We start from the raw sequence: 111,939 nt of genomic DNA on the forward strand, positions 1-111,939 counted from the left end.
TCCTGCTGACCCGCGCCGGCGTAAAGGTCACCCCAGACAGCCAGACGGTCGACGCCGTGGTCGTGGCGCCGATGGTGGAGCTGTCGTCGCTGGGCAAGGGCCAGCAGCATGTCCGGATCGTCTGGCACATCTATCGCCCTGATGGAACCGAGGCCGGCGAGGTATCCCAGGAGAACGACATTCCGGCCGGCTCGCTCGACGGATCCTGGGGCGACGTCGGCATGGCGGTCTCGACCGCCGGCATCGACCAGATCATGGGCGTGGTGAAGACGATCCCGTTGAAAAACCCAATCTCGAACTAGGGTTTTCGGCCAACGCCCGCATCCCCTCCATGCATGGCTGGCGGGTTGCTTGCAGGCGTGCGGTTTGTTACAAGTCCGTGCCATTTTCGGGAGGGTGCGCGCTGGGGCGACGCACAGTGTCTCGACCCGCCGCCCTGGACAGAGCCTTCCATGAAGATCATCACCGGCAACAGCAATCGGCCGATCGCGGAAGCCATTGCGGCATATCTCAACCTGCCGCTGACCAAGGCCAGCGTGCGCCGGTTCGCCGACATGGAAGTGTTCGTCGAAATTCACGAGAACGTCCGCGGCGAGGACGTGTTCGTCGTGCAGTCGACCTCTTATCCGGCCAACGACAATCTGATGGAGCTGCTGGTCACGCTCGACGCGCTGCGTCGCGGATCGGCACGCCGCATCACCGCCGTGCTGCCCTATTTCGGCTATGCCCGCCAGGATCGCAAATCCGGTCCGCGCACGCCGATTTCGGCCAAGCTGGTGGCAAACATGATCACGGCCGCGGGGGCCGACCGGGTGCTGACCATGGATCTGCATGCCGGCCAGATCCAGGGCTTCTTCGACATCCCGGTCGACAATCTGGTGGCCGCCCCGGTGTTCGTGAACGACATCAAGGAAAAATTCGCCGGCGACGATCTGGTCATCGTTTCGCCCGACGTCGGCGGCGTGGTGCGGGCGCGTTCGATCGCGCGTCGGCTTGACGCCGACCTCGCCATCGTCGATAAGCGCCGCGAACGGGCCGGCGTGTCCGAGGTCATGAACATCATCGGCGACGTCAAGGGCCGGCGCTGCGTGCTGGTCGACGATATCGTCGATAGCGCCGGTACGCTGTGCAATGCCGCCGCGGCCTTGATCGACGCCGGCGCTGTCAGCGCGTCCGCCTACATCACCCATGGCGTTCTGTCGGGTGGTGCCGTCGCCCGTGTCACCTCGTCGCCGATCCAGACCCTGGTGACGACGGACACGATCCAGGCGACCGAGGCGGTTCGCGTGTCGCACAACATCCGTCAGCTGACGGTCGCGCCGCTCATCGGCGAGGCCATGCGGCGGATTTCGGAGGAACGGTCGGTGTCGAGCCTGTTCGACTAGCCGCCCCGGCTCCGAACGAAGGATTTCGCGGTCAGGACCACCTCAGCCGGGGTGGTGCTGGCCGCATTTTGGTTTCGCCGCCCATGTTCGAACGAGCTGGGACGGCAGCGCCGAGCGGCACCCCTGGAGGCCGTCGGCGTCGCGGAGGTCGGACATCGTGTCGGACCCCGTATCACTGAGGAGTGCGTAATGAGCGAGATCGTCGTTCTCGAGGCCGAGGTTCGTGACCGGGCTGGAAAGGGGGCCGCCCGGGCCACGCGCCGTGCAGGCCGGATTCCCGCCGTGCTCTATGGCGACAAGAAAGAGCCCGTGATGCTGAGCCTGGACCCGAAGCTGTTCGGTCGCCAGTTGAACAAGCCGGGCTTTTTCAGCCATCTGTTCGACCTGAACATCGACGGCAAGAAGCATCGTGCCCTGCCGCGCGACGTGCAGCTGCATCCGGTGACGGACGAGCCGCTGCATGTGGATTTCGTGCGCGTCACGGCTCACACGAAGACCCACGTCAACGTGCCGGTGCATTTCGAAAACCATGCGGCCTCCCCGGGTCTGAAGCGCGGCGGCGTGCTGAACGTCGTGCGCCATGACATCGAACTGGCGGTGTCGGCCGACAGTATTCCGGAACGGATCGACGTCGACCTGACCGGCCTGGAAATCGGCGATTCCGTGCATATCAGTGCGATCAAGCTGCCGGAAGGCGCCCACCCGGTGATCGGCGATCGCGACTTCACGATCGCCACCATCGCGGCCCCGACCGTGAAGTCGGCCGAGGAAACGGCGGAAGAAGCCGAAGCCGCCGCCGTCTGACGACGTCGGCCCAGCGCTGAAGGCTAGCCCCATGAAACTGGTCGTCGGCCTGGGCAATCCGGGTCCGAAATACGAGCGGACACGGCACAACATCGGTTTCATGGCGGTGGACGCGATCGTCCGCCGCCATGGATTCCGCAGCCCGCGAGACAAGTTCAACGGCGAATTGTACGAGGGCGACATTGGCGGCGAGCGCGTTATCGCGCTGAAACCCATGACCTTCATGAATAATTCCGGCGAGAGCGTCGCCCCGGCGGCGCGCTTCTACAAGATCGAGCCCCAGGACGTCATCGTCATCCATGACGAGCTGGACCTGGCGCCAGCCAAGCTGCGCACCAAGCGCGGCGGCGGTGCCGCCGGCCACAACGGTCTGCGGTCGATCGATGCCCATCTGGGCCAGGAATATTGGCGCATGCGGCTGGGCATCGGCCATCCGGGCCGCAAAGACCTGGTGCTGCATTACGTGCTGCAGAACTTCCTGCCCGACGAGACCGTGTGGATCGACAAGCAGATGCCGGCGATCGCCGAGGCCCTGCCGCTGATGCTGGCTGGCCAGGACTCCGCCTTCATGAGCAAGGTGGCGCTGCTGATGGATCCGCCGCAACGGACGCTGAAAGAAGAGCGCGAGGCCGAAGCGGCCCGCGCAGCCAAGGCTGAGAAATAGTATTGCTCTGACATCGTCATTCCCGCGCAGGCGGGAATCCGGACCGTTACGCGCGGCAGCGCGGACAAGATTCATTTCGGCGCAGACGCGCCTCAGGCGACAAACCTTCAGTTTGCGCCGTCATCCTCGCCTGCGCGGGGATGACGGCGGGATCAAACGATCAAGCGAAAGCAAGGCATCATGGGTTTCAACTGCGGCATCGTCGGCCTGCCGAACGTCGGCAAATCGACCCTGTTCAACGCGCTGACCGCGACCGCCGCGGCCGAGGCCGCGAACTATCCGTTCTGCACCATCGAGCCGAACGTCGGTCGCGTCGCCGTGCCCGACCCGCGCCTGTTCAAGCTGGCCGAGATCGCGAAATCGGCCAAGATCATCCCGACCCAGCTCGAATTCGTCGACATCGCCGGCCTGGTGCGCGGCGCCTCCAAGGGCGAGGGCCTGGGCAACCAGTTCCTGGCCAACATCCGCCAGACCGATGCCATCGCCCATGTGCTGCGCTGTTTCGAGGACGGCAACGTCACCCATGTCGAGGGCTCGGTCGATCCGGTGCGCGATGCCGAGACGGTCGAGACCGAACTGATGCTGGCCGACCTCGACAGCCTGGAGCGCCGCGTCCATGCCGCCGAGAAAAAGCTGCGCGGCGGCGACAAGGAAGCCAAGGCCCAGCTCGAAGTCATGAAGCCCGTGCTGGAAGCCCTGCGCGAGGGCAAGGCCGCGCGCACCGTCAAGCTCGACCATGACGAGCAGATCATCCTGAAGCACCTCGACCTGATTACCGCCAAGCCGGTGGTCTATGTCTGCAACGTCGATGAAGCGTCGGCCGCGACCGGCAACGCGTTCTCGGCCAAGGTCGCCGAATTCGCCAAGGCGCAGGGCGCCGTCTCGGTGGTGATCTCGGCGGCGATCGAGGCCGAGGTCTCGCAGCTGACCGATGAGGCCGAGAAGACCGAGTTCCTGGAGACGCTCGGCCTGGAGGAGACCGGCCTCGCCCGCGTCATCCGCGCCGGCTACGGGCTGCTGGGCCTGCTCACCTTCTTCACCATCGGTCCCAAGGAGGCGCGTGCCTGGACCGTCGAGAAGGGCTCCAAGGCTCCCCAGGCCGCCGGCGCCATCCATACCGACTTCGAAAAGGGCTTCATCCGGGCCGAGACCATCGCCAACGACGATTTCGTCGCCTGCAACGGCGAGGCCGGCGCCAAGGAAGCCGGCAAGATGCGGCTCGAAGGCTCGGAATACCTCGTCAAGGACGGCGACATCTTCCATTTCCGCTTCAACGTGTGACCGGCGCTTCTTCATAAGCCCGTCGGTTTGGGCCATGATCCGCATCGTTGGATCCGCCCTGAAGGAGCATCTGCGATCATGGCCTTCTTGAACCGCCGCCCGACGCCGCTGCCGACGCAGCTGGAAGACGCCAATGCTGCCGGCTACACTTTCCACCTGTCGGGCGAGCTCGTTCCCGTCCTGACGGTCGAGCTGCAGCCGGGGCAGACGATCTTCTTCGAACATCACATCCTGTTGTGGAAGGAACCGTCGGTCCAGATCAGCGTGCGGCCGCTCGCCGGCATGCTGAAGCGCATGATCGCCGGCATGCAGATCCTGATCACCGAGGCGCGCGGACCGGGCCAGATCGCCGTGTCGCGCGACGGCGTCGGCCAAATCTTCCCCGTCGTCCTGGCGCCGGGCCAGGAGTTGCACGTGCGCGAGCACCAGTTTCTCGCCGGCACCGATACGATCGATTACACCTGGGAGCGGGTGGCGGGCATCGCGAACATGCTGTTCGGCGGCACCGGATTCTTCATCGACCGGTTCCATGCCAATGGCGGGGAAGGCATCGTCTGGCTGCACGGCCATGGCAACGTCTTCGAAAAGACGCTGGCGCCGGGCGAACAGATCGATGTCGAGCCCGGCGGCTGGTTGTACAAGGATCCGTCGGTCCAGCTCGAGACCAACCTCACGGGCCTGTCGACCGGCTTTCTCGCCGGCAGCAGCATCACCCTCAACCGCTTCACTGGGCCGGGGCGATTGGGGCTGCAATCCGCCTCGCCCCTGCTGATGAGCGCCGGTGCCGACAATCGCGACCGATCCGACGGTAATGCCGCGGCCAATGTCGCCAGCGCCGCGTTCGGCGTGCTGGGCGGCCTGGCGGCGGGCCTGTTCGGCGGCAACCGGGACGAGGACCGGTAGCGATGATGGGTCACGGGGGTTGGCGCCGCCGAGCCCCGCCCCCATTTCCCGAACGGGCGCGCATTCCCGCGCCATTCCCTTGCCTTCGTTGGAGATCCCGATGGGCCAGATGATCGAACTGACCGCCGCCGACGGCTTCAAGCTGGGAGCCTATCGGGCGGACCCGGACGGTACGCCCAAAGGCGCCATCGTGGTCGTGCAGGAAATCTTCGGCGTGAACGGTCATATCCGCAACGTCGCCGACGGGTTCGCCGCCGAGGGCTATGTCGCGATCGCGCCGGCGATTTTCGATCGTGCCCAGCCCGGGATCGAACTCGGCTACGACCAGGCCGGCGTCGACGCCGGCATCAAGGCGCGCAGCGCCATTCCGCTCGACGGCACGCTGGCCGACCTGCAGGCAGCGATCGATGCGGTCGAGGACGTCGGCAAGGTCGGCATCGTCGGCTATTGCTGGGGCGGGACGCTCGCGTTCGCGGCCGCCGGCAGGCTGGCCGGCCTGTCCGCGGCGGTCGGCTATTATGGCGGCCAGATCGTCTCGTCCTTCCTGGACGTCGAGCCGCAAATTCCGATCATCCTGCATTTCGGCGAGACCGATCACGGCATTCCGCTGACCGACGTGCAGAAGATCATCGACCGCTATCCGACGCTGCCAATCCATACCTACCAGGCCGGCCATGGCTTCAACTGCGACCAGCGCGGCAGCTACGACAAGCCGAGCGCCGAACTGGCTTTGACGCGGACGTTGGAATTCTTCCGCCAGCATCTGGTCTGACCGGGCCAGTCGCCTGATTTTCAGGCGCTTTATCGCGCCGCAGCATAAAAATGTTGCGTCCGCGCAGTTTGCGCCGCAACATAACTGTCAAATGCACCGCATTCGGCAGGACGCGTTCACCCATCCTGCACAGCGATAAAAATCGTGCAGGAGGGACGTCTGTTGAGCGCACTCTATTCCGAGCCCGAACATCGCGGCTATTCGATCGACCAGCTGAAGGTCGGCATGACGGCATTCTTCAGCCGCGCCATCACCGACGCCGACGTCGTCAGCTTCTCCCAATTGTCCGGCGACACGAACCCGGTTCACCTGGATGAGCGCTATGCCGCCGCGACCCCTTTCAACGGCCGGATCGTCCATGGCTTCCTGTCGGCGAGCCTGATCTCCGCCGCGATCGCGCTGCAGCTGCCCGGTCCCGGGTCGATCTATCTCAGCCAGAACCTGTCGTTCAAGGCGCCTGTGCGCATCGGCGACATGGTCGAGGCGCGGGTGACGGTCAAGGAGGTGCTGACGGAGCGCGGGCGAGTCGTGCTGTCCACAATCTGCTCGGTCGGCGATCTCGTCGTCATCGAGGGCGAGGCCCTGGTCAAAGCCCCCAGCCACGGCTGAGCCGGCGTCACGCGGCGCGTTGCACCAGGTATGGCGTGACCGCGTCGAGCGCCCGGCGCCAGTAGAGGTCCTTCTCGCCAACCGGCGCCACATAGCGCAGCACCTGCTCGGCCGCCTCGGCATCGCCCAACCGCAGCATGATCCAGGTCGCCAGATATTGCGACGCGAGACAGCCGCCTGCGGTCGCGATGTTGCCGGACGCGAAGAACGGCTGGTCGAGCACCTCGACACCGGCCTCGACGACCCAGGGCTTGGTCGCGAGATCGGTGCAGGCCGGCAGGCCGCCCAGCAGCCCCAGCTTGGCCAGCACCAGGGCGCCGGAGCATTGCGCGCCGATCAGTTGCCGGCCGGGGTCGAGCGCCAGACGCGCCAGCAGCGCGCCGTCCGCTACGATCTCGCGCGTCTTCGTGCCGCTGCCGACGATCACCGCGTCGGCGGTGCGGGCGAATTCGAGCGGCTCGTCGGCGTGAACCCGCACGCCGTTCATCGAGGTGACTTCGGCCGAGGGCGAGACGATCCGGGCGCGCCAGCCCCGGCCGCGCAGGCGATTGAGGATATGGGCGGCAACGAAGGAATCGAGCTCGTTGAAGCCGTCGAACGTCAGGATGGCGATGTCCATTCCGGGCTCCTGTCAGGCGGAAACGACGATTTCGCGGCGCATGTCGCAGTGGAGGATATCGTCCTCGAGATAGTCGACCGAGGTGCGCACGAAGCCGAAGCTGGCGTAGAAGCGTTCGAGGTGGGCCTGGGCCGACAGCTCGGTCGGGACGGATCCCAGCCGATGCGAGATTTCCTCCAGCGCCGCGGCCATCAGGCGCCGGCCGAGACCGGTCGACCGCAAGGCCGGGGCCACGACGACCCGGCCGATTTTGGCCGCACCCTGCGCCGTGGTCGGCCCGAAAACGCGCAGATAGCCACCGAGCGTGTCGCCGACCCAGGCCAGCAGATGCAGCGCCAGGTCGTCCTTGCCGTCGATATCGGCGAAGACGCAGTTCTGCTCGACCACGAAGACATCGGCGCGCAGGCGCAGCAGCGCATACAGCTCCCCCGTGCCTAGTTCCTCGAACCGGCGCCACTGCAGCCGCTCGCTCATGCCGCGACGAACTCCAGGGCGGCCCCGGTCGCCATGAAGCCCGGCACCAGGATCGCGTGGCCGCGGCGCTGCTCGAACTCGATCTGCCCGAAGGTCAGATGGTCGATGGTCCGCTCCAGGTCGGACGAGGCGAGCGTCATCATGACGATGCGCGGCTCACCCACTTCGCCTTCTGGCAGCTCCAGCTCCGGGTGCAGCGCTTCCAGGTCCCAGCGGTTGGCGAACAGGATGGTGTGGCGGCCGGCGTGGACGGTAACGATATCGTCGGTCCGGTTGACCGCCTGGGGACCGAACAGCCGTTCGTAAGCCGGCACCAGCGCGACCGGATCGTCGATCGCGATGGTAAGGCCCTTGAGGCCGACGGCGCCGTTCGCGTGCACCAGCCATTCCGGCCGGCGCAGCAGTTCCGGCGTCAGGTGCTCGGTCACGAAGCTGGCGACCCCGGGCGCCGTTTCGGGGGCCAGGAACACCAGCTTGAAGCGCGGCAGCGCCGTGCCCTCGGGCAGCTCCAACTGGCGCGCCAGATCCTTGGGCTCGCTCGCGGCGAGCCCCGCCGCCACGAGCGACTCGCGGGTCGCTGCGTTGTCGGCACTGGCATAGGCAAAGCCCATCAGCCCCTCGCCGCGCTTGGCCAGGAACCCGTCCAGCCCGTTGACGAACTGCGTCGGGTCGAGGATGCCGAGCAGTTCGATGTAGTCGCGCTCGAACATCACGCAATAGTTCGCCGTGCCCCAACCGATATGCCGGCCGCGCGGACTCAAGGTGAAACCGAGCTTGGTCCAGGCCATCGCCGCCTGGTCGAGGTCCGCCACGCCGACGAGCGTGTGGTCGATACCGAGAATGCCGTGCGCCATGCGTCTATCACCCGAAACTGGTTGCATCCGCGGGCCCGCCCTGGGGCTGTCCGGTTATAATTTGCCCGTCATTCTCGCGCAGGCAGCGCCGGCTGCTTGCCGTAACTGAGGAATTTCTCGAGCACGATCGCCATCTCGACGGCGTCGAGGATGATCGGCGTGCCGATCTGACGGGTGCGCCAGTACATTTCGGCCAGGGTCTCGACCTCGACCGCCAGCTTGTGCGCCGAGGTGAAGTCCGTGCCGAGCGCGATCTGGCCGTGGTTGGCGAGCAGGCAGGCTTTGCGACCCTCCAGCGCCGTGACCGCGAGGTCCGACAGTTCCCGGGTGCCGAAGGTCGCATAGGGCGCACACCGGATATCGGCGCCGCCAGCGACCGCGACCATGTAGTGAAACGCCGGAATGCCCTCGCGCAGGCAGGCGATGCTGGTCGCGAACGGCGAATGGGCGTGCAGCACGACCGAGATTTCGGCGCGCCGCGCCAGGATCTCGCGGTGGAAGTGCCATTCCGAGGACGGCAAACGCCGCCCCGTGGCCTTGCCGTCGAAATCGACGAACACGATGTCGTCCGGCTCCAGCCGCTCGTAATCCATGCCCGACGGGGTCACCAGGAAGCCGCCGGTCACCCGGTGGCTGAGATTGCCCGACGTGTTGCGCGTCAGGCCCGAGGTCGTGAGCTTGCGCGCATGCGCGATCAGCGCCCGGCGAAGCTCCAACGTGTCTTCAAGCATGACGGCGTTCCGGGAACAGGGTCAGCAGTCCTTCGCGCGAGGCCGGCGCCACGCCCCGCTCGGTGATCAGGCCGGTCACCAGACGTGCCGGGGTCACGTCGAAGGCGTAGTTGGCGACCGGGCTCGTCTCAGGCGTCACGCGGACGTGCCCGATGGTGCCGTCGGCCAGGCGGCCGGGCACGAGCGAGACCTCGGTGCCGTCGCGCTGCTCGATCGGGATTTCCTTCACCCCGTCGTCGAGCGTCCAGTCGATGGTCGGCGACGGCAGCGCCACATAGAACGGCACGCCATTGTCGTGTGCCGCGAGCGCCTTCAGGTAAGTGCCGATCTTGTTGGCGACGTCGCCCGACGCGGTGGTGCGGTCAGTACCGACGATGCACAGGTCGACCATGCCATGCTGCATCAGGTGGCCGCCGACATTGTCGACGATGACCGTGTGCGGCACGCCATGGCGGCCCAGTTCCCAGGCGGTCAGCCCGGCGCCCTGGTTGCGCGGCCGGGTCTCGTCGACCCAGACATGGACCGGAATGCCGGCGTCGTGGGCGGCATAGATCGGCGCGGTCGCCGTGCCGATGTCGACCGTCGCGAGCCAGCCGGCATTGCAATGGGTCAGGATGTTGACCACCCCGTCACCCTTGCGCGCCCGCTCGACCAGACCCAGCCCATGGCGGCCGATCGCTGCATTGATGCCGACATCCTCGTCCGCGATTGCGGCCGCGAAGCGCCAGGCCGCAGCCGCCCGCTCCGCCGGTGCGAGCTCAGCCAGATGACGCCGCGTCCGGTCGAGCGCCCAGCGCAGGTTGATCGCAGTCGGCCGAGTGGCACCCAGCACCGCGACCGCATGGGCCAGCGAGGCATCCGAGGGATCGGCGGACAGCGCCAATGCCACGCCATAGGCGGCCGCGGCACCGATGAGCGGCGCGCCGCGCACCAGCATGGCGCGGATCGCGTGGGCCGCCTCGTCGAGATTGGCCAGTTCGAGCGTCACGAACTCGTGGGGCAGCCGGGTCTGATCGATGATGCCGACGCGCCGGTCCTCGACCGGCCAGATCGTCCGCATGGGGGTGCCGTCGACGCGCATGGGCTCAGGCCTTGTTGAGGACGCGGCCGGCGATCGCGTCGAGCCTGGCCAGCACGGCCGGGTCGCGCGCGTCGGGCGCGGTCATGATCGCATGCTCCAGCGCGGTCTGGCAGCCGGCATGGCACGGGCCTTCGTGACCGGCCAGATGGGGCAGCACAGCCTTCACCAGGCCCTTCGCCTTCTCGGCATTGCCCAGCAACACGCGGACGACCATCTCGACCGACACATCGTCATGGCCCTGGTGCCAGCAGTCGTAGTCGGTGACCATCGCGATGCTGGCGTAGCAGATCTCGGCCTCGCGGGCCAATTTCGCCTCGGGCATGTTGGTCATGCCGATCACGCTGCAGCCCCAGCCGCGATAGAGCTCGCTCTCGGCGAAGGTCGAGAATTGCGGGCCTTCCATCACCAGGTAAGTGCCGCCGCGCAGGATATCGATGCCCAACCCGTCGCTGGCGCCCATCAGCGCGTCGCCCAGGCGCGAGCAGACCGGACGCGCGACCGAGACATGGCCGACGCAGCCGGTGCCGAAGAAACTCTTGTCGCGCGCGAAGGTCCGGTCGATGAACTGGTCGACGATCACGAAGGTGCCGGGCGCGTAGCGTTCCTGCAGGCCGCCGACCGCCGACAGGCTCAGGATGTCGGTGACGCCCGAGCGCTTCAGCGCATCGATGTTCGCGCGATAGTTGATCTCGGTCGGTGAAATGCGGTGGCCGCGGCCATGGCGCGGCAGGAACACCACGTCGGCGCCGGCGAGGCGGCCGAAGCACAGGTCGTCGGACGGTGTGCCGAACGGGCTTTCGACCTTGCGCCACTCCACGTCGGTGAGCCCATCGATCTGATAGAGCCCGCTGCCCCCGATAATGCCGATCCGCGGCCGCGCCATATGTCCGTTCCTCGTCTGAAATCGCCCGGCCTCGCCGGAGATACGCGGCCGGATCTTAGCCAGCGGAACCGGTGCGGTCGCGTGGAAAAAAGCGGGACCTGATGCCCGCCGACGAACCGGCCGAGCGGAACCGCTGGCCGGTCCGACGGATTGTTTTGCACACGGGGAGCACTGGAAGGAGACGGGCGATGAAAACCAGGATTCTCGGGATCGCGATCGCCGTGGTGCTCGCCGGCGCAGCGGTCGCACAGACGACGAGCAGGCCCGGCGAGGTGGCACCGATCGGGACCACGCCGACGCCGAGCCGTAACGACACCGGGCCCGGCGTGAATTCGACCGGGGCGACCGGGTCGGTAACCCACGTCGGTCCGGACGGCATCCCCGCGAAGGACAAGGTGACGCCGCCGCCCTACGCGGTGCCAGCCCAGCCCGGCGCGCAGAGCGGCGACAATGGCAGCACCCACGGCAAGACCGTCGGCGATTGAAGGACGAAGGCCGCCCCTCTCGCGAGGGACGGCCTTGTCTCATCCGGCGTCGATCGGGAGCTCTCAGTGCAGGTCGGACCAGATCTTCCGCTTGGCGTAGTAGAGCGCGCCGGTCAGCACGATCAGGAACAGCATGACGCGAACGCCCAGGCGCTTGCGCGCATCCTGCTCCGGCTCGGCCGCCCAAGCGAGGAAAGTCGCGACGTCGTGCGCCTCGCTCTTCAGGTCGTTCGGAGCGCCACCTTCGAACGTCACCGCCCCGTCGGTCAGGGGCTGCGGCATGCCGATCTTCTGGCCGCCGGCCGTGAAGTAGATGTTGTAATACTGGCCGTCGGCCAGCTTCACGTCCTTGGGCGCGTCCTTGTAGCCCTGCAGCAACGAGTAGACGTAGTTCACGCCACCCTCGCGCGCCTTCACGATCAAGGCCAGGTCGGGCGGATAGGCGCCGTTGTTGGCGGCGCGCGCCGCTTTCTCGTTCGGGAAGGGCCGCACGAATTTGTCTGACGGCTTGGCCGGACGCTGGATTACCGCGCCGTCGTCATTCAGGTCGTTGACCTGGAACTGGGCGGCGAAGTTCTTGACCTGCTCGTCGCTGTACCCGAGGGCCGCGATGTTGCGGTAGCTCATCTCGTAGAGGCCGTGGCAGTTGGAGCAGACCTCCTTGTAGATCTGCAGCCCGCGCTGCGCCGACGCTTTGTCGACCGTGCCGAAGATGCCGCTGAAGGACCAGTCGCCCTTGAGCAGCTCGGGCTCTGCCGCCGCTTCCTGCGCGTACGCGGCAGGAGCGACGAGCGGCTGGGTGACGGCGGCCGTAACGGCAAACGCCGCGCCAAGAAGGAACCGACGGATCATTAAGGCTTCTCCATCCGGGCACCGGCGACGACGGTGCGCGCGCCACCCTTCAGAACCGTCTGGGCAATGCTCGTGGGCAGCGGCAGCGGCCGCTCGAGCTTGCCGAGGATCGGCAGGATGATGATGAAATGCAGGAAGTACCAGGCGGTCGACAGACGACCGATCAGCACCCACCAGCCCTCCGGCTTATGCGCGCCGACCACGCCCAGGATGATGGCGTCGGCCAGCAGCAGCCAGAAGAACAGGCGGAAGATCGGGCGGAACTTGCCCGAGCGGACCGGCGAGGTGTCGAGCCAGGGCAGCACGAACAGCACGGCGATGGCGCCGAACATGGCCAGCACGCCCGCGAGCTTGTCCGGCAGCGAGCGCAGGATCGCGTAGAACGGCAGGAAGTACCATTCCGGTTCGATCGAGGCCGGCGTCGCCATCGGATTCGCGGGGATGTAATTGTCCGGCGAGCCGAAGAAGTTCGGGTCGAAGAAGATGATCCCGCAATAGAACAGCAGGAACACCGCCAGGCCGAACATGTCCTTCACCGTGTAGTACGGATGGAAGGGGATCGAATCCTGCTTGCCCTTGATGTCGATGCCGAGCGGGTTGTTCGAGCCGTGCTGGTGCAGCGCCACGATATGCAATCCCACGACCGCGCAGATCACGAACGGCAGCAGGTAATGCAGCGAGAAGAACCGGTTCAGGGTCGGGTTGTCGACCGCGAAGCCGCCCCACAGCCAGGTGACGATATGCTCGCCGATGACCGGGAAGGCCGAGAACAGGTTGGTGATGACGGTGGCGCCCCAGAAGCTCATCTGGCCCCACGGCAGCACGTAGCCCATGAAGGCCGTCGCCATCATCAAGAGGAGAATGACCACGCCCAGCATCCACAGCAGCTCGCGCGGCGCCTTGTAGGAACCGTAGTAGAGCCCGCGGAAGATGTGGATGTAGACCACGACGAAGAACATCGAGGCGCCGTTCATATGGATGTAGCGCAGCAGCCATCCATAGTTCACGTCGCGCACGATGCGCTCGACGCTGTTGAACGCGAGTTCCGCGTTCGGTGTGTAGTTCATCGCGAGGAAGATGCCGCTCGCGATCATGAGCACGAGGATGACGAGGGCGAGCGATCCGAAGTTCCAGAAATAATTCAGGTTCCGCGGAGTCGGATACTCGTTCAGTTCGTGGTCGAGGTAGGTGAAAATGGGCAGGCGATGGTCGATCCAGCGGATGACCTTGTTCTGCGAGGCCTTTGCGGTCATTGCGGTTGCCCCTAGCCGATCTTGATCGAAGTGTCGGTTTTGAACGCGTAGGGCGGCAGCGCCAGATTGAGCGGTGCGGGTCCCTTGCGGATGCGGCCGGAGCTGTCGTACTGCGAGCCGTGGCACGGGCAGAACCAGCCGTCATATTCGCCGCGCGGATCCGACGGTTTCTGGCCCAATGGAATGCAGCCGAGATGCGTGCAGATGCCGATGACGATGAGCCATTCGGTCTTCTTCACGCGCGACGCATCGGTCTGGGGATCGCGGAGCTCGGCGACGTTGACGTCGGCGGCCTCCTTGATCTCCTTGTCCGTGCGATGGCGGATGAACACCGGCTTGCCCTGCCACACGACCGTGATGCTCTGGCCGACGGCGACCGGAGCCAGGTCGACCTCGGTCGACGACATCGCCAACGTATCGGCGGCCGGGTTCATGCTGTTGATGAAAGGCCAGGCGACCGACGCGGCGCCGACGGCGCCCAAAGCCGTGGCCGTCAGGACCAGGAAGTCCCGGCGCGTCTGGCCGTCCCCGTGGTGACCAGTCCCAGGAATATTCGTCGTTTCCGCCATCAGCTACCTCTTGGGGATCGAAACGGCAACACGGGCCGGCCCACGGCGCGGAAGCTATCGCGCCCTGCGGGACGGCCCATGTGACACGCGGTCGCAAGCTTTGCAACGGTGTCAGCCGAAAGCCGGCGGCACCGTAGCGGAAAAAACCCGCACCGAGAAGTCGTCAGGGCTTCCTTTGGCTGACCTCGGGGCATTAAGTCAACCCACCGGAAGGACAAAGCTGAAAATCGCCACGAAGTGTGTCGCCGTTCCTACGAGTACGGCGGCGTGCCAAACCGCCCCGCCCCAGCGCCAGCGGGCGTCGAGCGCATAGAAGATCACGCCCGCGCTGTAGGCCAGCCCGCCGATCACGACGAGCGTCAGGACGGTTGTGGAAAAGCTGGCGACCAGCTGGTTCAGCCCGAACACGACCGTCCAGCCCATCGCCAGGTAGAACAGGATGAACCACCGCTCGTGCTTGAGGCGCAGGTAGAGCTTCAGCCCGATGCCGACCGCCGCCATGACCCAGATTGGGATCAGCAGGAAGCCGACGCCATCCTTGGGGCCCATCAGCGACAGCGGCGTATAGGTGCCGGCGATCAGCAGGAAGATGCAGATATGGTCGGCGAAGCGCCACAGGCTGGTCTTGTTCGTCTTGAAGCCGGTATTGTAGATCAGGGAGGCGACGGCCGAGGCGGCAAGCGTCAGGCCGTAGACGATCCCGGCGACGGCCGCGCGCGGCGTCGTGCTCAGCCCGCGCCAGGTCAGCAGCACGAGCGCCACCACCGCGAATCCGGCGGTCACGGCAAGGATCGTGCGGTCGAGCAGGATATGGCCCCTGGGCAATCGGTCAGGCATCGGCGCTCCCGCCACGTCAAAGGAAACTATAGGGGTCCACATCGACCTGGATGCGGACCGCGGTCGGCACGCGAACGCCGGCCAGCCATTGTCTTAGCACGGCCTGCAGGTTCACCTGCCGATCCGTTTTCACCAAAAAGCGCCGCCGGTGCCGGCCGCGCAGCACGGCGAGCGGCGCCGGCGCCGGCCCCAGCACGTCGACGCCTTTCAGATGGGGCGCCGCGCGGGCGAGCGCCGCCGCCGTCTGGTCCGCCTGATCGGCATCCGGCGCCGAGACGATGAGGGCGGCCAACCGACCGAACGGCGGCATGCGATGGCTGCGCCGCTCGTCGGCCTCGAGCGCCAGGAAGCGGTCGCGATCATGGGCGGCCAAGGCTTTCATGACCGGGTGGCCGGGATCGAAAGTCTGCAGCAGCACGCGGCCCCGCCGTTCCGCGCGCCCGGCCCGGCCCGCGACCTGGTGCAGCATCTGGAAGGTCCGCTCTCCGGCCCGCAGATCGCCACCCGACAGGCCCAGGTCACCGTCGATCACGCCGACCAAGGTCAGCATCGGGAAATGATGGCCCTTGGCCATGATCTGCGTGCCGATCAGCAGGTCGACCTCGTGCTGCTGCACGCGTGCGACCAGATCGGCCACGGCCTGCGGGCCGGTCAGGGTGTCCGACGCCATGACCGCGATGCGCGCGTCGGGAAAGCGCTCGGTGATCTCCTCGGCCAGCCGTTCGACGCCGGGTCCGCAGGGCGCGAAGGAATGCTTGTCCTCGCAGGACGGGCAGATCTCGGGCGGCCGTTCGGCATGGCCGCAATGATGGCAGATCAGCCGGCCCATGAAGCGGTGCTCGACCAGCCAGGCGGTGCAGTTGGGGCACTGCATCCGATGGCCGCAGGTCCGGCACAGGGTCAGCGGCGCATAGCCGCGCCGGTTCAGGAACAGCATCGCCTGTTCACCGGCCGCCAAGGTTTCCGTGATCGCCGTGATCAGGCTGGGCGCCACGAACCGCTGGCGGTCGGGCTTGTCGTCGCGCAGGTCGACGAGCGTCACCTTGGGCAGTTCCGCCCCGCCATGGCGGTCTGCCAGCACGAGGCGGCGATAGCGGCCACGCTCGGCATTGACCAGGCTTTCGAGCGACGGCGTCGCCGAAGCCAGCACGATCGGCACGCCCTCGAGCGAGGCGCGGACCACGGCCATGTCGCGGGCGTGGTAGATCACGCCGTCTTCCTGCTTGAACGAAGCGTCGTGCTCCTCGTCGACCACGATCAGGCCCAGGTCAGCGAACGGCAGGAACAGCGCCGAGCGCGCACCCACCACCACCTTCGCCCGGTTCTCCGCGACGTCTCGCCACACGCCGCGCCGCTCGGCCGGCCGCAAGTCCGAGTGCCAGGCGGCGGCCGGCGCTCCGAACTGCTGTTCGAATCGGCGATGCCATTGCGCGCCGAGCGCGATCTCCGGCAGCAGGACCAGTACCTGGCGTCCGGCCTGCAGCGCGGCCGCGATCGCCTTGAAATAGACCTCGGTCTTGCCGGATCCCGTGACGCCGTCGAGCAGGATCGTCTCGTAGCGTCGCGCCTCGACCGCGCCGACGATCACGTCGGCCGCCGCCTGCTGATCGTCGGAGAAGGGCGGGAACGGCAGGCGCCAGTCGGGTACCGGCCGCGGCGGACGGGCCGGCAGGCGGGTCTCGGCCAGCAGCCCGGCCTCCACCATGGCCCGGATCACGCCGGTGCCGCAGCCGGCCTCGTGCGCGAGCAGCGCCGCCGGCAGGGCCTCGGTGCCGCCGAACACGTCCAAAACCCGGCGCCGGGTCGCCGTCAGCCGGCGATCCTTCGCATCCGGCGGCGGCAGGTCGGCTGCGACGGCGAAACCGACCCGCCCCTCCTCCGGCTCCAGCGCGTCGGACGGACCCATCGCCATGCGCAGCACCGCGCCCGGCGGGCTCAGCGTATAGGCGGCGATCCAGTCGACCAGATGCCGAACCGGTTCGCGCATGGGAATGGCATCGTGCACCGTCGCGACCGGCTTCAGCCGCTGCTCGGCCAGGTCCGCGCTCGACCCGGAGTGGTCCCAGAGCACCCCGACGATCATCCGCTGCCCCAGCGGTACCGTAACGAAGCTGCCCGCAGGCGGCACCGGCCCTTCCGGCGCCCGATAGTCATAGGCGCCCGCCAACGGCAGCGGCAGCAGCACGGCAACCCGCCCCGGAGCCGGCGGGTTGGAGACCTGCACCGTCTTCGGCGCCGCAAAACTGGTGCTCGACCCCACCATGGGCTAGAGTCCAGTCCATCGGGTGGCCGCATCGCCGGCTTGCCGCATCGACGCTCCACCCTGTCTCGACAACCGCAGATCCCCCAGGTTCGCCATGAAATTCTTCATCGATACCGCCGACATCGCCGAAATCCGCGAACTGGCCGCCACCGGTCTCGTCGACGGCGTCACCACCAATCCTTCGCTGATCGCGAAGACCGGCCGCAATTTCCTCGAGACGATCGCGGAGATCTGCGAGATCATTCCAGGGTCCGTCAGCGCCGAGGTCGCCTCTACCGACTTCGATACCATGCTGAAGGAAGGCCGGAAACTGGCGAAGATCGCGTCGAATGTCACGGTGAAGGTTCCGTTGACCCCGGCCGGCCTCAAGACCTGCAAGGCCCTGAGCGACGAGGGTACCCACGTCAACGTCACACTGTGCTTCTCCGCCGCCCAGGCGATTCTGGCCGCCAAGGCGGGTGCCACCTACATCTCGCCGTTCGTCGGCCGGCTCGACGACATCGGCGAGGACGGGATGGGCCTGATCGGCGACATCATCGAGATCTACGCGAGCTATACCGAGATCACGACCCAGGTGCTCGTCGCCTCGGTGCGGGGACCGGCCCATGTGATCGCCGCCGCCAAGATGGGCGCCGATGTCGCGACCCTGCCGCCGGCCGTGCTGAAACAGATGTTCGGCCATCCGCTGACCGACAAGGGCCTCGCCGCCTTCGTCGCCGACTGGGCCAAGACCGGTCAGTCGATCCTCTAGAGACGCGACCGATGGAGCAGACCGGCCAGAGCGGATCCCGCGTCGAGAGCGACGTCGCACCTCATGCGGCGACGGCGGACGAGGTGCTGGCCTATCTGACCCGCCATCCCGGCATCCTGGCCGATCACCCCGATCTGGTCAGCCTGCTGACCCCGCCGGAGCACCGCCACGGCGCCGGCGTGGTCGACATGCAGCAATTCATGCTGCAGCGGCTTCAGGCGGACGTCGCCCGGCTGAAGGGTCAGCAGCGCGCGCTGATCTCGACCAGCCGCTCCAACCTGACCAGCCAGACGCGCATCCATGCCGCCGTCCTGGCGCTGCTCGGTGCCACCAGCTTCGAACAGCTGATCCAGACCGTGACGACCGATCTGGCGGTGCTGCTCGACGTCGACGTTGTGACTTTGTGCGTCGAGTCGGACACCGGCCCGTTGCCACGCCCGCCCCTGCCCGGCGTCCAGCTGCTGCCACCCGGCGAGGTCGACCGGTTGCTGGGCCAGGGCAAGGACTCGCTGTTGGAAGACGAGGTGCGCGGCGACCCGGCACTGTTCGGATCGGGCGCGGGCCTGGTGCATTCCGAGGCGTTGCTGCGCCTTTCGATCGGCAGCCACGCGCCGGCCGGTATCCTGGCGCTGGGCTCACGCAAGCCGCATAAGTTCAAGGCGGGCCAAGGCACGGAATTGCTGTGCTTCCTGGCCCAGGCGCTGGAGATCACCATCTTCCAGTGGCTCGATATCGAGGCCTGATCGACAGGCCGTGCCCGCCCATCGTCCCGATCCGCTGCCCCTCGCCCGCTTCGCCGCGACAGCCGATCTCGCCCACGCGATCGAGGGCTGGCAGCAGCAGCTCAAGTCCGAACGGCGCGCCTCGCCCCACACGCTTGCCGCTTATGGGCGTGACCTCGCCTTTTTTCTCGATTTTGCCCGCGACCATCACGGCGAGCAGCCCTCGCTCGATCTGCTGAGGCGACTGAAGCCGGCGGATTTCCGGGCCTTCCTGGCGGCGCGTGCGGCCCGGGACCTCGCCAAGACTTCCCAGGCCCGGGCGCTGTCGGTGCTGCGCGGCTTCTTCCGCTTCCTCGACCGGCGCGGGCTGGTCAGCAATCCGGCCCTCACCGTGCTGCGCGGCCCACGCCTGCCCCAGGCCGTGCCGAAGCCGCTCAGCGAGGGCGATGCCCGGGCCGCGATCGAGGCCGCCGACACGGTGCAGACCGTGGGGTCGGCCCCCTGGATCGCCGCACGCGACACGGCGCTCGTCACCCTGCTCTACGGCTGCGGCCTGCGCCTGTCGGAAGCGCTCGACCTGACCCGCCGGCAGGCGCCGACCGCCGGGATGGCCAGCCTGCGGGTGACCGGCAAAGGTGGCAAGACGCGCATCGTGCCGCTGCTGCCGATCGTGTCGACCGCGGTCGACGAGTATCTGGCCCATTGCCCGCATCCGATCGGAGCGAACGACGATCTGTTCGTGGGCGTGCGCGGCGGTCCGCTCAATCCCCGCCTGGTCCAGCGGCTGATGGAGCAGTTGCGCTTCCACCTGGGCCTGCCGGACACGGCGACGCCGCACGCACTGCGCCACAGCTTCGCAACCCACCTGCTGGCCGGCGGTGCCGACCTGCGCGCGATCCAGGAACTGCTGGGCCACGCCTCGCTGTCGACCACCCAGCGTTACACGGCGATCGACGCCGCCAAGCTGATGGAGGTCTATGACCGGGCCCATCCGCGGGCCGGGGAATAAGCGTTTCAGTTGCGCTTTCGGAAGTAAGCTCAACTCTCTCGAGGGATTCCGTAGATCGCCAGAAAGGCCTCGACGGAGGCATCCGCGTGGCGATCGAGCTCCGCTTTCGATCTCGGATCGCTGTTTCCGGTGAACATGGCCTCGTTCATCGGAATCCACAGGAGCATCCCGAAAAAATGGCTGGCTGCCGTATGGGGATCATCGGCCTTCATCAGACCTCTGCTCGTAAGCCTTTGGAAGCAGGCCGCCATCGAGTCCATCATGCGTTCGAAGCCGTCCTTGTACCAGCTTCGACCCAGTTGCGGCATGCGATCCGCGTTTGCGATGATCAAGCGTCGCAGCTTCAACAGTTCGTCATCCAGCAACATTCTCATCGTCCGCCGGGCAAGCCGTTGTAAGCCGCCTTCCGAAAACTCCGCATCGCCGAGCATTGTCGTCACATACTCGACGACATCATTGGTTTGCACGGCGGTCGACCTGACAACTTCGCCGAACAGCGTCTCCTTGTCCGTGAAATGCTTGTAGACGGTCTGCTTGGACACGCCGGCCTTGGTGGCGATCTCTTCCATGCTGGTGCCATCGTAGCCTTTGTCGAGAAAGGCCATCGAAGCCGCCTGGATGATTTCACGCGTCTTTTGCGCCGACCTGGACTCACCTTCGATTTTCATGCTGCCCCTTACATCGGTACTAGACGGTTCCGTTCCCGCGTGATACCGCTTCCGACGGTACTGGACCGACCAGTACCTGTCAACGAACGCTGAGGGGCTAAACCAGTGACCAAGATGATATTCGTGAACCTGCCGGTTCGAGACCTGGCGCGTTCGACAGCATTTTATGAAGCCGTCGGAGGGACGAAGAACCCGCAGTTTTCGGATGAGACCGCGTCATGCATGGTGTTTTCCGAAGCGATCCACGTCATGTTGCTCACCCACGACAAATATAGGATGTTCACACAACGTCCCATTGCCGACGCGCGCGCGACGAGTGCGGCGCTCATCGCACTCACTGCGCAAGATCGCGCCGACGTCGATGCGATCGTCGACCGCGCCGCCGCGGCGGGTGGTGTTGCCGATCCCAATCCGAAACAGGATCACGGCTTCATGTATGGCCGCAGCTTCGAAGATCCGGACGGGAATGTGTGGGAACTGATCTGGATGGCGCCCCCGCCGAGCGCTTGATTCTGCCGCCGCGATCAAGCTGCCAGAAACAAGGATCGTGACCGTCGCGACACGCTGACGGCTCTGAGCGCAGGGCCGCAGTTCCGTTCCGGTCGCGAGGGTGCGCCATGGGACGACCCCCAGCCTCGCGACCGGCCAGACCTTTCTTCGTGGGTCCGGATAGGCTAGCCGGACGCGAGATCGTCGGGCGTGGCCCAGATCTCCATTTCCGGCATGCCGTCGTCGACCAGTTTCGGCCCCGATTTGCGCAGTTCGAAGCCCGGAAAGACGACCATGCCGAAGATGCCGTCGGGTACCGAGCCGCCGATGGTGATGGGCATCATCAGCCGGCGGAACTTGATCCAGGTCCGCCCGGCCTCGGCGACATTGCCGCTGTATGCAATGGGCAGCACGCGCTCGACCACATCCTCGAACAGGCGGATCCGACTGATCCGTACCGAAGGCAGGATCATGTCGTCGAGATATTGGCCGGTCGGGTCGTGCTGAAAAGCCTCGCAGATCGCCGTGCCGGCCAACCGGCAGCGAAACCGCCCGTCGCCCGTCCGTTCGTACAGGAACAGGTGGGGAATGATGTGCTGCGGCATGGCGACCGGATCGATGATCGATTTGGGCGGCGCCGGCCGTCCGGCCCGTCGCGATTGCCAAAAGGCGAAGCAATCCTCGAGCGGCGTACCGCTGAGCATTGCCTGAAAGCCGGTCAGAGGTGCCTTCGACGGGACGAGCATGGTTCGGCCAAAGTAGCGCAACCGGCCTTACCGCGGTGTGAAGATCCGCCTGCTCGCAAGGAGGTCGAACCGCCGTTCCGCTTGACGACCTGTGGGGCCTCAGAAATAGGATTCAGGTTGGGCCTTCCATCCATTGGCGGATGAAAGTTCAGGCTATTGACCACGTATGGATCGAAATATGACTGAAGATCTCGCTGGCGCGTTGCTCACAGATGGGCACTGCAGGGTATTCCTCCATCCGCCGCAGTTCTATCCGAACAGTCCTGGATATCACCACCACATTGATCTCGTTGGGGGGCCCTTCAAGGGCACCATCGACGCTTCAGCCTGGCAGAACTGGATGGGGCAATTTCGCGATGATTTGGCCACGCTTTATGAAACTCTGCAGGGCGAAGCGCGCCTGCCAGATGTCTATGAAAATTTCTGGATGGTTCTCAGAGGTGATGGTCTCGGTCACTTTAGGACTGAGATCGAAGCAGTTAGTAACGATCATCACGCAGTCGAATTGAAATTCTCCTTTACTATCGATCAGACACAGCTACCTGCGGTGATTGCAGCCTTGGAGCAGATGTTTATGCCTTGAATGATGTTTCCGCCGAATGACTTGTTCAGGCCGATAGGCTGATCCGCCGATTCTTTCGAACCGACGGATTCAGCAGCGCCGTAGGGTCAGCCGTTCACATATTGAGCGCCATCCCCGACACGGCAAGGGCGGCTTCCTTGACCGCCTCGTTCAGGGTCGGATGCGCGTGGCAGGTGCGGCCGATGTCTTCGGACGACGCGCCATATTCCATGGCGAGCGCGCATTCGGCGATCATGGTGCCGGCGTCCGGGCCGATGATGTGGCAGCCCAGCACCCGGTCGGTCTTGGCGTCGGCGATGAACTTTACAAAGCCCTCGGTATCGCCGTTCGCCTTGGCCCGGCCATTGGCCGTGAACGGGAACTTGCCGACCTTGTACTCGACGCCCGACGCTTTGACCTCTTCCTCGGTCTTGCCGACCGAGGCCACTTCCGGCCAGGTGTAGACGACCGCCGGGATGGCATCGTAGTTCAAGTGCGGCTTCTGGCCGGCCAGGATCTCGGCGAACACGACACCTTCTTCCTCGGCCTTGTGCGCCAGCATCGGGCCGGCGATCACGTCGCCGATCGCGTAGATGCCCGGCACGTTGGTCTGGAAATGGCCATCGACCTTGACGCGCTTCTTGTCGTCGAGCACCACGCCCGCTTCGGCCAAGCCCAGGCCCTCGGTATAAGGACGGCGGCCGATCGAGACCAGCACCACGTCGGCCTTCAGCTCTTCCTTGGGGCCGCCGGCGGCCGGCTCCAGGGTCAGGGTGACGCCGGCCTTGGTCTTCTTGGCGCCGGTCACCTTGGTCGACAGCTTGAACTGGATGCCCTGCTTCGACAGTTGGCGGTTCAGCTGCTTGCCGACCTCGAGGTCGAGGCCCGGGGTGATGCGGTCGAGGAATTCGACCACGGTCACTTCGGCACCGAGGCGGCGCCAGACCGAGCCCAGCTCGAGGCCGATATAGCCGCCGCCGATGACGACCAGATGCTTCGGCACCTTCGGGATGGCGATGGCGCCGGTCGAGGACACGATCTGCTTCTCGTCGACCTCGACGCCGGGCAGCGGCATCACTTCCGAGCCGGTCGCGATCAGGATGTTCTTCGTCTCGATCGTCTGGCTGCCGCCGGCGGTCAAGGCGACCTCGACCTTGCCCGCCGCCAGGATCTTGCCGGTGCCTTGGACCCAGGTGATCTTGTTCTTGCGGAACAGGAACTCGACGCCCTTGGTGATGTCGGTCACCACCTTGTCCTTGCGCGCCAGCAGCGTGTCGAGGTCGAGCGTCACGCCCGACACCTTGACGCCGTGGGCCGCGAGCGTGTGGTTGGCCTCCTCGAACTTCTCCGACGACTGCAGCAGTGCCTTGGACGGGATGCAGCCGACGTTGAGGCAGGTGCCGCCCAGGCGGACGTACTTCTCGACGCACGCGACCTTCATGCCCAATTGGGCCGCGCGGATGGCGGCGATATAGCCGCCGGGGCCGCTGCCGATGACGACGAGATCGTAGCTGTCGGTCATGATCTTCTTTCCGTTCATAGGCGACGGGCCCGTCGCCGGGCCCGCCACACTTGTCTTTACATGTCCAGCAGCAGGCGCTGCGGATCTTCCAGGTTTTCCTTGACGCGGACCAGGAAGGTCACCGCCTCGCGGCCATCGATCACCCGGTGGTCGTAGGACAACGCCAGGTACATCATCGGGCGGATCTCGACCTTGTCGCCGATCGCGACCGGGCGCTTCTGGGTCTTGTGCATGCCCAGGATGCCCGACTGCGGCGGATTCAGGATCGGGGTCGACATCAGCGAGCCGTAGACGCCGCCGTTCGAGATGGTGAAGGTGCCGCCGGTCAGCTCTTCCATCGACAGCTTGCCGTCGCGCGCCTTCTTGCCATAGACGCCGATCTGCTTCTCGATGTCGGAGAAGCTCATGATGTCCGCATCGCGCACGACCGGCACGACCAGGCCGTTCTCGGTGCCGACCGCGACGCCGATGTCGTAATAGTTCTTGTAGATCAGCTCATCGCCCGAGATCTCGGCATTGACCGCCGGCAGTTCCTTGAGCGCCGAGATGCAGGCCTTCACGAAGAACGACATGAAGCCCAGCTTCACGCCATGCTTCTTCTCGAAGCCTTCCTTGTATTGCTCGCGGATCGCCAGGATCGCCGTCATGTCCACCTCGTTGAAGGTGGTCAGCATGGCGGCGGTGTTCTGAGCTTCCTTGAGCCGCTGGGCAATGCGCTGGCGCAGGCGCGTCATGCGCACGCGCTGTTCCCGCGGACCCGCCTCGCGGGCCGGTGCCGCCGGTGCCGGCGTCGCGGCGGGCGCGGCGGCCGGACCCTTGTCGATCGCGGCCAGGACGTCGCCCTTGGTCAGGCGTCCATCCTTCCCGGTCGCGGCGATGCTGGCCGGGTCGAGCTTGTTTTCCTCGACCAGCTTGCGGGCTGCCGGCCCCGAACGGTTCAGGTCGGATGCGGCCGGAGCGGCGGCCGGCTCGGCTGCCACAGCCTTAGGAGCCACGACCTTCGGAGCGCTCGCCGCCGTGGGCTTCGCCGCGGCGCCGGCGGCACCTTCGGCGATCACACCCAGCAGGCCGCCGACCGGGACGTTCGTGCCCTCGGGCGCCGCGATCTCGCTCAATACGCCATTGGCCGGCGACGGCACGTCGACCGTGACCTTGTCGGTCTCGAATTCGATCAGCGTCTCGTCGATCTTGACGCTGTCGCCGACCTTCTTCAGCCAGCGTGCCACGGTGCCTTCGGTCACCGATTCGCCCAGGGGGGGCACCTTGATTTCGGTTGCCATGTTCGGTCCTTGGTTCAGGTTCGGGTCGGACGATCCTGCCGGTTGGTCCCAGTCCAGCAGCGGTCCGCCTCGTTGATTGGTCAGGTGAAGGGGGTCAGCCGAGGGTCAATGCCTGGTCGATCAGCTTCTGCTGCTGGGCGACATGCTTCTTCATGGAACCGGTCGCGGTCGCGGCGGACTCGTCACGGCCGACATAGGTCGGGCGCTTCGCCTTGATGCCGAGGCCCGACAGCAAGGTCTCGATGCGCCGGTCGACGAAATTCCAGGCGCCCATGTTCTGGTGCTCTTCCTGGCACCAGACGATCTCGGCCTTGGTGTATCGCTTCAATTCCTTGCCGAGCGCGTTGAACGGGAAGGGATACAGCTGCTCGACGCGGATCAGCGCCACATCCTTGATCTTGCGCTCGGTCCGGGCCGCCAGCAACTCGTGGTAGAGCTTGCCGCTGACCAGCACGACGCGCTTCACCTTGTCGTCGGCCACCAGCTTCTCGGTCTCGCCATAGACGCGGTGGAAGGTCGTGCCCTCCGCCATGTCGGCCAGGTTGGACAGCTTGGCGCGCAGCATCGACTTCGGCGACATCACGATCAGCGGCTTGCGGAAGTTCCGGCAGACCTGCCGGCGCAACGCATGGAAATAATTGGCCGGGGTCGAGATGTTGCAGACCTGGATATTGTCCTCGCCGCACATCTGCAGATAGCGCTCGAGACGGGCGGACGAATGTTCCGGCCCCTGCCCCTCGTAGCCGTGCGGCAGCAGCATGACGATGCCCGACATGCGCAGCCACTTCGATTCGGCCGAGGTGATGAACTGGTCGATGATGACCTGGGCGCCGTTGGCGAAATCGCCGAACTGGCCTTCCCACAGCACCAGCGCGCGCGGCTCGGCCATGGAGTAGCCGTAGTCGAAGCCCAGCACCGCCGCCTCGGACAGGAAGCTGTCGATGATCTCGACCAGCGCCTGGCCCTCGCGGATATTGTTCAAGGGCACGTAGGTCTGCTCGGTCTCCTGGTCGACCAGCACCGCGTGGCGGTGCGAGAAGGTGCCGCGGCCGACGTCCTGGCCCGACAGGCGCACGAACATGCCGTCGGCGGCGGCGGAACCGAACGCCAGCGCCTCGGCGGTGCCCCAGTCGAAGCCCTCGCCGGTCTCGAACATCTTCGCCTTTTCCTGGAGCAGGCGGACGAGCTTGCGGTTGAGGTTGAAGCCTTCGGGCACGGTCGTGAGCGTCTTGCCGATCGCCTTGAGGGTCTCCAGCGGCACCGCGGTATTGCCGCGGCGGTCGTCGTCCGGCGCGATGCCGAAGCCGGCCCAGGCGCCTTCGAACCAGTCGGCCTTGTTCGGCTTGTAGCTCTTCGCCGCCTCGAACTCGGTCTCCATCTTGGCCAGGAAGTCCGTGACGATCTGGTCGGTCTTGTCCTGGCTGAGCGAGCCTTCGGTCACCAGACGCTCGGCATAGATCTGCCGGGTCGTCGGCTGGGTCGCGATCTTGCGGTACATCAGCGGCTGGGTGAATGCCGGCTCGTCCGTCTCGTTATGGCCATGGCGGCGATAGCAGAACATGTCCACCACCACGTCCTTCTTGAAGACCTGACGGAACTCGGTGGCGATACGGCAGACATGCAGGACGGCTTCCGGATCGTCGCCGTTCACATGGAAGATCGGCGTCTGGATCGATTTTGCCACGTCCGAGCAATAGGGGCCGGAGCGCGCGTATTGCGGCGCCGTGGTAAAGCCGATCTGGTTGTTGATGATGAAATGGACCGTGCCGCCGACCCGGTAGCCCTTCAGCTCCGACAGGTCGAGCGATTCGGCGACCAAGCCCTGGCCGGCGAAGGCCGCATCGCCATGGATCAGCAAGCCCACGACTTCGTTGCGCTCGATGTCGCCGCGTTGGCGCTGCTTGGCCCGCACCTTGCCCAGCACGAGCGGGTTGACCGCCTCGAGATGGGACGGATTGGCTGTCAGCGACAGATGGACGATGTTGCCGTCGAATTCCCGGTCGGACGAGGTGCCCAGATGGTACTTCACGTCGCCCGAGCCCTGGACGTCGGCCGGATTGGCCGGGTTGCCCTGGAATTCGGAGAAGATCGCGGCGAAGCGCTTGCCCATGACGTTGGCGAGCGTGTTCAGGCGGCCGCGATGGGCCATGCCCAGCACGATCTCCTTGACGCCCAGCCGGCCGCTGACCCGGATGATCTCTTCCAGCGCCGGGATCATGGTCTCGCCGCCCTCGAGGCCGAAGCGCTTGGTACCGGTGAAGCGCTTGTCGAGGAAGCGCTCGAAGCTCTCGGCCGCGGTCAGGCGTTCCAGCAGTTCGGTCTTTTCCTTGATCGGGAACGCGGTCTGGTTGCGCACGCCCTCGACCCGCTCCTGGATCCAGGCCTTCTGGGCCGGATCCTGGATATGCATGTATTCGACGCCGATGCTGCCGCAGTAGGTCTCGCGCAGGAACGTGTAGATCTCGCGCAGGGTCGCATACTCGAGGCCGAGCACGCCGGCGATGTAGATCGGACGGCCGTAGTCGGCGTCGGTGAAGCCATAGCTGTCGGGATGCAGTTCCGGATGCGGCTCCGGCTTCTGCAGGCCGAGGGGGTCGAGGTTCGCTTCGAGATGGCCGCGCACCCGATAGGCGCGGATCAGCTGCAGGGCACGGATCGAATCGCCCGCCGCCTGCTTCACGGTCTCTTCCGAGGCCGCCGGCGCCGCAGCGCCATTGGTCTTCTTGGCCGGCACGGCCGGGGCGTCCGCCCCGATGATCCGCTTGGCGATCTTCTGCCAGCTGGGCCCCTTGACCTCGGCCAGGACCGAGGCGGCATCGTCCTTCATCTCATCGAAGAAGCTCCGCCAGCTCTGGTCGACCCCGTTGGGATCGCTCAGATAATGCTCGTAGAGTTCGGCGATGAAGGCCGAGTTGCTGCCGGTAAGGAAAGAGGTTTCGCTGGTCTGCGCCATTTGGTTCGAGCGGCCGCTTGACGCGGCCGCTCTCTCTGTTGGGGTTGGTCGGGTTGGCTTCGGATCCGGTCCGCGTCAGCCCTTGAAGGCTGCAAGCATGGTGGAGCCGAGCGACGCCGGACTGTCGGCGACATGGAAGCCGGCCTTGCGCATCGCTTCGAACTTGTCGGCAGCCGTCCCCTTGCCGCCGGAGATGATCGCACCGGCATGGCCCATGCGGCGGCCCGGAGGGGCGGTCGCGCCGGCGATGAAACCGACGATCGGCTTCTTCGTCTTCGACTCGATGACGAATTCGGCCGCTTCCTCCTCGGCCGAGCCACCGATCTCGCCGATCATGATGATGCCTTCGGTCTCGGGATCGTCGAGGAACAGGGTCAGGCTGTCGATGAAGTTCGTGCCGTTGACCGGGTCGCCGCCGATGCCGATGCAGGTCGACTGGCCGAGGCCGACGGCCGAGGTCTGCGCGACCGCCTCATAGGTCAAGGTGCCGGACCGGCTGACGATGCCAACCTTGCCGCGCCGATGGATATGACCCGGCATGATGCCGATCTTGCATTCGCCCGGCGTGATCACGCCCGGGCAGTTCGGCCCGATCAGGCGCGACTTGGAACCGGCGAGCGCGCGCTTGACCGTCACCATGTCCAGCACCGGGATGCCCTCGGTGATGCAGACGATCAGCGCGATCTCGGAATCGATCGCCTCCAGGATCGCGTCGGCCGCGAACGGCGGCGGCACATAGATGACGCTGGCGTCGGCGTGGGTCGCATGGACCGCTTCGGCGACGGTGTTGAACACCGGCAGGTCGAGGTGCTTGGTGCCGCCCTTGCCGGGGGTCACGCCGCCGACCATCTTGGTGCCGTAGGCCAGCGCCTGCTCGGAATGGAAGGTACCCTGGGCGCCGGTGAAGCCCTGGCAGATGACCTTCGTGTTGGAATTGACCAGAACGGCCATTTACTTGGCCTCCTTCACGGCTTTGACGACCTTCTGCGCGGCATCCGCCAGATTGTCGCCGGACAGGATGGGCAGGCCCGATTCGGCGAGGATCTTCTTGCCGAGCTCGACATTGGTGCCTTCGAGGCGCACGACCAGCGGCACGTCGAGGCTGACCTCGCGCGCGGCGGCGATGACACCCTCGGCGATCACGTCGCAGCGCATGATGCCGCCGAAGATGTTGACCAGGATGCCTTCGACGTTCGGATCGCTGAGGATCAGCTTGAACGCCGTCGTCACACGCTCCTTGGTGGCGCCACCGCCGACATCGAGGAAGTTCGCCGGCTCCCCGCCGTAGAGCTTGATGATGTCCATGGTCGCCATCGCAAGGCCGGCACCATTGACCATGCAGCCGATGTTGCCATCGAGCTTGACGTAATTCAGGCCGTGCTTGGCGGCTTCGAGTTCCGAGGGATCCTCTTCGTCGGCATCGCGCAGCTCTTCGATGGCCTTGTGACGGAACAGCGCGTTGTCGTCGAAATTGACCTTGGCATCGAGGCAGATGACGTCGCCGGCACCGGTCACGACCAGCGGGTTGATCTCGATGATCGAGGCGTCGAGGTCGTGGAATGCCTTGGACAGCGCCAGGATGAACTTGGTCGCGGTCGAGACCTGCTTGCCTTCGAGCCCGAGGGCGAAGGCGATCTGGCGGGCGTGGAACGCCTGGACGCCGGTCGCGGGGTCGATCGCGACCTTGACGATCTTCTCAGGGCTGTGATGGGCGACCTCTTCGATCTCCATGCCGCCTTCGGTCGACGCCATGAGGGTCACGCGGCCGGTGGCGCGGTCGACCAGCATGCCGAGGTACAGCTCGCGCTTGATGTCGCAGCCTTCCTCGATATAGACGCGCTTCACTTCCTTGCCGGTCGGACCCGTCTGCTTGGTGACCAGCACCTTGCCCAGCATCTCGGCGGTGTTCGATCCGACGTCGTCGATCGACTTCACCACGCGCACACCGCCCTTGCCTTCCGGCTTGTCGGCGAAATGGCCGGCGCCGCGGCCGCCCGCATGGATCTGCGACTTCACGACCCAGACCGGGCCACCCAGATCGGTCGCGACCTTCTTTGCCTCGTCCGGCGTGTAAGCGACACCGCCGCGCGGGACGGCGACGCCGAACCCCTTCAGCAAGGCCTTCGCCTGATATTCATGGATATTCATTGGTGCGCGCCCCTTGGGATTGCTGGGGTCCGGCCGCGGGGCGCTCGGGCCCGCGCGGCCGGACCTGCCAAACGCTTAGGCCTGGACGTTCTTGGCGACTTCGCAGAGCGTCTTGACGGCATCGACCGACTTGTCGAAGCCGGCCTGCTCTTCGGCCGAAAGGCTGATCTCGACGATCCGCTCGACGCCGCCGGCACCGATCACGACCGGCACGCCGACATAGAGGCCGGTCACACCATACTGGCCGCTGAGATAGGCGGCGCAGGGCAGAACCCGCTTCTTGTCCTTGAGGTAGGCCTCGGCCATCGTGATCGCCGACGAGGCCGGCGCGTAGAAGGCCGAGCCGGTCTTCAGGAGCGCCACGATCTCGGCACCGCCGTCGCGGGTGCGCTGGACGATCTTGTCGAGCTTGTCTTGGGTGGTCCAGCCCATCTTGACCAGGTCGGGCACCGGGATGCCGGCAACGGTCGAGTAGCGCAGCAGCGGCACCATCGTGTCGCCATGGCCGCCCAGCACGAAGGCGGTGACGTCTTCGACCGAGACCTTGAACTCGTCGGCCAGGAAATAGCGGAAGCGCGCGCTGTCGAGCACGCCGGCCATGCCGACGACCTTCTCGTGCGGCAGGCCCGTGGCCTCCTGCAGGACCGAGACCATGACGTCGAGCGGATTCGTGATGCAGATCACGAACGCATCGGGCGCATGCTGCTTGATCGCGGCGCCGACCGTGCGCATCACCTTGGTGTTGACGCCGATCAGATCGTCGCGGCTCATGCCCGGCTTGCGCGGGATGCCGGCGGTGACGATGATGACGTCGGCGCCGGCGACGGCGGCGAAATCACTGGAACCGGTCATCAGCGCGTCGAAACGCTCGACCGGGGCCGCCTCGGCGAGGTCGAGCGCCTTGCCCTGCGGCACGCCGTCCACGATATCGACCAGGGTGACGTCGCCCAGGTCCTTGAGCCCGGCGAGCAGTGCCAGCGTGCCACCGATCTGACCGGCGCCGACCAATGCGATCTTGTTACGTGCCATGGAATTCTTCCCTTCGTTTGCCCTGGGAGCGGGCGGCATGGAGCAAGCCCCGCGCGGATCGCGGCGCCTGGTGGTATCTCCGCCGTGCAGGTCGCCCTGCCAGAGCGGCGGTCTTAGCGCGAAACGCCGGGGCCAGCAAGCAACTCGGAATGGTGGGCATCCCTGGTATCTTGCGAAGCGTGGGAGTGACTCCGGCGGCTCGAAATATACTCGATCGACTGCATCTCCATCAGGCGCGAAACGGTTCGTTCAAACTCGAAGGCGCCGTCGCCCTCGGTATAAAGCTCGGCCGGCGGGGCGGCGGCCGACATCACGACATGGACCTTCGCTTCGTATAGGGTATCGATCAGCGTGTTGAAGCGTTTGGCCTGATCCCGGTTGTCGGGACCCAGCCTCGGCACGTTGGCGATCACGATGCTCTCGAAGCGGTCCGCGATGGCAAGATAATCCGCCGGGCCCAGCGGCTGCCCGCACAAATCCGTGAAATCGAACCAGGCGACGCTCATGGCCTGCCGCGGCACGCGCACTTGCCGCTTCTTGACCTCGATCATCATCGGGGTCGGCTTGGTGTCGTCGGTCAGTTCGGCGAAGGTTTCCTCGATCGACCGGGCCGAGGCCGCGTCGAGCGGCGCGTAATAGACCGGCCGGCCGATGAGGCGCATCAGGCGATAGTCGCGGCCATTGTCCAACTCGAGCACGTCGAGCTCGTCCTTGATCATCGCGATGAACGGCAGGAACCGCTCGCGTTGCAGGCCATCCTTATAAAGATCGTCCGGCGGCCGGTTCGAGGTCGCGACCACGACGACGCCGGCACCGAACAGCGCCTCGAACAGCCGGCCCAGGATCATGGCATCCGCGATGTCGGTCACCTGGAACTCGTCGAAGCACAGCAGCGTCGCCTCGCGGGCGATCTCGGCGGCCAATACGACCAGCGGATCCGCGATCTTCTCGGTCCGATGCTGGTAGAGCCGGTCATGCACCTCCTGCATGAAGGCATGGAAATGCACCCGGCGCCGGGCCTTGATCGAGCTGGTCTCGAAGAACAGGTCCATCAGCATGGACTTGCCGCGGCCGACGCCGCCATAGATGTACATGCCGCGCGGCGGCTTCGGCGCGTCCCGGTGCGGGTTGAGGCCCAGGAACGCGCGCCAGCCCGTGCCGGGCGCCGACGGCGCCTCCGGCCGGTAGGACAGCAGCGCGCGGTGCAATGCCTGCAGCTTTTCCACCGCCAGTTCCTGCATCGGGTCGGGCTTCAGCAGGCCCTGGGCGCGCTTCGCGCGGTAGGCCGGCATCGGACCCGGATGGGTCTCGAGCGTGGCGGATTGGGGGGTAGCCTCAGGTGATTGATCTGAAAAGAGACGCATCGACGATCTGACGAGCGGCGGACAGCGCGAAAGAAGCTGACTCCGGACCCTCTTGCAATGCAAAAAATGAACGAACAGGCCATTCGCAGGGTTCGAATGCCGTCTTTTCTCTATCTCGCATCGGCGAGGCGCCGTCGCAAGCGCGGCATCCCCCGGGCAGCCCCTCGCCGAACGCATGCAACGATGCCCGATCCATGCGTTCGGCGAGGGGGAGAGCTCGGGAGATCCGTTCCCCAAGGGCTTCCCGGTGCGGTATGAAAGCCCATCTGATAAGCCCCCGCGCGCTTGGGCGCGGCGCCACAGGATGATCCGCCCGATCATGACCTATTTCGATCTCGCCGGCTTCGCCGCCACCCCGCTCGTCGCCGATCCGTTCCCGTACCTGATCGTGCCCGGCTTCCTGAAGCCTGAGGTCCGGACCGCGGTGGCCAAGGATTATCCGGAAATCGCCAAGCCGGGCAGCTTTCCGACCAGCGAAGTTTCCTGTGCCGGCCATTTCAAGGCCATGCTGGACGAGCTGGAAGGGCCGGAAATCCGCGCCGCCTTCGCGGAAAAATTTGACATCGACCTCACCGACCTGCCGACGATGGTGACGGTGCGTGGCCAGGCCCGGGCCAAGGACGGCCGCATCCATACCGACAGCAAGACCAAGGTCATCACCGTCCTGCTCTATATGAATGGGCAGTGGGAGGCGCCGGGCGGCCGGTTGCGCCTGCTGCGCTCGGCCGACAGTCTCGACGACGTCATAGCCGAAGTGCCGCCGGACGAGGGCACCCTGCTCGCGTTCCTGGTGACGCCCAATTCCTGGCACGGCCATCAACCGTTCGTCGGCCCGCGCCGGGTCATTCAATTGAACTGGGTGACCGGCGACGACGTGGTCCGCCACGAACAGGCGCGCCATCGCTTTTCCGCGCGCATGAAGAAGATCCTGCCCTGGGCATCCTGATCCGCGGGCGTCCCGGTCAGGCAGCACTGGCCCGTTCGACCAGGTTCGCTTCGATGAAATCGCCGAGCGCCGTCACCGCCGGGGCGGCGTGACCGGCCGATCGATGCAGCGCGATTTCGATGTCGGGCAGCGGTGGAAACCCTTGGGCGGACCCGAGCGGCACCAGCCCTGAGGGCATGAGCGCGGCCTTGAACACGCCGACCGCCAGCCCGGCCGCGACGGCGGCCGACGCGGCACCGATGCTCTGGGTCAGATAGGCGATGCGCCAGGGCCGGTCGGCCCGGTCGAGTGCTGCCATGGCCCACTCGCGAAACAGGCAGCCGCGCGGCGCGACCGCCAGCGGGACCGGCCCGTCCGGCAGGGCGAAATCGGGCGCCGCGGCCCAGACGGCCCGGTCGCGTTGCAGGATCCGGCCGCGATGGCTGCCGGCGCCATGCATCACCAGCACCAGATCCAGCCCGACGCCCAGCCGCTGTGCCAGTTCGACGGTGAGACCGCTCTGCAACTCGACGCCGACCTCCGGAAATGCTTGGGCAAAGCGACGCAGCACGCCCGGCAGCACGTCGGTGGCATAGTCGTCCATCGCGCCAAGCCGGACCATACCGCGCACCGCGCCGCGACGGCCGCGGCTCATCACCTGGTCGTTGAGCTCGACCATTTGCCGCGCGGTGCCGATCAGCGCCTCGCCGTCGAGCGTCAGCACGGGCAGGCGGCCGGTGCGATCGAACACGGCCGCGCCCAGCGCCTCCTCCAGCCGGCGGATCTGCGCACTGACCGCCGACTGGCTGCGGCGCAGCACCCGCGCCGCCCGGGAAAAGCCGCCGGTGTCGACGATCGCCAGAAAGGCACGGAGGGAGTCCAGGTCGAGATCCATAGACCCATCATATTTATCGATGAGTTGGATCGCAATGTGCCGCTTATGCGATGACTGCCCAATCCGTAGGATCGGCTGGTCCCGAGATCGGAGGCGGTATGAACGAAGAGCGTCTGGGTGTGGCTGCCGCGGCGGCGTCGAGCCTGATCGGCGGCCTGTCGCTGGTCACGATCCGCCTGGTCGTCGGCACGACCGATCCGATCCTGCTCGCGCTCTTCCGCTATGGCATCGGTGCGCTCTGCCTCGCCCTGCTGCTGCTCCGGCCGGGGTTCCGGCTGCCGGCGACTCGTGATTGGCCGCAGATCGTTTTGCTGGGCGGATTGTTCTTCGCACTGTTTCCGACCTTGCTCAATCTGGCCCTGGTGCACACGACGGCCTCGCGCGGCGCCTTGGCGCTGTCCAGCCTGCCGCTCCTGACCCTGGCGATCGCCGCCCTCACGGGGGTGGAGCGGCTGACGGGACGAAAGTTTGCCGGCATCGCGCTCGCCATCGCCGGCGTGGCCGTCGCCCTCGGCGGCGGGGCGGCAGACCTCGACCGGGGATACTGGCGCGGCGACCTGATCATGGTCGCGGCTGCCCTGACCGGTGCCATCTACAATGTCGTGGCGCGTCCAGCGATCGCCCGCCACGGCGCGCTCGGTTTCACGACGCTCGCCATGGCCGCGGGCGCGCTCCTGCTCCTGCTCGCTCTGCCGTTCGGCGGCCCGCTCGGGCCTCGCCTGCCCCAGGACGCCACCGGTTGGAGCGCCATCGGCTTCCTTGGAATCGTCGGTGGTGCCGCGACCTTCTGGCTCTGGTCGGCCGGTCTTGCCCGAACGACGCCGACCCGGGTCGCGGTGACCGTGGCGCTCAACCCGGTTTCGGCCATGCTGGTCGGCAGCCTGTGGCTGGGCGAGCCGATCGGACCAGCCCTGCTCTGCGGGCTGGGCGCTGTCGTGGCCGGCATCCTGGTCGCAACCCGCTGAAACCATTGCGTGCCGCCCCGTGCTTCGTCCTATAACGACATGGCCTATCGCGACCGCTCAAGGACAGGTGCGCCCAAGTGCTCGGATCGTTGCGTGTAATGCCTGTCCGCCGCCTGCTGCCCGTGGCGTTGCTGATCCTGTTGACCGCATGCGGCGGGCGCTCCGATCGCCTGCCGATGCCGGACCTGCCGCCGGCCCCGTCGGCCGAGCCGATCGTGCCGCTCGATGCCGCGACCTTGGCCCATCCGGACTATCGCGTGCTGCTGGCCGCCGGCGACGCGACCCGGCACGTCTATTCCAACGCCGTCCTGCAGATGCGCGACGTCCTGAGCGGCGCCGGCCTGGGCATCGACCAGGTCCGCACCATGAGTGCCGACAAGCAGATCCTGAGCGGCGACGTCTACGAGCGCGAGATCGTCCGTCCGCACAGCCAGGACAGCGGTCCCGGGCAGATCAGCGTCCTGCCGGGTGCCGTCGAGCCGCCGACCCTTGCGCTGCTGTCCAATCGCCTGCTCGATCTGAAGGCGACCGCGGCCGGCCAGGCCTGCCTCGCCTATCTGGTCAGCACGCCGACCGGCGGCGGCCTGAAGCTGTCCGACGACAGGGAACTGACGCCGGCGATTCTGGATCGCGCCCTGATCGGCGGCTGCGGCACCGCGCCGACCGTGGTGGTGGTGTCGGCCTGCGACGCCGGCGCCTTCGCCGCCCCGCCCATGGCGCGGCCGAATCGGCTGATCCTGACCGCGTCGGCCGTCGGTGCCAGCGGGTTCGGCTGCGGTCCCAACGTCGGCTTCACCACGTTCGACGAATGTTTCCTGGGTGCGCTCGACGGCGCTGCGACCTGGGGCGCCGTGTTCGACCGGACGCGCGCTTGCGTCACCCGGCGCGAGCACCTGGTCAACCAGCCGACGGTGGCGCCGCAAAGCTTCATCGGGCCGTCGATGGCCGGCCTCGCCACGCCTTGGGCCGACGCCGCCCGGCGCGGGCCGGCCAGCCAAGTGAGCTTCCTTCAAGGCATCGGGCGTTTCACCCAGGACGCCCTGCCCTATTTCCCGACGTTGCAGGCCCACAACGCGCCCATCGCCCAGGATTACCTCCATGCACCGTCACCCAAAGCCCTGGCCCTTACCTTCGCTGGCACGGTCGTGTGGGTCGGCGGCGGCCGGGGCGAAACGCCAGACGATGTTGCCCGCATCGCTGTGCAGCGCTGCGAATATGAATCCGGCGGCGCCTGCGTGCTGTTCGCGCGCAACCTGAACCTGACCGCCGCGGCGGGCTCGGGCCAGCCACCGGAACATCCGCCGCTGCTGGTCAGGGTCGGACGGGTCGCCGCGGAGACGGTGCCGTTCATCCGCGACGGGCAGCGCGGCGAGATCGCCACCTACCTGGCGCAGCTCGGCCCCAAAGCCCTGGCGCTGTCGCCGATCGGTGAAACCATCGGCACCGGCGCCACGGCCGACGCAGCGCTCGCCCGCTGCCGGTCCCAAGGTGCTGCGGATTGCGTCCTCTATGCCGAGGGCGATCGCATCGTGCTCGCGGCACAACCCTGATTTAGCCAGCAAACCCCGTACAAGCCCCGGCATTTTTGCTAGCGTAACGATCTGTTGCACGATGGATGGGAAACTCGTTCGGTGCGCGGTCGAACGACGATGCGAACCGGCTGGATCCGGTTTCTGGGAGGGCGCCGGATTTTCGTCGGCTTGCTGCTCGCATGGCTTGCGGGCTGCGCCACCGCGCCGCCTCCGCCTGCTGCGCAGATCACAGCCGGTCCGACCGACCCGAAGCGCCTGGTTGCCGTGCTGGTCGCCGGTGACGGCAGCCTGCCCGCGTTCGACAACGCGACCAGCTATGTGGCCGACACCCTGGCCGCCGCCGGCGTTCCGCCCACGCAGATCCATCGATTGAGCGGCTCGCTGCGCCGCGCGCCCGAACTCGCGACCGGGGACAATCTGCTGAAACGCCTGCAGGAGACCGAGGTGCCACCCGGCGGCAGTTGCCTCGTCTATCTGACGTCCCACGGCGCCTACGAGCACGGCCTGTATCTTTCGGCCTCGAACGACACGCTGATGCCGAGTCAACTGGACCGGGCGCTCGAGCTCGGCTGCGGCCAGGCGCCGACCGTGGTCATCGTCTCCGCCTGCTTCGCCGGGCAATTCACCCAGCCGCCGATGCCGCGTGCCAACCGCATCATCCTGACGGCGGCCGATGCGGGCAGGACCTCGTTCGGCTGCGGCGCCAGCTTTCGCTACACCTATTTCGACGAATGCCTGCTGGGTGCGCTCGGCGAAGCCGCCAGTTGGCAGGAGGTGTTCGGCCGCGCCGTGACCTGCGTGGCGCAGCGTGAGCGCCAGATCGGCGCCCTGCCGTCGGAGCCGACGGCGTCGTTCGGCGCCGCCATGACCGGCGTAGCCCCCCCGGCCGGCCCCGGCCCTGTGGCCGATCCGCATACGATCCAGTTCATTCCCGGCACCGGCCTGTTCGATCCGGCACTGGTGCCGCTGCCCTTCCAGGAACGGCTGCGCCTGCATGACGACCTGTCGCGCTATGCAGCCGCGGTCCCGCCCAAGGCGCTCGCCATGACCGCACAGGGCCTGCTGGTCCCGGTCGCGCGGGGTCGCGACGGGCAGCGGACCGAGAGCGATGTCGCGCGCCTAGCGCTGCAGCGCTGCGAATGGCTGACCGGCGGCGCCTGCATCCTCTACGCCCGCGACGCCGAGACGGTTCGCCTGCTGCCGTCGGGCCTGGCGCCGTTCCATCCGCCCCGGCTGGCCCGGACCGGCCGATTGACGGTCGATCTGGCGCCGTTCATCCGCGACGACCAGCGGCCGCAGATCGAACGCTATCTAGCCGCCGAGACGCCGAAGGCCCTGGCGCTCAGCCCCGGCCACGAGGAAATCGGCGTCGGTCATGGCGCGACGATCGAGGACGCGCGACGCGACGCGCTGGCGCAATGCCGCTCCGGCCGGCTCGATTGCGTGATCTATGCGGAGGACGACCGCATCGTGCTGGGATGGACCAACTGATGGCGAGGCCGAAGAAGCCGCGTCCCGCGATCGTGGGGGCGCTCGAAATCCGGTTGGGCGCCTGGGGACCGATCGAGGTCAAGCGGCTGTTCAGCGGCTATGCGTTGTATCGCGACGGCACGATCTTCGGCCTGGTCATGCGCGAGCGGGTCTATTTCAAGACCAACGACGCAAACCGGCCCGACTATGTCGCAGCCGGCATGGCGCCGTTCCAATATACCCGATCGAATGGGCGGGTCATCGCCACCCATCACTACGAAGTCCCGGGCTTCGTGTTCGACGATCTGGACGAATTGACGGAATGGGCCGACAAGGCTCTGGCCGTCACGCGGGGCCATGGCCTACAAAGCGACATCCGTGAAGTGGAGTAACCGACTGATGCGTCTGAGCCTTGCCCTGATCCTTCCGCTGCTGGCCGCATCCGCCGGCTGCTCGCTGATTTTCGGGGACGACGCCGAGAAGGCGCCGAGCGACATCCTGCTGCGCCTGCCGGCCGCGGACATGACCAAGGCCCAGGCCGATGCCGCCACTTCCTGCGCGCCCTATAAAAAGGGCGCGCAGCTCAAGGACGTCGTGGTGATGAACGGCGTGCAGATCGCGGAATTCGCCTGCAAGTGACGGGCGGGGGCCGTCGCCCCCGCTGCCGTCAATGCGCGCCGGCGACCATCTTGTAGGCCGGCAGCGTCAGGAATGTCTCGAACCGGTCGGGTTCGACCAGTTGCAGGAACAGGGCCGCCGCCTCGGCATAGCAATGCTGGGCGATCGCTTCGGGCGCCAGACCCTTGTCGATCTTGCGCAGCTCTTCGTCGAGCACCTTGCGGATCAGCGCCGCATCGACCGTGCGGCCGTCGTCGAGCGTGGCGCCGTGACGGCGCCATTGCCAGACCTGAGCGCGGCTGATCTCGGCCGTCGCCGCATCCTCCATCAGGTTGAACAGCGGGACGCAGCCGATACCGCGCAGCCAAGCCTCGATATAGCCGATGCCGACGGCGATGTTCTGACGCAGGCCGGCTTCGGTCTTGGTCCCTTCCGGGATCACGACCAGATCGGCCGGGCCGACATCGACGTCCAGGCGCTTCTTGTCGATCTGGTTGGCACCCGGCATCAGCCGGTCGAACACCTCGCGCGCGATCGGCACCAGGCCCGGATGGGCGACCCACGTGCCGTCATGGCCGTCAGCGGCCTCGCGTTCCTTGTCGGCCTTGACCTTGGCCATGGCCGCGTCGTTCGCGGCCGGGTCGTTCTTGATCGGGATCTGGGCCGCCATGCCGCCCATGGCATGGACGTTGCGGCGATGGCAGACCTGGATCACCCGCTGGCTGTACGAGCGCAGAAAATGGGTCGTCATGGTCACTTGGCCGCGATCGGGCAGCACGGCCGCCGGGTCGTTCGCGAACTTCTTGATGAAGCTGAAGATATAGTCCCAGCGGCCGCAGTTGAGGCCGGCGGAATGCTGCTTCAGCTCCCACAGGATCTCGTCCATCTCGAAACTGGCGAGGATGGTCTCGATCAGCACGGTCGCCTTGATCGAGCCCGGCGGAATGCCGAGCGCGGTCTGGGCGTGCAGGAATACCTCGTTCCACAGGCGGGCCTCGAAGCGCGATTCCATCTTCGGCAGATAGAAATACGGGCCTGAGCCCTTGGCGAGCAGCGCCTTGGCGTTGTGGAAGAAATACAGGCCGAAATCGAACAGCGCGCCGCTCATCGGCCGGCCGTCGACCACCAGGTGGGCCTCGGGCAAATGCCAGCCGCGCGGCCGCACGAACAGGACGGCGGTCTTTTCCGCAAGCTTGTAGGCCTTGCCGCTGGTCGGATCGGTGAAACCGATCGTGCCGGCGATGGCGTCGCGGAGATTGACCTGGCCGTCGATCAGGTTCGCCCAGGTCGGCGTGCTCGAATCCTCGAAATCCGCCATGAACACATGGGCGCCGGAATTGAGCGCGTTGATGATCATCTTGCGATCGACCGGGCCGGTGATCTCGACCCGCCGGTCCAGGATATCGGCCGGCAGCGGCGCCACGGTCCATTCGCTGTCGCGGATCTCCTGGGTCTCCGGCGGGAAGACCGGCTTGTTGCCGGCATCGAGCCAGGCCTGGACTTCATCGCGCTTTGCCAGCAGGCGAAGGCGCTCGGCGCCGAATGCGCGCTCCAGACCGACGATGAAGGCGAGCGCCTCCGGGGTCAGGATCGTCTCCTGACCGGGTGCCGTCGGCGCCTTGAGTTCGACGCCGGCCGGCGGGTCGATCTTGGTCATTTCCATTTCCTCGTTCGTTTTCGGGCGATGCCTCGTTCCCAGGGCCGCCGCTAGAACTCCGACGCTTCGACGATCATCGGCTCGTTACCGGCCGCTTCCTGCCATTCCTGGAAGGACGGCAGCGACCAGACCGCATCGGCATAGGCCTGGCAGACCTCGTCGAGCTCGATCTTGTAGGTCCGGAATCGGCTGACGACGGGCGCGAACATGGCGTCGGCGATGGTGAAGCCGCCGAACAGAAACGGTCCGACGGCCGCCTCGCCGAACCGCTTGCGGCAATCCCGCCAGATCGTGGCGATGCGATTGATGTCGGCCTGGACCTCGGGTGTCACACCCCGGTTCGGAAAGGACGACCGGATGTTCATCGGGCAGTGGTCCCGAAAGGCATTGAAGTGGGAATGCATCTCGGCCGAGACCGATCGGGCGAGCGCGCGCGCGACCTGGTCCGCCGGCCATAGCATCCGTTCCGGCACCAGCTCGGCCAGGTATTCCGCAATCGCGAGCCCGTCCCAGATGACCCTGTCGCCATGGTGCAGCACCGGAACCCGGCCGCTCGGCGAATGGCGTAGGATCTCCGCCTTGGTGCCTGCCATGTCGAGCGGGATGACCACCTCGTCGAAATCCAGCCCGGCCGCCTTCAGCACCAGCCACGGCCGCAGCGACCAGCTCGAATAATTCTTGTTGCCGAGGTAGATCGTGAAGTCTGCCATCGGGTCACGTTCCTCCGCGGATGGTTGGGTGACAGTTTTGACCGGTTCCGGCAGCCCGTGCAACCATCGACCGTTGCAGCGGTAACGATACCCACCCGTCCACATTCGACCACTTCCCAATCGAGGGGGCTCGGGAGCAGGATGCCGCTCATCACGGGATCCAAGGATCGCCGGACGCAATGGTTCGCTGTGGAGTGGAACAAAGATGGTTGAGACGCTGATCGACGGCGTGGGTGGCATTCCGATCGTGGCCGTGACCACGGAGAGTTTCGGTCCCTGGAAGACGGAGCACCCCGGTGCCGTCGGCGCCTGGCTGGCCGCCACCGGCTTCACCGGCGAAGCCGGCAAGACCGCGCTCGTCCCCGGCCCCGACGGCCATCTGTCGATGGTGGTCCAGGGGGTGTCGACCGACGATGCGCTCTGGGCTCTGGCGGGCCTGCCCGACAGCCTGCCCGAAGGCACCTACCGGCTGGGCTTCGACAGCGAGAGCCTGTTCGGCAAGGGTGCGGGTACGCGCCTGGCGCTCGGCTGGGCGCTCGGTTCCTACGTCTTCAGCCGCTACAAAGCGCCCAAGCGCAAGTTCGCGCAGCTGGTCTGGCCAGAGAGTGCCGATCGCGGCGCGGTCGCCGGCCTCGCCGACGGGCTGTCGCTGACGCGCGACCTGATCAACACCCCGGCCGAGGACATGGGGCCGGCCGAGCTGGCGGCCGCCGCGACCAGGCTCGCCGAAGCGCATGGCGCCAGGATCAAGCTGATCGTCGGCGACGACCTGCTGGCGCAGAACTATCCGACGATCCACGCGGTCGGCCGCGGCAGCGTGCGCGCGCCGCGCCTGATCGACCTCACCTGGGGCGACGAGGCGGCGCCGAAGCTGACCCTGGTCGGCAAGGGCGTGTGCTTCGATTCCGGCGGGCTCGACATCAAGTCGGCGGCCGGCATGAAGATGATGAAGAAGGACATGGGCGGCTCCGCCACCGTGCTGGGCCTCGCCCACGCGATCATGGCGGCCGGGCTCAAGGTCCGCCTGCGCGTGCTGGTGCCGGCGGTCGAGAATTCCATCTCGGGCAATGCCTTCCGCCCGATGGACATCTTCAAGACGCGCAAGGGCCTGACCGTCGAGATCGGCAACACCGATGCCGAGGGACGCCTGGTGCTGTGCGACGCGCTGGCCGAGGCCGTGACCGAAGATCCGGCGCTGCTGATCGACATGGCGACCCTGACCGGCGCCGCGCGCGTCGCGCTGGGGCCGGAACTGCCGGTGCTGTTTTCAAACGACGATAGGGTCGCCGCCGACCTTCTGGAGGCCGGCACGGCCGAAGCCGATCCGCTGTGGCGCCTGCCGCTGTGGAAATCCTATCGGAAGTATCTGGACAGCAAGATCGCCGACATCAACAACGCGTCGGACTCGGGTTTCGCCGGTGCGATCACGGCTGCGCTGTATCTGCAGGAGTTCGTCGGATCCAAGGTGCCGTGGATCCATATCGATACCTTCGCCTGGAACCAGGCGACCCGTGCCGGGCGCCCAGAGGGCGGCGAGGGTCTGGCACTGCGCGCGCTGTTCCGCCTGATCCAGCAGCGGTTCGGCTGAGCCTACAGCCGTTCCAAAGGGTTAACACTTGTGAAAGACCTGTCGCGCATCATTCGGTTCGTTGGCGAAACGAATTGATGATTTTGGCGCGGCAGGTCGACCCATGGCGATCGAGTTCAAAGGACCGGACGGGCTCGACCTGTGGCGGCGCGCCCTGTGCGAAAGCGTGCGTCGCGCCGGCCCCGACCTGTCGGCCCGCCAGTTGGCTATCCTGCTGACCGTGTACCTGACCGCCCCGCCTCATACCGTGCGCGGGCTGGCTGAAATCCTGAACATCTCCAAGCCCGCCGTGACCCGCGCCCTCGACCGTCTGGGCATGCTGGGTCTGGCCCGACGCAAGCGCGACGAGGCCGACAAGCGCAACGTGCTGGTTCAGCGCACGGTCAAGGGCTCGGTCTTCCTGACCGAATTCTCGGAGATCATGGTCAGCACGGCGAAGCAGGCGAAGTAGCGGCCGTTCAGTACCCGCTCGCCAGATCGACCCGGTCGGGCCAGCCCTCGCCTGCCTGCAGCCGACGCAGATTGTCGGCCACGACCAGCGACGCGGTGGCGGGGTTGGTCACGGCGGCGACGTGCGGGGTCACGACGATCCGCGAATGGGTCCAGAACGGATGTGCCTCGGGCAGCGGCTCGGTCTGGAACACGTCCAGCACCGCTTCGGACAATTGGCCGCTGTCGAGGGCCGCCAGCAGGTCCGCCTCGACCAGGTGCCCGCCGCGGCCCACGTTGATCAGGCCCGCGCCCTGGGGCATCTGGGCGAAGGTCGCTGCGGACAGGATGCCCTCGGTCGCCGACGTCAGCGGCAGCAGGCAAACCAGAATGTCGCTGCGCGCGAGGAACGGCGCGAAGCCGGCCTCGCCGGAAAAGCACGTAACCTGCGGCAGGTCCTTCGGCGTCCGGCTCCAACCGGCGACGTCGAACCCTATCCTGACCAGGGCCGCCGCCGTCGCCGTACCCAACTCGCCCAGGCCCAGGATGCCGACGCGCCGATCGACGGTGCGCAGCGGGACGTGGGGTTCCCACAGCCCGACCTGCTGCTGCCGGCGATAGGTCGGCTCTCCCAGGTGCAGGCGCATCACCTGGAATGTGACGAAATCGGTCATCGCCCGGGTCATGGCCGGATCGACCAGACGGACCAGCGGCACATGGGCCGGGTAGCGCCCGTCCTTCAGAACATGATCGACGCCGGCGCCCAGCGATTGGACGAGCCGGAGCTTGGGGAACGAGGCAAGCCAGCCCTCGGGCGGCAGCCAGCACATCACCGCATCCACCGCGCCGGGATCGGACACATCGCGCCAATGCACGAAGCTGAGATCGGGCATGAGGGCCGCGAACGCCGCCTGCCACTTGTCGAAATTTTCGCCCGGCGAGCGAAACGCGAGGGTGAGCCGCGCCATCAGTTCAGCCGCTCGACCAGCCGCGCATGGAGCGCTCGGTCGCCGGCCGCGATGATGCGGCCGTCGCTGGTCAGGCCGGGCACGTTGCCCTGCCAGTCGGTCACGATGCCGCCGGCACCCTCGATGATCGGCACATGGGCGCAATAGTCGTAGGGCTTCAGGCTGCCTTCGATGACCGCGTCGACGAAGCCGCTGGCAACCAGGCCATAGGCATAGCAATCGGCGCCGTAGCGCACCAGCTTCGCCCCGTCGGCGACCGCATCAAAGCGCGGCCGGTCGACCGCGTCGAACATGGCCGGCGTGGTCGAGAAGATCGTGGCGCGCGCGAGGTCCGCGCAGGCCCGCGCCCGGACCGGCTGGCCGTTGAACGTCGTCGGACGGCCCTGTCCGCCCAGCCAGCGCTCGCGCGAAATCGGCTGGTCGAGCACGCCCAGTACCGGACGGCCCTGGTGCAGGAGCGCGATCAGCGTCCCGAACAGCGGCACGCCGGAAATGAAGGATTTGGTGCCGTCGATCGGGTCGAGCACCCAGACCCATTCCGCATCGGTCCGGTCGGGACCGTGTTCTTCGCCCAGCACACCATGGTCCGGGAACCGCTGGGTGATGAGTCGGCGCATCGCCGCCTCGGCCTCCCGGTCGGCGATGGTGACCGGCGAGGCGTCGTCCTTGTCGATGATCTCGACGGACTGGCGGAAGTAGCGGCGGACGACGTTGCCCGCCGCATCGGCAAGGTCGGCCGCGAGCGTGGCGGCCGCGTCGAGGACGGCGGGAGCGGCGGGTGTCATGACGGGCCGGTCATTCCTTGGTGAGATCGACCGGGCTGTCGCTCTGCTTGTTCAGGAAAGCGATGACGTCGGCGCGCTCTTCCGGCTTCGGCAGGCCGGCGAAGCCCATCTTGGTGCCGGGCAGGTAGGCCTTCGGATTGAAGATGAAGGCCGCGACTTCTTGGGGTGCCCAGGTGCCGCCCAGCTTTTTCATCGCGTCCGAATACTGGAAGCTCGCCTCATGGGCGCGCGGGCCGTTCAGCACGCCATAGAGGTTCGGGCCGACCTTGTTGGCACCGCCCTTGTCGAAGTTGTGGCAGGCGGCGCATTTCTTCGCGATGTCAGCGCCCTTGGCCGGATCGGCCTTGGCCCAGAGCTCGGCCGGGATCGGCGCCGGCTTCTCGGCGGCCGGGGCGGCGGCGGTCTGCGTCTCGGCCGATTCGCCGCCGGCGATCGGATAAGCGGCGGTTTCGAGCTTCTTGGGATGAACCAGTCCCTCGGCGACGAGGCCGGTGACCATCGCGACGATCAATGCGACGAGCAGCGACGCCGCGAGCTTGTTGAACTCAAACGAAGACATGGTGCAGCCCTTGACGGTTTACGCAGTTTGGTGGTCGGGTCGGAAACGATCGGGTGCGCGCGAAAGCTCCGGTGAATTATCGTGCGGCACGCGGACGACCGTTTCCCATCAGGATGATACGGACGGGAGGTTTCATCATGTCGAGCGACAAATGTCGAGTGCTCGTCTCGTAAAACACCCAGCCCCGCGCCGGAACCATACCCCGGCACGCGACGGCATCTGTCGCAAAATCCTGCGTCATAGCGCCGCAAAATCAAGGGAAAATGATGATTTCCAACGCAAATTCGCCCGACGCCCTCGTCGTCATCCCGTCGCGGCTCGCCGCCACGCGGCTGCCGAACAAGCCGCTGGCCGACATCCATGGCGTTCCCATGGTCGTGCATGTGTGGCGCCGGGCGGTCGAGGCCGCGATCGGGCCGGTCGTGGTCGCCTGCGGCGACCGGGCGATCCTGGATGCGGTCGAAGCCGCGGGCGGCACGGCAGTGATGACCGATCCCAACCATCCCTCGGGCTCGGACCGGGTCTGGGAAGCGGTGCAGAAGATCGATCCCGGCGGGCGCCACGACATCATCGTCAACGTGCAGGGCGACATGCCGACGCTCGACGGCGCGTTCATCCGCCGCGCGCTGGATCCGCTGGCCGATCCGGCGGTGGATATCACAACGCTGGTCTGCGAAATCGCCGACCCGAGCGAGCGGGAACGGGCGAGCGTGGTCAAGGCGGTGGTCGCCTGGCACGGTGCCGGCGTCGGTCGCGCGCTCTATTTCAGCCGGGCCGCCGTGCCTACGGGGCCGGGCCCGCTCTACCATCACCTGGGGCTCTACGCCTATCGCCGGGCCGCGTTGCAGCGTTTCGTCAGCCTGCCGCCGGCCCCGCTCGAACTGCGCGAGAAGCTCGAGCAACTGCGCGCGCTCGAAGCCGGCATGCGCATCGACGCGGTCGAGATCGCGACGGTGCCGCTCAACCTCGATACGCCGGAAGATCTTGAGCGCGCGCGCGAGATGCTGAAGGGTTAGAGCCTTCCGGATTTCCCGGCCGACCACCAGACCGAACGAAGAGACCGATGCCCGCCTCATCCCATGCCTCCACCGGCCCGATCTCCTTCCAGGGCTCGCCCGGCGCCTATTCCGACCTCGCCTGCCAGGAAGTGCACCCGGACCGGCGCACCCTGCCGTGCCGCACCTTCGAGGACGCGCTGGCGGCCCTGGTCGGCGGCGAGGCCGATCTCGCCATGATCCCGATCGAGAATTCCGTCGCCGGCCGCGTCGCCGACGTGCATCACCTGCTGCCGCGCTCTGGCCTGTCGATCATCGGCGAGCATTTCGCCCCGGTGCATCACCATTTGCTAGCGGTGCCCGGCGCCTCGATCGAGTCGCTGAAGACCGTGCGCAGCCATGTCCACGCGCTGTCGCAATGCCGCAACGTGATCCGCGACCTCAAGCTCACGCCCGTGGTCGCGGCCGATACGGCCGGCGCCGCGGCCGAGGTTGCACGCCTGGGCGACCCGTCGGTCGCCGCAATCGCGTCGGAACTGGCCGGGCGGATCTATGGTCTGGTCTCGCTCAGGGCCGGCATCGAGGATGCCACCCACAATACGACGCGCTTCGTGGTGCTGGCGCGCGAGCCGGAAGTGCCGAAATTCACCGGCGCCCTCGCGGTCACGACCTTCCTGTTCCGCGTGCGCAACGTGCCGGCGTCGCTCTACAAGGCGCTGGGCGGCTTCGCGACCAACGGCGTCAACATGACCAAGCTCGAGAGCTACATGGGCGGCGGCACCTTTGCGGCGACGGAATTCTACGCCGACGTCGAGGCCCATCCGTCCGAGCGTCGGCTGCAGCTGGCGCTCGACGAGCTGAAGTTCTTCACCGAAGAACTGACGATGCTGGGGACCTATCCCGCCCATCCGTCGCGGACGAAGCTGGCCCAGGGCCAGTAGCGCGCTTCCCTCACCTTGACCTTCCCATGATGGCAACCCCATCTGTCGCTTACCCTTTCGATGGAGCGACAGATGGCCATCCGCACGGCCGAGATCCTGACGATCGGCGAGGCCGCCGCCGCGTCCGGCGTTTCCGCCAAGATGATCCGATACTACGAAAGCGTCGGCCTGGTTCGCCCGGCCACGCGCACCGAGTCGAACTACCGCACTTATGATGGCAAGGCGGTCGAGACGCTGCGCTTCGTGGCGCGTGCCCGCCACCTGGGCTTCTCCATGGAAGAAATCGGCCGGCTGCTCGCCCTCTGGCAGGATCGCGGCCGGGCCAGCGCCGACGTCAAGGCGCTGGCGATGAGCCATATCGCCGAGCTGGAAGCGCGGATCGCCGCCATGGCATCGATGAAGGCGACCCTGGAACATCTGGTCGATCGCTGCCACGGCGATGACCGGCCGGACTGCCCGATCATCGACGGCATCGCGGCCGGCAACGGCTGCCACTGACGCTCAGGCGCGATCTGCCCCGATATTTCCCGACCTAATTCCTGGGCGCGAACAGGATGACGCCGGCGCCGAGCAGGCACAGCGCCGCCCCGGCCAAGTCCCAGCGATCGGGGCGCACCCGCTCGACCACCAGCAGCCAGACCAAGGATACGGCGACGTAGACCCCGCCATAGGCGGCATAGGCGCGGCCGGCGGCGGGCGCGTCGATCTTCGTCAGCAGGAAGGCGAACAGCGCCAGCGAGACGACACCCGGCACCAGCCACAGTGCCGAACGGCCGAGTCGCAGCCAGGCCCAGACCGCGTAGCAGCCCGCGATCTCGGCGACCGCGGCACCGATCGCGGCCGGGACCGATCCCATCAGTCTTCGCGCCCGAGCCAATCCTCGATCAGGCGGCGCGAGATCGAATCCTTGCGCGGCAGGCGGAAGAACTCGTCGTCCTGATGGTCGCGCACCCAGTCGCGCGAGAACCAGCGGGCATCCTCGAGTTCGCGGTCGTTGAGATTGATCTCGCGGGTCTTTGCGGTGGCATAGAAGCCCAGCATGATCGAGGACGGGAACGGCCAGGGCTGCGAGGAATGATAGATCGCGTCCTCGACCAGGATGCCCGCCTCCTCCTGGACCTCGCGCGCCACCGCCTCCTCCAGGCTCTCGCCCGGCTCGACGAAGCCGGCGAGCGTCGAATACATGCCCTTCATCCAGACCGCCTGGCGGCCCAGCAGCATCTTGTCGCCGTCGGTCACCAGCATGATCACGGCCGGATCGGTGCGCGGGAAATGGTGGGTCTTGCAGTCGGGCGAGATGCAGATGCGGACATGCCCGCCCTCGGCGCCGATCGTCGGACTGCCGCACACGCCGCAGAACCGGTGGCGGGTATGCCAATGGGCGAGACCCCGCGCATAGGCCAGCAGCGACCCGGTGCGTTGCGACAGGAGCGGACCGAAAGCGCGCAGATCCTGGAATTTCGGCGCCGCGTCGAGCGCGAGCGCGCCATAGCCCAGCCGGTCGAGCGGCGTTTCCTCAGCCGAGAGGTCGAGCGCGAAATGCGCGATCTCGCCATCGAGACCGAGCAGCATCGGCTCGGCGCCGGCCATCAGGAACGGTGTCACCGTCGCCAGATCGAGCAGGATGGGCTCGGGGCCCGCACCCGAGTCGCGCACCAGGTGCTGAGCGCGCCAGATCGGCACGAATCGGCTCGTCTCCGCGGTCAGCCGCGCCTTGAGCCAGTCGGGGTTCTTGCGCAACGGACCGACCCGATCGAGCCCGCCCGCCGCATAGAAATTCGGTCGCTTCATGGGACCAGACCATGGCACGGCGGCGTCCGAGCGGCAAGGCGATGGGCGGTCGCAGCGGCATATCCGGCATTTCCGCCAACCCATTCCTGCCATCGGTCGAACGCACTTGCACCTTGGCGCGAGACAGTCGATATATGCCCTTGGAAGGCTGGTGGTGGGCAGGTCCCTCGCCAACCCGGTCAGGTCCGGAAGGAAGCAGCCGCAACGAGTTTCCGACTTGGGTCGTCGCCGGTCTTCCACCCTTTCTCGTCCAAGCGACCTTTGGCGGCGGGCCCCTTCTTGACAGTGTCGACCGTGACCGATCGTCCTGCCCGCCCGGCGGTGCCACCGGCATCCCGTCCCATCCCATGAGCAATCAAGTCGAATATCGGGTCCTTGCCCGCAAGTATCGGCCGTCCAGCTTCGACCAGCTGATCGGGCACGACACCTTGGTGCGCACCCTGTCGAACGCGTTCAACAGCGGGCGCATCGCGCATGCCTTCATGCTGACCGGCGTGCGCGGCGTGGGCAAGACGACGACGGCCCGCATCATCGCCCGCGCGCTGAACTGCGTCGGACCCGACGGCACCGGCGGCCCGACCATGCAGCCGTGCGGCGTGTGCGACGCCTGCCGCTCGATCGCCGAGGATCGCCATCCCGACGTGATCGAGATGGACGCCGCGTCCCGCACCGGCGTCGACGACATCCGGGAGCTGATCGAGAGCGTGCGCTATCGCCCGGTCTCGGCCCGCTACAAGATCTACATCATCGACGAAGTGCACATGCTGTCCAAGGCGGCGTTCAACGCGCTCTTGAAGACGCTCGAAGAGCCGCCGCCGGACATCAAGTTCGTGTTCGCCACGACCGAGATCAACAAGGTGCCGGTGACGGTGCTGTCGCGCTGCCAGCGCTATACCCTGCCGCGCATTCCGCTCGACACGCTGGCATCCTATTACGGCCAGATCTCGCTCAAGGAAAAGGTCGAGATCGAGCCGGGCGCGCTGGCGCTGGTCGCGCGCGCCGCCGACGGCTCGGTGCGCGATGGACTGTCGATCCTCGACCAGGCGATCGCGCTGGGCTTCGGCGCGCTCATCACCGAGGCCGCCGTCCGCGACATGCTGGGCGTCGCCGACCGCGGCCTGACCTTCGACCTGTTCGAGAACGTCATGGCCGGCGACGCGCCGGCGGCGCTGGCTGGGCTGGAAGTGCTCTACAACGGCGGCACCGACCCGGCGATGGTACTGCAGGACCTGCTGGACGTGACCCATTTCATCACGCGCCTGAAGCTGGAGCGCACGACCGAGGTCACCTCGGCCCAGCCGATGGCCGACGGCCAGGACCTGGAGCGCGGCCGCGCGCTGGCGGCCCGGCTCGGCCTGGCAGCACTTGCCCGCACCTGGCAGCTCTTGCTGAAGGGATTGCCCGAAGTGCAGATGGCACCACACCCGCTGAAGGCAGCGGAGATGGTGCTGATCCGCCTGGTCTATGTCACCGACCTGCCCTCTCCGGCCGATCTGATCAGGGCGCTGCAGAATTCCGGCGCCGGCCAGGGCACGGCCGGCGGCCTCGGCCCGCCGGGCGCCGCCGGTCCGTCACCGCGCGCCGAGGCCCCGCCCCGCCCGGTGGCGATCCAGGGTGGCCAGACGATGGCCGCGCGCCAGCCCGAACCGGTCGCGGCCCTCGAACCGACCGCCGAAGTGGCGCTGCCGCATCCTGCGAGCTTCCATGAGGTCATGGAGCTGATCGCCCAGCACCGCGAGGCGATCCTCTACAACCACATCGCCGCGATGGTGCATCTGGTGCGCTACGAGTTCGGCCATATCGAGCTCAGGCCCGAGCCGGAGGCGCCACGCGACCTCGCGACCCGCATGGGCCAGTTCCTCGGCGAACAGACCGGCCAGCGCTGGATGATCACCGTCTCGCGCGAGCCGGGTCAGCCGACCCACAAGGAACAAGTGCTGGCGGCGGAGGCAAAGCGTCGGGCCGAGGTCAGCGCCACGCCGCTGATCAAGGCGCTGCTGCTGGCCTTCCCGGGGCTGACCATCGACAAGATCATCGACCTGGAACCGCCGCCCGAGCCGGTGTTGCCGGCGGAACTGGTGCTGGAGCCGGAACCGACCGCGGATATCGCGCTTGAGAGTGCGGTGTTCGATGACGCGCCCGTCGCAGGGCTTTATGAAGAGGATGATCCGGGACCGTTCGTGGCCCCGGTCCTCGATCCCGACGAAGAAGATGGAGACGCTTGAGATGAAGAATCTCGGCAATATGATGAAGCAGGCCCAGCAGTTTCAGACGCGCATGTCGGAAATGCAGGCCGAACTGGAAAAGGTCGAGATGACCGGCCAGTCGGGCGGCGGCACGGTCAAGATCGTGCTGTCCGGCAAGAACGAGGTCCGGAAGATCTCGATCGACAAGACGCTGGTCGACCCGGAAGAGGTCGAAGTGCTGGAGGACCTGCTGCTGGCCGCGTTCAACGACGCCAAGCAGAAGGTCGAGACCCACGCCGCGGCCGAGATGCAGAAGATCACCGGTGGGCTGCAGCTGCCACCCGGCATGAAGCTGCCGTTCTAAGGACACCCGCTTGTCCGGCGCCGAGATCGACCGGCTGATCCAGCTCCTGGCCAAGTTGCCGGGGCTGGGTCCGCGCTCGGCCCGGCGCGCGGTGCTCTACATGCTGAAGCGGCGCGATGCTTTCATGCTGCCGCTGGGGGCGGCGATCGGCGAGGTGGCAGAAGCCATCCTGCCTTGCAGGATCTGTGGCAACCTCGACACGACCGATCCCTGCCCGATCTGCGCCGACGCCAACCGTGATGGCGGCTTGGTCTGCGTCATCGAGGACGTGGCCGATCTCTGGGCGATCGAACGCACGTCGTCCTATGCCGGCAAATACCACGTGCTGGGCGGCATCCTGTCGGCGCTCGACGGCATCAGGCCGGAGGACCTTACCATCGGCGCCCTGGTCGACCGCGCCGCCGCCGGCGACGTACGCGAGGTCATCCTGGCCATGAACGCCACCGTCGAGGGCCAGAGCACGGCGCACTACCTGACCGATCGCCTGGCCGCGACCGGCGTCAAGGTCTCGCGCCTCGCCCATGGCGTGCCGATCGGCGGCGAATTGGACTATCTCGACGAGGGCACGCTCGCCGCCGCCTTGAAGGCGCGCCGGCCGTTCTAGCGCCCGCTGTCCGTTCAAATCGCGAAGCTATGGGCTTGGGGTCCCCATGTTTCGGCGTGCCTGCCGTAGCGCCCGCAGCCAGTTGCCGGGTCGCGATCCTCCAGACGGCGCGGAGATGCCCAGGAGACGACCGGCATCGCGCAGGATCGGCAACCCGAACCACAGTGTTACGAGAGCATAAAATATGTCCTGCCAGTGCTGGAGAGTGATCGCCAGCGTGATCATGACCGGCTCCGGCAGACGCTCGAAAGACGAATCCAATGTTTCGAAATTGTTCTGAGTGACCGCCATCACGGACAGCAGGACGAGCCCGCCCACCAGCCTCAGCAGGATGCCGGCGAAATTGATCAGGATGAGAATGAGAAGGAAGAAGACGAACCGGATGACGATGAGGTTGCCGGCTTGAGACCGGACGGAGACATCGGCCAGCTCCGAGATCGGCGCGAGCATCGCTGCCGTACTCTTGTCGGACCCCGCCAAAGCAAGGGTCTTCTCCTTGACCTCCAATTCGATCTTCCGGATCTCGATTTCATTTTTCCGCGATTCGATGCCGGTTTTCTTGATCAGCACGTAGGAATAGGCCAAGCCGACCAAGGTCACCGGGATCGCGAGCATGCCACTGACGATCTCCCACCAATGGAGCGGCTTCGGTTCTTCGGCGATCTGGGCGAACGCGAGCGTCGGCCCTGCGCAGACCAGGAGGATCCAGAGGCGCAACACCAATCGCGCGATCACGGGAGCACCAAGGTGACGATCGTTCGGGCAGGCTTCATTCCCAGCCTCCGCTTCCCCAGCATTCATCAAGGGCATCCACCGGTTGGCAGCATGATCCTACCTCGGTAGCGCCGCGTATCAGCTTACCGTGGAAAGAGGCCGATCGTCACCCCGATCACCACAACCACCCATCGCATGGGCCTGCTCGTTGGATCAGGAGGCGTTAAGGTTTTTGCGAGAGGATGAGGATGTCAGCAGTCAAGTGACCTGGAGGGCGCCGTGCGTCTCGTTTCCTCGAAGAAATTTTCAGAATCCGACGCCCTCGCATCGTTCGGCCGAACCTCGTCGCGGCCAGGAGAGTTCCTCGTCATCGCCGCCGGGGGCTTCGCGATGCTGCTGGTCGTAGGCCTCTTCGACATGTTCGGTCTGCTTCCCTGAACAAGCATGCGCATCCGATCGCAACGCTTCAATTCAGCGGATTGACTTCGACTTTTTCAAGTCGCGGACGGGGAGCAAACCACTCGCGACGCGGTCAATGCCCGCCTCGCACCAGACTGCCGCGCAGGCCTTCGAGCAGCGCCAGATAGTCCGGTTCCTCCGGCACGATCAGGCCGTGGCGAAGGCCGAAATCGATCAGCACCAGGTTGACGTCGTACTTATACCGGTCGGATTCTCGCACCAGCCGCAGGCACTCACGCGCCGACAGCAGGCGGAAATCCTCGACCTCGCCGTCGGTGTTGTGCGGTACGAAATCCGTCGGCAGCTGGATGTCGTAAACGAACAGCACTTCATCCCGCATGCCGTCGGGCAGCTCGATCCGGTAGCGGATGGCGCCTACGGCATGGGCGCGGGTCGCCAGCGCACGGGTCACGCCGGCCTCCTCTCCCGCTTCTTCCAGCACTGTCTCCCAGGCGGTATAACCAGCCCCAAGACCGCCGGCCACCATATTGTCGAGCTGGCCCGGCGCCATTGCCTTGCTCATGGCGCGCCTGGCGATCCAGAATTCCGGCCCGTCGGCGCCCGGCCGCCAGCCGTTGAGATGCACGGCATGGGCCCGCACACCAAAGAATTCGATCATTCCCCGGTCGAGTTCGAACAACAACGGCCCGCCCCAGCCATCGGTGATCGCGAACGTCTCGTGGCGCCGCTTGCTCACGACGCCGGAGCGGATCAGCCCATCGGTCGCTTCGCCCAGGGCGTCGGTCGCGGTCCCGGACCCGTCGATCGTGTCGGCGAACGTCACCGCGTCTGCCGACACACGGAAGATCTGCGGAAAGGCTTCGAGCGCCCGGGCATTGTCCCGGCGGACGAAACCGACGCGGCGCCCGGCCAGCAGCAGCGGCAGGAAGCGGTCGGGATCGAAGCGGTTACAGGCTTCGAGATGACGCAGATAGCTCATGCCGACGAGGAGACATCGGGGCACTGGACGAGGTCAAGCCACGCTCGACCCATCGGAACCGCCGCGCAGACGGATCAGGCCGCGACCGCGAGCCCCGGCAGGGCCGCGGCCGCTTCGCGGACCGACTGCAGCAGGATCGCCGCCAGGCGGGCCGCGGTCGGCTCCAGCTCGGCATCGGCGCGGTGCAGGGTGAGGGCGAGCGGCGGCAACGGCGGCAAGCCGGCCTCGCCCGGTGCCAGCGCACGCACGCCCGGCGGCAGGCCGATCTGGGTGCGGATGGTCAGACCCAGCCCCGCCGCGGTCGCCGCCCATAATCCGCCCAGGTTCGGGCTGGTGAAAGCCAGGCGCCAGGGCATGCCGGCCCGGTCGAGCGCGCCGGTGCCGCAGGTGCGGAACCAGCAGGGCGCCTCGAACGCCACGAGCGGCAATGGCTCGCCCTCGGGATCCGGCTGGGATGGCCAACCCCCTTGCGGGCCGATCCAATGCATCGGCAGCTCGGCGACCCGTTCGCCGTGCGGCGCCTCGGTCCCGTCGCCCCAGACCAATGCCAGGTCGAGCCGGCCGGCGCTGACCCGCTCCAAAAGCTCGGCATTGCGCGCGACCCGCGCCTCGATGCGGACCTTGGGATGAGCGCGCGTGAAGCGCCCCAGCACCTGTGGCAGCAGCAGTTCGCCGAAATCCTCCTGCAGGCCCAGCCGGACCCAGCCGGCGAGATCGACGCCCTGGATCGCGGCCGCAGCCTCGTCGTTGAGGTCGAGCAGGCGCCGGGCATAGGCGAGCATGGTCTCGCCCGCCTCGGTCAGCACCAGACCTCGGCCGGATTTGCGGAAGATCGTCGTGCCGGCCTGGTCCTCGAGCTTGCGCAACTGCGCGCTCAAGGCAGAGGTCGACCGCCCCAGCCGATCGGCGGCCTTGGCGAAGCTGCCCAGGTCCATGCCCGTCGCAAAGCTGTGCAGCACGTCGAGATCGAAGATCGTCCGCCGCATGGCAATCGTCCCAATTTATCGAACAGTATTTGGAAAACTTCCTAATATTCAGGACGATGATGCCGCGTCATGGTGCCGGGATCAAGGCGGCTGCGGCCGCGCCCGTACGGAGTCCCCGAACCATGTCCTCCATCCTCGCCCTCCCGGCCGGCGCGCGCCGGGACCGCCGGCACCGTTGGAAAGTGCTGGGCATCGGCGTCGCTGCCAATGCGAGCTTTTCCGCCGCCTTTTCCGGCATCCCGACCACTGCCGTCTTCATGCGGTCGGACTATCATCTCGACAATGCCTCCCTGGGGCTGGCGATGGGCCTGCTGGGTCTCGGCATCGCCGTCAGCGAATTGCCCTGGGGCCTGCTGACCGACAGGTGGGGCGATCGCCGCGTGCTATTGCTGGGTCTGGGGGCCACGGCGGCGGCGCTCGCCCTGATGGCACTGTTCGCGGCCCCCACCTCCGATCGGGTGCCGGGCCTGGGCCTGCTCGCCACCGGCATGCTGCTCGTGGGCCTGCTGGGCGGTAGCGTGAACGGGTCGAGCGGCCGGGCGGTGATGGCCTGGTTTCGCGAGGGCGAGCGCGGCCTGGCCATGAGTATCCGGCAAACCGCCGTTCCGGCGGGCGGCGGACTGGGCGCGCTGATCCTGCCCTCGCTCGCCGCGACCCACGGCTTCGTCGCTGTCTATGGCGTGCTGGCGATCCTCTGCGCGGTCACGACGTTGTTCGCCGCCCGCTGGCTGCACGAGCCGGCGGAGCTGGATGCCGCCCCCGCCTCCCCTGCAAGCCGCCTCGCCGCCGCGCGCGGACCGTTACGGAACCTGGACGTCTGGCGCGTGGCCACCGCGATCGGCCTGCTGTGCGTGCCACAGCTTTCAGTCCTGACCTTTGGCACGATCTTCCTGCATGACTTCGGCCATGCCAGCGTCGCCGTGACCAGTGCCGCATTGGTGACGGTGCAGGTCGGTGCGGGCGTCATGCGGGTCTGGAGCGGGCGCTGGACCGACCGGAACCGCAACCGCCGGGCCTACATGCGCGGCTGCTGCCTGTTGAGCGCCGGCATCTTCCTGGCCCTGGCGCCGGTGGTGTCGATGGTCGGCAGCGCCGTCGCTCCCTCCGTCCTGGCACTTGCCGCCATCGTCGGCCTGCTCGTTGTCGGCGGGATCACCGCATCCGCCTGGCATGGCGTCGCCTTCACCGAGCTTGCGACCCTGGCCGGGGCCAGCCGGGCCGGCACGGCACTCGCCCTCGGCAACAGCTTCGCCTTCATGACGCTGTTCCTGACGCCGCTCGCGATCCCGCTCCTGCTGAACTGGAGCGCCTGGCCGGTCGTGTGGCTCGGCGCCGGCGGATGCGCGCTGCTGGCGCTGCCGGTCTTCCCCCGGGGGGCGGCCGTCAGCTCGGATCCAGCAGCGTCCCGGTCAGCGACGCGCCCTTGATGCTGACTTTCTTCATGTCGACGCCGCGCAGATCGGCCCCGGCCAGGTTGGCGCCGTCGAGAATGGCGCCCTCGAGCTTCGCCTGCCGGAGGTCGGCACTGCGCAGGTCGGCATTCCGCAACGACGCACCGCGCAGATCGACCGGCCAATCGCGGCCGGAGGGCCTGCCGTCCGGCGTCAGCAGCACCATGGGGCCGAGCTTCGCCGCGGCGAAATTCGCCAGGTCGAGCACGGCGCCGGCAAGGTTGGCGCCGGACAGGTCGGCGCCGGTGAAACGGGTTCGGCCAAGCCGGGCGCCATCGAATTGAGCGAGGCACAGCTTCGCGTCCGCTAGATCGGCCAGGGTCAGATCGGCCTGCGAGAAGCAGGCGCCCGACAGGTCGAGGCCCACGAGGTTGCTGCCGTGCAGCACCATCTTCGCCTGGTCGAGCCGCACGCCGTTCGCCCCGTTCGTCTGGATCCAATCGGCATGCTGCGACAGATGCTGACGGAAATCCGCCGTCAGCGGCTCGCCCAGGTTGCCGCCTTCGTTCGACACCTGGGCACCTTCGAGGCGGGCGAGCGACAGGTCGACATTGCGCATTTCCGTCTGACGGAGATCGGCCCCGCGAAAATCCGCCCCGTCGATCCGGCAATTGTTGAGCAGCGCGCCCTTGAGCCGGGCCCGCCCGAAATTGGCGCCGCTCAGGTCGGCACCGTTCAGGTTCGCGGCAAACAGAGTGGCGTTCTGGAAATCGGCACCGCGGAGGCTGGCACCAGCCAGGTTCGCGAACGATAGGTCAGCATCGCCGAACTTGGCGTTCTGCAGGTCGGCACCGCCGAGGTCGGCCGAATGGCTGCGCGAGACCTGGCGGGTGGCGACCCACACGACCAGCTGCCCGGCACGAAGATCCGCCCGTTCCAGGTTGGCGCCATGCATTCGCGCCTTGGCCAGGTTGACGCCGCGCAGATCCGCGCCGACCAACGACGCGTCGGCCAGGTCCGCCCCGGCGAGGTTGGCGCCGAACAGGTCGGCACCATCGAGGAAACTGCGCGACAGGCGCGCCCGGCTGAGATCGACGCCGGCCAGCATCGCCATGCTGAGGCGTTGACGCTCCAAATCGGTCCCGGTCAGCATGGCGCCCCGCATCGACAGGCGCTGGCCGTTCGGCCGCCCTTCGAGAAACTGTCGGTGTGCGGCAAGCGCTGGGACGAGGTCAGCCGGAACCATAGGTACCGCCGTTGTTAAGGTCCGAACCGGAGTGTAAGAGGCGAGGCGCCGTCTCGCCAGTGAACAATGTCACCTTCGAAACGATCGGCGGCCCGCACGTCAGGTATCGTAGCTGGCACCGGTCAGTTTGGCGCCACCCAGGATGGCGCTCATATAGTCGCTGCCGCGCAGGTCGGCGGTCGTCAGATCGGCCGAGGTGAAGTCGGTGCCTTCGAGCCGTGCCGAACGCAGATCCGCGCCGGTGAGATCGGCTTTCACCAGGCTCGCCCCGCGCAGATCGGTCGGCCAGTCCCGACCGCTGGGCCTGCCGTCCGCCCCCCGGATCGCCATGGGGCCGAGCCTGGCGTTCTGCAGCTTTGCGCCGGCGAGATCGGCACGCGCCAACGACGCGCCCGACAGGTCGGCGCCGGCCAATTGGCACCCCCGCAGGCTCGCCTTGTCGAGCTGGGCCAGGCACAGCTTGGCGCCGCGCAGATCCGCGCCGGACAGGTCGCAGTCGGTCAATTTGGCACCGCTCAAATCGGCCTTCGACAAGTTGAAGCCGGCGAGCGACGCCCCGCTGAGATCGAGCCGGCTGCCGCGCGCGCCGTTCGACACGATCCACTCGATATGCTGGCCAAGGCGCAACCGGAACGCCTCGTCCTCGATGGCCGGGCCGCTGTCGTGCAGCACCACGTTCTGGCAGGAGGCCTTGCTGAGATCGACATTGCGCAATTCGGCACGCCGCAGGTCGGCGCCGTCGAAACGTGCCTCTTCGACCCGGGCATTGTTCAACAGGGCGGCCCGCAACGAGGCGCCGGTGAAGTTGGCCCGCATCAGGTCGGCGCCGGTCAGGTTGGCCTTGTTCAGCTGCGCACCGGACAGATCGGCGTCCAGCATGCTGGCATAGCTGAAATCGGCCCCGCTGGCCTTGGCCCCGGCGAGCCTGGCACCGCGCAGGTTGGCGCCGGTGAGATCGGTCGGCGTCTCGCGCACGCGCCGCTCGCCGCTGATGAACACGACGCCCTGGCCCGGGCTGAGATCGGCCCGCTCCAGATCGGCGCCTTGCAGGTTGGCCTTGCGCAGGTTGACGCCGCGCAGGTCCGCGCCGACCAACGAAGCCTGGGACAGGTTGGCGCCCGAAAGGTTGGCGCCGAACAGGTCGGCATTGTCGAAGCTGCTGCGCGCCAGGATCGCGTGGCTGAGATCGACGCTGCTCAGCCGGGCGAATTGCAGGCGCTGCTTGGACAGGTCCGAACCGGCGAGGGCGGCACCCTTGAGATTGAGGATGCGGCCTTCGGGCTTGCCATCGAGATAGAGCCGGTGCTCCGAGATCGCCTGGAGAAGGTCAGCGGACTTCATCGTCCCTCCAAGGGAGCGCATCCCGCGAAGAAACCGAAAATCTCACAGCCTGACGGCGCCCTGGGAAATAGGACGAAATTTTCGATAAATTCCAACAAAATGAACTCCGACGCTTGCAGAGCAAACTCGAGCAGCAAAGTGCCTGGAAAATTTCCGGTATTTACGATCGACAATCAAATACTTTATCGATCCAACCTCGATCAAATACCGACCGCATTGAATCTTTTCAGTTTTGTGAAGACGAGCGGTTCACGATCGTGATCAAGGTCTGCAGACCGTGGGCGCAAGCGGTGCGGCGGCCGGCCTTCTCGACCTCGACCTCGAGTTCGCACACCGTCAGCGTGCGGCCGGACCGGATGACACGGCCGGTCGCGATCAGCAGATCGCCGTCGGCCGGGGCCAGCAGGTTGATCTTGAATTCGACCGTCAGCACGTCGCTGTCGGCGGGGAACAGGGTGAAGCCGGCATAGCCGCCGGCGGAATCGGCGATCGTGCTGGTGACGCCCGCATGGAAGAAGCCGTGCTGCTGGCTGAGTTCCGGGCGGTAGGGCAATTGGATCTCGCACAGGCCGGGCTCGATCCGGGTCAGTCGCGCGCCCAGCGACGTCATGATGCCCTGGCGGGCGAAGCTCGCGGCGACGCGCGCTGCGAAACCCGGATCGCTGGCCGTGAAATTCTTGCGTTCGGTCACGTGTCGCTCCCGGGCAATCCGATAGGGGCCAAATCCTCGGCCAGATCCAGCGCCTCGCCTTCGATCAGGCTTTCGGCACCGGCGTCGATCACCTGATAGGCGCCGAGGTTGCCCGGCACCGGCTTGCCGGGCCGGAGGCCCAGTTGCTGCATCTGCCGCGCGCGGGGCAGCAGGCGGCCGTTGAGGGTGCCGGTCAGCTTGGCGAACCCTTCCGCCGCCTGCTTGATGCCGCGCCCGACCGAGGCCGCGTGGCTGACCGCGACCGACAGGCTTTCCAGCAGTTTCTCCGCGGCACCCACGATGCGCGCCTGATTCTCAATCTGACGCATCAGGCTGATCTCGACGGCGGCGAAACCGATGATGCAGGCGAGCCCCGCCGGACCGGCCGGAATGATCTGCACGTCGGCGGCCTTGCGCGCGAAATCCGCGTCGGCCCGGCCCAGCTTCTCGATCGCCGCCTCGTTCGGCAGGTACATGACCGACAAGACCCGGCTGACGTCGCCGTCTCGTCCGGACTTGCGGAAGCCCGACTGCACGGCGCCGCGATAATCCTTGGTCGCCAAGTCCCTCAGGTGCTGGTTCATCGTCTTGGCGAGGCTCTGGTAGGCCAGTGCCTCGCCGGCCGTGCCCTCCGCCTCGGCTAGGTCGAGCAGATGCTTCGACGCCTTGGAATCGATCACCAGCACCGCATCGCCCGGCAGGAACACGATCGCGTCCGGCCGCAGCCTGCCCTCGGCCTCGGCGCCATAGATCGTCTGTTGCAGGACGAAGTCCCTGCCCTGCTCGAGACCGAAGGATTTCAGCGTATTGGCGAGCCCGATCTCGGCGAAATAGCCGGCGCCACCCGGGCTGGACAGCGCGCGCTGGATCGTGTCGATCATCTGCGCCTTCTCGGTCACCTGACCCTTCAGCTGCGAAACGCCGTCGGTCAGCACCTGGACCTCGAGTTTGAGCGCCGCCGTCGTCTCGGCCAGCAGCTTCTGGGCGGCGACCTTGGACTCCGCCGTCTCGCGCTTGTGATCCTCCAACAGTTTGCTCGAAATATGCTGGGCGGTCTGGAACACGCCGGCCTTGGTCGTCTCCAGGAACTCGACCTTGGTCTTTTCCCAGTCGGCCATCTGCAGCCGCACCGCCTCGGCCTGCTGCCGGGCCAGCGCGGCGTCGGTCGCGGCCCGGGCGCCCTCGGCCCGCGCCTGCGCTTCGGTCTGGCGGGACAGGTCGAGGACGGCCTGCATGTCGAGCCGGCGGCTTTCCGCGATCTCGGCCGTGGCCCGCGCCTCGCCGACCGCCGCTTCCAGTGCCGCGCGCGTCCGGCCGGCCCGCCACTGCGCCGCAAGGAAGCCCAGCGCCAATCCGGCGACCGCGGCGATCGCAACCGTCAGTCCATCCATCGTCCCGTCATCCCACCCGCCGTTCCGAGGCCGGACGATAGCAGCCGTGCAGGTCGGGGCGACAGCCGTAGCTTGACCAAAAGACCCGAAAGCCATACCTCTGCGGTCAGAAACCGAGCAATCCCGACGAGTCCGACACCTCATGGCCAAGCTGCCCATCGTCCTTGCCCCCGATCCCGTACTCAAGACCAGGGCGAAGCCGGTCGAGACCGTGGACGACTCGATCCGGCACCTGATGGACGACATGCTGGAGACGATGTACGCCGCCCCCGGTATCGGTCTCGCCGCCAACCAGGTCGGCGTGCTGAAGCGCGTGGTCGTGCTCGACGTCGCACGCGAGGGCGAGCCGCCGAAGCCGATGGGCATGGCCAATCCGGAAGTGGTCTGGGCCTCGCCGGAGCAGTCGGTCTACAACGAGGGCTGCCTGTCGCTGCCGGAGCATTACGCCGACATCACCCGGCCGGCCGAAGTGCGCGTGCGCTATCTCGACCGCGACGGCGCCAAGCAGGAGATCGAGGCCGACGGCCTGCTCGCGACCTGCATCCAGCACGAGATCGACCATCTCGACGGTATCCTGTTCGTCGACCATATCTCGGCGCTGAAGCGCAACATGATCTTGAAGAAGCTGGTCAAGCTGAAGAAGCAGCGGGCCGAAGACGGCGAATAGCATCGCCGCCATGGCCCAGCCGCGCCTGCGCCTCGCCTTCATGGGCACACCGGATTTCGCAGTCCCCGTGCTGGACGCGCTGGTCGCGGCCGGCCATGACATCCGGGCGGTCTATAGCCAGCCGCCGCGCCCGACCGGGCGCGGCCACAAGACCCAGCCCTCGCCGGTCCAGGCGCGTGCCGAAGCGCTGGGCCTGCCGGTCCGCCATCCGGTTTCGCTGAAGCCGGAGGAAGAGAAAGCCGCCTTCGCGGCGCTCGGCCTCGATGCCGCCGTCGTCGCGGCCTATGGCCTGATTCTGCCGCGCGCGATCCTGGAGGCGCCCCGGCTCGGCTGCCTCAACGTCCATGGCTCGATCCTGCCTCGCTGGCGGGGTGCCGCGCCGGTCCAGCGCGCGCTGATGGCCGGCGATGCGGAGACCGGCATCACCATCATGCAGATGGATGTCGGCCTCGACACTGGCGCCATGCTGCTGAAGGGCATCGTGCCGATCGGCCCGGATGCGACCGCGCAGAGCCTGCACGATACGCTGGCCGCGCTCGGCGCGGAGCTGATCCTGCCGGCGCTCGACGGCATCGCCGCCGGAACGCTGGTGCCCGAGCCCCAGCCGGAGGTCGGTGTGACCTATGCCGCGAAACTGTCCCGCGAGGAAAGCGCGCTCGACTTCCGCGAGGATGCAGGGGTGCTGGATCTCAAGGTCCGCGCGCTCAATCCCTGGCCCGGCGTGTGGTTCGAACACCAGGGCGAGCGGATCAAGCTGCTGGCGGCCCGGGTGGAAGACGGCCGGGGAGTTCCGGGGATGATCCTCGACGGCGACTTTGGCATCGCCTGCGGCACGGGCGTGCTGCGGCCGACCCTGCTGCAGCGACCAGGCAAGGCGCCGGTCGAGCGGCGCGCCTTCTTGAACGGCACCAAGATCGATCCAGGCGTCATCCTGCCGTGCCCCGCTACAAACTGACGATCGAGTACGACGGCACGGGCCTGGTCGGCTGGCAGCGCCAGCCGAACGGCCCCTCGGTGCAAGAGATCCTGGAGACGGCGGTCGAACGCCTCACCGGGCAGCGATGCTTCGTCCAGGGGGCGGGGCGGACCGATGCCGGCGTCCATGCGACCGGCCAGGTCGCCCATGTCGACCTCGACCGTCCCTATCGCGCCGGCGAGATCCAGGGCGCGCTCAACTATCATATGAAGCCGGCCGCCGTTTGCGTGCTGGCGGTCGAGCTGGCATCGGATCATTTCCACGCCCGCCTGTCGGCCATCCACCGCGCCTATGTCTATCGGATCCTCAATCGCCGGGCGCCGCCCGCGATCGAGCGCAATCACGTCTGGCACGTGCCGGTCGCCCTGGACCTCGATGCCATGATCGAGGGCGCCGCCCATCTGGTCGGCCACCACGACTTCACCAGTTTCCGAGCCACCATGTGCCAGGCGCGTTCGCCGGTGAAGACGCTCGATCGCCTGACGATCACCCGGGTCGGCGAGGAGATCCACGTCGTGCCGGAGGCACGGTCGTTCCTGCACCACCAGGTCCGCAACATCGTCGGCACCTTGAAGCTGGTGGGATCCGGCCAATGGCGGCCGGACGAGGTCAAGCGGGCGCTCGACGCGCGCGACCGGGCCGCGGCCGGCCCGACGGCGCCGCCGGACGGGCTCTACCTGACCGCCGTGCACTATCCCGACGAGGCCCTGCTAGAACAGGCCGGCGGTCAGTTCGTCGATGCCGAAGCCGATGACGATGTCGAGTAGCACGATCGCGAAGGCGGCCAGCGGCTTGACGCCGAGGGTCGCCCAGGAAATGAAGCCTTCGACCGCAAAGGAATAGAGCTGAACGGCCAACAGCAGGGCCAGGCCGACCGGACCGAGCACGCCGGTCTGATCCAACGTCACGCAGACCAGCAGCGCCACGACCTGCGGCAGGCCGAACCAGTTCTGCGCGGTGACGAACAGCGGCCATTGCGCGACATGGCCGAGCAGGCGCGCCAGCCCCAGCACGCCCAGCGGGAAAGCCGCCGTGTGCGCGACATAGGCGATTACCTGGACCAGCGCATAGAGCCAAAGGTCGTCCGGCCGATGGGGCGAGTGCCACAGGCCGAGCGCCAGCGCGACGGCATAGAATGGCAGGCCGTAGAACGCCGCCCAGAAGGACCGCAGCGCCGCCGCAGGCGACGGATCGAACGCCGAGGCGGCGGTGCGGTCGAATCGGCAGAACCGCAGCGCGCCGACAAGCGACCTGGCCGCCTCGGACGGGATCGGCCCACCTTCGGTTGGGCTCATGCCGCGAAAAATCTCTCGAGCACGCCCAGGTAGATGCGCGTCAGGGCCTCGATGTCCGCCGTGGGCACGGCTTCGTCGGCCTTGTGCATGGTCAGGCCGACCAGCCCGAACTCGGCGACGGCACAGAAGCGGTTGATGAATCGCGCGTCGGACGTGCCGCCGGTCGTGCTGAATTCGGGCCGGCGCCCGGTCTCCGCCTCGGCCGCGTCGGCGATCAGTTCGGCGATGGCGCCCGGCGGCGTCAGGAAAGATTCGCCGCTGACCCGGACGTCGAGTTCATATCGTCCGCCGACACCGTCCAGGGTCTGGCACAGCCAGTTCTCCAGCCCCGCCCCGCTCCAGATGTCGTTGAAACGGATGTTGAAGCTGGCGCGCGCCGTGGCCGGGATGACGTTGGTCGCGGGATTGCCGACGTCGATCGTCGAGATCTGCAGGGTCGAGGCCTGGAAATGCCCGGTGCCGCCGTCGAGCGGCTGGGCAGTGAGCGCGGTCAGCATCGCGACGAGGCGGTGGGCCGCATTGTCGGCCAGGTGGGGATAGGCGGTATGGCCGCCGACGCCATGAACCGTCAGATGGCCGGTCAGGCTGCCGCGCCGGCCGACCTTGATCATGTCGCCCAGCGCGCGGGCATTGGTCGGCTCGCCGACCACGCAGGCATCGAGCTTATGGCCTTGCGCCGCCAGCCAATCCAGCATCTTGACCGTGCCGTTGATCGCGGGCCCCTCTTCGTCGCCGGTGATCAGCAGGCTGATCGTTCCGCCGAAATCGGGGCCGCGCGCCGCCACGAACCGGGCGGCGGCGGCGGCGAAGCAGGCGATCGCCCCTTTCATGTCGGCGGCACCGCGCCCCAGCAGCCAGCCATCGCGCACGATGCCGCCGAACGGGTCGACGCTCCACGACGCGGCATCGCCGGCCGGCACCACGTCGGTGTGTCCGGCGAAGCAGAAATGCCGGCCGCCGGTGCCGATCCTGGCGAACAGGTTCGCGATGTCGGGCGTGCCTGCCTCGGTGAAAGGCAACCGGGTGCAGGTGAAGCCGACGGTTTCGAGTGCCCCGGCCAGCACGTCGAGCGCGCCCGCGTCGGCCGGCGTGACGCTCGGCCGACGGATCAGGTCGGCAGCGAGGCCGACCGGATCGAGCGCAGCATTCATGCGCGCAGCAGCTCGTTGATCGAAGTCTTCGAGCGGGTCTGGGCATCGACCCGCTTCACGATCACCGCGCAGCTGAGGTTCGGGCCCGGCGAGCCGTCCGGCAGGGCCTTGCCGGGAATCGAGCCGGGCACCACGACGGAATAAGCCGGGACGCGACCGATGAATATCTCGCCGGTCGTGCGGTCGATGATCTTGGTGGACGCGCTGATGAACACGCCCATGGACAGAACCGAGCCCTGTTCGACCCGCACGCCCTCGACCACCTCGCTGCGCGCGCCGATGAAGCAATCATCCTCGATGATGACCGGATCGGCCTGCAGCGGCTCCAGCACGCCGCCCAGGCCCACGCCACCCGACAGGTGCACGTTCTTGCCGACCTGGGCGCAGGAGCCGACGGTCGCCCAGGTGTCGACCATGGTGCCGCTGCCGACATAGGCGCCGACATTGACGAAGCTGGGCATCAGGATGACGTTCGGTGCGATATAGGCCGACTGGCGCACGACCGAGCCGGGCACGCAGCGGAAGCCCGCGGCCTGGAAACGCTGGGCGCTCCAGCCGGCGAATTTCGAAGGTACTTTGTCCCACCAGACGCCCTCGCCCAATGTCGGGTCGCTGGCACCGCCCGGCATGATCACGTTGGCCGACAGGCGGAACGACAGCAGCACCGCCTTTTTCAGCCACTGATTGACCTTCCAGCCGCCTTCGACCGGCTCGGCGACGCGCGCGGCGCCGCTGTCGAGCAGGTCGAGCGCCTTGCGGATCCCATCGGCGACGTCGCCCGTCGTGGCGGGCGAAATCGTGTCGCGGGCTTCCCAGGCGGCATCGATGGCGGCTTCGAGCGAAAGCGTGGTCATGGCGGGCAATCTTGGCTGTTTCGAAGGGAGGCGGAAACCATGGCGGCCGGTCGGCGACCCTGTCAACCCGGCGGCGACGCAGCCCCGCCCAGACCTTGCCCACGGCCGTGGGTTGCGAGCCATTGGGTCAGGTCGTCGGTCTGATAATGCACGTAGGGCTGCTCGGCGCCCTCCTTCTGCCAATCGAGCGGCGCGCGCACCCACAGCGTCAGCATGCCGAGTGCCGCCGCCGGCTCCAGGTTGCGCGCCATGTCTTCGACCATCGCTGATCGCTCCGGCACGACGCCGTGATGCTCGACCAGCTTGCGATAGCCCGTCAGGTCCGGCTTGGGCATGAATTCCGCTGCCGCGATGTCGAACAGCACCTCGAAATGCCGGGCGATGCCCAGCCGTTCGAGCACCCGCTCGGCATGGCGGACCGAGCCGTTGGTGAAGACGAGCTTGCGGCCGGACAGGCCGTCCAGCGCCCGGTCGAGCGCCGGCGCCGGCTCGATCATGGAAAGGTCGATATCGTGGACATGGGCCATGAAGCCGTGCGGGTCGATCGCATGCTCCGTCATCAACCCGCGCATCGTGGTGCCGTAGGTCGTGAACAGGCGCTTTTGCACCACGCGCGCGGCATCCGCGTCGAGGTCGAGCAGGCGCATGATGTATTCGCCCATGCGGGTCGAGATCTGCTGGAACAGGTTCGATCCAGCCGGATAGAGCGTGTTGTCGAGGTCGAACACCCAGGTCTCGATTTCATGGGGAGGTAACGGCATCGCGAGATCAATCCCTGTTGGAGAGCGCCGTCCGGAGCCGGGCCTCGGCGGCCGCGTCGGGCGGCAATCCGAAGCGTAGCCGGTCCGGCCGGTCGGCAAAACGGCGAACGAGAATCTGGGAGGCGCCCAGCCGGTCGGCGATCCGGCCGGCATCGGCTACACGCACCAGACGATAGAGATCCGTGCCGCCGAGCGGTTCGAGGCCTGCCGGCGACAGGATGCCGTCGAGTGCCAGCGCCGCCGCGGCGAGCCGGGTCCGCATCGCGGTCGCCCAGTCATGATCGGCGAGCGCCTTCCGCCCGATCGCGAGCGCCGGCCCGGCCACGGCCCAGGGACCGAAGGCGGCATCGAGGGCGGCGATCATTGCGGCTGGGCCGAAGGCGAAACCCAGGCGCAGGCCGGCCAGTCCGAAGAACTTGCCGAAGGAGCGCAGGACGACCAGCCCCGGTGCGCCGGCATGGGGCGTCACGCTTGCCTCCGGCGCCACCTCGGCGAAGGCCTCGTCGACCACCAGAAATCCGCCGCGCCCGGCCTGCCGACGTGCGAGCACCAGCAACCGATCCGGCGCCAGCAGGGTGCCGTCCGGGTTGTTCGGGTTGACCAGAACCAGGACCGACGCCGTCGAACGATCGAGATCGGCCGGTCCGATCGCCTGCACGCGATGGCCGGCCAGCGCCCAGCAGCGCGCATGCTCGGCGTAGGTCGGCCCGAGGACCGCGACGTCGGTCGGCGGGATCAGCCGGGGCAGCAACTGGATCAAGGCCTGGGAACCGGGTGCCGCCACCAGCGGGGCCGCGGCCGGCGCGCCGTAGAAGCCACGGGCGGCCGCCAGGAGGTCGCCGAGCATCCCCGCGTCCGGCAGCCGGGTCCAGGCGTCGGCCGGAATGGCGGGCACCGGATACGGCCAGGGATTGATGCCGGTCGACAGGTCGATCCAGTCGGAACGCCGCCCGCCGAACCGGGCGATGGCCCGGTCGAGCGCGCCACCGTGATCCACGACCGGTCGATGCGTCATTGGGCGAAATTCAGCGGACAAGATCCCTCGGCTCTCCGTGCGGCAGGAAGCGTTCTTCCCGGTTTTGCCGGGAATGTCGAGTGACGATGGGGAGGGGCGCAATGATCCGGGCGCTTAACAGGGGATTAACCGGGGGCACGCTAAGCAAGGGGCCGCGACCGTCCCGCAAACGATGAAAGAGAATGCAGCGTGCTGCGCGACGCCATCAGGCGACTGTTCGGACGAGCGGGTGGCGATCGTGCGACCTCGGTCCCGTTCGACAAGGCGAAGGCGCTCGTGCGCCATGGCGATCCGGCCGTGCGGCGTTCGGTCGCCGCCGATCCGCAGGCGGCGCCCGAACTGCTGTTCTTCCTGGCGCGCGACCAATCCCCGCAGGTCCGGGCCGCCGTCGCGATCCATCCAAAGACGCCGCGCCAGGCCGACCTGCTGCTGGCACTCGACGAGCAGCCGGAAATCCGCACCCTCGTCGCCGAAAAGATTGCCGGCCAGGCCCATCAGCTGAGCTCCCATGACGCGGCCCAGCTCTGGCAGCTGACGATTCGGGTGCTGGAAGCCCTGGCGCGGGACGACCTGCCCTGGGTCCGCCAGCTCGTGGCCGAAACCGCGCGCGGCATTCCCGAGGTGCCGTCCCACCTGATGACCGAGCTGGGCCGGGACCGCACCAGCGCGGTCGCCGTGCCCGCCCTGGGGTTCGTCGGCGACATTGCCGACGGCGACCTGGTCGGCATCGTCGAACATGCACCCGATGAAGACGTGATCGGCGCGGTCGCGCGACGCTCGGCGATCGGCCCTGCCGTGACCGACGCGGTCGTCGAGCATGGCAGCCCGCCGTCCGTCGCGATCCTGCTGGCCAATCACAAAGCGACCTTCGCGCCGGAAACGCTCGACCGGGTGGTCGAGCGTGCGGCGCCGGTCGAGATCTGGCACGAGCCGCTGGTCGGACGGCCGCAACTGACCGACGGGGCCGCCGTGCGCCTCGCGAGCTTCGTCGCCGACCGGCTGGTCCAGGCCTTGCGCAGCCGGCCGGACCTGGATCCGGAGACCAATGCCGCGATCGAGATCATCATCCACGAGCGCGAGGCCATGCCGGGCATCGGGCCGACCATGACGATCACGACCGAAGTCGACGAGAACCACGCGGTGACGCGGGCGCGCCGGATGTTCTCCAGCGGCCAGCTGAACGAGGAGGCCGTGCTGGAGGTGCTCGACACGGACCGCGATTTCCTGATCGCCGCCCTGTCGCTGCGTTCCAAGCTGCCGCCCGCCGTGGTCGCAAAGATCCTGTCGTCGCACAGCGCCAAGGGCTTGACCGCCCTGACCTGGAAGGCCGGCTTCACCATGCGCCTCGCCCTGCAGCTGCAGCTGCGCGTCGCCCATCTGCCGCCCAAGGCCCGCATGATCGCCGGCGGCGGCGGGACCTTTCCGCTGAGCGCCGCGGAGCTGGAATGGCAGATCGAGTTCTTCCGCACCCTGGTGCCGTCCGCCAACTGAGGACGCGCGATCGGCCCTAAGGCCGCGGGCGGAAACTGCCCTGTTGACGGCCGGCCCATCACTCTGTTTCCCTCGCAAATCATTTGCGCTCAACGCGATAGGCTCAGGGGTCCCTCCGCCATGCAGTTCCGCTCCGCGCTCGCTCTTTTCGGGCTTGCCTCCGTTCTCGCTCCGACCGCTCCCGCGTTCGCGGCCAAAGACACGCTCACCATCGGCATCGCGCAATTTCCGTCGAGCCTGCATCCGGACATCGATGCCGAGGTCGTGAAGAAATACGCCGACGGCTTCGTGATCCGGCAGATCACCGCGTTCGACAAGGACTGGAAAAACTCCTGCCTGCTGTGCACCGAGCTGCCGACGATCCAGAACGGCCTCGCCAAGATCGAGGATCTGCCGGATGGCAAGAAAGGCATAGCGGTCACCATCAAGCTGAAGCCCGACCTCAAATGGTCGGATGGCGTCCCGGTCACGACCAAGGACCTGGCCTTCACCTTCAAGGTCGGCAAGGATCCCAATTCCGGCTTCTCGAACGTCAACCGTTGGGACCGCGCGACCAAGATCGACGTGGTCGACGACCATACCGCCGTGATCCACATGACCGGCATCACCCCGTCGTTCAACCAGTGGGACGAGATCATTCCCGAGCATGTCGAGGGGCCGATCTACGACAAGGCGACCGGTGCCGGCGAATACCTGAAGCAGACGCTGTACAATCGCGCCCCGACCTCGGCCGGGCTTTATGACGGGCCGTACAAGATCACCGAATACCAGTCGGGCGCCCAGATCGTCATGGAGCCAAACCCCTACTGGTCCGGCACCAAGCCGGGCTTCAAGCGCATCATCCTGAAGCATATCGAGAACACCGCGGCGTTGCAGGCCAACCTGCTGTCGGGCGACGTCGACATGGTCGCGGGCGAGGGCATCGGCCTGACCATCGACCAGGTGCTGGAACTGCGCAAGCAGCACCCGGACGACTTCACCTATATCTTCAAGCCCAGCCTGACCTACGAGCACGTCGATCTGCAGAAGGACAACCCGATCTTCAAGGACGTGAAGGTCCGCCAAGCGCTGCTCTACGCGCTCGATCGCAAGACCCTGACCGAAAAGCTGTTCCAGGGCCTGCAGCCGGTCGCGGCCACCTGGGTCAATCCGCTGAACCCGAACTACACCAAGGACACGGCGCAATATCCGTACGACCTCGCCAAGGCCAAGAGCCTGCTGGCCGAGGCCGGTTGGAAGCCGGGCAGCGACGGCATCTGCCGCAACGCCGCCGGCGACCGCCTGTCGTTCGAGCTGTCGACCACGGCCGGCAACCGCCTGCGCGAGTTGCAGGAACAGGTGCTGCAGAGCCAATGGAAGGCCGCCTGCATCGACGCGACCATCAAGAACGAGCCGCCGCGCACCATCTTCGGCGAAACGCTGAAGAAGCGGATCTATCCGGGCATGGTCATGTACGGCTGGTCGAGTGCCGTCACCGAATCGCCGCTCCGCACGCTCGGCACCTCGCAGATCCCGACCGAGAAGAACAATTACGGCGGCGCCAACTACATCGCCTTCTCCAACCCGGACATGGATGCGGCGATCGCGCGCATGGACAGCGAGCTGGAGCCGGAGAAGCAGAAGGCCGACTGGGCGATCGCCCAGAAGATCTATGCCGATCAGGTGCCCGTCGTGCCGCTGTTCTTCCGGTCCGAGCCGCATATCGTGCCGAAATGGCTGAAGGGCTACGAGCCGACCGGCCACGGCGACTTCGCCTGCATGTGGTCGGAAAACTGGCATGCCGAATAGGGACGGAGAAGTTTCTGCACCCGCGACGGTCCGGCGACCGGTCCGCACGCGGGTGCAGGCGGCTCTCTTCCTGTTCGGAGTTTCGGTGGCGGCGTCCGGTCCAGCCCTCGCGGATCAGCGGACGCTGACCATCGGCATCGCGCAATTTCCCTCGAGCCTGCATCCGGACATCGACGCCGAGACGGTCAAGAGCTATGCCGACGGCTTCGCGATCCGGCAGATCACCGCGTTCGACAAGGACTGGAAGAATTCCTGCCTGCTGTGCGCCGAACTGCCGACGATCGAGAACGGGCTGGCCAGGCTCGAAGAGCTGCCCGGCGGCAAGAAGGGCATGGCCGTCACCATCAAGCTGAGGCCGGACCTAAAATGGTCGGACGGCGTGCCCGTGACCGCCCGTGACATCCGCTTCACCTGGCAGGTCGGGCGGGATCCGAAGTCCGGCTTCTCGAACGTCAACCCCTGGACCCGGGCGACCCGGGTCGATGTGATCGACGATCGGACCGCCGTGATCCACCTGGGCCGGATCACGCCGTCCTACAATCAATGGGACCAGATCCTGCCCGAGCATATCGAGGGGCCGGTCTACCAGGCGGCGACGGGCGCCGGCGACTATCTGAAGCAGACGCTGTACAACCGCGCACCGACCACCGCGGGGCTCTATGATGGGCCCTACAAGATCGCCGAGTACCAGTCGGGCGTGCAGATCGTGCTGGAGCCGAACCCCTATTGGCCGGGCCCCGCACCGGCCTTCAGGCGGATCATCCTGAAGCACATCGAAAACACGGCAGCGCTGCAGACGAGCGTGCTGTCGGGCGACGTCAATATGGTGGCGGGCGAGAACATCGGCCTCACCGTCGACCAGGTCCTGGAGCTGCGCAGGCGCCACCCGGACGACCTGACCTATGTATTCAAGCCGAGCTTGGCCTTCGAGCATCTGGACCTGCAGAAGAACAACCCGATCTTCACGGATGTGCGGGTGCGTCGGGCGTTGCTGTTCGCGCTCGATCGCCAGGCCCTGACCGACAAGCTGTTCCAGGGCCTGCAGCCGGTCGCGGCCACCTGGGTCAATCCGCTCAATCCCTATTTCACCAAGGACACGGCGCCATACCCGCACGATCTCGTCCGGGCCAGGCGGCTGCTGGCGGACGCCGGCTGGACGCCGGGACCCGATGGGATCTGCCGCAACGCCGCCGGCCAGCGCCTGTCGTTCGAGCTGATGACCACCGCCGGCAACCGCCTGCGCGAGTTGGAGGAACAGATCCTGCAGAGCCAGTGGAAGGCCGCAGGGGTCGAGGCGACCATCCGCAACGAGCCTCCGCGCATCATCTTCGGCGAGACGCTGAAGAAGCGGACCTATTCGGGCATGATCCTGTCCGGCTGGTCGAGTGCGGTGACCGAATCGCCATACCTGACCCTGTCGACGGCGCAGATCCCGACCGAACAGAACAACTATGGGGGCGCCAACTTCGCCGCCTTTTCGGATCCCGACATGGACGCCGCGATCGAGCGCATGGAGAGCGACCTCGATCCGGAAAGGCAGAAGGCCGACTGGGCGATCGCCCAGAAGATCTACGCCGAGCAGGTGCCGGTCATCCCGCTGTTCTTTCAATCGGAAGCGCATATAGTGCCGAAATGGCTGAAGGGCTACGAGCCGACCGGCCATCGCGACCTGTCCAGCCTGTGGGCCGAGAATTGGCACGCCGGTGGCTGACATGATCTCATCGTCCACCCCCCTGCTCCAGGTCTCGGACCTGACCGTGGCGTTCCGGATCGACGGCGCGCTGCGCAAGCCCGTCCAGGGCATGAGCTACAGCCTGGATGCCGGCCGCACCTTGGGCGTGGTCGGCGAGAGCGGCTGCGGCAAGAGCCTGACCGCCCTCGCCCTCATGGGCCTGATCCCCTCGCCCGGCCAGGTGACCGGCTCGGTCCGCTTCGCCGGCACCGAGCTGATCGGCCAGTCCGACGCCGCCTGGCGAAGCTTGCGCGGCAATCGGGCGGCGATGGTGTTCCAGGAGCCGATGACGGCGCTCAACCCGGTCATGCCGATCGGAACCCAGATCGCCGAGGTCATGGTGCTGCACCAGGGGCTGGCCTGGCCGGCCGCCCAGGATGCCGCGATCGGACTCCTCGAGGCGGTCGGCATCTCGTCGCCCCGGCAGCGGGCGGCCTCCTATCCCCATCAATTGTCCGGCGGCATGCGCCAGCGCGCGATGATCGCCATGGCGCTCGCCTGCCGGCCGGCGCTGCTGATCGCCGACGAGCCGACCACGGCGCTCGACGTCACCATCCAGGCCCAGATCATCGAGCTGATGCAGGAGCTGCAGAGCGAGATCGGCATGGCCATCCAGTTCATCAGCCACAATCTGGCGGTCGTGTCGGAACTGGCCGACGAGATCATCGTCATGTACGCCGGCCGCATCGTCGAGCGCGCGCCGGCCGCCGCCTTGTTCGACCGGCCGGCCCATCCCTATACCCAGGGCCTGATCGCGACCCTGCCCGACCCGGACCGGCGCCAGGCGCGCCTGCCGGTCATCCAGGGCGGTGTGCCGCGCATCGATGCCGAGGCGCGCGGCTGCCGCTTCGCCGACCGCTGCCCTCGCGCCGACGACGGCTGCCGCGCGGCCGAACCACCGCTCGACCTGGTCGGCACCGACCATTGGGCTGCTTGCTTCAAGGTCGGATCATGACGCCCATCATCGAGATCGACCAGGTGAGCGTGCATTTCCCGCAAGGCGGCGGCGGGCTGTTCCGCGGCCCGGCGGCCGTGCTGCGCGCGGTCGAGCAGGTCAGCCTGGCGATCCGGCCGGGCGAGACCCTGGCGCTGGTCGGCGAGAGCGGCAGCGGCAAGTCGACCCTGGGCCAGGTCGTGGCCGGCCTGCGCCAGCCGACGTCCGGCGCCCTGCGGTTCCATGGCAAGCCGATGGGCAAGGCCGAATGGCGCGCGGCGCGCAAGGCGATCCAGATCGTGTTCCAGGACCCGTTCTCCGCCCTCGACCCACGCATGCCGGTCTCCGACCTCATTACCGAGCCGCTGCGGATCCAGAACATCGGCACGGTCGCCGAGCGGCGCCGGCGGGCCGCCGAGCTGGTCGGCCAGGTCGGCCTGCCGCTCGATGCGCTCAACCGCTACCCCCATGAATTTTCCGGCGGCCAGCGCCAGCGCATCGCGATCGCCCGGGCGCTCGCGCCCGATCCCTCGCTGATCGTGGCCGACGAGCCGCTGTCGGCGCTCGACGTCTCGATCCAGAGCCAGATCCTGAATCTGATGAAGGGCATCCAGGAGGAGCGCAGCCTCAGCTATCTGTTCATCAGCCACGACCTGGCGGTAGTGAACCATCTGGCCGACCGGGTCGCCGTGCTCTACCTGGGCCGCCTGGTCGAACTGGCGGAGCGCGCGAGCCTGTTCGCGCAGCCCTCCCACCCCTATACCTCGGCCCTGCTCGATGCGGTGCCGCGCATCGGGCGCGGCCGGCGCCGGCGCGGCCGCAGCCTGACCGGCGAAATGCCGAGCCCCCTCGACCCGCCGCCTGGTTGCGTGTTCCATACGCGCTGCCCCAAGGTACAGGCGATCTGCAAGATCACGCCGCCGCTGCTGGAGCCCGCTCCGGGCCGGCCCCAGCATCTGGCCGCGTGCCACTTCAAGGAGTAAGCCCTCGTGACCGGGTTCATCCTGCTGCGCACTCTGCAGGCGCTGATCGTGCTCTGGGTCATGTCCTTCGTGATCTATGGATTGATCGGCCTGATGCCGGGCGATCCGCTCGACGTCATGATCGCGTCGAACCCCGGCGCCACGCCCGAGGTCGTCGCCCATCTACGCGCGATCTACGGCCTGGATCAGCCGCTGCCGCTCCGCTATTGGCATTGGCTGACGGATGCGGTCGTCGGCGATTTCGGCTTTTCGCGCACTCATTCCGAACCGGTGCTGACCGTATTGGGGCCGGCTCTGCTGCAGACCTGCAAGCTGATGCTGATCAGCTTCACGATCAGCGTCGTCATGGCCTTCGTGCTGGGTGTGGCCGCGGCACGCCGGCCGGGCGGCTGGGCCGACGGCGCCATCAGCCTGTTCGCCTTCGCCGGCATTTCCGTGCCCGTCTTCTGGCTGGCGCTGATCCTGATCATCGTGTTCGCAGTGCAGCTGCATTGGCTGCCGGCGAGTGGCATGGGCACGGTCGGCGACGGCGGCTTCCTCGATCAGGTCCGCCACCTCACCCTGCCGGTCACCACTCTGGTGCTGGCCAATGCCGGGCAATTCACCCGCTATGTCCGGGCCGCCATGATCGAGACCATGCGCATGGATTTCATCCGGACGGCGCGCGCCAAGGGCCTGGACGAAAGCCGGCTGGTCGTGCGCCACGCGCTGCGCAACGCGCTGATCCCGGTCGTGACGGTGATGGCGCTCAGCTTCGGCACCCTGTTCTCAGGCGCGCTCGTGACCGAGACCATGTTCGCCCAATGGGGCATGGGCAAAGTGATCTACGATTCGATCCTGGCGAACGATTATAACCTCGCCCTGGTCGGCCTGCTGTTCGCGACCCTGATCACGCTCTTGAGCAACCTCTTGGCCGATCTGGCCTACGGCTGGCTCGACCCGCGGATCTCGCTCAAATGACCACGCTCGACCTCGCCGCCCCGTCCGTCCAGGCCGCCCAGTCGGTCTGGAAGCTGCGCTGGAAACGGTTTCGCGGCCATCGCGCCGGCATGATCAGCCTGGCCGTGCTCGTCCTGCTGGTCCTGTTCACACTGTCGGCCGGCCCCCTCGCCGCCTGGTTCGGCGTCGATCCGGATGCGACCGACCTGCTGTCGCGCTACGACCCGCCGTCGGCCGCCCATTGGCTGGGCACGGACGAGGGTGGCCGCGACGAGTTGCTGCGCCTGATGTACGGCGGACAGATCTCGTTGCTGGTCGGTCTGCTGTCGACGCTGGTCGGCGGCATGGTCGGGCTGTTCATCGGTCTGTGGGCCGGCTATTTCGGCGGCCGGATCGACGCGCTGCTGATGCGTTTCACCGACGGCATGATCGCGCTGCCCCTGCTGCCGCTGCTGATCGTGTTCGGCGCGATCGACCTGACCAAGCTGGGCTTTTCGAGCGAGTTCGCCCATTCCGGCGCCGCCGGGTTCTGGCGCGTCGTCGTCATCATCGCGGTCGTCGACTGGACCCAGATGGCCCGGCTGGTGCGCGCCGCGACCCTCAGCCTCAAGGAACGCGACTATGTGCTGGCCGCCCAGGCGAGCGGCGCCGGCCCGTTCTATGTCATGGCGACCCACATCCTGCCGAACGTCGCGACGCCGATCATCGTCGCCGGCACCTTGACCGTGGGGCGGGTCATCCTGCTCGAATCCGTGCTGAGCTTCCTGGGCTTCGGCATCGTGCCGCCCACGCCGTCCTGGGGCAACATGCTGAACAATGCCCAGGAACTGGTCACGACCGCGCCGACGCTCGCGGTCTATCCCGGGCTGCTGATCTTCATCACCGTGATCGCGGTCAATTTCATCGGCGACGGCCTGCAGCACGCGTTCGACCCGCGATCGAGCCGATAGCGCCCTCACCGTCCGACGAAACCGGCTATGTTGATGACAGAGATGCTTCGCGTGCCCGGGATTGGATGAATGTCGAACCTTGAAACGCTGCAGGCGGTAATCCAGAGCCCAGCCCTCAAAATCGTCTTCGCCCACTGGCTCGACGCCCGGAAGGAACGTTTGATGCCGGCCTGGAAGGATATCGACGCGGCGGCCATCGGGAAATATCTGCCGATGGTCTGGGCCTGGCGGTTCGATACCACGCAGGACACGTTCATCGGCCGCCTGGCCGGCGAGGACATCACGGCGGTCCTGGGCTATGAAATCCGCGGCCGGCCGATGAAGCAGTGCTTCCCGCCCATGGCCTTTCCCACCGTCGAGGCCCGTCACCGGAAGGTCATCGGCGGGCCATGTATCATGCGCACGACCGGTCAGGTCTATGTGCAGACCGGACGCCATGGCGGGGGCGAACGCATCGTCCTGCCGCTGTCCGAGGACGGCGTCACCGGCGACGGCGTGCTGGGCGTGACCGAGTATCATCTGAACATCGCCGAGGCGCGCAGCATGGGGGCCGCCATCGACCATGCCCACGAAGAGGTCGTTTTCTATCCCCTGGTGTGATACCTCCGCGCAGCATCCGAGGCAGGTCTCGAGATCGATACGAAGCGATGAGCATGTCCCTTTCGACCGATCGCGGTCGCGGTCGCACAGCCAGAAAACGGGTATGACGGATCTGAAGTCTCTGACCGATGCCATCCAGAGCCCTGCGCTCAAAGCCGTCTTCCGCCATTGGCTCGACGTCCGCGGCGCCCGCACCATGCCTGCGTGGAAGGACATCGACGCGACGGTGATCGGCAAATACCTGCCGCTGGTCTGGGCCTGGCGATTCGATCGCGCACAAGGCACCTTCATCGGACGGTTGGCTGGTGAAGAAATTCTAGCGGTCCTGGGCAAGGAAATTCGCGGTCGGCCGCTCGAGCAATGTTTCCCGGCCAACGCGGCGAGCGTCGTGCTGGCGCGCTACAAGGCCGTCATCGACGGCCCGCAGATCATGCGCACCACGGGCCACGTGCATATGAAGACCGGCCGCCACGGCATCGGCGAACGCATCGTGCTGCCGCTGTCGGAGGACGGTATCACCGGCGACGGCGTGCTGGGGGCGACGGAGTATCGCCTTCACATGGGCGACGCGCGCACCCTGGGCGCCGCGATCGACCACCACCACGAAGACATCACCAACTACCCGTTGAGCTGACGGCTTCAGTCGGCCGCGGCGGATTGCGCCGCGCCGAGGGCCCGATGCGCCTCGGCGACGATCTCGAACGAGCGCAGACGCGCCGGATGATCGTGGATGGCACCGGTCACCATCAACTCGTCGGCGCCGGTTTGCCGGATGAAGGCTTCGAGCCCGCGGCGGATCGTGTCCGGCGAGCCCACGACGCGGCACGCGAGCGAATGCTCCACCATGGCCAGTTCCGCCGGCGACAGCACTTGGGTGAGGTCGTCGACCGGGCGCGGCAGCGGACCCGGGCGCCCGCGGCGCAGGTTCACGAAGGCCTGCTGTTGCGAGGTGAACAACCGCCGTGCCTCCTCGTCGGTTTCGGCCGCGAAAGCACCAATGCCCAGCATCAGATGGGGCTTGTCCAGGGAAGCCGACGGGCGAAAGCGCTGGCGATAGATATCGATCGCCTCGCCCATCTGGTCCGGTGCGAAATGCGAGGCGAAGGCGTAGGGCAATCCGAAGGCGGCGGCGAGTTGGGCGCCATAGGTGCTGGATCCCAGGATCCACACCGGCACGCCGGTGCCGACGCCGGGCACCGCGAAGATGCGCTGGTTGGGGCTGGCTGGCGCGAAATAGCCGATCAGCTCCATCACGTCTTGCGGAAAGGCGTCGATCTCGCCTTCGAGATTGCGCCGCAGCGCCCGCGCGGTCAGCTGGTCGGATCCGGGCGCACGGCCGACACCCAGGTCGATGCGGCCCGGATAGAGCGAGGCCAGTGTGCCGAACTGCTCCGCGATCACCAGGGGCGAGTGGTTGGGCAGCATCACGCCGCCGGCCCCGACCCGGATCGTCTTGGTGCCGCCGGCGATATGGCCGATCACGACCGAGGTCGCCGCACTGGCGATGCCCGGCATGTTGTGGTGCTCGGCCACCCAATAGCGCTGGAAGCCCAGGCGTTCGGCGTGGCGGGCGAGATCCAGCGAGTTCAGGAGCGCATGGCGCGCATCGTGGCCTTCGGGGATCGGCGAGAGGTCGAGGATCGAGAGCGCGGTCATGTCAGGCCATATAGGCAGCGACCTTAACCATTCAATGGAGCGGCCACACCGCCAGGATCAGCGGCGTGCCGACCAGCAGCACAAGGATCGAGAGCGGCAGTCCCAGCCGCCAGTAATCGCTGAAGCGATAGCCGCCCGGTCCCATCACGAGCGTGTTGTTCTGATGCCCGATCGGCGTCAGGAAATCGCAGGAGCAACCGAGTGCCACCGCCATCAGGAACGCATCGGGACTGTAGCCGAGATTGTGGGCGACCGACGCCGCGACCGGCCCCAGCACCAGGACCGCGGCGGCATGATGCAGCAGCGGCGTCACCAGCATGGCGGTGCCCAGCACCAGGCCGAGGGTCGCCCAGGCAGGAATGAATTGCGCGGCCGCGCTCAACGCATGGCTCAGGTGCTCGGTCCCGCCGGTTTCCTTCAAGGCCTCGCCGACCGGGATCAGGCAGCCCAGCATGACGATCACCGGCCATTCGATCGCACCATAGGCATCCTTGAGCGTGATCTGGCGGCTGAGTACCACCAGCACGGCCGACCCGAAGAACGCGGTCACCACCGGGATGACGTTGAACGCGACCAGGATCATGGCAACGACCAGGATCGCCAGCGACCAGTAGCCGGTGCGCTTCTGGCCCAGCGTCAGGCGCCGATCGGCGAGCGGCAGGCAGCCGAGCTCGGCCAGGATCGCCGGCAGGTCCTGTTCCCAACCCTGCAGCGCCACCACGTCGCCGGCCCGGAAGCGCAGCCGATGGAGCCGCGCCCCCAGCCTCTCGCCGGCGCGGCTGACCGCGAGCAGGTTGACGTCGAAGCGCTGGCGCAGGTGCAGCCCGGTCGCGGTGCGGTCGATCAGCAGCGAGCCGTCGGTCACCACGGCCTCGACCACGATCACGTCGTCCTTCTGCCGCTCGGATTCGGCCAGGCGCTCCGCACCGGCGACCTCGAGCTTGGCCTCGTCGGCCAGCTTCTTCAGCAGGGTCGGATCGGCCTGGACCGCGACCAGGTCGCCGGCAATGAATTCCCAGTGCGCCGGCGGCATGGCGCGTTGGCGCCCGCCCCGAACCACGGCCGCCACGGTCAAATCGCCCTCGCCCATCGCTTCGAGCGCCGAGACGGTCTTGCCGACCATCGGCGATCCTTCGGCGACGAGCAATTCGCTGGTGTAGCGATCGACGTCGAATGCGTCCTCGGCCGGTCGTTGGCCGGTACGCTGCGGGATGAGGCGCCAGCCGAACGCGAGGAAGCCCAACGCCAGCACCGATAGCGGCAGACCGACCGGCACGAAATCGAACAGCTGGAACGGCTTGCCCTCGATCTGCTGGCGCACGGTCGAGATCAGCAGGTTGGGCGAGGTGCCGATCAGGGTGATGGTGCCGCCGATGAGCGAGCCGAACGCCAGCGGCATCAGGTAGATCGACGCCGACCGCTTGCTGCGGCCGGCGGTCTGAATCGCGATCGGGATGAAGATGCCGAGCGTGCCGACGTTCTTCATGAAGGCCGACAGGAAGGTGACGCAGCCGCTGAGCAGGCCGATCTGGGCCGATGGCGAAGTGATCCGCTGCATCATCCGGCGCAGCACCGCGTCGATCACGCCGGACCGCGCGATGGCGCGGCTGACGACCAGGACCGACGCGATGATGATGATGACCTGGTTGGAAAAGCCCTCGAACGCCTTCGCCGCCGGCACGATGCCGGTCAGCATGGCGGCGAGCAGGGCCATGGCGGCGACGAGGTCGTAGCGCAGCCGGTCCCAGACGAACAGGGCCAGCATCGCGCCGACGATCACGAAAGCCTCGATCTGATTGAGCGGCAAGGGCTTGCTCCTGGGCGAACGATAGAGGCTCGGACGAGCATAACGCACGCGAACGGGTTTAAGCTCCTTGGCCCCTCACCGTCATCCTTGCAAGGATGACGGCCTCGCGCAGGTCCATATCATGCAGCCTTGGCGGCCACGGCAGCGCGGTGGGCAAACTTGAAGCCCACCGCCAGCAGGACCGCCACCAGACTGAGTGCGGCCGCGATCGACAGCCACCATCCGGCCGACGCGCGATTGTCGGTCTCGTGGATCAGCCAGGTGGCGATGCCCGGCGTCAGGCCGCCGAACACGGTCGCAAGGCTATATGCAAGCGAGAAGCCCGCCGTGCGGACCTCGGCCGGCATGATTTCGGTCAGATAGACCACCATCGCGCCGTTGTAGGCGCCGTAGAGGAACGACAGCCACAGTTCGACGATCATCAGGTTGACGAACGATGGCGAAGAAATCAGCCAGGTGAGCGCCGGGTAGGCCGAGGCCAAGGTCAGTACGGTGCAGAAGATCAAGACCGGCGTGCGGCCGATCCGGTCGGTCAAAGCGCCGATCACCGGCAGCCAGAACAGGTTCGATACGGCGACGCACAGCGTCACGGTCAACGCGTCGAGCGCGGTCAGCTTCAGCACTTCCTTGCCGAAGGTCGGCGTGTAGGCGGTGATGAAATAGAACAGCACGGTCGTCGTCAGCACCATCAGCATGCCGCACAGCACGAGGCCGAAATTGGCGAAGGTCGTCCGATAGATCTCGGCCAGGGTCGGCCGCCGCTTGCGGGTCAGGAACTCCTCGGTCTCCTTCAGCGACGCGCGCAGCACGAAGATGAAGGGGATGATCAGGCAGCCGACGAACAGCGGAATGCGCCAGCCCCAGGACTTCATCATGTCGGCCGGCAGGTAGTAGTTCAGCAGGATGCCGAGCAGTGCGGCAAGGATGACCGCGACCTGCTGGCTGCCCGACTGCCAGGCGACGTAGAAGCCCTTGTTGCCGGGGGTGGCGATCTCGGACAGGTAGACCGACACGCCGCCCAGCTCCACGCCGGCCGAGAAGCCCTGCAGCAGGCGCCCCAGGACGATGATGACGGGTGCTGCGATGCCGATGGTCTCGTAGCCCGGCGTCACCGCGAGCGAGAGCGTGCCCAGCGACATCATGCTGAGGGTCAGGATCAGGCCTTTGCGACGGCCGACGTGATCGATGTAGGAGCCGAGGATGATCGCGCCCAGCGGGCGCATCATGAAGCCGACCGCAAAGGTCGAGAACGCGGCCATCAGCTTGATGAAGTCGCTGCCGCCCGGGAAGAACGTATCGCCGATCTGCTTCGCCACGTATGCAAAGATGAAGAAGTCATACATTTCCAGGAAGTTGCCGCTGGAAACGCGGATGACCGACATGATCTTGTCTTTCCGGTCGACGGGTGCGGACATCGGGTCTCTCTTCGTTGAACGTACGGGAACCGCGCCGGGACGCGGCGTCGGGATTTCAGATATGGGCTCGGCAGACCGGGCTAGCCGCCCCGATCGGTGGCGATTGGCGGCGCGGAACGCGTTGGCCAGGCAATTTTGGATGACATGAGACCTCCCCCGAGCGAAATGGACGGCTTCGGCCATCGTTTTTCGTCACCGTAGCGTCTCGAACCCCAGAATCAAAACGTGCCGTGCGCCCGACCGGGCAAAAACTATCGGATCGGCCGGGCGCGCCAGAGATCGCGCGCCATTTCGTCGGCATCGACGGGTTCGGCGCGCCCGGCGGCGACCAGAGCCAGCGCCATGGTGCCGACGATGGTTTCGGTGGCGCCGAGCGGTGCCGCCTCGCCGCGCCAGACCGCCCGGAACCCGTCGAGGCCGAGCGGCTTCGGCGCGCCGTCCGGCCGCTCGATCAGCGCCGGCAGCACGATTTCGAGCGGGTCGGCGTCGCGCCGGTGCAGGCGCGCCACCATCGGTTTCGCCGGGTTGCGCTCCGCCTCGCCACCGCCGCCCTTCATCACCAGCAGCCGGGGCCGGCCCAGCCGCACGGCCGCCGCGATGTGGCGGTCGATATAGGGCGGGTGGAACACGCCGTCGATGCCGGCCAGGGCATCGAACGGATCGAGCAGCCGCACCAGCGTATTGACCGGCGAGCGCAGCCCGAACAGGCGCCGCAGGCCCAGCAACCGGTCCAGTCCCGGCGACAGCGCCGCCAGCGGCAGATAGGCGAAGCCCGAGGCATCCAGTTGGGCGTTGGCGTCGGCCCGGCTCGCCGCGGCGGGATGGTCGAGGGCGGCCAGCCCGTCGGCGACCGAGAAACCGGTCGAGAACTCGTTCGAGCCATGCATCGCGATGCGCAGGCCGCCGGCGGCAAGCGCCACGGCCGCGAGCAGGAACCACGGCGCCTCGCGCGTCCGTCCGGCGCCGTAGGACGGCCAGTCGAGATCCACGGGGCGACCCGGCGGCGGGGCGGCGGCGATCGCGAGCCGCGCCGCATCGACCAGGCCGGCCAATTCGTCGCCATCCTCGCCGCGATAGCGCAGCAGCATCAGGAAGGCGCCGGCCTGGTGCGGGTCGACCGCGCCGTCTTCGAGCATCAGGCCAAGGGCGTCCGCCGCCTCGGCACGGGTCAGCGGCCGCGACCGGCCTGGCCCGCGCCCGAGCGCCTGAACGTAGGAGACGAAACGCGCGACGGTCTCGGACGACATCGAGGGTCCTGTTCTGGTGAAAGCCGCCGCCAGAGTGGAGCGGCCGGCGCGGATCGGCAAGCGTCCGCCCCTTGACAGGAAAATATGGACGAACATATTAAACCGATGTCCAAGATTTCGAACCGCGACAAGATTCTGACCGAAGGCCTGAAGGTCGTGCATGAGCGCGGCTTTTCGAACGCCAGCGTGCGCGACATCGTGCAGGCGGCCGGCGTACCGCAGGGCTCGTTCACCAATCACTTCGTCTCGAAGGAAGCCTTCGGCCTCGAGATCCTCGACATCTATTTCGCCAACGGTTTCGCGCTGATCCGCGAGACGCTGCTGAACGACGACCTGCCGCCGTTGCGGCGGATGCAGGACTATGTCGAGGCGAACAAGGATCGCCTGAACGAGAGCGGCATGCGCAACGGCTGTCTGTTCGGCAATTTCACGGCCGAGGCGAGCGACCACAGCGAAGCCATCCGGACCCGGCTGGTCGAGATCTTCGGCGAGGTCCAGGACGCTGTGGCCTATTGCCTGAAGGCAGCCCGCGCCGCCGGCGAAGTATCGCCCACCCTCGATTGCGACGAGGTCGCGGGATTCTTCGTTTCGTCGCTGCAAGGTGCCAATCTGCTGGCCAAGGCGTTGCGCAGCCCCGCGCCGATCGAACGGTTCAAGCATGTTCTGTTCTCGACGGTGCTGCGCGGCTGACCGCCGCAAACGGGTGGCTACTGCGAGAACACGGCAGTCCAAAGCTGCTCTTGTAAAATAAATATGGACGTACATATTAGATCCAACGATGCAGACAGCACCGTCCCTCTTCAAGGAAATCGCCATGACCTCTCCCGTCGTTCTCATCACCGGTGCCCTGACCGGTATCGGCCGCGCTACCGCCCTCGCCTTCGCCCGTGATGGCGCCCGCCTCGTCGTCTCCGGCCGTCGCGAGGAAGCCGGCCAAGCCCTGGTCGAGGAACTGCGCGGCCTCGGCAGCGAGGCGGAATTCGTCCGTGCCGACGTGCGCCGCGAGGACGAGGTTCGCGCCCTGGTCGACCAGACCGTCGCCCGATTCGGACGCCTCGATGTCGCGGTCAACAATGCCGGCACCGAAGGTGAGCCCGGTCCGGTCACCGAACAGACCGCCGAAACCTATGCCGCGACCTTCGACACCAACGTGCTGGGCACCCTGCTCAGCCTGAAGCACGAGTTGCGCGTGATGCTGGCTCAGGGTTCGGGCAGCATCGTCAATCTCTCGTCGGTCCTGGGCAAGATCGCGTTCGCCGGCGCCTCGGTCTATACCGCCAGCAAGCACGCGGTCGAAGGCCTGACCAAGGCGGCGGCGCTGGAAGGGGCCGCGGCGGGCGTGCGGGTCAATGCTGTGGCACCCGGCCCGATCGAGACCGGCATGCTGAACCGATTCACCGGCGGCAGCGCCGATGCGAAGGCGGGCCTGGTCTCGACCATTCCGGCCCAGCGCGCCGGCACGCCCGACGAGATCGCGCAGACCATCCTGTTCCTGGCGTCGGACAAGGCTTCATACCTGACCGGCCAATCCATCGCCATCGACGGCGGCCGCTTGGCCGGCTGACACGGGCATTCCGATCGAACCTCAGTTGCGGAGCAGCAGGATGAGCACGCCATCATCGACACCCAGGACAGTCAAGATCCCCGGTCCGGATCATCCGATCACGATTGCCCGCAACCCCGCCCGGGTCGTCGTGACCCTGGCGGGCCGCGTCATCGCCGACACGACCGAGGCCTTGATCCTCAAAGAGGCGGCCTACCCGGCCGTCCAGTACATCCCGCTGAAGGACGTCGACCGCTCGCTCGTCGAGCGGACCGATCATGCCAGCTATTGCCCGTACAAGGGCGAGGCGGCCTACTACAGCATCCCGGTTGGCGGGGAGCGGTCGGTGAATGCGATCTGGACCTACGAGGCGCCGTACGACGCCGTGGCCCAGATCAGGGATCACGTCGCGTTCTATCCGGATCGCGTCGACGGCATCGGGGAGCGTCGCTGACCCGTTTCACCGGCAGCGCCAAGGGCAAGGCCGGCCCGTCGCGGGCGTGCCGGATTGACGGGTGGGAGCTGTTTCGGCGCTTGACTATGCAGAACATATAAAGAACATTGCCCTGATCGCCATTCCAAGGGAACGCTTCCCGCCGCCGGTGGTTCTAAAATCCGACGGGCACCCTATCTCTGGAGGGGGCAGACCATCCGATCGCCCTGGATTCAGGTCGACCATCACGTGCCGGGCAGGCCGACGAAAAGAAACCGAGGGGGAAAACGGCATGTCCGCAGCCCATGCAGCCATAGCGCCTTCCATCGTTCCGACGCCGGAGCCTTCGCTCGCCGACCGCTATCGGTCGGTCCGCGCCGCGACCGAAGCGCTCGCCGCCCCCCTCTCTGCGGAAGACCAGACCGTCCAGTCCATGCCGGATGCGAGCCCGGCCAAGTGGCATCGCGCGCACATCACCTGGTTCTTCGAAACCTTCGTGCTGCGCGTCCATGATCGGGGCTACCGTCCCTTCGACGAACGGTTTTTCTATCTGTTCAATTCCTATTACGAGGCGATCGGCCCACGGCACGAGCGCCCGTCGCGCGGGTTGATCACCCGGCCCGGCATCGACGAGGTCGCGGCCTATCGCGCCCATGTCGATGCGGCCATGCTGGCGCTGCTCGCGGATCCAAACCCCGAGGTCGCGGCCCTGGTCGAGCTGGGCCTGCACCACGAGCAGCAGCACCAGGAACTGCTGCTGACCGACATCAAACATGCGTTCGGTGCCAACCCGTTCGCCCCGATCTATGAGATCGCCCCGCCACGCGGCGTCGATGCCGCCCCGGCCCTGGAATGGCTCGACCTGGTCGGCGGCATCCATCCGGTCGGCCATCGCGGCGACGGCTTCGCCTTCGACAATGAGGGTCCGATGCACGAAGCGCTGCTGGCCGATTGCCGGATCGCGTCGCGGCCGGTCAGCGTCGGCGAGTATCTCGAGTTCATGGCGGACGGCGGCTATGGCGCGGCCGGCCTCTGGCTGTCCGAAGGCTGGGCGCTGGCCCAGGCCCAGGAATGGCAGGCGCCCGGTTATTGGGAGCGCCACGACGATGCCTGGCACGTCCGCACGCTCCACGGCCTGCAGGCACCCGACGCGGCCGAGCCGGTCTGTCACGTCAGCTTTTTCGAGGCGGCGGCCTTTGCGGTCTGGGCCGGCAAGCGCCTGCCAACCGAGTTCGAGTGGGAGGTCGCCGCCCGCCGCCATGGGGGTGCCGCGGACTGGGTCGATCGGGTGCGTCCGCATCCCCGGCCACTGGTCGCGGGCTTCCACCAGGACGTCTGGGAATGGACCGGCAGCGCCTACCTGCCCTATCCCGGTTTCCGGCCATCGGCCGGCGCCATTGGCGAATACAACGGCAAGTTCATGATCAACCAGATGGTGCTGCGCGGCCGGTCCTGCGCGACCGCGCCCGGCCATGAGCGGCCGACCTATCGCAATTTCTTCCCGCCGTCCGCCCGCTGGCAATTCAGCGGTTTCCGGCTTGCCGAGGATCTCTGACATGTCGAACGCCTTGGAGCGGCTCCAGGACCTGGAGCCATCGACCCAGGAATTCCGCGATGCCGTGCTGGCCGGCCTCGGCCAGCGGCAGCGGACGCTGCCCTGCAAATTCTTTTACGACGCCGAGGGCTCGCGCCTGTTCGACCAGATCTGCGAGCTGCCGGAATATTATCCGACCCGGACCGAACTGGCCCTGCTGGCCGACCGGGCCGGCGAGATCGCCGACCTGATCGGCCCGCGCGCCCGGCTGGTCGAATTCGGCTCCGGGGCCGGCATCAAGATCCGCCTGCTGCTGAAGGCGCTCGACCGGCCCGCCGCCTATGTGCCGGTCGACATCTCACGCGAGCATCTGATGATGGCGGCGGCCGATCTGGCCCGTGATTTCCCCAAGCTGCAGATCGCGCCGATCTGCGCCGACTATACCAAGCCGTTCGCCCTGCCGGCCTCGTCGGGCTTGCAGCCTCAGACGACGGTCGGATTCTTCCCGGGCTCGACCATCGGCAATTTCACGGCCGTCGAGGCCCGTGCGTTCCTCACCCGGGCACGCCGCCTGCTCGGCCCCGGTTCCTCGATGGTGGTCGGCGTCGACCTGCACAAGGACGAGAAGATCCTGGTGCCGGCCTATGACGACGCGGCCGGCGTCACCGCCGCGTTCAATCTCAACCTGCTGGTCCGCATCAACCGCGAACTGGGCGCCGACTTCGCGCTCGACCAATTCGCCCACGAGGCGCGCTGGAACGATGCGCTGGGTCGGATCGAGATGCATCTGGTCAGCCGATCCGACCAGATGGTGCATATCGGCGCCAGCTGCTTCGGCTTCCGCGCCGGCGAGACGATCCACACCGAGAACTCGCACAAATATACGCTCGACCAGTTCCGGGCGATGGCGGTCGAGACCGGCTATACGCCGCGCGCCGCCTGGACCGATGCGGCCGGGCTGTTCTCGGTGCACATGCTGGATGCGTGAACTTTAGGAGCGGACGCCCGCCAGCCAGACCGCGATTTCCGCGGCGATGTCGGTGCTGTTGTCGTCCATCATCGGCATGTGCGAATTGCCGATGATGCCGCGCTCGGCCAGGAACCAGGCGTCGTTGCGCACCCCTTGCCGGGTGAGATCGGCCGCGAAGGTGCGATAGCGGCGTGCAAGATCGATCCAGAGCGGCGTCGCATCCAGATGATCGCCCACGACCTGCAGCACCGGCCAGCCCGCGGCCGTGCCCGCTGCCGGAAAACCGGAACTCTCGACCAGCACCAGCGCCGCGATCCGCTCGGGAGAGGCGAGCGCCGCGCGTAGCGCGATCTCGCCGCCCTGGCTATGGGCGACGAGCGCCACCGACCGGCCGATCCTGTCGAACACCGCGCCCAGCGCCGCCACGGCGGCATCGTCGGTCTGACGGGGAAAGCGCGGCACCGAACCGCGGATCAGGTCGTCGAACGCCGCGGTCGGAAAGCGTTGTGCCGCGAACGGCCGGCGCATGGCGAAATCGGCCGCGGCGCCGACACGAAACAGGCTCCAGGCTTCCTCGGCCGACCGCAGGATCGGCGGTCCGGGCCAGAATTCCGTGAACGGGCACCAGCCGGCGCGGCCACGCTCGACATTGTCGACGACATAGACCGGATAGCCGGCGCCGAGGAAATCCTGCAGCCAGCCCGGCCGGCCATCCGGCGTCGCTTCCCACATGGTCCCGGTGAAGCCGCCGCCATGCAGCAGCACGATCGGCAGGTCGTGCCGGCGGTCGGCCGGCATGAACCATTGCACGTAGGCTTGCTCGATATGGAACAGGCCGTTCGGGTCCCAGTCGAAATCGACGGTCGGCGTGAACTGGATCTGGGCGATGGGCCGCCCTTCGATCCGCACCTGCCGGCCGCCGGCATAGAAGCTGCCGAACCCGGCGAGCGGCACGCCGCCCGCCGGAAGCCCGCCAAGGGTCACGGCTTCTTCAGGTAGGAACACGTGCTCTCGCTCAGCGGATGCGCCAGTTCCTCGCCCGGGATCTTCTTCACGATCTTGTAGAAATCCCAGTCCTCCTTGGACTCGGCAGGCGTCTTGACCTGGGCCAGGTACATGTCGCGGATCACGCGGCCGTCGGCGCGGATGTAGGCGCCATGGGTGAAGGCGCTTTCGATCTTCGTGTCGCGCATCTTCTTCAGCACCGCATCCGCATCGTCGGAGCCCAGCGCTTGGACCGCCTGCAGATAATGGCGCACGGATTCATAGACGCCGATCTGCAGGAAGGTCGGGCGCTTGCCGTTGAACTTGGCCGCGAACTTGTCCGACCAGGCACGCGTGCCGGCATCGAGATTCCAATAGAATGGCGTAGTCAGGTAGGTGCCCTGGGCGGATTTCAATCCCAGCGAATGCACGTCGGTCAGCAGCAGCAGCATGGCGGCCAGCCGCTGGCCGCCGGCGATCAGGCCGAATTCGTTCGCCTGCTTGATGGTCTCGATCGTATCGCCGCCGGCGTTGGCGATGCCGACGACCTGGGCCTTGGAGCCCTGGGCCTGCAGCAGATACGAGGAGAAATCCGAATTGCCGATCGGGTGGTTGGCCGCCCCCAGCACCTTGCCGCCGTTCTGCTCGATGATCGTCGTCGCATCGGCCTGCAACTGATGGCCGAAGGCATAGTCGGCGGTGATGAAGTACCAGGTCTTGCCGCCCTGCTCGACCACCGCCTCGCCAGTGCCCTTGGCCAGCGCGTAGGTGTCATAGGTCCATTGGAGGCCGTAGGGCGAGCAGTTCGCATTGGTCAGCACCGTGGTGCCGGCAGACGACGTGATGAAGATGTGCTTCAGGTCGCGCGCGACGCCCTGGACTGCCAGGCCGGCGCCGGAGTTGGGCACGTCGACGATGACGTCGACGCCATCCTTCTCATACCATTGCCGCGCGATCGTCGAGGCGATGTCTGCCTTGTTCTGATGGTCGGCGAAGATGACCTCGACCGGTTTGCCGGCGACGGTGTTGTTGAACTCCTCGGCCGCGAGGCGCGCCGCCACGACCGAGCCCTGCCCGGTCGCGTCCGACACTACGCCCGACTGGTCGTTCAGCACGCCGATCTTCACGACGTCGTTGGAAACCTCCGCCGACGCGCCTTGCGCCCAAAGCGCCGCCACGCCGGCCAGCAGAATGCCCGTAAGCTTGTTCATGTGCTTCATCTCGTCCTCCCCGATCTATCGTTCTTGAATCGCTTTGCTACCTCGTCCTTCCCGTGCAAGCGGAAAGACGCCTATTTCATCTACCCACCAGCTTGGCCGCGAGTTCGCCCGCCGCCACGATGCGGTCCGGATCCACCCCCGTCTCGATGCCGAGTCCGGCGAGTGCTTCCGCCGTGGTCTCGATCGACAGGTTGCCGCCGACGCCCGCGGTAAAGGGCGAGCCGCCCAATCCCGCCAGCGTGGCATCCAGCCAGGCGGCGCCCGCCTGGACCGCGGCCAGCGCGTTGATCAGCCCGCGCCCGCGCGTGTCGTGGGTATGGCCGCCGAACCGCACGTCGGGCCACAGGCGCCGCGCCCGGTCGAACAGGTCCCAGACCCGGTCCGGCCGTGCATGGCCGGTCGTGTCCGCCATGCCGATCTCGGTGAGGCCCATCTCGACCAGGCGGCCGACCATGTCGAGGGACGCATCCGGCGAAATGTCGCCCTCGAAGAAGCAATGGAACGCGTTGGCGAGGGCGGCACTGAAGCGGATGTTTGCCGTGCGCGCATCCGCCGCCATCCGTGCGATCTCGTCCATCGACTGTTCGGGCGTGCGATGAGCGTTCTTCTCGTTATAGGCCCGGCTGACCGAGACGACCGCCTCGACCTCGCCGACCCCGGCGGCCAAAGCCCGGTCGAGCCCGCGCGGATTGGCGACCAGGACCGACAGGCGCTGCGGCTCCGCTTTCACCGCTGCCCACAGCGTCTCGGCATCGGCCAAGGTCGGCACGCGCGCCGGATTGACGAACGACGTGACCTGCAGTTCCGACACGCCGGCCCCGACCAGCGCCCGGTAGAGTTCGAGCTTCGCCTCGGTCGCCAGCACCTTGTCGAGGTTCTGCAGCCCGTCGCGCAAGGTCACGTCGCGCAGGCGCAGGGTCGGCGGCCCACCCGTCCAGGGATTGCCCATCAGATGATCCTCCGTTGCCGCAGGTCGGCGAGATCGGCGGCGCCCAGCCCCAGCCGTTCGCCGAGCACTTCATCCGTATGCTGGCCCAAGGTCGGCCCGGCCCAGGAAACCCGACCCGGCGTCTCGCTCAATTGCGGGGCGACGCCCTGCATGGCAAGCGTACCGAACTCCGGCGTCTCGACCGAGATGATGGCATCGCGCGCCCGGAAATGCGGATCGGTGACCACGGCCGCGGCATCGTTGACCGGCCCTGCTGGCACGCCATGGCCTTCCAGCAGGCTCACGAGGTGGTCCAGGTCGTACAGCACGGTCCAGGCCGCGATGCGGCCGTCCAGCTCGTCCTGATGTTTCCCGCGCCCGCTGTGGGTCGCATAGCGCTCGTCCGCGCCCAGTTCCGGCTGACCCATCGCCTCGGTCAGGCGCCGGAAGATGCCGTCGGCATTGGCACCGATCAGGATCCAGGTGCCGTCGGCCGTTGGATAGAGGTTGGAGGGCGCCACACCCGGCAGGATCGACCCGGTGCGGCCGCGCACGGCCCCGGTGCCGGAGAATTCGCTGACCACGCTTTCGAGCACGGCCAGCACGGATTCGGTGATGGCGACATCCACGACCTGGCCGCGCCGCTCCGTCGTGGCATCGCGCGCCCGAAGCGCCAGCAGCACGCCCATCGCCGCGAATATTCCGGCCAGCGAATCGCCGATCGACAGGCCGACGCGCGGCGGCGGCCGGTCCGGGAAACCGGCGAGCCCCCGCATGCCGGCCATCGCTTCGGCGACCGAGCCGAAACCGGCACGGCGCGAATAGGGCCCGGTCTGGCCGAAGCCGGACACACGCGTCACGATCAGGCCAGGGTTCTCCGCCTTCAGCCGATCCGGGTCCAGGCCCCAGTCCTCCAGCGTACCCGGTCGGAAATTCTCGACCAGCACGTCGGCATCCGCGATCAGCCGGCGGGCCAGTTCCCGGCCCTCCGGCTGGCGCAGGTCGACGGTGACGCTCTGCTTGTTGCGCGCGATGACCGGCCACCACAGCGACTTGCCGTCCCGTTTTGCGACGCCCCATTGGCGCATCGCGTCCCCGGTGCCCGGCGGCTCCAGCTTGACCACGTCGGCGCCGAAATCGGCCAGCAGCTGGCCGCAGAACGGCCCGGCGATGAACGAGCCCATTTCGATGACTTTCAGACCCGCAAGCGGGCCGGTCGAGTCCTTCCGAGACATCCCGGATTCTCCTGAGGCGTGGGGCGAGCGCCGGCGGCGGCGATCTTCTCTGCAATTTGGTATACCAATATGGCATTCCGATGCAAGCACAGCCGTCGATCAGGCCCGCACGGCAAATCCCCTTGCCCTGAGCGACCGGCGCTCGTCGCCGATCGAATTCATCATCCGCTCCCGGCCGCGCCGCACGTGCTGGACGACCAGGACGGCAGCACCCTCCTCGTCCCGTGCGCGAACCCGTTCCAGGATGCCGCGATGTTCGGCCCAGGCGGTGGCCCGGGCGCTCTCGCTCCAGATCTCCAGCCACCGGGCCCGCGACAGGCGGGTCATGACGTCGGTGATGGTGCGGACGAAGAACGGGTTGCCCGAGAGGCGCGCCAGTGCCACGTGGAATTCGTTGCCGACCCGATGCCACTCGTCCAGCGCCGCATCGGTGGCGCAACTGTCGAGCATGGCCCCAATCGCGTCGATCTCGTCGACCACATCCCGCTCGCAGGCGATGCGCACGGACGCGCTCTCGACCGCCTCGCGAAAGGCGAACAGTTGGTCCAATTCGCGGAGATCGATCGGCGCCACGGCATAGGACCGGCCGTCGCGCGTCACCAGCCCCTCGGTTTCGAGCCGGGCCAGCGCCGCCCGGATCGGGGTGCGCGAGCCGGCAAACCGGGTCTCGAGCCAGCGCTCGCTCAACTTTTCGCCCGGCAGCAGTTCGAGCGTCAGGATCAGGTGTCGCAGCTGGCGATAGGCCTGATCCAGCTGGGAAGGCGGCTTCGCGTCGATCATGGCCTCGTCCGTCACCTCTCGGTTGTCCCGCCATGTTCTATCACGAACCGCTTTGGTATACCGCAGTAACCGGTCGTTAATCTTCCTTCAGCACGGGTGCGGTATCACAGGGTCGTTACGCGCACTTTCTAACATGTCAGTCCGACGACAATGCCAGCGGGAAGAGGAAACGGCACGATGACGATTCGGAACTTGATCGGCCTCTGCCTGACGGCGGCCGGCGTGCTGATGCTGATCCTGGGCGGCATGGTGGCGGTCACGCAATGGCGCACCGCCGGGGCGGCGGCCGATGCCCAGACCCTGGCGCGGATCATGGGCGCGCTCAGCATCCTGTCGGAGAACGGCGCGCTCGAACGCGGCGTCACCACCCTTCCCCTCGGCAGCCCGCCGGCAGCCGATGCGGCGACCCTGGCGCCGATCCAGCAGCAGCGCGCCAAAACCGATGCGGCCCGCACCGCGCTCGACACGATCGTGAAGGCCGAGGATTTCGTCGACAAGGCCCGGATCGCCGCGGCCCTGCCGGCGCTCGCGGGCAAGCTCGACCGCATTCGTGCGGCCGCCGACGCCGCGATGGCCCAGCCGGCGGCGCAGCGCCCGGCGGATGCCAACAAACGTTTCGTCACCGATATGTTCGGCATCATGGCCGATCTGGACGGCTTGATCGCCGGGACCGAGCGGTCGCTCCTGGCCCTGTCGCCGGAAGCCGGCCACTACGCCTCGATCGCGGCGCTGGGCTGGAGCTATCGCGACTATGCCGGCCGACAGGCGACCCTGTTTCTGCAGGCGGTCATCTCCGGCAAGCCCATCCCACCGGAAACCCAGCGCACGATCGCCATCGCACAAGGTCGGATCGACGATATCGAGGACCGGCTCGCGGCCCAGTTGGCGCTCGAAGGCACGCCTGCCAGCCTGCGCGCCGCCGCCGAATCGGCGCGGCAAGGCTACAAGGTCGACTTCATGGCCGTGCGCGACAAGGTCGCCCAGGCCGGCTACGGCGACGGGGCCTATCCGATCGACGGCGCCGCCTGGCGCCAGTCGACCTCGCCCAAGCTGCAATCGATCCTGGCGATCCGCGACGCCGCGATCGCCGAGGCGGAGCGTGTCGCCGATGCCCAGCGCTCGGACTCACGCCTGACCTTCGTCCTTGTCGTGGCGCTGCTGCTGGGCGCCGCCGCCGTGCTCGCCACCATCGTCCGGGTGATCGCCCGGCGGGTGACCCTGCCGTTGTCGAAACTGACCGAAGTGGTGAAGATCATCGCCGGTGGCGACCATGATCTGGCCGTGCCGATGAGCGACCGCCCCGACGAGATCGGCGCCATGGCGGCTGCGATCGCCGTGCTGCAGGAGAATTCCAAGGCGGCCGACGTGCTGGCCGCCGCGCAGGAGAGCGAGCGCGCGACCAAGGAGCAGCGCCGCCAGGTCATGGAAGGCGTCACCCATGATTTCGCCAGCTCGATCGACCGGGTCGTGACCGGCTTCTCGACGTCGGAAGCCAGCCTGCGCGCGGCGGCGAATTCGCTGACCGGGTCCGCCGCCACCACGGCCGCCGCAGCCACGGCGGTCGCGTCGGCCGCCGAAGAGACCTCCGCCAACGTCCAAACCGTGGCGGCCGCCGCCGAAGAGCTGCATCAGTCGATCGACGAGATCTCACGCCAGATGAGCAGTGCCACCGACACGTCCAATGCCGCCGTGCGCGAGGCCGCGACGACCAAGCAGTCGGTCGACAGCCTCGCCCGGGCCGCCGATCGGATCGGCGAAGTCGTGGGGCTGATCAACGGCATCGCGCAGCAGACCAACCTGCTGGCGTTGAATGCGACGATCGAGGCGGCCCGTGCCGGCGAGGCCGGCAAGGGCTTCGCCGTCGTCGCGTCCGAGGTGAAGACGCTCGCGACCCAGACCGCACGCGCGACAGAGGACATCCAGGCCCAGGTCGCGGCGATCCAGACCGAGACCGCGAAGGCGGTCGCCGCCATCGATGGCATCACCTCGACTATTGCCACCATGAGCGAGATCACCACCGGCATCGCTTCGGCGGTCGAGGAACAGGGTGCCGCCACGCGCGAGATCGCGCGCAACGTCCAACAGGCGGCATCGGGCACGCGTGAGGTGTCGTCGAACATCGAAGGCGTGCGCCAGGCCGCCGGCGAGACCGGCGCGGCCGCACGCAGCGTCATGGGCTCGTCCGACAGCCTCGCCCAGGAAGCCGACAGCCTGCGCGGCACGGTGGACCGGTTCGTCTCGACGGTGCGCGCCGGATAACCTGACACTCGGTGGCAGGTATGGAGGCGTAGAGTGGTCCTTCCGTTCAAAGGATCCGCCATGCCTGCCATTCTCGAACTGCGTCGCTACACCCTGCACGCCGGCCGCCGCGATGACCTGATCGAACTGTTCGATCGCGAACTGGTCGAGAGCCAGGAAGCGGTGGGCCTGCAGGTCGTCGGGCAGTTTCGCGATCTCGACGATCCCGACCAGTTCGTCTGGTTGCGTGGTTTCGCCGACATGCCGGGACGCGCCGAGGGCCTGGGCGCATTCTACGGCGGCCCGGTCTGGCAGGCCCATCGCGCGGCAGCCAACACCACCATGCTCGACAGCTCGAACGTGCTTCTGCTCCGCCCGGCCGGGCCGGATCGCGGCTTTTGCGATGAAGCGCCCCGGCCGACGATCGGCGCGACCGAATGTCCGAACTCGCTCGTCACCGCGACGATCTACCGCCTGCGCCGACCGGCCGACGCCGCTTTCGTGCGGTTCTTCGAGCAACAGATCGTGCCGGTGCTGGTAGAGGCAGGCGCGAGGCCGATCGCCGCCTACCAGACCTACGCCGTCGAGAACAACTTCCCGGCCCTGCCGGTCCGGACCGACCATCCGGTGTTCGTCTGGTTCGCGCGCTTCGACGATATGGAGGCCCATCGCGCCTGCGAGGAGCGATTGGCCCGATCCAAACACTGGACCTACATTCTGCTGCCGGCGCTCGCCGACCATTTCGCCCAGGTGGCCACAGTGCTGCGTCTGGCGCCGACCGCCCGCTCACGCCTGCGCTGAGACGGTGCCATAGAGCGCCGCCAGCCGGCCGGCCGCCTCCGCCATGCGCTCGCGCAGGGCCGGCGGCTCCACCACCTCGGCCTCGGCGCCGAGCCGGAGCAATTCCTGGACGGCGCTATCAATGGTCTCGATCGACAGAGTGATGCGGGTCCAGCCGTCGGCCTCGGGTGCCGATGCCGGTTCGGCAGGGGTCAGGCCGAAATTACGCAGCAGCATGAGCCCGCGCGGCGACAGGCGCAGGACGGCGCTGTCGCGCTGGATCTCCGCTTCGAACCGCCGGGTCGATGCGGTCCAATACTGGGCGAGCGTGAAATCCGCTGGCCGGACGAAATGCTGGTCCAGCACCGTCAGCTCGACGACGTTCGACAGGCGATAGGTCCGCGGGTCCTTGCCGACCAGGGCGGCCAAGTACCAGTCGCCGGCCTTGAGGACAAGGCCCAGCGGATCGATCTCGCGCTCGACGATGCCACGCCAGCTGTCGTACCGGATGCGCAGCCGCCGCTCGCCCCACACCGCCTCGGCCACGGCCGGCAGGTGGTCGGTCGGCGCGGCGCTGCGGTACCAGCCGACCGGATCGAGATGGAAGCGCGAGCTGACCCGACGGGCGTCGGCCTGCCAATCGGCCGGCAGGGCGGCCAGCAGCTTCAATTGCGCCGCAGCCATCGCATCGCCCAGCCCCAATTGCGCCGCCGGCCCGGGCAGGCCGGCCAGGAACATCGCTTGGGCCTCGGCCGCAGTCAGGCCGGTCAACCGGGTCCGCCAACCATCGAGCAATTGAAAGCCCCCGGCCCGGCCGCGCTCGGCATAGACCGGCACGCCGGAGGCGCTCAACTGGTCGATGTCGCGATAGAGCGTGCGGATCGAGACTTCGAGCTCTTCCGCCAGCGCCGGGGCACTCATCCGGCCCCGGGTCTGCAACAGCATCAGGATGGTCAGCAATCGGCTCGCCCGCATGGCGCGAGCCTAGCAGATAATCCTGACAGTCCGCGTCAGCGTTACGCGGTCGGCTGCAGCACCGTGCGGCCGACCACCCGGCCGTGGTGCAACTCGTCGAGCGCCGCCGAGGCATCCGCCAGCGGCCGGCGCGTGATTGGAATCGGTGGGATATGCCTGCTCTTCACCAGCTCGATCAGCTCTTTCAATTCCGCGAGATTGCCGACGTAGGAACCGCGGATGGTGATCGCGCGCATCGGGATCGGCGGGATCGACAGGTTGGCCTCGCCGCCGAACAGGCCGATGATGATGAGTTGCCCGCCCTTGGCCAACGCGTCATAGCCCAGCTTTACCGTCGCCGGTGCACCGACGCAGTCGATCACGGCCGAAGGGGCTCCGCCGACCGCGGCCTTCACCTGGTCGAGCGCGTCGGCGGCGCTGCCGTCGATCGCGGCAACGGCGCCCGCCTGCAGCGCCGCGGCGCGCTTGGCCGGATCGATATCGACCAGCACGGCGCGACCGCCCAAAGCCTGGATCAAGGTCGTCGCCATCAGACCGAGGCCGCCGGCGCCGACCACGACGACCGGTTCGCGCGCCAGCACGTCGGCCGGAATTTTTTTCAGCGCGCTATAGGTCGTGAGGCCCGAGCAGGCATAAGGCGCCATCAGCGCTGGATCGAGATCGCCGATGTCGACCAGGTAGCGCGCGTGCGGCACCAGGATCTGCTCGGCATAGCCGCCATGGCAATGGACGCCGAGGAAGCGGGCGGTCGCGCACAGATTCTCGTTGCCCGCCAGGCAGACGGCGCATTGGCCGCACCCGATCCAGGGATAGATCAGTCTGATGTCGCCGATCGCGACACCGGTGGCATCCGGCCCGAGCGCCACGACCTCGCCGACCGTCTCGTGCCCCATGGCCAGCGGCAGGGCGATGCCCCGGTCCTTCAAGGACAGGCGCTTGCCCTGGCCCAGGTCGTAGCCGCCCTCCCAGATATGCAGGTCGCTATGGCACACGCCGGCGGCGCGCACGCGCAGCAGCACCTCGCCCCCGGTCGGCGTGATCGCCGGATAGTCGTGGGCCGCCAAGGGCTGGCCGAATTCCTGAACCTCGTAGCGCCGCATCGCGTGTCCCCCATCGTCGCATTTTTGCGTTCGCAAGCATCGAACGACAGGTGAAGGGGCGAGGCAAGAGGGAAGATCTGCTACCGTCCTCGCCCGAACCACGGCGGGAGAGAGCCATGAACGACGAGATCCGCCTGGACGAGATCGTCGAACTCGACGAGTCGGCGCCGCCCGGCAGCAACGGCGAGCGAGCCCGCCAGCAGGCCGAGTTCCACGCCCGCGAAGTGCGCGAGCTGGGCGAGCTGATCGCGGCCGACCCATCGCGCCGGGCCGAGCGACAGCGCCATCACGAGCTGGAACTGCTGTGCCGCGAGTTGGCCGCCGCTTTCGCGTGGCTGACGCTGAAGGACCGGCCGTCGACCGATCTGGACCTGGCAATGACACACCTGCGCGAAGGCTACGAGCAGGCTCCGGAACTGGCGCTGCTGCGCGAGATCGCCGAGACGCACTACCCGCTGCTGACCCGCATCACCTACAGCCGCAGCAATGCGGTAGGCCTGCTCGATGAAACCCGGCTCAGCCTGAAACACGCCGCGCGCGGCCGGCCGTTGGCCGACGCCATGAGCGTCGAGGACGCGGACGCGCTGCTCGCCCGCTGGCTCGCAACGGCCGCAGGCATGGTGCTGACGGTTCCGCTGCTGCCGGTGCATCAGGCGATCGAATGGCTCACCCACCTGGCGACGGCGCGCGCCGGAACGGACCACGGCCGTCCGCTGGAAGATGACCTGGAAGCGACGATGTATCTGGCCCGAGGCACTTTGGAAGCGACGGGCTTCGCCTATCGCGGGCCGGAAGAGCCGGGGTATTTCTAGCGGGCGGCCGGTCGCGTCGAGGGCGAATCCGTCGTTTTTGACGGATTGTTCCGGCCGCTTGACGATCTCGCCCGACCCGCTGCCTGGTATGGTTCTGGTATTGTCCAACCCAGACCAAAAGGAACGGCGGCGGCATGGTGGCGGACGGTAATCTCTACCTGGGTGTGGATGGCGGCGGCACCGGTTGCCGGGTCCGGCTGGTCGATAGCGCGGGCCGGCACCTTGGCGACGGCAAGGCCGGCGCCGCCAACATCCGCCTTGGCCTCGACGTCAGCTGGGGCCAGATCCTGCAGGCGACGGACCAGGCCCTGGCGGCGGCGGGTCTCGATCGCGAGGCTCTGCCGCGGATCCATGCCGGGCTGGGCCTGGCCGGCATCACCGGCCCGGGCGAGGCCGCCCGCGTCATCGCCAGCGCACCGCCGTTCGGCGGCATCGCGGCCGAGACCGATGCGCATACCGCCTGCCTCGGCGCGTTCGGCGGACGCGACGGCGCCATCCTGATCCTCGGCACGGGCAGCGCCGGCTATGCGCGGGTCGGCGGCGTGTCCCACCCGATCGGCGGCTGGGGCTTCGAGATTTCCGACGACGGCAGCGGCGCGCAGATCGGGCGCGAGGCGGTGCGCGCGGCCGTCCGCGCGTACGACGGGCTCGGTCCCGCAAGCGACTTTACCCGCGCCGTCATGGTCCGGCTTGGCGGCCATCCGCCGGACGTCGTGGCCTGGGTCAATGACGCCAGGCCCGGCGATTACGGCAGCCTCAGCCCCATGACCTTCAACCATGCGACGGCCGGCGATCCGGTCGCCATGACGTTGGTCCGCCAGGCGGTCGGCCATGTCGATACTTTCGTCGATCGGCTGATGGCGCTCGGCGCGGGCCGGATTGCCCTCATGGGCGGGCTCGCCGGCGTTCTGGAGCCCTGGCTTTCGCCACGAATCCTGGCCGTGCTGGCAAAGCCGGAGGGCGACGCGATGGATGGCGCCGTCCTGCTCGCGCGCCGAAGGAGCGCGGCGCCATGACGGCGGATGGGCCGTTCGACAGCGCGGCGCTCTCGCCGGAGAACCCGCTCCCGCTCTACCAGCAACTCGCCCGCCATTTCCGCCGGCTGATCGGCGAAGGCACCCTGCACCCGGACGAAGCCCTGCCGCCGGAGCGCGAGCTGGCCGAACGGCTCAACGTGTCGCGCGTCACCCTGCGCAAGGCGTTGCAGGCCCTCGCCGAAGACGGGCTGGTCGATCAGCGGCCGCGCGCGGGCACCTATGTCCGTCGCGTCCATATCGAGCAGGCGCTGACCTTCCTGACCGGCTTCACCGACGACATGCGCCAGCGCGGGCTGACCCCAGGCTCGCGCTGGCTCGACAGGACCGTGGCGACGGCGACGCCCGACGAGGTCGCGGCCTTGCAGATCGCGCCGGGCGAGACCGTCTCGCGCCTGTGGCGGGTGCGCCTGGCCGACGGCAATCCGCTGGCGCTGGAATTGGCGACCGTGCCGACCCGCTTCCTGGCCGACCCACTCGACGTCGGCGCCTCGCTCTACAATCGGCTGAAATCGCTCGGCTACGCACCCCACCGCGCGCAGCAGCGCATCGGCGCCACCGTGCTGAACCGCCAGCAGGCGTCTCTGCTGGGCGTGCCGATCGGCACGCCGGCCCTCGCCATCGAACGGCGCAGCTTTCTCGCCGACGGGCGTCCGCTGGAGCTGATGCGTTCGCAATACCGCGGCGACAGCTACGACGTCCTGGTCGAGCTCACCCTGCACGACGGCCGCAATCAACCTTCTTCCCATCCCCAGTCGAGATCCGCATGACCGTCTCCACCCACCCGCTGCCCGCCATGGCGCTCGAAGCCGCCGATTCCGCGAACGCGGCCCGTCGCCAGATCGAGCGCTGCGGCCCGCTGTTCAAGGCGCTGGGCGCCCGGCTGCGCGCGCTGAAGCCACGCTTCGTCGTGACCTGCGCGCGCGGCTCCTCCGACCATGCGTCGGCCTATGGCAAGTATCTGATCGAGACCGGGATCGGCCTGCCGGTCGCTTCGATCGGCCCGTCCGTCGCCTCGCTGTACAACGCGCCGCTGCAGTTGGAGGGCGGCCTGTTCATCGCGGTCTCGCAATCCGGGCGCAGCCCGGATCTGCTGCGGCTGGCCCGCACCGCGCAAGCGAGCGGCGCGTTCGTCGTGTGCTTCGTCAATGACGAGGGCTCGCCGCTCGCCCGCCAGGCCGACCTGTTCATCCCGCTGTGCGCCGGCAAGGAATCGAGCGTGGCCGCCACGAAATCCTATCTGACCTCGGCGCTGGGCTTCCTGCAGCTGGCGGCCCATTGGCGCGAGGATGCGGGCCTGCTGGCCGCGGTCGAGGCGGTGCCGGACTGGCTCGACGCGGCGGCCAAGCTCGATTGGTCGCCGGCCCTGCAGCGCCTGTCGGCCATGCCCAGCTTCTACGTCATCGGCCGTGGCCTCGGCACCGGGGCGGCGCTCGAGATGGCGCTCAAGTTCAAGGAGACCTGCCGCCTGCATGCCGAGGCGTTCAGCGCGGCCGAAGTCATCCATGGCCCGCTCGAGCTGGTCCGGCCCGGCTTCGGCGCGATCGCGCTGACCCAGGCGGACCGGACGCTGGCATCCAGCATCGACACGATCCGCCGCATGGTCGATCTGGGCGCCACGGTGCTCAGCACCGACACGACCGTGCCCGGCGTGATACCATTGCCCGTACTGGACGGCCTGCCGCCGGAAGTGGCGCCGCTCGCGGCCGTGCAAAGCTTCTACATGGCGGTGCATAGTCTGGCGCAATCGCGCGGGCTCGACCCGGATGCGCCGTCCAACCTCAAGAAAGTGACGGAAACCGTCTGATGCGGCAGCTGCTGACCGGGGCGCGCCTGTTCACGGGCGAAACGATGCTGGAGGGCCATGCGCTGTTGATCGAGGATGGCAGGATCCTCGACCTGATCCCGCGCGATACGGTGTCTGACGCCCAGGTCATGGCGCTTCCGGCCGGAAGCCTAGTCGCTCCCGGCTTCATCGACACCCAGGTGAACGGTGGCGGCGGCGCGCTGCTGAACGAGACGCCGACGGTCGAGGCGGTCCGGACGATCGCCGCCGCCCATCGCCGCTACGGCACGACCGGGTTGCTGCCGACCCTGATCACCGACAGCGCCGACAAGATGCACGCGGCGGCCGCGGCTGTGTCCGCGGCCATGCGGACCCCCGGCAGCGGCGTGCTGGGCCTGCATCTGGAAGGGCCGTTCCTCAGCCAGGAACGGCGCGGCGTGCACAGCTCCGCGTTCGTTCGGCTGCCCACGCCCGCCGATATCGCCTATCTGGCCGGACTGCCGAGCGAATTTCCCGGCGGCAAAGTGCTGCTGTCCCTGGCGCCGGAAACGGTCTCGGACGCCGACATCGGCGCCCTGGCCGAGGCCGGCGTGCTGCTGGCGGGCGCCCATTCCGCCGCCAGCTTCGCGCGCACGACCGAGGCGATCCGCGCCGGCCTTCGGGGGTTCACCCACCTGTTCAACGCCATGCCCCCCGTCGCCAACCGCGAGCCGGGCATCGCCGGCGCGGCGCTGGCCTCGCCCGAGACCTGGTGCGGCATCATCGTCGACGGCGTCCATGTGCATCCGGCGATGCTCAGGCTGGCGCTGGCCGTCAAGCCGCGTGGCAAGCTGATGCTGGTGACCGACGCCATGCCCCCGCTCGGCACCGATGCCCCCAGCTTCGAGCTCTACGGCGCCACGATCCATCGCCGGGACGGCCGGCTGGTGACCGACGACGGGACGTTGGCCGGCGCCGACCTCGACATGGCCCAGGCCGTGCGCAACTGCATCGCGCTGCTGGAGCTGCCGCAGGAGGAAGCGCTGCGCATGGCCTCGCTCTATCCGGCGCAGTTCCTCGGCATGTCCGACCGGCGCGGCCGGCTCGGGTCGGGGTACTTGGCCGATCTGGTGCTGCTGGACCAGGGCGATCAAGTGCTGGGGACATGGATCGCGGGCGAGTGGCGGGCGGCGTAAGCGGCGCTCAGGCCGCGCGAACGGCGGCTACGAAGGTAGCCACGTCGCGCCGCATCCGCTCGGCCTGTTCCGACAGCTCCGTCGCCGCCCCCAGCACCTGATGCGCCGCAGCGCCGGTCTCGCCGGCTGCAGTCGACACGCCGGCGATGTTCATCGCCACTTCCTGGGTCCCGACGGCGGCCTGCTGGACGTTCCGCGTGATTTCGCCGGTCGCGGCCCCTTGTTCTTCGATCGCGGCGGCAATCGCGGTCGTGACTTGGCTGATCTCGCCGATGACGCTCCCGATGCCGCCGATTTCGACGACTGTGCCGCTGGTCGCGGTCTGGATCTGCATGACCTGGCTCTGGATCTCCTCAGTCGCCCGGGCCGTCTGGTTGGCGAGCGCCTTCACCTCCGATGCGACCACCGCGAAGCCCTTGCCGGCTTCGCCGGCACGCGCCGCTTCGATCGTGGCATTGAGCGCCAGCAGATTGGTCTGCCCGGCGATGCCCTCGATCAGCTTGACCACTTCGCCAATCCGCTGGGCCGCCTGAGACAACCCCTCGACGGAATGGCTGGTCCGGGCCGCCTGCTCGACCGCGCGTCCGGCGACCACCGACGACTGCGTGACCTGACGGCTGATTTCACCGATCGACGCCGCCAGCTCTTCGGTGGCACTCGCCACGGTCTGCACGTTGGCCGATGTCTGCTCCACGGCGGCGGCGACGGCGGCACTCTGCTGCGACGTCTCCTCGGCAGTGGTCGACATGCTCTTTGCGGCCGCACGCAGCTCAGTCGAGGACGAGGCGACCGCATCGACGACACCTTTGACGCTCTGCTCGAATTCGTCCGCCATGCGGTTCATCGCTCGCTTCTGGTCGACCGCGGCCTGCCGCTTCGCCTCGACCTGTTCGGCTTCGAGCCCCTTGGTGCGGACCAGGTTCAGCTTGAAGACCTGGGCCGTCTTGGCGATGTCGCCGATTTCATCGCCGCGCCGGGTACCGGCGACGTCGACCGAAAGGTCGCCGTCGGCCAGGCGCCGCAGTACGGCGACGATCGCGGCGATCGGCTTCGAAATGCCGTAGTGAGACAACAGATAGCCGAACGTGCAGCCGAGCAGGATGCCGAGACCGCTCGCCGCAATCAGCATCGAGCGGACGTTCTCGTAGAGCGCTTGGCCGGCATCGACCGCGGCGGCATTGTCGCTCTCCATCCCGTCGGCGAAACCCTTGAGCGTCGCCAGAAGCTTTTCCGCATCCGCGCGGCCCTTCAGCGCCTCGTTGCGGATCGCCTTCTGGGAGTCGGTCAGTTCGATCGTTTTCGACACCTGCTCGACGGTATGGAACAGGGCATCGATGTCTTTGACGTAGGTTTGGTAACCGGCATCGGCCTCGGCCAGAACCTGGAGCTGTCGCGCACCCGCCCCGTCCTTCAACTGGGCGACCCGCTTCTCGAATTGCTGGCGCAGATTGCCGATCGACTGTTTGACCGAAGCGAACGTCTCGCTGGAGGGATCGACCGCGAGGCGAAACTCCGAGCGATTGATCTGCATGATGTCCTGCGCCATGCGCGTGCCGCGCACGGCCTTGACGCCGTCTTCGCCGATCGCGTGGGCCGAGACGCTCAGCTGCTTCGTGGCGACGATCGCGATCGTCGTGGTCACGATCGAGACCGCACTGACCAGAAGGACGATGAAGAGCAGTTTCGTCTTGATCCGAAAGGTGCTGAGCATCGTTCCCTCCAGGCATTTCCGGGCCGACCGTCGCGCCGACTTGCCGTTCCATAGCAGCAGAAGCGCCTGAAATAAGTATTACCAATAGGCGCGTGCAGACGCAGGGCAGACCCGGGTGAGCGTCGTATCGCGCCCCTCGTCGGCGGCGTTGCTTCGGCGCCGCTCACACCGCCGCGAAATCCGTCGCGAACACCGTCGCCCCCTCCTCCGCTCCGCTGACCGCGCGGCGCAGCACGCCGAACAACTCGCGGCCCGTACCCTTGGCGTTGCGCTGGGCGTCGAACGTCGCCGGCGTGCGGGCGGCCAGGATGTCGGGGGCGACCAGCAGTTCGAGCGTGCCGGCATCGACGTCGAGGCGGATCATGTCGCCATCCTGGATGCGCGCCAGCGGCCCGCCTTCGGCGCTTTCCGGCGTCACATGGATCGCCGCCGGTACCTTGCCGGAGGCGCCCGACATGCGGCCATCGGTGACCAGTGCCACCTGGTAGCCGAGGTCCAGCAGCACGCCCAGCGGCGGCGTCAGCTTGTGCAGCTCCGGCATGCCGTTCGCCTTGGGACCCTGGAACCGCACGACGGCTATGACGTCGCGGTGCAGCTCGCCGGCATTGAAGGCAGCCGTCAGCTCTTCCTGGCCGGCGAACACGCGGGCCGGCGCCTCGATCACCAGATGCTGGGTCTTGACCGCCGAGATCTTGATCACCGCCCGGCCGAGGTTGCCGTCCAGCATGCGCAATCCGCCGTCCGGCGCGAACGGTTCCGCGGCCGGACGCAGCACGCCCAGGTCCAGGCTCGCGCGCGGCCCGTCGCGCCAGACCAGTTCCCCGCCCTGCAGCGACGGCTCGCGGCGATAGCGCGTCAGGCCGGGTCCGGCGACGGTCGAGACATCCTCGTGCAGCAGCCCGGCATCGAGCAGGGTCGCGATCAGGAACGCCATGCCGCCGGCCGCATGAAAATGGTTCACGTCGGCCTGGCCATTCGGATAGACCCGCGCCAACAGGGGCACGATGGCCGAGAGATCGGCGAAATCGCCCCAGGTCAGCCTGATGCCGGCGGCGGCGGCCATGGCGACCAGATGCAGCGTGTGGTTGGTCGAGCCGCCGGTCGCGAGCAGGCCGACCACGCCATTCACCACCGCACGCTCGTCGACCACGTGGCCCATCGGCGTGGGCTCCGATCCCTGCGCCGAGATCGCGACCACGCGCCGGGCGGCGGCCCGGGTCAGCGCGTCGCGCAACTCGGTGCCAGGGTTGACGAAGCTGGCCCCCGGCAGGTGCAGGCCCATGATCTCCATCAGCATCTGGTTCGAATTGGCCGTGCCGTAGAAGGTGCAGGTGCCTGGCCCGTGGTAGGACGCGGCCTCGACCTCGAGCAGCGCCTCACGGCTGACCTTGCCCTCGGCGAATTGCTGGCGGACCCGCGCCTTTTCCTTGTTGGGAATGCCCGAGGTCATCGGCCCGGCCGGGACCAGGATCACCGGCAGGTGGCCGAAGGTCAGCGCGCCCATGACCAGTCCCGGCACGATCTTGTCGCACACGCCCAGCAGCAGGGCCCCGTCGAACATGTCGTGGCTGAGGCCGATCGCCGTGCTCATGGCGATGACGTCGCGGCTGAACAGCGACAGCTCCATACCAGCGCGGCCCTGGGTGACGCCGTCGCACATCGCCGGCACGCCACCCGCGAACTGCGCGACGCCGCCGGCGGCCCGGACCGCGGCCCGGATCACGTCGGGATAATGTTCGAGCGGCTGATGGGCCGACAGCATGTCGTTATAGGCCGAGACGATCGCGACGTTCGGTTTGGGCGAATTGCGCAGGTCGCTCTTGTCGTCGGCGGCGCAGGCGGCGAAGCCATGGGCGACGTTGGCGCAGCCGAGATCGGTGCGCTGCGGGCGATCGGACGCCGCATCGGCGATGCGCGCCAGATAGGCGGCACGGGTCGGCCGGCTGCGCAGCACGATCCGGGATGTCACATCGGCCAGGACGGCGTTCAGCGAAGCTGTCATGTCAAATCTCCTGCGACCCCACGCTACCGGGCCGGTGTTACATCGGCTCGTCGTGCCAGGTGCGTCCGTCACGTTCGATCAGCGCGATCGCCGACGAGGGGCCCCAGGTCCCGGCCGTATAGGGTCGGCAGGCCTGGCCGGTCCGGGCCCAGCCATCGAGAATCGGTTCGACCCAGCTCCAGGCCGCCTCGACCTCGTCGCGCCGCATGAACAGGGTGGCGTTGCCGCGTACCACGTCCATCAGCAGCCGCTCGTAGGCTTCGGGAAAGCGCATCTTGAACGCTTCCGCGTAACTGAGGTTGAGCGCCGAATTGCGCAGGCGCAAGCCGCCTGGTCCCGGATCCTTGCTGACGAGCTGCAATTTGATGCCTTCGTCGGGCTGCAGGCGGATCACCAGCCGGTTCGCATTGAACAGGCCGGCCTCGGCCGGGAAGATGTTGAGCGAGACCGGGCGGAAGTGGATGACGATCTCGGACACCCTCTCGGCCAAGCGCTTGCCGGTCCGCAGATAGAACGGCACGCCGGCAAAGCGCCAGGTGTTCACCTCCGCCTTGAGCGCCAGGAAGGTCTCGGTGTCGCTGGTCGGCCGGCCCAGATCGTCGAGATATCCCACGACCGACGCGCCATCGATCGCACCCTGGCGATATTGCCCCCGCACGGTCGCCATGCCGACCGTCTCGGCCGTGATCGGCTTCAGGGCGCGCAGCACCTTCAGCTTTTCGTCGCGCACGTCGTCGGCGTTGAGGCTGCTGGGCGAATCCATCGCGACCAGGCACAGCAGCTGCAGCAGATGGTTCTGCACCATGTCGCGCAGCGCGCCCGACGTATCGTAATAGCCGCCGCGCTGCTCCACGCCGATCGTCTCGGCGACGGTGATCTGCACATGGTCGATCGCCGTGCGGTTCCACAGGGTCTCGAACAGGGAATTGGCGAAGCGCAGTGCCAGCAGGTTCTGCACCGCCTCCTTGCCCAGATAGTGATCGATGCGGAAGATCTGATGTTCCTGGAACACCGCGCCGACCGCCTCGTTGATCTGACGCGCCGACGCCAGGTCGTGTCCGATCGGCTTTTCCAGCACGACGCGCGCCTGCGGCGTGATGAGCGCGTGGCGCGCGAGGTTGCCGCAGATCTCGCCGAACAGGTCCGGCGCGGTCGCGAGATAGAACACGCGGATGCGCTCGGGCTGGTCGGCCAGCAGGCGCACCAGCCCGTCCCAGCCCCGTTCGGCGACCGCATCGAGCGACAGGTAGGACAGGCGGGCCACGAAGCGTTGCCAGACCGCCTCGTCGAAGAATTCGGCGGCGACGTGCTTGTCGATCGCGGCGTGCACGCGCGGGATCATCGCCTCGATCGTGTGCGCTGCGCGCGATGCGAGGATGATGCGCGATTCGCCGGCCAACTGGCCGTCGCGATCCCGGAAATACAGCGCCGGCAGCAGCTTGCGCATCGCGAGATCGCCGGCCCCGCCGAACACCATGTAATCGAACGGGGCGACCGGAATGGTCTTCATCATGACGCGAACTCTTCAACCAGGGACGGACGGAGCCGGTCGGGACGCCACCGGCTTCCCGATAGATTGCGTCCCGTGGGCCGTTGCAACAGACGGTGTGAAGAAAAAAGGGTGGCTCGAGTCCGGGGGGATCTCGGGCCACCCAAGTTTAGGAATAGAGGGAGAAGTTCTATTCCAGGAAATCCGGGCCGACCGCCGTCAGCGGCGCGGCACAGCCCCAATCCATCCTCATTGGCACCGCCGGGAAAGGCGAAAACCGGCAGAATGCCGAAAATGACAAAAATTCATCCGCGGTCCGGAAATTACCGAACCATATTTACACCAAGCAAACCCTGGCGTTCTCCCCGATCACCAAGACAAGTCGACGAGAGAGGAAAAAGCCGGAAGCAGAAGACAGTGCCCATTCCGTTTGCTATTGTCGGCAGAGTAAATTTTGCCGATCATCCCCCTTCAATATTCAAACATCCGATCGTCTCGCGAGATCTCGGCTCGGGAGGGCCCTTGATGTCACGGATACTGAACCTTGGTTTCGCCGCCATCGGCCTGTGCTGCGCCACGGCGTCGGGCTCGGCACAGACCAACCCGCTGTTCGCCGGCCGGCCGCAACCCTTTGCGCAGACCAGCGGCAAGGTTGTGGGTTTCTACCTGGATGGCGATTCGGTCGCCGACGGCTATCGGCTGGATCCGGTCACGGCCCGGAACCTCACCCACCTGCTCTATGCATTCCTCACCATCTGCGGACCTGGACAAGGCGAGGACCTCGCCAAAGCCTGTGCGTCGAAGCAGGGATTCGAACTGGCGGTCGCCGGCAAGCTCGACGATGCCGCGCTCACCCGCTATCTGGCCGAGGTCAAGGCGATGGCGCCGAAGGTGAAGATCCTGGTCTCGATCGGGGGCGCCATGGGCTCCAAGCCGTTTTTCGCCTTGACCCGGGCCGCCGCCGACCAGGCGCGCTTCGTGCAGTCGACCGTCGATTTCCTCGCCGCCCATCCGATGGTCGACGGCATCGACATCGACTGGGAATTCCCGACCGACAGCAGCCCGCAGGCCGGCGAGGCGCAACTTGGCATACCCGCCGACGGCCGGGCCTATGCCGATCTGCTGCATGCGTTGCGCACGGCGCTCGATACGCTCGGCGCCGGCCGGCGGCATTATCTGCTGACCTCCGCCGTCCTGACTTCGGCCCGGCTGACGCGGGCGATCGACTATCGCGACGCCCAGCGGGACGCCGACCTGTTCTTCGCCATGACCTATGATTATTACGGTCCGTGGGGCACCGTCGCGGGGCATCACACACCGGTCGTCGCCCCTAGGGACGAGGCGCTCGGCCCCGTCGGTATCGCGCCACTGCTGGACGCGGGCATCCCCCCCGCCAAGCTGGTCCGCGGCATCGCCGCCTATGGTCGGGGCTGGCAGGTCGGCCCGACCGGCCAGCTGATCGCGGACTATAACGGATCGGACGGATCGACGGTCTATCGCGACCTCGCGAAACGATCGATCGGCCCGGCCGGCAAGGGCATCGGCGGTTTCGAGGTGACCTACGACGCGGTACTGCATGCCTATGCGCTGTGGAATCCCGAGACCCGGGTCTATGTCGGCTATGACGATCCGCGCGCCGTCAGGGAAAAGGCGCGCGCAGCGGTCAAAGACGGCTTGGCCGGCGTGTTCGCCTGGGAATTGTCCGGCGATGATGGCGACCTGCTGGGCGCCATGAACCGGGGCGTCGGCAACCGCCCGAAACCCTAGACCGGCTTGCGCGGGGGTCCGAAGAACGACGTCTGGTCGCCATAGAAGAACATGGTGTTCGCGGTCAGCCGGCCGCTGCGCGGGTCCGGATCGTAGGAGAATTCCGCCGGAATCGTCGCCGCGTGCAGGCTGGTGCTGCGATAGAGGATCGCCCGGTTGAACACGGCATCGTAGGACGCGATCTGCTGGAAGATCGGCGTGTCGCCGCGGATATAATCGGTCGGCGGATGGGCTTGCAGTTCGGCTTTCAGCAGCGTCTCGTAGCGCTCGCGCTGGTCGACGGCCCCGCCCTCGTAGCCGGTTGCGCAATGGCGATAGAACGCCGTGCCGCCATGCGGCTTGGCATAGAGATAATGCAGCACGACGATGTGATTCGGATCGAGGAAGTCGGTGTGCGGGACCAACTGCCGCACGCCGACCTTATCGGGCCGCGTCGTCACCATGGAAAAGGTGCAGCGGCAGTCGACCACGTCGCGGTCGCTCAGCCCGAACGCTTCGGGAATGATCGAGCGCGTGAAGAAATGAACGAACATCGGATAGGGCGACGGCATGACGGCGTGCACGCCGGGATAGAGCGCCGCCGCCGGAGCGAAGTGCGCGCCCGTTGCCGCATATTCCACCATCTGCGCGGCATCGAGCAGGAAGTTGTCGATCACGACGACCGGCGCTTGCTGGTGGCCAATGTGATCGACGCGCATCCGGAAGTCTTTGTGCAGGAAAGGTCTGATGTTCATTCGATTGGTCCGGCTGAGCTTCAGATTATGGCCGAATCCGGTGAAATGGAAAAGAGGTGCTTGAGCTATGACCCAAGGCGCCCCTTCCCGTCGCTTCATGGGATACGACGGTCTCAGGAAAGACCGTCGCTCCTTTAGGCTTTAGTACTTAGCCGTAAGCTGCAGATAGAAAGTCCGACCATTGTCGTAAGTCGCACGCGGCACATCAATGCCATGTATGCTGGTTACGTAATTGTCCTTGCTGTCAGAAATATTCAGAACGTCAAGGCTGACACTGTAGTGATTGTTGATCTTATATCCAATCGCACCATCCAGCTCGCCTCCGGCATCCTGGAAGTACTTCTCGGCACGATCGATACCCTGATAAATCTGAGAATGAGCGGTATAGGCGAGATGCGCGTCGATACCGATATCGTTCTCGTAGTAGGCCGTGAGGTTGCCGGTGTGCTTAGATGCACCCAGCATCTGACGACCGCCAATGCCGGGGGTCGGAGTGTTCTGCGAGCTTTGCGCGAACGTATAGTTCGATGCAAAGCCGAAACCCCAAGCAATCGGCTGTTGCCACGACAGTTCCAAGCCCTTCGACGCACCGCTGTTGTTGGTTGGTGCGGTCACCGTGTAGGTGCTGAACAGCGGATTTGCCATCCCAAGAGGATTGGCGCGCGCCGTGGTGTTCGTGATGTTAATCGCGTTCTCTTGGATCGTGCCATCGTCAAAGGTCGAGGTCATCTGCATGTCGAATAGG

The 111,939-nt window shown here is 67.2% G+C and carries 110 protein-coding genes and 1 other RNA gene (2 of these 111 cut by a window edge); 55 read left to right on the forward strand and 56 right to left on the reverse strand.

Going from position 1 to position 111,939, the window contains the following annotated elements; translation table 11 throughout:
• From VGV37_RS14410 to VGV37_RS14445, 8 genes are all read left to right on the forward strand, one after another.
• Positions 1 to 302 carry the 3' end of a hypothetical protein gene (locus VGV37_RS14410; protein WP_326880393.1) on the forward strand. Its footprint begins 571 nt before the window's first position, so the window shows 302 of its 873 coding nt (coding positions 572-873); its start codon lies off the left edge, out of view; the stop codon is at positions 300 to 302.
• Between the two features lie 150 nt (positions 303 to 452).
• A complete protein-coding gene (locus VGV37_RS14415; RefSeq protein ID WP_326880394.1) occupies positions 453 to 1,385 on the forward strand; it encodes a ribose-phosphate pyrophosphokinase in 933 nt (310 codons plus the stop codon).
• 189 nt (positions 1,386 to 1,574) lie between these two features.
• Complete coding sequence (locus VGV37_RS14420; RefSeq protein WP_326880395.1) at positions 1,575 to 2,189, forward strand: 50S ribosomal protein L25/general stress protein Ctc; 615 nt, start codon at positions 1,575 to 1,577, stop codon at positions 2,187 to 2,189.
• 31 nt (positions 2,190 to 2,220) lie between these two features.
• Positions 2,221 to 2,853, forward strand: a complete 633-nt coding sequence (gene pth, locus VGV37_RS14425; RefSeq protein WP_326880396.1) for an aminoacyl-tRNA hydrolase — start codon at positions 2,221 to 2,223, stop codon at positions 2,851 to 2,853.
• A 180-nt stretch (positions 2,854 to 3,033) separates the two neighbouring features.
• The gene (gene ychF, locus VGV37_RS14430; RefSeq protein WP_326880397.1) at positions 3,034 to 4,134 is read left to right on the forward strand and encodes a redox-regulated ATPase YchF; all 1,101 of its coding nucleotides are present in this window, start codon (positions 3,034 to 3,036) and stop codon (positions 4,132 to 4,134) included.
• A 78-nt stretch (positions 4,135 to 4,212) separates the two neighbouring features.
• Positions 4,213 to 5,037 carry an AIM24 family protein gene (locus VGV37_RS14435; protein WP_326880398.1) on the forward strand — a complete coding sequence of 275 codons (825 nt, stop codon included), beginning with the start codon at positions 4,213 to 4,215 and terminating at the stop codon, positions 5,035 to 5,037.
• A gap of 100 nt (positions 5,038 to 5,137) precedes the next feature.
• Entirely contained in the window at positions 5,138 to 5,809 is a 672-nt protein-coding gene (locus VGV37_RS14440) for a dienelactone hydrolase family protein (protein WP_326880399.1), read from the forward strand.
• A 162-nt stretch (positions 5,810 to 5,971) separates the two neighbouring features.
• A complete protein-coding gene (locus tag VGV37_RS14445) occupies positions 5,972 to 6,418 on the forward strand; it encodes a MaoC family dehydratase (RefSeq protein ID WP_326880400.1) in 447 nt (148 codons plus the stop codon).
• Positions 6,419 to 6,425: 7 nt separating this feature from the next.
• Here the strand turns inward: VGV37_RS14445 and VGV37_RS14450 are convergent, their stop codons facing one another.
• From VGV37_RS14450 to VGV37_RS14475, 6 genes are all read right to left on the reverse strand, one after another.
• Complete coding sequence (locus VGV37_RS14450; RefSeq protein WP_326880401.1) at positions 6,426 to 7,037, reverse strand: DJ-1/PfpI family protein; 612 nt, start codon at positions 7,035 to 7,037, stop codon at positions 6,426 to 6,428.
• Between the two features lie 12 nt (positions 7,038 to 7,049).
• Positions 7,050 to 7,511: a GNAT family N-acetyltransferase gene (locus tag VGV37_RS14455; RefSeq protein WP_326880403.1), complete on the reverse strand. Its 462-nt coding sequence runs from the start codon at positions 7,509 to 7,511 to the stop codon at positions 7,050 to 7,052.
• The gene (locus tag VGV37_RS14460; protein WP_326880404.1) at positions 7,508 to 8,365 is read right to left on the reverse strand and encodes a VOC family protein; all 858 of its coding nucleotides are present in this window, start codon (positions 8,363 to 8,365) and stop codon (positions 7,508 to 7,510) included. The genes VGV37_RS14455 and VGV37_RS14460 overlap by 4 nt, the downstream gene beginning before the upstream one ends.
• Before the next feature lie 68 nt (positions 8,366 to 8,433).
• A complete protein-coding gene (locus VGV37_RS14465) occupies positions 8,434 to 9,096 on the reverse strand; it encodes a class II aldolase/adducin family protein (protein ID WP_326880405.1) in 663 nt (220 codons plus the stop codon).
• A complete protein-coding gene (mtnA, locus tag VGV37_RS14470) occupies positions 9,089 to 10,177 on the reverse strand; it encodes an S-methyl-5-thioribose-1-phosphate isomerase (RefSeq protein WP_326880406.1) in 1,089 nt (362 codons plus the stop codon). Before mtnA ends, VGV37_RS14465 begins: the two co-directional genes overlap by 8 nt.
• A 4-nt stretch (positions 10,178 to 10,181) precedes the next feature.
• Positions 10,182 to 11,060 carry an S-methyl-5'-thioadenosine phosphorylase gene (locus VGV37_RS14475; RefSeq protein ID WP_326880407.1) on the reverse strand — a complete coding sequence of 293 codons (879 nt, stop codon included), beginning with the start codon at positions 11,058 to 11,060 and terminating at the stop codon, positions 10,182 to 10,184.
• Positions 11,061 to 11,248: 188 nt separating this feature from the next.
• Between VGV37_RS14475 and VGV37_RS14480 the strand changes: the two genes are divergently transcribed.
• The gene (locus tag VGV37_RS14480; protein WP_326880408.1) at positions 11,249 to 11,545 is read left to right on the forward strand and encodes a hypothetical protein; all 297 of its coding nucleotides are present in this window, start codon (positions 11,249 to 11,251) and stop codon (positions 11,543 to 11,545) included.
• 63 nt (positions 11,546 to 11,608) lie between these two features.
• On the opposite strand, the gene VGV37_RS14485 is transcribed toward VGV37_RS14480, so the two are convergent.
• From VGV37_RS14485 to VGV37_RS14505, 5 genes are all read right to left on the reverse strand, one after another.
• Positions 11,609 to 12,397 carry a cytochrome c1 gene (locus tag VGV37_RS14485; protein WP_326880410.1) on the reverse strand — a complete coding sequence of 263 codons (789 nt, stop codon included), beginning with the start codon at positions 12,395 to 12,397 and terminating at the stop codon, positions 11,609 to 11,611.
• Entirely contained in the window at positions 12,397 to 13,650 is a 1,254-nt protein-coding gene (locus tag VGV37_RS14490) for a cytochrome b/b6 (RefSeq protein WP_326880411.1), read from the reverse strand. Before VGV37_RS14490 ends, VGV37_RS14485 begins: the two co-directional genes overlap by 1 nt.
• Positions 13,651 to 13,661: 11 nt before the next feature.
• Complete coding sequence (gene petA, locus VGV37_RS14495) at positions 13,662 to 14,219, reverse strand: ubiquinol-cytochrome c reductase iron-sulfur subunit (protein ID WP_326880412.1); 558 nt, start codon at positions 14,217 to 14,219, stop codon at positions 13,662 to 13,664.
• Positions 14,220 to 14,417: 198 nt separating this feature from the next.
• Positions 14,418 to 15,056, reverse strand: coding sequence for a PAQR family membrane homeostasis protein TrhA (gene trhA / locus VGV37_RS14500; protein ID WP_326880413.1), 639 nt, complete (start codon positions 15,054 to 15,056; stop codon positions 14,418 to 14,420).
• A 16-nt stretch (positions 15,057 to 15,072) separates the two neighbouring features.
• The gene (locus VGV37_RS14505; RefSeq protein WP_326880414.1) at positions 15,073 to 17,319 is read right to left on the reverse strand and encodes a primosomal protein N'; all 2,247 of its coding nucleotides are present in this window, start codon (positions 17,317 to 17,319) and stop codon (positions 15,073 to 15,075) included.
• 94 nt (positions 17,320 to 17,413) lie between these two features.
• Between VGV37_RS14505 and fsa the strand changes: the two genes are divergently transcribed.
• Genes fsa through VGV37_RS14520 form a run of 3 tightly spaced genes read left to right on the forward strand, consistent with a single transcriptional unit; the run spans position 17,414 to position 19,801 of the window.
• Entirely contained in the window at positions 17,414 to 18,070 is a 657-nt protein-coding gene (fsa, locus tag VGV37_RS14510) for a fructose-6-phosphate aldolase (protein WP_326880415.1), read from the forward strand.
• 11 nt (positions 18,071 to 18,081) lie between these two features.
• Positions 18,082 to 18,813 (forward strand): DUF484 family protein, encoded by a 732-nt coding sequence (locus tag VGV37_RS14515; protein ID WP_326880416.1) that lies wholly within the window; start codon positions 18,082 to 18,084, stop codon positions 18,811 to 18,813.
• 10 nt (positions 18,814 to 18,823) lie between these two features.
• Positions 18,824 to 19,801: a tyrosine recombinase XerC gene (locus VGV37_RS14520; RefSeq protein ID WP_326880417.1), complete on the forward strand. Its 978-nt coding sequence runs from the start codon at positions 18,824 to 18,826 to the stop codon at positions 19,799 to 19,801.
• A 29-nt stretch (positions 19,802 to 19,830) separates the two neighbouring features.
• Here the strand turns inward: VGV37_RS14520 and VGV37_RS14525 are convergent, their stop codons facing one another.
• Positions 19,831 to 20,469 (reverse strand): TetR/AcrR family transcriptional regulator, encoded by a 639-nt coding sequence (locus tag VGV37_RS14525; RefSeq protein WP_326880418.1) that lies wholly within the window; start codon positions 20,467 to 20,469, stop codon positions 19,831 to 19,833.
• A 114-nt stretch (positions 20,470 to 20,583) separates the two neighbouring features.
• Here VGV37_RS14525 and VGV37_RS14530 point away from each other — a divergent pair, with 114 nt between their 5' ends.
• Positions 20,584 to 20,979 (forward strand): VOC family protein, encoded by a 396-nt coding sequence (locus VGV37_RS14530; RefSeq protein WP_326880524.1) that lies wholly within the window; start codon positions 20,584 to 20,586, stop codon positions 20,977 to 20,979.
• A 164-nt stretch (positions 20,980 to 21,143) separates the two neighbouring features.
• On the opposite strand, the gene VGV37_RS14535 is transcribed toward VGV37_RS14530, so the two are convergent.
• Positions 21,144 to 21,704 carry a PAS domain-containing protein gene (locus tag VGV37_RS14535; RefSeq protein WP_326880419.1) on the reverse strand — a complete coding sequence of 187 codons (561 nt, stop codon included), beginning with the start codon at positions 21,702 to 21,704 and terminating at the stop codon, positions 21,144 to 21,146.
• A gap of 178 nt (positions 21,705 to 21,882) precedes the next feature.
• On the opposite strand from VGV37_RS14535, the gene VGV37_RS14540 reads away from it, so the two are divergent.
• Positions 21,883 to 22,287 (forward strand): WapI family immunity protein, encoded by a 405-nt coding sequence (locus tag VGV37_RS14540; protein WP_326880420.1) that lies wholly within the window; start codon positions 21,883 to 21,885, stop codon positions 22,285 to 22,287.
• Between the two features lie 94 nt (positions 22,288 to 22,381).
• On the opposite strand, the gene lpdA is transcribed toward VGV37_RS14540, so the two are convergent.
• From lpdA to zapE, 7 genes are all read right to left on the reverse strand, one after another.
• Complete coding sequence (lpdA, locus tag VGV37_RS14545; RefSeq protein WP_326880421.1) at positions 22,382 to 23,788, reverse strand: dihydrolipoyl dehydrogenase; 1,407 nt, start codon at positions 23,786 to 23,788, stop codon at positions 22,382 to 22,384.
• A 56-nt stretch (positions 23,789 to 23,844) separates the two neighbouring features.
• On the reverse strand, positions 23,845 to 25,068 hold the full coding sequence (odhB, locus tag VGV37_RS14550) for a 2-oxoglutarate dehydrogenase complex dihydrolipoyllysine-residue succinyltransferase (protein WP_326880422.1): 1,224 nt from the start codon (positions 25,066 to 25,068) through the stop codon (positions 23,845 to 23,847).
• 94 nt (positions 25,069 to 25,162) lie between these two features.
• Entirely contained in the window at positions 25,163 to 28,021 is a 2,859-nt protein-coding gene (locus tag VGV37_RS14555) for a 2-oxoglutarate dehydrogenase E1 component (RefSeq protein ID WP_326880423.1), read from the reverse strand.
• Positions 28,022 to 28,096: 75 nt separating this feature from the next.
• Positions 28,097 to 28,972: a succinate--CoA ligase subunit alpha gene (gene sucD, locus VGV37_RS14560; protein ID WP_326880424.1), complete on the reverse strand. Its 876-nt coding sequence runs from the start codon at positions 28,970 to 28,972 to the stop codon at positions 28,097 to 28,099.
• A complete protein-coding gene (gene sucC, locus VGV37_RS14565; protein ID WP_326880425.1) occupies positions 28,973 to 30,169 on the reverse strand; it encodes an ADP-forming succinate--CoA ligase subunit beta in 1,197 nt (398 codons plus the stop codon).
• A gap of 75 nt (positions 30,170 to 30,244) precedes the next feature.
• Positions 30,245 to 31,198, reverse strand: coding sequence for a malate dehydrogenase (gene mdh / locus VGV37_RS14570; RefSeq protein WP_326880426.1), 954 nt, complete (start codon positions 31,196 to 31,198; stop codon positions 30,245 to 30,247).
• Between the two features lie 113 nt (positions 31,199 to 31,311).
• Positions 31,312 to 32,490 carry a cell division protein ZapE gene (gene zapE / locus VGV37_RS14575; RefSeq protein WP_326880427.1) on the reverse strand — a complete coding sequence of 393 codons (1,179 nt, stop codon included), beginning with the start codon at positions 32,488 to 32,490 and terminating at the stop codon, positions 31,312 to 31,314.
• Positions 32,491 to 32,881: 391 nt separating this feature from the next.
• On the opposite strand from zapE, the gene VGV37_RS14580 reads away from it, so the two are divergent.
• The gene (locus VGV37_RS14580; protein ID WP_326880428.1) at positions 32,882 to 33,508 is read left to right on the forward strand and encodes a 2OG-Fe(II) oxygenase; all 627 of its coding nucleotides are present in this window, start codon (positions 32,882 to 32,884) and stop codon (positions 33,506 to 33,508) included.
• A 16-nt stretch (positions 33,509 to 33,524) separates the two neighbouring features.
• Here VGV37_RS14580 and VGV37_RS14585 read toward each other — a convergent pair whose 3' ends face one another.
• The gene (locus VGV37_RS14585; RefSeq protein ID WP_326880429.1) at positions 33,525 to 34,382 is read right to left on the reverse strand and encodes a LysR substrate-binding domain-containing protein; all 858 of its coding nucleotides are present in this window, start codon (positions 34,380 to 34,382) and stop codon (positions 33,525 to 33,527) included.
• Positions 34,383 to 34,480: 98 nt separating this feature from the next.
• Here VGV37_RS14585 and VGV37_RS14590 point away from each other — a divergent pair, with 98 nt between their 5' ends.
• From VGV37_RS14590 to VGV37_RS14610, 5 genes are all read left to right on the forward strand, one after another.
• Positions 34,481 to 35,347, forward strand: a complete 867-nt coding sequence (locus VGV37_RS14590; RefSeq protein WP_326880430.1) for a DMT family transporter — start codon at positions 34,481 to 34,483, stop codon at positions 35,345 to 35,347.
• Between the two features lie 98 nt (positions 35,348 to 35,445).
• Entirely contained in the window at positions 35,446 to 36,897 is a 1,452-nt protein-coding gene (locus tag VGV37_RS14595) for a hypothetical protein (RefSeq protein ID WP_326880431.1), read from the forward strand.
• Positions 36,898 to 37,047: 150 nt separating this feature from the next.
• The gene (locus VGV37_RS14600; protein ID WP_326880432.1) at positions 37,048 to 38,370 is read left to right on the forward strand and encodes a C13 family peptidase; all 1,323 of its coding nucleotides are present in this window, start codon (positions 37,048 to 37,050) and stop codon (positions 38,368 to 38,370) included.
• Positions 38,370 to 38,741 carry a TfoX/Sxy family protein gene (locus tag VGV37_RS14605; RefSeq protein WP_326880433.1) on the forward strand — a complete coding sequence of 124 codons (372 nt, stop codon included), beginning with the start codon at positions 38,370 to 38,372 and terminating at the stop codon, positions 38,739 to 38,741. The genes VGV37_RS14600 and VGV37_RS14605 overlap by 1 nt, the downstream gene beginning before the upstream one ends.
• A 7-nt stretch (positions 38,742 to 38,748) precedes the next feature.
• Entirely contained in the window at positions 38,749 to 38,988 is a 240-nt protein-coding gene (locus tag VGV37_RS14610; protein WP_326880434.1) for a hypothetical protein, read from the forward strand.
• Between the two features lie 28 nt (positions 38,989 to 39,016).
• Here the strand turns inward: VGV37_RS14610 and aceB are convergent, their stop codons facing one another.
• Entirely contained in the window at positions 39,017 to 40,624 is a 1,608-nt protein-coding gene (gene aceB, locus VGV37_RS14615) for a malate synthase A (RefSeq protein ID WP_326880435.1), read from the reverse strand.
• Between the two features lie 50 nt (positions 40,625 to 40,674).
• Complete coding sequence (locus VGV37_RS14620) at positions 40,675 to 41,334, reverse strand: glutathione S-transferase family protein (protein WP_326880436.1); 660 nt, start codon at positions 41,332 to 41,334, stop codon at positions 40,675 to 40,677.
• Positions 41,335 to 41,539: 205 nt separating this feature from the next.
• Between VGV37_RS14620 and VGV37_RS14625 the strand changes: the two genes are divergently transcribed.
• Both VGV37_RS14625 and VGV37_RS14630 read left to right on the forward strand, forming a co-directional pair.
• A complete protein-coding gene (locus tag VGV37_RS14625) occupies positions 41,540 to 42,922 on the forward strand; it encodes a leucyl aminopeptidase family protein (RefSeq protein WP_326880437.1) in 1,383 nt (460 codons plus the stop codon).
• 103 nt (positions 42,923 to 43,025) lie between these two features.
• On the forward strand, positions 43,026 to 43,373 hold the full coding sequence (locus VGV37_RS14630) for a MarR family transcriptional regulator (protein WP_326880438.1): 348 nt from the start codon (positions 43,026 to 43,028) through the stop codon (positions 43,371 to 43,373).
• A gap of 7 nt (positions 43,374 to 43,380) precedes the next feature.
• On the opposite strand, the gene VGV37_RS14635 is transcribed toward VGV37_RS14630, so the two are convergent.
• Genes VGV37_RS14635 through VGV37_RS14645 form a run of 3 tightly spaced genes read right to left on the reverse strand, consistent with a single transcriptional unit; the run spans position 43,381 to position 45,663 of the window.
• Positions 43,381 to 44,319 carry a glyoxylate/hydroxypyruvate reductase A gene (locus VGV37_RS14635; RefSeq protein WP_326880439.1) on the reverse strand — a complete coding sequence of 313 codons (939 nt, stop codon included), beginning with the start codon at positions 44,317 to 44,319 and terminating at the stop codon, positions 43,381 to 43,383.
• On the reverse strand, positions 44,319 to 45,104 hold the full coding sequence (gene hisN / locus VGV37_RS14640) for a histidinol-phosphatase (protein ID WP_326880440.1): 786 nt from the start codon (positions 45,102 to 45,104) through the stop codon (positions 44,319 to 44,321). The genes VGV37_RS14635 and hisN overlap by 1 nt, the downstream gene beginning before the upstream one ends.
• Before the next feature lie 10 nt (positions 45,105 to 45,114).
• Complete coding sequence (locus tag VGV37_RS14645; protein ID WP_326880441.1) at positions 45,115 to 45,663, reverse strand: cytochrome c family protein; 549 nt, start codon at positions 45,661 to 45,663, stop codon at positions 45,115 to 45,117.
• 266 nt (positions 45,664 to 45,929) lie between these two features.
• Between VGV37_RS14645 and VGV37_RS14650 the strand changes: the two genes are divergently transcribed.
• The 3 genes from VGV37_RS14650 (at position 45,930) to cueR (ending at position 48,097) form a co-directional block, all read left to right on the forward strand.
• Positions 45,930 to 46,679, forward strand: a complete 750-nt coding sequence (locus tag VGV37_RS14650; RefSeq protein WP_326880525.1) for a 3-deoxy-manno-octulosonate cytidylyltransferase — start codon at positions 45,930 to 45,932, stop codon at positions 46,677 to 46,679.
• Between the two features lie 47 nt (positions 46,680 to 46,726).
• On the forward strand, positions 46,727 to 47,599 hold the full coding sequence (locus tag VGV37_RS14655; protein ID WP_326880442.1) for a prephenate dehydratase: 873 nt from the start codon (positions 46,727 to 46,729) through the stop codon (positions 47,597 to 47,599).
• Positions 47,600 to 47,695: 96 nt separating this feature from the next.
• Positions 47,696 to 48,097 carry a Cu(I)-responsive transcriptional regulator gene (cueR, locus tag VGV37_RS14660; protein WP_349256458.1) on the forward strand — a complete coding sequence of 134 codons (402 nt, stop codon included), beginning with the start codon at positions 47,696 to 47,698 and terminating at the stop codon, positions 48,095 to 48,097.
• Positions 48,098 to 48,131: 34 nt separating this feature from the next.
• Here the strand turns inward: cueR and VGV37_RS14665 are convergent, their stop codons facing one another.
• Together VGV37_RS14665 and nudC are read right to left on the reverse strand one after the other, a co-directional pair.
• Positions 48,132 to 48,455: a YnfA family protein gene (locus VGV37_RS14665; RefSeq protein ID WP_326880445.1), complete on the reverse strand. Its 324-nt coding sequence runs from the start codon at positions 48,453 to 48,455 to the stop codon at positions 48,132 to 48,134.
• A complete protein-coding gene (gene nudC / locus VGV37_RS14670; RefSeq protein WP_326880446.1) occupies positions 48,455 to 49,390 on the reverse strand; it encodes an NAD(+) diphosphatase in 936 nt (311 codons plus the stop codon). Before nudC ends, VGV37_RS14665 begins: the two co-directional genes overlap by 1 nt.
• Before the next feature lie 143 nt (positions 49,391 to 49,533).
• Between nudC and ffs the strand changes: the two genes are divergently transcribed.
• The 4 genes from ffs (at position 49,534) to recR (ending at position 52,544) form a co-directional block, all read left to right on the forward strand.
• Positions 49,534 to 49,630: signal recognition particle sRNA small type (gene ffs, locus VGV37_RS14675), an RNA gene on the forward strand.
• A gap of 107 nt (positions 49,631 to 49,737) precedes the next feature.
• Positions 49,738 to 51,615, forward strand: a complete 1,878-nt coding sequence (locus tag VGV37_RS14680; RefSeq protein WP_326880447.1) for a DNA polymerase III subunit gamma/tau — start codon at positions 49,738 to 49,740, stop codon at positions 51,613 to 51,615.
• Between the two features lies 1 nt (position 51,616).
• Positions 51,617 to 51,940: a YbaB/EbfC family nucleoid-associated protein gene (locus tag VGV37_RS14685; RefSeq protein ID WP_326880448.1), complete on the forward strand. Its 324-nt coding sequence runs from the start codon at positions 51,617 to 51,619 to the stop codon at positions 51,938 to 51,940.
• Between the two features lie 10 nt (positions 51,941 to 51,950).
• Positions 51,951 to 52,544, forward strand: coding sequence for a recombination mediator RecR (gene recR, locus VGV37_RS14690; RefSeq protein WP_326880449.1), 594 nt, complete (start codon positions 51,951 to 51,953; stop codon positions 52,542 to 52,544).
• 27 nt (positions 52,545 to 52,571) lie between these two features.
• Here recR and VGV37_RS14695 read toward each other — a convergent pair whose 3' ends face one another.
• The 3 genes from VGV37_RS14695 to VGV37_RS14705 form a co-directional block, all read right to left on the reverse strand.
• On the reverse strand, positions 52,572 to 53,345 hold the full coding sequence (locus VGV37_RS14695; RefSeq protein WP_326880450.1) for a hypothetical protein: 774 nt from the start codon (positions 53,343 to 53,345) through the stop codon (positions 52,572 to 52,574).
• A 445-nt stretch (positions 53,346 to 53,790) separates the two neighbouring features.
• Positions 53,791 to 54,657, reverse strand: a complete 867-nt coding sequence (locus VGV37_RS14700) for a DUF4743 domain-containing protein (protein WP_326880451.1) — start codon at positions 54,655 to 54,657, stop codon at positions 53,791 to 53,793.
• A gap of 74 nt (positions 54,658 to 54,731) precedes the next feature.
• Positions 54,732 to 55,643 carry a LysR substrate-binding domain-containing protein gene (locus VGV37_RS14705; protein WP_326880452.1) on the reverse strand — a complete coding sequence of 304 codons (912 nt, stop codon included), beginning with the start codon at positions 55,641 to 55,643 and terminating at the stop codon, positions 54,732 to 54,734.
• A gap of 122 nt (positions 55,644 to 55,765) precedes the next feature.
• On the opposite strand from VGV37_RS14705, the gene VGV37_RS14710 reads away from it, so the two are divergent.
• Positions 55,766 to 57,070 carry an MFS transporter gene (locus VGV37_RS14710; RefSeq protein ID WP_326880453.1) on the forward strand — a complete coding sequence of 435 codons (1,305 nt, stop codon included), beginning with the start codon at positions 55,766 to 55,768 and terminating at the stop codon, positions 57,068 to 57,070.
• Here the strand turns inward: VGV37_RS14710 and VGV37_RS14715 are convergent.
• The 4 genes from VGV37_RS14715 to VGV37_RS14730 all read right to left on the reverse strand — a co-directional run bounded on the left by VGV37_RS14715 (position 57,027) and on the right by VGV37_RS14730 (position 61,703).
• Complete coding sequence (locus tag VGV37_RS14715) at positions 57,027 to 58,280, reverse strand: pentapeptide repeat-containing protein (protein WP_326880454.1); 1,254 nt, start codon at positions 58,278 to 58,280, stop codon at positions 57,027 to 57,029. The two genes, VGV37_RS14710 and VGV37_RS14715, sit on opposite strands and share 44 nt — an antisense overlap.
• 99 nt (positions 58,281 to 58,379) lie before the next feature.
• Positions 58,380 to 59,621: a pentapeptide repeat-containing protein gene (locus VGV37_RS14720; protein ID WP_326880455.1), complete on the reverse strand. Its 1,242-nt coding sequence runs from the start codon at positions 59,619 to 59,621 to the stop codon at positions 58,380 to 58,382.
• A gap of 226 nt (positions 59,622 to 59,847) precedes the next feature.
• Positions 59,848 to 60,312, reverse strand: a complete 465-nt coding sequence (locus VGV37_RS14725; protein ID WP_326880456.1) for a PaaI family thioesterase — start codon at positions 60,310 to 60,312, stop codon at positions 59,848 to 59,850.
• Positions 60,309 to 61,703: a DNA recombination protein RmuC gene (locus VGV37_RS14730; protein ID WP_326880457.1), complete on the reverse strand. Its 1,395-nt coding sequence runs from the start codon at positions 61,701 to 61,703 to the stop codon at positions 60,309 to 60,311. The genes VGV37_RS14725 and VGV37_RS14730 overlap by 4 nt, the downstream gene beginning before the upstream one ends.
• A 142-nt stretch (positions 61,704 to 61,845) precedes the next feature.
• Between VGV37_RS14730 and def the strand changes: the two genes are divergently transcribed.
• Genes def through truA form a run of 3 tightly spaced genes read left to right on the forward strand, consistent with a single transcriptional unit; the run spans position 61,846 to position 64,113 of the window.
• Positions 61,846 to 62,370: a peptide deformylase gene (gene def, locus VGV37_RS14735; protein WP_326880458.1), complete on the forward strand. Its 525-nt coding sequence runs from the start codon at positions 61,846 to 61,848 to the stop codon at positions 62,368 to 62,370.
• 10 nt (positions 62,371 to 62,380) lie between these two features.
• A complete protein-coding gene (gene fmt, locus VGV37_RS14740) occupies positions 62,381 to 63,325 on the forward strand; it encodes a methionyl-tRNA formyltransferase (RefSeq protein WP_326880459.1) in 945 nt (314 codons plus the stop codon).
• Positions 63,307 to 64,113, forward strand: coding sequence for a tRNA pseudouridine(38-40) synthase TruA (gene truA / locus VGV37_RS14745; RefSeq protein WP_326880460.1), 807 nt, complete (start codon positions 63,307 to 63,309; stop codon positions 64,111 to 64,113). The genes fmt and truA overlap by 19 nt, the downstream gene beginning before the upstream one ends.
• Here truA and VGV37_RS14750 read toward each other — a convergent pair.
• From VGV37_RS14750 to cobD, 5 genes are all read right to left on the reverse strand, one after another.
• On the reverse strand, positions 64,057 to 64,641 hold the full coding sequence (locus tag VGV37_RS14750) for a hypothetical protein (protein WP_326880461.1): 585 nt from the start codon (positions 64,639 to 64,641) through the stop codon (positions 64,057 to 64,059). The two genes, truA and VGV37_RS14750, sit on opposite strands and share 57 nt — an antisense overlap.
• On the reverse strand, positions 64,638 to 65,792 hold the full coding sequence (gene dapE, locus VGV37_RS14755; protein WP_326880462.1) for a succinyl-diaminopimelate desuccinylase: 1,155 nt from the start codon (positions 65,790 to 65,792) through the stop codon (positions 64,638 to 64,640). Before dapE ends, VGV37_RS14750 begins: the two co-directional genes overlap by 4 nt.
• On the reverse strand, positions 65,789 to 66,646 hold the full coding sequence (dapD, locus tag VGV37_RS14760) for a 2,3,4,5-tetrahydropyridine-2,6-dicarboxylate N-succinyltransferase (RefSeq protein ID WP_326880463.1): 858 nt from the start codon (positions 66,644 to 66,646) through the stop codon (positions 65,789 to 65,791). The genes dapE and dapD overlap by 4 nt, the downstream gene beginning before the upstream one ends.
• Positions 66,647 to 66,708: 62 nt before the next feature.
• Positions 66,709 to 67,407 (reverse strand): pyrimidine 5'-nucleotidase, encoded by a 699-nt coding sequence (locus tag VGV37_RS14765; protein ID WP_326880464.1) that lies wholly within the window; start codon positions 67,405 to 67,407, stop codon positions 66,709 to 66,711.
• 7 nt (positions 67,408 to 67,414) lie between these two features.
• Positions 67,415 to 68,422 (reverse strand): threonine-phosphate decarboxylase CobD, encoded by a 1,008-nt coding sequence (gene cobD / locus VGV37_RS14770; RefSeq protein WP_326880465.1) that lies wholly within the window; start codon positions 68,420 to 68,422, stop codon positions 67,415 to 67,417.
• A gap of 189 nt (positions 68,423 to 68,611) precedes the next feature.
• Here cobD and VGV37_RS14775 point away from each other — a divergent pair, with 189 nt between their 5' ends.
• The 9 genes from VGV37_RS14775 to VGV37_RS14815 all read left to right on the forward strand — a co-directional run bounded on the left by VGV37_RS14775 (position 68,612) and on the right by VGV37_RS14815 (position 78,473).
• The gene (locus VGV37_RS14775) at positions 68,612 to 69,913 is read left to right on the forward strand and encodes a DUF2336 domain-containing protein (protein WP_326880466.1); all 1,302 of its coding nucleotides are present in this window, start codon (positions 68,612 to 68,614) and stop codon (positions 69,911 to 69,913) included.
• Between the two features lie 120 nt (positions 69,914 to 70,033).
• Positions 70,034 to 71,701 (forward strand): peptide ABC transporter substrate-binding protein, encoded by a 1,668-nt coding sequence (locus VGV37_RS14780; protein ID WP_326880467.1) that lies wholly within the window; start codon positions 70,034 to 70,036, stop codon positions 71,699 to 71,701.
• 85 nt (positions 71,702 to 71,786) lie between these two features.
• On the forward strand, positions 71,787 to 73,412 hold the full coding sequence (locus VGV37_RS14785; RefSeq protein WP_326880468.1) for a peptide ABC transporter substrate-binding protein: 1,626 nt from the start codon (positions 71,787 to 71,789) through the stop codon (positions 73,410 to 73,412).
• A gap of 1 nt (position 73,413) precedes the next feature.
• Positions 73,414 to 74,388: an ABC transporter ATP-binding protein gene (locus VGV37_RS14790; RefSeq protein ID WP_326880469.1), complete on the forward strand. Its 975-nt coding sequence runs from the start codon at positions 73,414 to 73,416 to the stop codon at positions 74,386 to 74,388.
• Positions 74,385 to 75,350: an oligopeptide/dipeptide ABC transporter ATP-binding protein gene (locus tag VGV37_RS14795; RefSeq protein ID WP_326880470.1), complete on the forward strand. Its 966-nt coding sequence runs from the start codon at positions 74,385 to 74,387 to the stop codon at positions 75,348 to 75,350. The genes VGV37_RS14790 and VGV37_RS14795 overlap by 4 nt, the downstream gene beginning before the upstream one ends.
• Positions 75,351 to 75,356: 6 nt before the next feature.
• Complete coding sequence (locus tag VGV37_RS14800) at positions 75,357 to 76,310, forward strand: ABC transporter permease (RefSeq protein WP_326880471.1); 954 nt, start codon at positions 75,357 to 75,359, stop codon at positions 76,308 to 76,310.
• Positions 76,307 to 77,239 carry an ABC transporter permease gene (locus VGV37_RS14805; protein WP_326880472.1) on the forward strand — a complete coding sequence of 311 codons (933 nt, stop codon included), beginning with the start codon at positions 76,307 to 76,309 and terminating at the stop codon, positions 77,237 to 77,239. The genes VGV37_RS14800 and VGV37_RS14805 overlap by 4 nt, the downstream gene beginning before the upstream one ends.
• A gap of 69 nt (positions 77,240 to 77,308) precedes the next feature.
• A complete protein-coding gene (locus tag VGV37_RS14810) occupies positions 77,309 to 77,839 on the forward strand; it encodes a PAS domain-containing protein (protein ID WP_326880473.1) in 531 nt (176 codons plus the stop codon).
• 103 nt (positions 77,840 to 77,942) lie between these two features.
• Positions 77,943 to 78,473 carry a PAS domain-containing protein gene (locus VGV37_RS14815; protein WP_326880474.1) on the forward strand — a complete coding sequence of 177 codons (531 nt, stop codon included), beginning with the start codon at positions 77,943 to 77,945 and terminating at the stop codon, positions 78,471 to 78,473.
• A gap of 5 nt (positions 78,474 to 78,478) precedes the next feature.
• On the opposite strand, the gene VGV37_RS14820 is transcribed toward VGV37_RS14815, so the two are convergent.
• From VGV37_RS14820 to VGV37_RS14835, 4 genes are all read right to left on the reverse strand, one after another.
• Positions 78,479 to 79,495, reverse strand: a complete 1,017-nt coding sequence (locus tag VGV37_RS14820) for an LLM class flavin-dependent oxidoreductase (RefSeq protein WP_326880475.1) — start codon at positions 79,493 to 79,495, stop codon at positions 78,479 to 78,481.
• Positions 79,496 to 79,526: 31 nt separating this feature from the next.
• Entirely contained in the window at positions 79,527 to 81,302 is a 1,776-nt protein-coding gene (locus VGV37_RS14825; RefSeq protein ID WP_326880477.1) for an SLC13 family permease, read from the reverse strand.
• A 119-nt stretch (positions 81,303 to 81,421) separates the two neighbouring features.
• Positions 81,422 to 82,717, reverse strand: coding sequence for an MFS transporter (locus tag VGV37_RS14830; RefSeq protein WP_326880478.1), 1,296 nt, complete (start codon positions 82,715 to 82,717; stop codon positions 81,422 to 81,424).
• Positions 82,718 to 82,968: 251 nt separating this feature from the next.
• Complete coding sequence (locus VGV37_RS14835) at positions 82,969 to 83,964, reverse strand: glycosyl transferase family protein (protein ID WP_326880479.1); 996 nt, start codon at positions 83,962 to 83,964, stop codon at positions 82,969 to 82,971.
• A gap of 105 nt (positions 83,965 to 84,069) precedes the next feature.
• Between VGV37_RS14835 and VGV37_RS14840 the strand changes: the two genes are divergently transcribed.
• The 5 genes from VGV37_RS14840 (at position 84,070) to egtD (ending at position 88,462) form a co-directional block, all read left to right on the forward strand.
• Positions 84,070 to 84,654, forward strand: a complete 585-nt coding sequence (locus VGV37_RS14840; RefSeq protein ID WP_326880480.1) for a TetR/AcrR family transcriptional regulator — start codon at positions 84,070 to 84,072, stop codon at positions 84,652 to 84,654.
• A 124-nt stretch (positions 84,655 to 84,778) separates the two neighbouring features.
• The gene (locus VGV37_RS14845; RefSeq protein ID WP_326880481.1) at positions 84,779 to 85,528 is read left to right on the forward strand and encodes a glucose 1-dehydrogenase; all 750 of its coding nucleotides are present in this window, start codon (positions 84,779 to 84,781) and stop codon (positions 85,526 to 85,528) included.
• A 40-nt stretch (positions 85,529 to 85,568) separates the two neighbouring features.
• Complete coding sequence (locus tag VGV37_RS14850) at positions 85,569 to 85,961, forward strand: DUF427 domain-containing protein (RefSeq protein WP_326880482.1); 393 nt, start codon at positions 85,569 to 85,571, stop codon at positions 85,959 to 85,961.
• 271 nt (positions 85,962 to 86,232) lie between these two features.
• Positions 86,233 to 87,495, forward strand: coding sequence for an ergothioneine biosynthesis protein EgtB (egtB, locus tag VGV37_RS14855; protein WP_326880483.1), 1,263 nt, complete (start codon positions 86,233 to 86,235; stop codon positions 87,493 to 87,495).
• Position 87,496: 1 nt separating this feature from the next.
• On the forward strand, positions 87,497 to 88,462 hold the full coding sequence (gene egtD / locus VGV37_RS14860) for an L-histidine N(alpha)-methyltransferase (protein WP_326880484.1): 966 nt from the start codon (positions 87,497 to 87,499) through the stop codon (positions 88,460 to 88,462).
• Between the two features lie 3 nt (positions 88,463 to 88,465).
• On the opposite strand, the gene VGV37_RS14865 is transcribed toward egtD, so the two are convergent.
• From VGV37_RS14865 to VGV37_RS14885, 5 genes are all read right to left on the reverse strand, one after another.
• Positions 88,466 to 89,449 carry an alpha/beta fold hydrolase gene (locus tag VGV37_RS14865; RefSeq protein ID WP_326880485.1) on the reverse strand — a complete coding sequence of 328 codons (984 nt, stop codon included), beginning with the start codon at positions 89,447 to 89,449 and terminating at the stop codon, positions 88,466 to 88,468.
• A complete protein-coding gene (locus tag VGV37_RS14870; RefSeq protein ID WP_326880486.1) occupies positions 89,425 to 90,639 on the reverse strand; it encodes an ABC transporter substrate-binding protein in 1,215 nt (404 codons plus the stop codon). Before VGV37_RS14870 ends, VGV37_RS14865 begins: the two co-directional genes overlap by 25 nt.
• 85 nt (positions 90,640 to 90,724) lie before the next feature.
• Positions 90,725 to 91,597 carry a hypothetical protein gene (locus tag VGV37_RS14875; protein WP_326880487.1) on the reverse strand — a complete coding sequence of 291 codons (873 nt, stop codon included), beginning with the start codon at positions 91,595 to 91,597 and terminating at the stop codon, positions 90,725 to 90,727.
• Positions 91,597 to 92,811 carry a CoA transferase gene (locus VGV37_RS14880; RefSeq protein ID WP_326880488.1) on the reverse strand — a complete coding sequence of 405 codons (1,215 nt, stop codon included), beginning with the start codon at positions 92,809 to 92,811 and terminating at the stop codon, positions 91,597 to 91,599. Before VGV37_RS14880 ends, VGV37_RS14875 begins: the two co-directional genes overlap by 1 nt.
• Positions 92,812 to 92,910: 99 nt before the next feature.
• Positions 92,911 to 93,591, reverse strand: a complete 681-nt coding sequence (locus VGV37_RS14885; protein ID WP_326880489.1) for a GntR family transcriptional regulator — start codon at positions 93,589 to 93,591, stop codon at positions 92,911 to 92,913.
• A 177-nt stretch (positions 93,592 to 93,768) separates the two neighbouring features.
• Here VGV37_RS14885 and VGV37_RS14890 point away from each other — a divergent pair, with 177 nt between their 5' ends.
• Positions 93,769 to 95,850 carry a HAMP domain-containing methyl-accepting chemotaxis protein gene (locus tag VGV37_RS14890; RefSeq protein WP_326880490.1) on the forward strand — a complete coding sequence of 694 codons (2,082 nt, stop codon included), beginning with the start codon at positions 93,769 to 93,771 and terminating at the stop codon, positions 95,848 to 95,850.
• Between the two features lie 60 nt (positions 95,851 to 95,910).
• Positions 95,911 to 96,630, forward strand: a complete 720-nt coding sequence (locus tag VGV37_RS14895) for an NIPSNAP family protein (RefSeq protein WP_326880491.1) — start codon at positions 95,911 to 95,913, stop codon at positions 96,628 to 96,630.
• On the opposite strand, the gene VGV37_RS14900 is transcribed toward VGV37_RS14895, so the two are convergent.
• Positions 96,616 to 97,584, reverse strand: coding sequence for a YafY family protein (locus tag VGV37_RS14900; RefSeq protein WP_326880492.1), 969 nt, complete (start codon positions 97,582 to 97,584; stop codon positions 96,616 to 96,618). The two genes, VGV37_RS14895 and VGV37_RS14900, sit on opposite strands and share 15 nt — an antisense overlap.
• Before the next feature lie 41 nt (positions 97,585 to 97,625).
• A complete protein-coding gene (locus tag VGV37_RS14905) occupies positions 97,626 to 98,684 on the reverse strand; it encodes an alcohol dehydrogenase (protein ID WP_326880493.1) in 1,059 nt (352 codons plus the stop codon).
• A gap of 116 nt (positions 98,685 to 98,800) precedes the next feature.
• Here VGV37_RS14905 and VGV37_RS14910 point away from each other — a divergent pair, with 116 nt between their 5' ends.
• The 5 genes from VGV37_RS14910 to nagA all read left to right on the forward strand — a co-directional run bounded on the left by VGV37_RS14910 (position 98,801) and on the right by nagA (position 103,491).
• A complete protein-coding gene (locus VGV37_RS14910; protein ID WP_326880494.1) occupies positions 98,801 to 99,496 on the forward strand; it encodes a hypothetical protein in 696 nt (231 codons plus the stop codon).
• A gap of 134 nt (positions 99,497 to 99,630) precedes the next feature.
• On the forward strand, positions 99,631 to 100,512 hold the full coding sequence (locus VGV37_RS14915; RefSeq protein ID WP_326880495.1) for a BadF/BadG/BcrA/BcrD ATPase family protein: 882 nt from the start codon (positions 99,631 to 99,633) through the stop codon (positions 100,510 to 100,512).
• On the forward strand, positions 100,509 to 101,300 hold the full coding sequence (locus tag VGV37_RS14920; protein WP_326880496.1) for a GntR family transcriptional regulator: 792 nt from the start codon (positions 100,509 to 100,511) through the stop codon (positions 101,298 to 101,300). The genes VGV37_RS14915 and VGV37_RS14920 overlap by 4 nt, the downstream gene beginning before the upstream one ends.
• A complete protein-coding gene (locus VGV37_RS14925; protein ID WP_326880497.1) occupies positions 101,297 to 102,337 on the forward strand; it encodes an SIS domain-containing protein in 1,041 nt (346 codons plus the stop codon). Before VGV37_RS14920 ends, VGV37_RS14925 begins: the two co-directional genes overlap by 4 nt.
• Positions 102,337 to 103,491, forward strand: coding sequence for an N-acetylglucosamine-6-phosphate deacetylase (gene nagA / locus VGV37_RS14930; RefSeq protein ID WP_326880498.1), 1,155 nt, complete (start codon positions 102,337 to 102,339; stop codon positions 103,489 to 103,491). Before VGV37_RS14925 ends, nagA begins: the two co-directional genes overlap by 1 nt.
• A 7-nt stretch (positions 103,492 to 103,498) precedes the next feature.
• Here nagA and VGV37_RS14935 read toward each other — a convergent pair whose 3' ends face one another.
• The 3 genes from VGV37_RS14935 to zwf all read right to left on the reverse strand — a co-directional run bounded on the left by VGV37_RS14935 (position 103,499) and on the right by zwf (position 108,714).
• Positions 103,499 to 105,202 (reverse strand): methyl-accepting chemotaxis protein, encoded by a 1,704-nt coding sequence (locus tag VGV37_RS14935; RefSeq protein WP_326880499.1) that lies wholly within the window; start codon positions 105,200 to 105,202, stop codon positions 103,499 to 103,501.
• 163 nt (positions 105,203 to 105,365) lie between these two features.
• Positions 105,366 to 107,192 carry a phosphogluconate dehydratase gene (gene edd, locus VGV37_RS14940; RefSeq protein ID WP_349256460.1) on the reverse strand — a complete coding sequence of 609 codons (1,827 nt, stop codon included), beginning with the start codon at positions 107,190 to 107,192 and terminating at the stop codon, positions 105,366 to 105,368.
• Between the two features lie 49 nt (positions 107,193 to 107,241).
• Positions 107,242 to 108,714, reverse strand: a complete 1,473-nt coding sequence (gene zwf / locus VGV37_RS14945; RefSeq protein ID WP_414638000.1) for a glucose-6-phosphate dehydrogenase — start codon at positions 108,712 to 108,714, stop codon at positions 107,242 to 107,244.
• 504 nt (positions 108,715 to 109,218) lie between these two features.
• On the opposite strand from zwf, the gene VGV37_RS14950 reads away from it, so the two are divergent.
• Positions 109,219 to 110,460: a glycoside hydrolase family 18 protein gene (locus VGV37_RS14950; RefSeq protein ID WP_326880502.1), complete on the forward strand. Its 1,242-nt coding sequence runs from the start codon at positions 109,219 to 109,221 to the stop codon at positions 110,458 to 110,460.
• Here VGV37_RS14950 and VGV37_RS14955 read toward each other — a convergent pair.
• Together VGV37_RS14955 and VGV37_RS14960 are read right to left on the reverse strand one after the other, a co-directional pair.
• On the reverse strand, positions 110,457 to 111,194 hold the full coding sequence (locus VGV37_RS14955) for a DUF6445 family protein (protein ID WP_326880503.1): 738 nt from the start codon (positions 111,192 to 111,194) through the stop codon (positions 110,457 to 110,459). The genes VGV37_RS14950 and VGV37_RS14955 overlap by 4 nt on opposite strands.
• 141 nt (positions 111,195 to 111,335) lie before the next feature.
• Positions 111,336 to 111,939: the final stretch of a TonB-dependent receptor gene (locus tag VGV37_RS14960; RefSeq protein WP_326880526.1), read on the reverse strand. 2,189 nt of this gene lie beyond the right edge of the window; only the last 604 of its 2,793 coding nucleotides appear in the window; its start codon lies beyond the right edge, outside the window; the stop codon is at positions 111,336 to 111,338.

The sequence above is a fragment of the Aliidongia sp. genome (genome assembly GCF_035943795.1).
In the GTDB taxonomy this organism is placed as follows: domain Bacteria; phylum Pseudomonadota; class Alphaproteobacteria; order ATCC43930; family CGMCC-115725; genus Aliidongia.

Coding starts and splice junctions, on each gene's coding strand:
- VGV37_RS14415 (WP_326880394.1), top strand. CDS start 453: ATGAAGATCATCACCGGCAACAGCAATCGGCCGATCGCGGAAGCCATT.
- VGV37_RS14420 (WP_326880395.1), top strand. CDS start 1,575: ATGAGCGAGATCGTCGTTCTCGAGGCCGAGGTTCGTGACCGGGCTGGA.
- pth (WP_326880396.1), top strand. CDS start 2,221: ATGAAACTGGTCGTCGGCCTGGGCAATCCGGGTCCGAAATACGAGCGG.
- ychF (WP_326880397.1), top strand. CDS start 3,034: ATGGGTTTCAACTGCGGCATCGTCGGCCTGCCGAACGTCGGCAAATCG.
- VGV37_RS14435 (WP_326880398.1), top strand. CDS start 4,213: ATGGCCTTCTTGAACCGCCGCCCGACGCCGCTGCCGACGCAGCTGGAA.
- VGV37_RS14440 (WP_326880399.1), top strand. CDS start 5,138: ATGGGCCAGATGATCGAACTGACCGCCGCCGACGGCTTCAAGCTGGGA.
- VGV37_RS14450 (WP_326880401.1), bottom strand. CDS start 7,037: ATGGACATCGCCATCCTGACGTTCGACGGCTTCAACGAGCTCGATTCC.
- VGV37_RS14455 (WP_326880403.1), bottom strand. CDS start 7,511: ATGAGCGAGCGGCTGCAGTGGCGCCGGTTCGAGGAACTAGGCACGGGG.
- VGV37_RS14460 (WP_326880404.1), bottom strand. CDS start 8,365: ATGGCGCACGGCATTCTCGGTATCGACCACACGCTCGTCGGCGTGGCG.
- VGV37_RS14465 (WP_326880405.1), bottom strand. CDS start 9,096: ATGCTTGAAGACACGTTGGAGCTTCGCCGGGCGCTGATCGCGCATGCG.
- mtnA (WP_326880406.1), bottom strand. CDS start 10,177: ATGCGCGTCGACGGCACCCCCATGCGGACGATCTGGCCGGTCGAGGAC.
- VGV37_RS14475 (WP_326880407.1), bottom strand. CDS start 11,060: ATGGCGCGGCCGCGGATCGGCATTATCGGGGGCAGCGGGCTCTATCAG.
- VGV37_RS14480 (WP_326880408.1), top strand. CDS start 11,249: ATGAAAACCAGGATTCTCGGGATCGCGATCGCCGTGGTGCTCGCCGGC.
- VGV37_RS14485 (WP_326880410.1), bottom strand. CDS start 12,397: ATGATCCGTCGGTTCCTTCTTGGCGCGGCGTTTGCCGTTACGGCCGCC.
- VGV37_RS14490 (WP_326880411.1), bottom strand. CDS start 13,650: ATGACCGCAAAGGCCTCGCAGAACAAGGTCATCCGCTGGATCGACCAT.
- petA (WP_326880412.1), bottom strand. CDS start 14,219: ATGGCGGAAACGACGAATATTCCTGGGACTGGTCACCACGGGGACGGC.
- trhA (WP_326880413.1), bottom strand. CDS start 15,056: ATGCCTGACCGATTGCCCAGGGGCCATATCCTGCTCGACCGCACGATC.
- VGV37_RS14505 (WP_326880414.1), bottom strand. CDS start 17,319: ATGGTGGGGTCGAGCACCAGTTTTGCGGCGCCGAAGACGGTGCAGGTC.
- fsa (WP_326880415.1), top strand. CDS start 17,414: ATGAAATTCTTCATCGATACCGCCGACATCGCCGAAATCCGCGAACTG.
- VGV37_RS14515 (WP_326880416.1), top strand. CDS start 18,082: ATGGAGCAGACCGGCCAGAGCGGATCCCGCGTCGAGAGCGACGTCGCA.
- VGV37_RS14525 (WP_326880418.1), bottom strand. CDS start 20,469: ATGAAAATCGAAGGTGAGTCCAGGTCGGCGCAAAAGACGCGTGAAATC.
- VGV37_RS14530 (WP_326880524.1), top strand. CDS start 20,584: ATGATATTCGTGAACCTGCCGGTTCGAGACCTGGCGCGTTCGACAGCA.
- VGV37_RS14535 (WP_326880419.1), bottom strand. CDS start 21,704: ATGCTCGTCCCGTCGAAGGCACCTCTGACCGGCTTTCAGGCAATGCTC.
- VGV37_RS14540 (WP_326880420.1), top strand. CDS start 21,883: ATGACTGAAGATCTCGCTGGCGCGTTGCTCACAGATGGGCACTGCAGG.
- lpdA (WP_326880421.1), bottom strand. CDS start 23,788: ATGACCGACAGCTACGATCTCGTCGTCATCGGCAGCGGCCCCGGCGGC.
- odhB (WP_326880422.1), bottom strand. CDS start 25,068: ATGGCAACCGAAATCAAGGTGCCCCCCCTGGGCGAATCGGTGACCGAA.
- VGV37_RS14555 (WP_326880423.1), bottom strand. CDS start 28,021: ATGGCGCAGACCAGCGAAACCTCTTTCCTTACCGGCAGCAACTCGGCC.
- sucD (WP_326880424.1), bottom strand. CDS start 28,972: ATGGCCGTTCTGGTCAATTCCAACACGAAGGTCATCTGCCAGGGCTTC.
- sucC (WP_326880425.1), bottom strand. CDS start 30,169: ATGAATATCCATGAATATCAGGCGAAGGCCTTGCTGAAGGGGTTCGGC.
- mdh (WP_326880426.1), bottom strand. CDS start 31,198: ATGGCACGTAACAAGATCGCATTGGTCGGCGCCGGTCAGATCGGTGGC.
- zapE (WP_326880427.1), bottom strand. CDS start 32,490: ATGCCGGCCTACCGCGCGAAGCGCGCCCAGGGCCTGCTGAAGCCCGAC.
- VGV37_RS14580 (WP_326880428.1), top strand. CDS start 32,882: ATGACCTATTTCGATCTCGCCGGCTTCGCCGCCACCCCGCTCGTCGCC.
- VGV37_RS14585 (WP_326880429.1), bottom strand. CDS start 34,382: ATGGATCTCGACCTGGACTCCCTCCGTGCCTTTCTGGCGATCGTCGAC.
- VGV37_RS14590 (WP_326880430.1), top strand. CDS start 34,481: ATGAACGAAGAGCGTCTGGGTGTGGCTGCCGCGGCGGCGTCGAGCCTG.
- VGV37_RS14595 (WP_326880431.1), top strand. CDS start 35,446: ATGCCTGTCCGCCGCCTGCTGCCCGTGGCGTTGCTGATCCTGTTGACC.
- VGV37_RS14605 (WP_326880433.1), top strand. CDS start 38,370: ATGGCGAGGCCGAAGAAGCCGCGTCCCGCGATCGTGGGGGCGCTCGAA.
- VGV37_RS14610 (WP_326880434.1), top strand. CDS start 38,749: ATGCGTCTGAGCCTTGCCCTGATCCTTCCGCTGCTGGCCGCATCCGCC.
- aceB (WP_326880435.1), bottom strand. CDS start 40,624: ATGACCAAGATCGACCCGCCGGCCGGCGTCGAACTCAAGGCGCCGACG.
- VGV37_RS14620 (WP_326880436.1), bottom strand. CDS start 41,334: ATGGCAGACTTCACGATCTACCTCGGCAACAAGAATTATTCGAGCTGG.
- VGV37_RS14625 (WP_326880437.1), top strand. CDS start 41,540: ATGGTTGAGACGCTGATCGACGGCGTGGGTGGCATTCCGATCGTGGCC.
- VGV37_RS14630 (WP_326880438.1), top strand. CDS start 43,026: ATGGCGATCGAGTTCAAAGGACCGGACGGGCTCGACCTGTGGCGGCGC.
- VGV37_RS14635 (WP_326880439.1), bottom strand. CDS start 44,319: ATGGCGCGGCTCACCCTCGCGTTTCGCTCGCCGGGCGAAAATTTCGAC.
- hisN (WP_326880440.1), bottom strand. CDS start 45,104: ATGACACCCGCCGCTCCCGCCGTCCTCGACGCGGCCGCCACGCTCGCG.
- VGV37_RS14645 (WP_326880441.1), bottom strand. CDS start 45,663: ATGTCTTCGTTTGAGTTCAACAAGCTCGCGGCGTCGCTGCTCGTCGCA.
- VGV37_RS14650 (WP_326880525.1), top strand. CDS start 45,930: ATGATTTCCAACGCAAATTCGCCCGACGCCCTCGTCGTCATCCCGTCG.
- VGV37_RS14655 (WP_326880442.1), top strand. CDS start 46,727: ATGCCCGCCTCATCCCATGCCTCCACCGGCCCGATCTCCTTCCAGGGC.
- VGV37_RS14665 (WP_326880445.1), bottom strand. CDS start 48,455: ATGGGATCGGTCCCGGCCGCGATCGGTGCCGCGGTCGCCGAGATCGCG.
- nudC (WP_326880446.1), bottom strand. CDS start 49,390: ATGAAGCGACCGAATTTCTATGCGGCGGGCGGGCTCGATCGGGTCGGT.
- VGV37_RS14680 (WP_326880447.1), top strand. CDS start 49,738: ATGAGCAATCAAGTCGAATATCGGGTCCTTGCCCGCAAGTATCGGCCG.
- VGV37_RS14685 (WP_326880448.1), top strand. CDS start 51,617: ATGAAGAATCTCGGCAATATGATGAAGCAGGCCCAGCAGTTTCAGACG.
- VGV37_RS14695 (WP_326880450.1), bottom strand. CDS start 53,345: ATGAATGCTGGGGAAGCGGAGGCTGGGAATGAAGCCTGCCCGAACGAT.
- VGV37_RS14700 (WP_326880451.1), bottom strand. CDS start 54,657: ATGAGCTATCTGCGTCATCTCGAAGCCTGTAACCGCTTCGATCCCGAC.
- VGV37_RS14705 (WP_326880452.1), bottom strand. CDS start 55,643: ATGCGGCGGACGATCTTCGATCTCGACGTGCTGCACAGCTTTGCGACG.
- VGV37_RS14710 (WP_326880453.1), top strand. CDS start 55,766: ATGTCCTCCATCCTCGCCCTCCCGGCCGGCGCGCGCCGGGACCGCCGG.
- VGV37_RS14715 (WP_326880454.1), bottom strand. CDS start 58,280: ATGGTTCCGGCTGACCTCGTCCCAGCGCTTGCCGCACACCGACAGTTT.
- VGV37_RS14720 (WP_326880455.1), bottom strand. CDS start 59,621: ATGAAGTCCGCTGACCTTCTCCAGGCGATCTCGGAGCACCGGCTCTAT.
- VGV37_RS14730 (WP_326880457.1), bottom strand. CDS start 61,703: ATGGATGGACTGACGGTTGCGATCGCCGCGGTCGCCGGATTGGCGCTG.
- def (WP_326880458.1), top strand. CDS start 61,846: ATGGCCAAGCTGCCCATCGTCCTTGCCCCCGATCCCGTACTCAAGACC.
- fmt (WP_326880459.1), top strand. CDS start 62,381: ATGGCCCAGCCGCGCCTGCGCCTCGCCTTCATGGGCACACCGGATTTC.
- VGV37_RS14750 (WP_326880461.1), bottom strand. CDS start 64,641: ATGAGCCCAACCGAAGGTGGGCCGATCCCGTCCGAGGCGGCCAGGTCG.
- dapE (WP_326880462.1), bottom strand. CDS start 65,792: ATGAATGCTGCGCTCGATCCGGTCGGCCTCGCTGCCGACCTGATCCGT.
- dapD (WP_326880463.1), bottom strand. CDS start 66,646: ATGACCACGCTTTCGCTCGAAGCCGCCATCGATGCCGCCTGGGAAGCC.
- VGV37_RS14765 (WP_326880464.1), bottom strand. CDS start 67,407: ATGCCGTTACCTCCCCATGAAATCGAGACCTGGGTGTTCGACCTCGAC.
- cobD (WP_326880465.1), bottom strand. CDS start 68,422: ATGACGCATCGACCGGTCGTGGATCACGGTGGCGCGCTCGACCGGGCC.
- VGV37_RS14780 (WP_326880467.1), top strand. CDS start 70,034: ATGCAGTTCCGCTCCGCGCTCGCTCTTTTCGGGCTTGCCTCCGTTCTC.
- VGV37_RS14790 (WP_326880469.1), top strand. CDS start 73,414: ATGATCTCATCGTCCACCCCCCTGCTCCAGGTCTCGGACCTGACCGTG.
- VGV37_RS14795 (WP_326880470.1), top strand. CDS start 74,385: ATGACGCCCATCATCGAGATCGACCAGGTGAGCGTGCATTTCCCGCAA.
- VGV37_RS14805 (WP_326880472.1), top strand. CDS start 76,307: ATGACCACGCTCGACCTCGCCGCCCCGTCCGTCCAGGCCGCCCAGTCG.
- VGV37_RS14810 (WP_326880473.1), top strand. CDS start 77,309: ATGTCGAACCTTGAAACGCTGCAGGCGGTAATCCAGAGCCCAGCCCTC.
- VGV37_RS14815 (WP_326880474.1), top strand. CDS start 77,943: ATGACGGATCTGAAGTCTCTGACCGATGCCATCCAGAGCCCTGCGCTC.
- VGV37_RS14820 (WP_326880475.1), bottom strand. CDS start 79,495: ATGACCGCGCTCTCGATCCTCGACCTCTCGCCGATCCCCGAAGGCCAC.
- VGV37_RS14830 (WP_326880478.1), bottom strand. CDS start 82,717: ATGTCCGCACCCGTCGACCGGAAAGACAAGATCATGTCGGTCATCCGC.
- VGV37_RS14835 (WP_326880479.1), bottom strand. CDS start 83,964: ATGTCGTCCGAGACCGTCGCGCGTTTCGTCTCCTACGTTCAGGCGCTC.
- VGV37_RS14840 (WP_326880480.1), top strand. CDS start 84,070: ATGTCCAAGATTTCGAACCGCGACAAGATTCTGACCGAAGGCCTGAAG.
- VGV37_RS14845 (WP_326880481.1), top strand. CDS start 84,779: ATGACCTCTCCCGTCGTTCTCATCACCGGTGCCCTGACCGGTATCGGC.
- VGV37_RS14850 (WP_326880482.1), top strand. CDS start 85,569: ATGAGCACGCCATCATCGACACCCAGGACAGTCAAGATCCCCGGTCCG.
- egtB (WP_326880483.1), top strand. CDS start 86,233: ATGTCCGCAGCCCATGCAGCCATAGCGCCTTCCATCGTTCCGACGCCG.
- egtD (WP_326880484.1), top strand. CDS start 87,497: ATGTCGAACGCCTTGGAGCGGCTCCAGGACCTGGAGCCATCGACCCAG.
- VGV37_RS14870 (WP_326880486.1), bottom strand. CDS start 90,639: ATGAACAAGCTTACGGGCATTCTGCTGGCCGGCGTGGCGGCGCTTTGG.
- VGV37_RS14875 (WP_326880487.1), bottom strand. CDS start 91,597: ATGGGCAATCCCTGGACGGGTGGGCCGCCGACCCTGCGCCTGCGCGAC.
- VGV37_RS14880 (WP_326880488.1), bottom strand. CDS start 92,811: ATGTCTCGGAAGGACTCGACCGGCCCGCTTGCGGGTCTGAAAGTCATC.
- VGV37_RS14885 (WP_326880489.1), bottom strand. CDS start 93,591: ATGATCGACGCGAAGCCGCCTTCCCAGCTGGATCAGGCCTATCGCCAG.
- VGV37_RS14890 (WP_326880490.1), top strand. CDS start 93,769: ATGACGATTCGGAACTTGATCGGCCTCTGCCTGACGGCGGCCGGCGTG.
- VGV37_RS14895 (WP_326880491.1), top strand. CDS start 95,911: ATGCCTGCCATTCTCGAACTGCGTCGCTACACCCTGCACGCCGGCCGC.
- VGV37_RS14900 (WP_326880492.1), bottom strand. CDS start 97,584: ATGCGGGCGAGCCGATTGCTGACCATCCTGATGCTGTTGCAGACCCGG.
- VGV37_RS14905 (WP_326880493.1), bottom strand. CDS start 98,684: ATGCGGCGCTACGAGGTTCAGGAATTCGGCCAGCCCTTGGCGGCCCAC.
- VGV37_RS14910 (WP_326880494.1), top strand. CDS start 98,801: ATGAACGACGAGATCCGCCTGGACGAGATCGTCGAACTCGACGAGTCG.
- VGV37_RS14915 (WP_326880495.1), top strand. CDS start 99,631: ATGGTGGCGGACGGTAATCTCTACCTGGGTGTGGATGGCGGCGGCACC.
- VGV37_RS14920 (WP_326880496.1), top strand. CDS start 100,509: ATGACGGCGGATGGGCCGTTCGACAGCGCGGCGCTCTCGCCGGAGAAC.
- VGV37_RS14925 (WP_326880497.1), top strand. CDS start 101,297: ATGACCGTCTCCACCCACCCGCTGCCCGCCATGGCGCTCGAAGCCGCC.
- nagA (WP_326880498.1), top strand. CDS start 102,337: ATGCGGCAGCTGCTGACCGGGGCGCGCCTGTTCACGGGCGAAACGATG.
- VGV37_RS14935 (WP_326880499.1), bottom strand. CDS start 105,202: ATGCTCAGCACCTTTCGGATCAAGACGAAACTGCTCTTCATCGTCCTT.
- zwf (WP_414638000.1), bottom strand. CDS start 108,714: ATGAAGACCATTCCGGTCGCCCCGTTCGATTACATGGTGTTCGGCGGG.
- VGV37_RS14950 (WP_326880502.1), top strand. CDS start 109,219: ATGTCACGGATACTGAACCTTGGTTTCGCCGCCATCGGCCTGTGCTGC.
- VGV37_RS14955 (WP_326880503.1), bottom strand. CDS start 111,194: ATGAACATCAGACCTTTCCTGCACAAAGACTTCCGGATGCGCGTCGAT.